The following is a 115,343-nucleotide window of genomic DNA, read 5'->3' as shown; positions in this document are numbered from 1 at the left end:
GTAAGTGCGTGAGTTTATTATACAACCTTTAACAGGCAGTAATCGCCTCGGTTTTTGAATTCTAAAAGAGTCATCCCCGTATTTTTTTTAAAAGTTCGCGCCAAATGACTCGCATCTGAAAACCCGAGCTCATCTGCAATTTCATTCATTGTTAATTGAGAATTTAACAAGCGAATCTCAACGAGTTTAAGTCGTGATTTGGTTACGTGCTCTTTGAGGCTGCATCCCACCGCTTTTTTAAAATATTCGCTTACGTAATTGGGGGATAAGTGGAAGTGATTTGCAATGACTTCCGTTTTTAAGGCCGTCGGTCGAGCAATATGCTCTTGAATATAGTGTAAGATATCTTGAATTTTGGTGTCGTTAAAACTAATTTCTTTGTTGATTAAGGGCAGATTTCTCATTACGATATGCAAAATGCTTACCATATATGAACGAATTAAGTTCAGTTGCTGTTCTGCGTGGTGTTGCTGCTCGTTGGAAATTAAGGAAATGAGCTGAAGAATAGCATTTTTGTCGCGTGGCTCAGCAATTATATCTCCCGGTTTTTGTCGGTAGTTGAGTAGTATATAGGAAAGCTCTTTGTACCATGCTTCAAAGTTTCCGGATTGTGAGTTTTGCGGTAGAAAAAACGCCTGCGGATATTTTAAGAACACAAAACTCGTTTTTCGAGCTAGTTTAAAGGTATGACACTTCAATGGGGGCAATAAAAATAAATTGCCTTTTTCAAATTCAAAATTGTTGTAGTTAATGCATTGCTTGCCGGCACCGTCTACGACGTAGACCAGCTCGAAATAGTTTGAATTGGGCCTTTGAGTCCATTCGTCAAGGGTCAACTGTTCAAAAAAAATGTTTTTTAGACTGTTCATGGGGAGGGATAAATTAATGGTAAAAGGTAAATAAAAAGCCTTGCATAGCTCGGCATTGACGCTAAAATACTACAATTAAATACAGTGTCATTCCAAAACCTCGTTTTGTACAAGAAGTTCAAAGAATTGTTCAAGTCACCACTGCAAGGCTACGGTATTTTTGCAGTAAAATTTCTTTTTATGAAAATAGTAGAGTACTGTGAGGAGTATTTTGAAGCGTTTAAAAAAATATCTTATGAATGGCTGTTAGCAAACAATCTTTTGGAGAAAGAAGATGAAGTATTGTTACAAAATCCCAGTTCTTTTATTAAGAGAGGAGGCCGTATTTACATGTTGTGTTTCCAGGAATCTTGCGTCGGAACTGTGAGCGTTGAACAAGTAGAACCCGGTTGTTTCGAAATATTGAAATTGGGAGTTTTAGAAAAATATCGCGGAAGAGGATTTGGGAAACTACTCATCGCCCATGCGCTGGCTAGTGCAAAATCGCAAGGAGCCAAATGTGTAATACTGCACAGCAATTCAAAATTACAAACGGCGATTGAACTCTACGAAAGTTTGGGTTTCCAGAAAATTTCTTTTACACAAGGAAGGTACCTAACGTCAGATGTGAAGATGGAATTAAAATTTATATAGTCATTTCCCCTTGTTTATGTTACGATGAAATACCGTTTTCATCTGTGGTAAGAGCTCCGATTTATCGGAGCTTTTTTTATGATAATAACAGGCTGCTTTTTCTCCCCAATTTGTTCAATGATATCCCTTTTTTATTCAGTAGAAGTCACAGATGTGGCCTATAATTTTGCAGCTATAAATATCTTATTATGAAAATTAAACATAAATTTTTTTACGCTCTCGTGTTTGTTGTGCTAAGCGCACAGGCACAGGTTACAAAGCAAGTAGAGGTCGTTGCAGAACTGGCAATCCGGCCGGGAAATGTTGCTGTAAGTAAATCGAATCGCATTTTTATGACCGTTCATCCTCTAGGAGGAGAAAAGGTGCAACTCGTTGAGATACTCGGAAAAAATCGTTATCGTCCCTTTCCAACAGCAGCCATGCAAAATAAGCAGGAAAAAGCGATGCCTGAGTCTTTTGATACCCCTTTAGGACTTCGCGTTGATAAGAATGGGGTTTTATGGGTAATTGATATGGGGCTGCACCTAGGAAAAACGAGATTATGGGCCATCGATATTGCCACAGAAAAAGTGGTTTTTAAGTTTGATTTCCCGAAAGAATTAGCGCCTAAAGGAAGTTTTATTCAGGACTTAGCGGTGGATGCTTCAGGAGGTTGGGTATATCTTGCTGATATCGCCAATCCGGGGATTCTGGTATTAAATACCAAGACCAAAGAATTGAAAAGATTGCAACACCCACTGTTTAACGCAGAGGATGTAGATTTAATCATTGACGGTAAGCAAATTCAATTTGGAGGGAAGCCAGCAAGAGTGGCCATCAATCCTATTACGTTGAGTGACGATAAGAAAACTTTGTTTTTTGGAGCCATGAACGGAACTAAACTCTACAGTGTCGCAACCAAACATTTGCAAGCTAAGCAACAGTTGAAATCAGCCTATTTTCATGTGGTAGGAAAAAAGCCTCTGTCAGACGGTATAGCCACCGATGCTCAAGGAAACCATTATATAACAAATCTCGAAGCTGGGGGAATTGATGTTTTACAACAGAATGGAAGGCTTAAACCTCTGGTAAGAGACAAGCGTTTCGATTGGCCAGACAATGTTGCTATTGGTCCTGACGGATCACTGTTTGTAGCAGTGAATCAGTTAATTAAGTGTTAAAGTTATGATTGTGAGTGATTTGTGGGTGTTTTGTTTATTTATAGTGAAATAAAAGTACTATTCCTGAGTATATATATGTATATTTAACACGTTTTATTTCACTTATATTTCACTCAAATCAGATATCATTATGGGGTCGGTAAAATTAAAACTTAAAACTTCCCAAACGCTAAAGGATGGGACCCATCCAATCATCATTCAAGTATTGAAAGATACGAAAAAGGCAATTACAACCCTTGGAATGAGTTGTAGTTTGGAAGAATGGAATGCCAAAACCAATTTGCCAAAAAATAGAAGAGCTTCAATAATTTGTCAAAAGAAACTTTTGGAAATGGAAGGGTTGTTATTTGATGGTATCGATAATGGTTGGACTGCAAAAAAAATTGTAAGTGTATTCTCAGGAAAAGATTCTGCTGTATTGATGTTTTTTGAGTTTCTTGACGAATTTCTCCGTGATATGACTGTGGGACCTTCAACGATGAGGGGACATGAGGCTAAAAAAAATAAGTTTTATGTGTTTTTAGGAAATAAGGATATTAGGTTTAAGGATATCGATTACGACTTGCTTAAGAGGTATAAAAGATACTTAGATGATGAAGGTGTAAAATCCGCTAATCGTTATTTGAAATTTATTAAAAGAGTATACGATGTTGCTGTTGAGAGTGATAAATTTATGCCTAAATCGAACCCTTTTAAATCTTTTCTATTTGATAAGTCAATAAAAGGGGATACATTGAATAGGAATCTATCTAATGAACAGGTAGCTAAACTACTAAGGATGGATTCAAGTAATGTGAACGGAAGAAGCTTAAAGAACACTACTATAGATTTCTGGAAGTTTTGTTTTTATATGAGAGGTATCAATCTTATTGATATTGCAGTCCTGTCTCCGAAAGATGTTAAAGGAGATTATTTAGTTTTTACTAGGGAAAAGTTGAAAACGAAAACAAAAAGGAGGCAAAAGGTTAGAATATTTCCAGAGGCTAGAGCGATCATAGATAAATATTTGAACCCTAAAAATGATTTTGTATTCCCAATTCTGAAAAATGGTTCAGACAAAGATTTGAACAAAAAAGATCATATATTGTACCTGTCAAAATTAAGTACTGTGAATCGCAATTTAAAATTGGTTGGAGAGGAGATGGAATTAGATTTTGTTATGACCACTATGTCGGCTCGTTATTCCTTTATTAACGTGGCTAAACAGCTAGAAATTCCATTTTTATATTTGCAAGAATTTGTGGGGCACTCAACACGCTCAACAACGGATATTTATATGGACGTATTCCCGCAGGAAAAAATAGATGAATACCATAGAATGGTTATTGATAGTGTGTTGCTTTTAGAAGAGAGGGAAGAGTGTAAAAATGAGGCTTAAAAAAGCTTAATTTTCATTGAGTTCAGTTTTATTGATATAGAAATACTTCATCATATCTCTATATGTTATTTTTACTGTCCTAAGATTAGGGCGACTCACACTTACCAATTATAAGTACCCTTTAAAGGTGAGGAACTTAATCTTTATTGTATTCAACTTAGAACTGATTTAAAATTGCTTTTTTTTCAAGGGGATTTATGAATTTATTTTATGACAATATTGGATGCTTCTTTAAAAATAACTCCCATTAAATTTTTACTTTCTTTATAAAAAGTATCTTTTACATAAAGATGATTTAAAGAGTTGGGGATTATATCATTTTTAGTTGATACAACTCTTTTGGTCATTTTTATTTTTATATTTTCATCATCAAAAGATTTATGGTAATGAAGATTAAACTCTTCATAACTATTGAAATCACCAATACTCCGCTTTATTTCTTTCCTTTTTTTGTAGTAGGTGTATTCTGATTCATTGAATAGGGTAATGTCAATTATTCTGTCTTTTGTATGGAATAAAAAATAATCAGTATTAATTTCTAGGTTTTCTGAATTTATTATATCAATTGGGTACAAATTATAGGGAGGTAGAACATAGCTTAGAAGAATGTTCTTTAATTTCTTACTTATAATTATTCCTTTATAAGGTGAATATGTATCTAGAACTAAGTCATCTGTCCAGTATAGGATGTCAGATTGAAATGGGGCTTCTTTTCTTTTTTTTATGTCTTTTTGAATATTTACAAGAAGCATCTGTATTTTTGTATCGTTATTAAATAATATTTCTTCGTCGTTTTCAATACTTTCAATCACCTTAAAAAGGTGGTCTGTTTTTTTACTCAGTACAACTTTCCATTCCCAATGTATATTGCTGTCAATAGTTAGTTCAAAAATTTTCATAGGTACATATAGGGCTTTAAGATTATCATTTCCCAAAAGATTAGGACAGCTAAATTACGAAGTAGAGTTTATAAATTGAATCATCACGCAGTTCTATTTGATTATTTTCTGAAAATATATCTGTTCGAGGTAACTTTGCATGGATTCTGTTTATAACTTGATGCTAGAAACGGTATTTTTAGCTTAAATAATTTGTGCGTAAGTTATTGATATTTTTCGCTAAATCATTAGATTCTCGTTTGGAAATTAAATAGATGAAAATGTATTCCTTAAACCTGAAAAAGAGTAGAGAAGCACACAAATTGTATGCTTCTCATAAGAATATATTCAAGTTTACTGATATTTAAGAGGTTGTTAATACCATTTACTATCTATTTAAGATAGAAGGCAATTCCCTCGTATACATAACCATGAGCCCCATTTTTTAGTTCATTAAAGTTATTGGTATATAAGTGGTCGTTCAATGCTTTGTTGTAATAAACATGAATAGCAATACCACTAGGAAACGTAGACCCAAGAATAGCTTCGTACCTCCATTGGCCATCACTCCTAGGATTGTTGATACTGGAATTGTCAGGAATTTTGGAAACCGTAATACCATTAACTACGCCTGTTATAAAATATTCCAATTTTCCTTGTCGATCATAATATCTATCGTAGGTGTTTCTTAAAATTTCAACATGGTTAAAAAGTGATACGGCACCTAAAGGTAATACTCTATCAAAATTCCTATAATTATACCATCTTAGTAACATATAAGGACTTCCGTCGTGCCAATAATTATCTAAAAAACCAAGAATTCCTTCGTAACTATAACCAGCATTTATGCCTTCCGTATAGGTAGTGGTATAAAAATGATCTGAATTTTTATAAAATCTAAATAGAGGAATTCTCGTTGTAGGGACGGGGGGGGTAGAATTTCCATTACCTTCAGAAGGATCCATTTTGTTCGTATTAAAGTATTTTAGAGAAAGATGTTTGTTTAATTTTTCATCGAATTTACTTCCCTTTTTTAGTTGTTTATTTTTTAGGGAAAAATTCTTTACTTCAATATCTAAATTTTTTAATCTACTTATAGATTTTTCTTTGACGGAAATATTTCCTTCTATTTTTAAATCTTTGTCATTAGAACAGGATAGTAATAAAATCCCGAAAATTGGAAGTAAAATAATTTCTTTTAAGTTTTTCATAATTTTTGCTTTTAAATTTAAGTAAAAATATAAATACAATTTGATTGACCTAGTTAACGTGTTGATTTTATGGTTTATTTAACTTGTTTTTTATAGCCAACTCACATAGAATTAAGATGGTTTCGAGGTGGGGGATTCCATAATTTGCTAGGAGCGAAGAGTATCAAATTTATAATAGTTTTAATAAAAAAGCGCGAACATAAGTTTTGTGCTTTTCTGTTTATGTAACCTTGATCGTTAAGCTCAAAAATGGAGTGGTAATTCTGGAGTGGATTCAATTTTAACAGATGATCAAGGTTTTGGGTTGCATCAAAGGTGAAATTGTAAAATAAATTAGGCATGAAGGAAATTTGAGTATTGTTTTGTGTTAGGGGTTAATTACGTATCTTAAAGGAGGTCGTTTATGGTTCTATTTAGCATAAAATTTGTTATTAAACATTTTCTAATTCTAATATGTTCGGTCTAGTGGTAGGAGGTTAAAGTCAAGAATAGATGAAATTTTTATTAACCTGTGAATTTATTATGAAAATTTTCGAAACTATTTTTGATTTCCCGTAAAGGGAGACGTTTTTGTAATTAGTATAAAGTAAGTCAGTGGCTTACTTGTAAAAAAAAATTATTACTGAACCCAACACATTGAGTAAAATATTTGCCTCTCATCACAAGTTAGAGTCTTTAATTAGTAAGACGGGAGGTAAAAAGGAAGCTATATTAGAAACATTAAAAAAAGTAAATGAGCTAGGTCTAGTGGGAGCTCTACAAGTTGGTAGGGGGAAAACTTTTACTGTAATTGTAAAAGGTGAAACATTAAGGGTTAATATGTATAAGCATATTAATGGAATTGTGCAAATATCGGATATGTGGAAACCATAATTAAAAATTAAGATGAATTATCTAAATACAAAAGAATCTATAAAAAAAATAATAAAAGAAAGAATAGTTACGAACCTTACTATTCAAGGTGAATCAATGGTTTTTCCGGATAAAACTCAAAAATCCATATTCAAAAAGTCAAAAATATCCAAAGATGTATTGCTTGAAAGTATTGATTTTGATTGTGAGGTAATTGCAGGAACTATTAATTTTGATTATAATATTACTTTTAAAAATTGTACGTTTAATAATCCAGTGATATTTCATGGAACAAACTTTGAGAAAAGAGTCTCTTTTGAGTATTGTAACTTTAAAGATATTGTAGACTTTTCTTCTACATATTTTTTAGATGAAGTGAACTTTAGGTGTTGTACATTTATTGATACTCTATCATTCGAGTCAGCTCAGTTTAATTCTATATTTAATTTTGAACAAAACTTACTGAAGAAAGGGACTAATTTACTTGCTAATAGGGACCAGCCTAATCGAGCTCTATTTAATAAACCCTATAATATTTTGGATAATAAGGGTTTATTAGATTTAAACTGTCATATTTAGATTCAAGGAATTTAGGTTTTTTGTTGTTAGCAAGAATTAAATGATCGAATACTATTACCATATTATTCATAAAAGAGCACGAACATAAGTTTGTGCTTTTTTGCTTATGTAACTTTGATCGTTAAGCTCAAAAATGGAGTGGTAATTCTGGAATGGATTAAATTTTAACATTTGACTCGGGGTTTTGGCTACATCAAAGTTAAAATGTTAAAATATCTTCGCGACATGAAGGAAATTAAAGTGGTGATTGCAGAGGATCATGATTTATTATCAGAGTCATATAGAATGTTTCTTGAAGGCGATGGTCTGCGTGTTGTTGGTGTCGTAAAAAACGGTATTGAGTTGCTTAAATGGTTACCTAAAAGCGATGTTGATGTAATTGTATTGGATATTAAAATGCCAATAATGTCGGCTCGTTCTTCCTTTATTAACGTGGCGAAACAGCTAGAGATTCCATTTTTATGTTTGCAAGAATTTGAAGGCACTCAACACGCTCAACAACGGATATTTATATGGACGTATTCCCGCAGGAAAAAATAGATGAATACCATAGAAAGGTTGTTGATAGTGTGTTTCTTTTAGAAGAGAGGGAAGAGTGTAAAAATGAGGCTTAAAAAAGTTTAATTTTCATTGAGTTCAATTTTATTGATATAGAAAGACTTCATCGTATTTCTATATGTGATTTTTACTGTCCTAAGATTAGGGGAATGATCAATTCGAATTGGTTATTAAGTAGCACCTTAATTTTTAAGATATTATTAGGGAAAAAATAGTTTTTATTTAAGATTAGTGTTGGTGATAGCTGAATAATTTTGCTCTCGAATAAATTTACACATTATGCAAAATACAATTACTTTAATTTTTATTCTTTTATTAAAGATCGGGTATTCTCAAAATTCAATTATCAATGGGGTCCTTTTAGATAAAAATACAAATGAATCCCTTTCTTATGTAAATATTGGGGTTTTAAAAAAAGGAATCGGAACTGTATCTAAATCTAATGGGAGTTTTTCACTAAATATAAAGCATATTCAGGAAACTGATACAGTGAAATTTAGTGCTTTGGGTTATAAGCCTTTGATTTTTAGTGTTAAAAATTTGGTAGAAAAACTCAATAATAATCCAAATTTGAAAATGGAGGAGAATATTGAAGTTTTAGATGAAGTAATCATTGTTTCTAAAAAGGAGTGGAAAGAAAAAACATTAGGAAGTGAGACCAAATCAACTTCGATGACAATGGGGTTTTCTTCCAATCTTGGAAGCGAACTAGGAAGAAGAATAAATATCTCTAGGAAGCACACACATATTTTGAAATTTAAGGCGAATGTTGCATTGAATACATATAAATCTATTAAGTTAAGACTTAATTTTTATACAATTAAAAACGGTCTTCCAAATGAGAAAATAAATAGAGAAAATATTTATGTTAATTTTTTTGATAAAAGTGGTTCTCTTACAGTGGATTTGGAAAAATATAAACTTGTTGTAAGTGATGATATTATTGTTACGCTTGAATGGGTTGATAATTATGGAGATGGGCAGTTTAGGATTTCTAGTCGATTAGGTACATCAGGTATAAAGCAAAAAGATGCAAGTTTAGATAGTTGGAGAACACTTCCTTTTACTTTGGGGTATAATATTTTGGTGAGATACTAAGTAAAATAACATATTATAATAACGTTTAAAATTAGTTTTGGTTCGAAGCCTACTTAAGTACATTATAGTGGGTTTTCTATTCGGTTCGAATTCGTTAGTTTAGATGTTCGTATGACGTTATGAAATCAAATACAAGAAATAATTTCACTGTATAAGTTCTTCAATAGTGTCTAGGAAGTTTATGGAAGCCCTAATTAGACGCGAGAGAAGTGTATCAAATTTATAATAGTTTTAATAAAAAAGCGCAAACTTATGTTCGCGCTTTTCTGTTTATTTAACTTTGATTGTTCTCCAAAATAAGGATGGTAATTCTGGAATGGATTAAACTTTAACATATGACTCAGGGTTTTGGCTACATCAAAGTATCCGTACAGGTAAGTACATCTTGTAAGATTTGATGAATTTTAAAAGAATGTGCCACAACGACCTGCTAAACGCAGTTACGTTCTGGGTTTAAAATTGTTATGTAACCAAGTTACGATATAAAATTTTAAAGACAAATAGAACGTGACCAAATTGCCTGTTTAGTACATGTTGGATGGAGTTTTGCTCGATGCCAGTCTTTGGCTGTGTCATTGGTTAATAGCCCTTGTGCAATTTGGTTTAGCAGGTCGTTGGATTGGATTTCCAAAGGGACGAGAGTGCGAAGCACGTAGTAACTTTGGTCAGCCAAAGGCTGAATTCAATCCAACGTTTAGTATATGGCAAGTAGGGTAGTAGAAGTGATAAGCTTTCAAGTTTGCACACCGCCAAAACGTTGTATCTTGTTTTTAACTTATTCATTCTTAAAAGCCAAATCAACGATTTGGCGGTGTTTGTTAATAACACCGAACTTTCGTAAACCACTGAACACCCTATTTGCTATATACCGTGTTACCCAACGTTCCAATATAAAACCGAGATTCGCTGAATACTGAATGGTTAATTATTATATGTTATATTCATTAATATCTGGAGAGCCATAAAATTGACCTCCACCGGTTCCTTGCATGCTTATGTTTCCAATAAACGAAGTGTTTTGATTACGAGTCCCAATCAAGCAAAAACTAAAATCTCTAAATCCCCTCACGTTATTGTTTGTGACTAATAACATGTTTGAATCAGCAGTTATAATTCCATTACCTTTAGAGTTTGTATCATTATTAATAATTGAGTTCCCTATTATAGTTGAATCTGTACATGCGGTTAGTGTAATTCCGTTGCCAGGTATAGAGGGTGTGACCCAAGCGCTTTTTAATAGAGTACAGTTGTTCACTTTTAATGCACTAACCTCTTTAGCGTTAATCCCGAATTCAGCAAAATCGATATGTCCATTTGTAACTTCAACAACAAAATTACTGGTTGCATTAATTCCTACCCAAACACCAACAAATTCAAAATTTGAAATATAGTGACCTTCGCTACTTTCACAAGATATTCCTTGACCTGTAAAGTTTATATAAGTATTGGAGACAAAGGTTCTTGTTAATCCACCGTGTGCTGTTCCTTCAAAAAGAATGCCCTTGTATTGTTTTGTCTCAGCGCTGTGAGTTTTCAAACGACCTTCAGAACCAAAAATTTCAACATTATTAATGTTTGCCCCCCATCCATTGATTGAATGTATTCCTGTTTTCCACATTGAATAATTATCTGTTCTCAAGTAAGTGGAATTTCCCGCGATTTGTACATTTTGAATATTATAACGTTGATATGCAATCAATAAAGGGTTAAATTTAAGTGTAATTGCAGTATGGGTTTGTTGTGGCGTTGGAGCTTGAGTTGTTATAAGGGAAATATGCTCCATTGAAAAAGTATTTAATTCATAATCAATTTTAGAAACTGTTTCTTCAAAAAAGATGCCTCCATCAAGTTTAATCCATTTTAAAAAGGTCATTGATTTACCATCTCCTGTGATACGAATAGATACATTTTGAATTTTTAGCTGTTTTGACAAGATGTATGTACCTTTAGGAAAATATAACAAGCCTCCCTTGTTTTCTTCAAGTTTTTCAATAGCATTTTGAACACTTGTTGTGTCATCAGTTGTTCCATTGCCTTGGGCTCCGAAGTCTTTTACGTTAATCATAATTCTTAGATGTCTTTATTTCTTTTGATTTCTAATTCATGTTGGGTAACGGTCTCGTATAGCCGGCAGTTACGGGTTTATATGCGTTAATTTTCGGTTTAGTACAGGCTTTAGCAATTCCAAGTTGATTCGGACGTAGTCGAATCCGCCGTAATTTCGTTTATACATTGTTGTGTGTAGTTTTTATATTTCATACCATTTCGAATAATGACTTTTTCCGTGCGTATCTCTTACAACTGCCTTAATCTTTGAAATTCCTTTTTCCTTTAAGTCCTCAATAACATCATTTGTAACTTCATATTCGAATTTTTCTCCAGAGTCCAAAGCTATTGGGTATTTTACCACATTGGCAAAACTTAAAAAGTTAAAATATTTTTGATCACCAACTTTTTTATTGCTCATAAATATTGGCTGTTCTATCATTCGTTTTGGCTTACCAATGTTAATGATTGTAGTTGTTAAATATATTTGAGATTCTCCAAATTTTAAATTATTAGAAACAGATATTTTTGTGTTTTGTCTAATTTTTATATTCAATTTACTTTTTCGGTCAGAGTAAAATTCATACAAACGCCAAACGAATACTACTGTTGAAATAACAGCAGCATAAATTGAAACAATCAGTTTGTAATCCATTATTGTGTATAATTATTATGCCATTCAGTAAATGCAGCGATGTCATCAGTATTTATTGGGTTACCAGGTTTGTTTACGGGAAAAGCTACTGTTATAACTCCACCATTTAAATTCACAAGATAGCTTCGGTTTTCAAAATCATCGTGCCTAAAATCTGTAGAGCCGTCGTGCATAACTATATTTTCAGGTTTTTTGGAATAACCTAATCGATATAAATCCTTGGTAGTTATCATAGTTTTATAAATTTTAATTCTATTTTTTAGAAATGTTATTTGGTTTTTCAGTTGTAATTACACACAACGGACTTGTGTATGAAACGTAGCGTTTAAAAAGACGCTAACTTTTCGGGTTAACACAGAGCCGAATTTTTATATTTTGTTTTTAATTTCTCTCTTTTTAAAAGCCAAATTAAAAATTTGGCGGACATTCTAATGTACATAAACCTTTCGGTTAAGCACTTATTAGCTATGTTTTATACACCTTGTTGTGCATAGTAATTTTTTACTTACTATACTTAAACATCAAACCTAATGGTGATTTTTTAAGTTGTTCTTTTTCTCGTTCTGTTTGCTTTATATTTTCAACTGTTTTTGGTAAATCTTTAAGCTTTGGTGCATCTAATACTTGGCTAAGTACAGCAGATGGTAAACCAAAAATCATATTTCCTGTACAAGCAGAAGCAATCTCAACAGAACCCATAACTAACCAAGAACCAAAATCTTTTCCCGCTATTTTCCACTTCTTATTTGTTAGTTTTTTTATGTTTTCCTGATGTTGATTAAAAGCAAAATTCAAGTTGTTAAACACTTTATGAGATGTACTTGTAAAATCAAATTGATTGGCGTTTACTAATTCATCAATTCCTTTTAGTAATATTTCTCTAATTTCATTAATTGCACCATTTTTTCGTAATTCTATTAGACCTTTGGGTGGTATTTTTCCAATCCATTGTAGTTTAGAATTATCAAGACCATTTAAGCCTTTTACGATATGAAGTTTAGTGTAATCTTTTTCAGGATAGGTTCTTTCAGAATCATATTCTAATTTCCATTTAAAATATTCCCACGAGGTTGGTGCATCAATGAGAGGTATTCCGCCAACTTTTGAGGATTTCATTAAGAGTTCATTGCATACACTCATTCTTCCAAATCCCATCATTGAAACTATAATTCCAGGATTATTAGTTCTAAGGGCTTTGGATGAATCACTTTCGGTTTGATGTTTTATTTGTAGTTCTAAAGAATCTTTAAATTCTGTGTCAAATAATACACGTTTTGGGTCTTTTATTTCCTTAGTGACTTTTTCAATGGTGTCTAAACTTTTTCCGAATTCGATAAGTTCTTCCATACTTTTGAATTCTCTACCGAAAACTTTTTGAGCATGATAAAGTGCGTCTTTCTTGCCAAGTTTTGAGATGTTTTCATAGGCGAATTCATCCATCATTTCCTTATCTGGAAGTATTGCAACTATTGGTTTATCAAGTTCATTTAATGCAAGTTCTTTATATTGTAAAATATTTAAAGCGTGTTTTATAAGATAATAAACTCTTTGTTGTTTATCCCAAACTTCAAACATATGCCTTGACCTTATAAATGGGCAAGGAAGAATTATTGTATCTGTATAAATTCCACATTTTGAGGCTATGTTTTCATCATTAGATGGAAATAAATCTCCTCCAAATACAGCTTTAATTGAATTATAATCGTCTTCGAGATGCAAATAACCTGACTCTGCAACTAACTCCCAAAACTTTTCAAGGTCTTCTAATATTGGTTTTATAACTTCATCTAAATGGTCTATTGATTGTTTCCCATATGCTATCACATTTGCGACTTGATGTGGTGAAACATTTTTTTCAATCATAATTTTATAAAAATGATTGAAATTACCTTCCATTCTATTAAAGTAACCTTCTTGAATTTGTTGAAGAGAAATTGCACTTTTCATTTTTTGCCTATGGTCCATATATTCAGCCATAAGAGCCATTGACCTAATTCTGCCGTCGACAGTATCTAAGTCAGGTTCACCGTTTTTATCTAAACGAACCTTTAGTAAGCTTTTTTCGAAATCATCGGCGAGATGCTCCGAAATATGAATGTTCCCATTTTCAAGCTGTTCTTTTAAAATCAGAACTCTTCGCTTAACTCTTTCTTCGTACTCTTTTTCTTCTATAGATTTCATTCATTAATTACATTGGTTTCGGTTGAGTGGTATTATTATGCACAACTTATTTATATACGCATAAAATACGTCGTTATACAGCTTGTTTAGTTTGTAATCGATGTATTTGTATATCGTTATATTTAATTAGTTCGTAAATATAAAGATGAAAGAGTTATGAGAATTACGGAAAACCGTAATCAAAAAAGGGAAAAACTATAGTTTTTACTTGATACAATCTAATTTATCAATAAAGAAAGTATCCCAGGTAACCATCTTTACATCATGATAGTATTTTGTACCACTAAACCTAATGCTTTTGATCGGAGATTTTTTTAATTTAGATATATCAGAGTTTGTGAGTTTTGCTACAATTGAGAAATCTCCGCAGTCTGTATCTCCAAAGTGATAGAATGACACTATTTGGTTGTTCTTTAATTTAACTTTTACAAAAGATCTTCTATTCCTATATGATACAGCACATCCTAAATCTTGGTTTAAGTGAAACCAAATGAACTTAGAGTTATCAATTTTTCTCAATTCGATTCTAACCTCACCATAAGCAGAAGTACTGAAATCGTCGAGGTTATAAGTGTCAGTATATTTATTATAAACCCCTGTGAATTCATCTCTTTCATTCTTATAATAATGACACTCATTAATTATAGATTTTTTTCTTAAAGCTTCAGCTTCCATTTTTTCAATTCTACTAATACTATCCAGTCTGGACTTTTCTTTTTTAGTGTATTCTTGAATCAAGTTCGCATCTTTTATATACTCCATTGTTATCCTTGAAAGTAAATTGAAGTAATATAACGAATCATTGATGAAAGTTTTGTGGTAATCATATACGATCAATCCATTACCATATTTATCAAATCTATGCATTCCATAAAACTTTATAGTGTCATTTTTTTTAATAAACTTAACTGCTTTTTCAGACCTTAAGTCTGTGAATAATTTTATTTTACCGTCGTAAGGAGGTGTGTAAACAGTTTGAATGTAGTAAGATTTTTTTAGTGTATCGTACTTTTTATCTTGAGATAAAGAAACAATTGAGGTAAGTGTTAAACAAAATAGAAGTAAGGTCTTTTTCATGATGAAAAGGTGAGTTTTTAGTTAACCTACTAATTTATTTTGAAAATTTTGGAGCTATTTATGGTTTCCCGTAAAGTTGGTGAATATTTTTTTTTGGTCTCAAAACCGTTCAATTTTTTTGTGAAAATGTTGTGATTTTTTTGGGGTGAGTAGTTAGTTTTGTGGTGGTGTTTGTTTCTGGTTTATGTGTTGTTTTTGTGTGTTTTATGTGTTGATTTTTCTGGTTTATTATAGGCCGTTTGTATCAAATAAATTAAACTTTAATATTTGACTCAGGGTTTTGGCTACATTAAAGTTAAAATATCTTCGCACCATGGAGGAAATTAAAGTGGTGGTTGCATATGCCTTTCAAGATTAATTACAAAGTGAGTTTTTCGTGTTTTAGTATATTTTTAGTGTGTAATATGATTATTACCGTTTCATTGCAATGTGCTAGCTGAATTTTGGGTTGTAGTATTTTTGTTTATCCTACTTTGGTGAGTTTTTCTCTAATTGGAATTTGAATATTCAATACAGTACCTTTATTTAATTCTGAACTTATTTTGAAATTACCATTTAACCTTTTTACTCTTGATTGAATATTCTTAAGACCAATTCCTTTTTTACTCTTAGAGGTGTCAAAACCGTAACCATCATCTTCGATTTTAATAAGAACACCTTTATTCTCTCTATTAAGGAAAAGATTGACATTTTTGGCTCTAGCATGTTTAATAGTGTTTTGTAAAGACTCTTGTATTATGCGATATAGATTTACTTTGTCGATTTCATTAACAATATTCCAGTCGATACTTTTATCCGAATGAATGGAGTAACTAAAACCATGCAATTTACTTCGATCAATAAATAATTGCTTTACAATCTGTAGAAAACCAATATCTAACCCATTCAGATTAGTATTTAATTTGTGTGATACCTCCCTGATCTCTTTTTCAATTTCTTGTAGTTCATCTAAAAAGCTTTGATACTTTTCTTTACTTTCACTTTTAGATAAATCTAAAAACCCAAGCCCCATACGTGTTCCGAATAACTTGCCTAAAACCCCATCGTGCAATTCTTCTGAAATTCTTTGTCTTTCCTCAGCTCTTTGTTCTTCTTGTTTGATTAATACTTCTTTTTCTAGTAATTCAATAGTGTTTTGAGCTTCTTTGTTGTTTACTTCTAGTTTTTGAATGGTTGTCTTTTTATACTTTGTAATAAAGTATACTCCTAATGAGACCAAAATTGCTGAAAACAAGGTCATGAAAACATAAGTAGTTTTACTTAAGTCTTGAAAACTCTGGAAAATCCAATAAAAATAATTAAAGCAAACTGAAATAATAAATGTATGGATAATTTTTACTCCTGCATTCGTTGGTTCTTTTAGAAATGACGTAACAAGATTATATAAAGCGTATATAAAAATGCATAACATTAATCCAAACCTTTCCACAAAGTATCTTGCGGACTTAAAACCAAATAATTTTTCTTCTTTTTTAATATTTAAGTAATTGTCCCAAAGAGAATTAGTGATTTTGTTTTGTAGTTGAAATTCATTGTACAATGCAGTGTCTTTTGACTTATCTATAATTTTCAAGATAATTCTAGATCTTTCTTTTTTAGCTTTTTTATGATCATTTTTGGCTACAGTGAATCGCTCACTCGATTCTGGAAAGAACTGGTGTGTATAAAATGAAGTCGCGCATAAAACAACAATTACATATATAATATATTTTTTACATATCATTACTATATTCATCTTTGACCCCTTCTTTGAGATAGGGGGTTCCTCATTTATAGATTGATTGTCTTTAATATTATTGAATATTTGCATCTGCGTTAAGGATAAATTATAATCTTACAAAAATATATCATTAAAAAAAAAACAAATTGTCCTATTCACACACATAGCCCCCAAATAGAGCTACAACTGTATTACTCGATATAATCAATTTCTTTTGTATTTATTATGCGATAGAATTATGAGGTTAATACTTTGTTTTATATGGTTTTGGTGTTTGTTAATGTCGATTTATCAGTAAGATGTTATTTTGTTGTTCTTATTGATCTTTAAGAAAAATGGTCCCTATACCTAATTGGTTTACAAGAAGAAGTTTTTTAAGTAATAGTTTTGTGGCATGAGTAAATTGAAAGTGGTAATAGCAGAGGATCACGATGTCGTTGTTAAAGGTTATATGGCCCTTATAAACTTAATGGATGATGTAACCATATCCAAGGTATTTACTACCGGAGTTGATTTGGTTAAGTATTGTAAGGATCATTCGTTTGATATTTTGATTTTGGATTTAGAAATGCCTCGTTTTGATGGGATTCAAGTCCTGGAGTATTTGAAAAAAAATAAAATTGAAATTAAAGTATTGGTTTCTTCTGCACATTATAGTAATGAGTTCATTGAAGAAATGAAGTCTAGGTATAATGTGAAAGGTTTTTTAACCAAGGCAGGGTGTCATGATGACTTGGGAAAAGCAATTATAAATATATCTCAAGGAGGTAATTATTTTCCTTCTATTTCTTCAATTACAGAAGAAAGTAAATATTTGAAGGATAAGATGTTGGCTCAACAGTTATCAGATAGAGAGCTAGAGCTTTTGCCTATGATCGAATTTTATAGTTATAAAGAGATAGCTTATGAAAAAGGAATTAGTTTAAGTTCAGTAAAGACTTATTTCAGGAGAGTTCGGGAGAAGTTAGGATTAAACGACAATTTAGAGCTAATCAAATTATTAACAGGAGGCAAGAAGTAGCTAATTACAGCTGTGAACTAGTATGCTTTCGTATCTTTATAGGTTGAATTTATACCTTATAATGATGAAAAAGTTAGTATTACTATTGTTTGCTGTTAGTTTAGTTTTTATTTCTTGTACAGATAATACAGCAGAGCATGAAGCGTTATTGGAAGCAAAACAAGCAATCGACAAAGGAGGAGACATTAACCCAGGAGGAGGAGGGACGCCCCAGACATCGGATTCAGACGACGATTAGGAAAGTGTTGACTTACATAGTGTTAATTTTTTGTGCAACCTCATTTTACTTACACAAGTTTATAGAACCTTACGGGGAAGATATATTACTCGCAGAAAAGAAGTATGAAGAGGCCAAGAGAAGGAATACTATTGCCTTAAATAAGGTTAAAAAATTAGCTTTAGGAACTCAGGAATATGAAAATTATAAGATAGCCAATTCTGATAAGAAGGAGGCTCATAGTTTGTTTGTAAAAAAGATTGAAAATAATAAGTTCCTTGTTTTTAGTTCTTTTCAGCATTTTTTAGAACGGTTTGGATTGATTTCTTGTGTATTCTTTTATGCTATATATAACCTCATTAAATCGTTTATGAGGGAGCGATTTAATGTTGGAGCTAAGCTTGTGCATACTTTTATGTTATCTGTTTGTTTCAACTATTTTTTTTGGATTTTCCAAAGTTTTCAAGACTTAACCAAAGCTAGTTATGTGTTTGTAACGATATTATCTGCAACATTGATGTTTCTAGCAATTCATTTTATAACTAAGTATAAGCAGGATAGAATTTACAAGCTTCGTATGCAAATGTATGATATAGCCAAGGTTGCTCTCAGAAATTCTAGACCTGAGAAGCTTGACGAAACCTTCAAAATCTTGAAGGAAATAGCAAACGATAAGTAGATTTAAATGAAAAAACTGGCTCGATAAGTTGTAGAGAACAAAAAATCCTATAAATTTGTAGAGTGTCTTATTAAAAAAATTGCTGTTCAACGCCCCTGTTGAGCAGAGTATCGAATTGTTAAATAATAATTAATAACTAAAAGTAAACCTAATTACTAAAGCTACATTAATGCCGTAACTTTACCTTTTTAAATTTAAAATAAGGTAGATTATGAAAAAATTGTTAGTGGTGTTAGCCGTGGTTAGTATTGGTTCATTTTGTAGTTGTACAGACAACTCATTAGAAGAAATTGAAAGAAATGGACAGGCACAGAATCGCACAGAATTTAAGATCGATCCTGAGAAGGATTGCCCAGAAAATGACAGGAATTGTAACGGGGTTCCTGACGACCAAGAATAGTATTTATTTAACGACATTGTCTGTTGTGGGCTTAACAGCTCCATTTTGGCATATTGTCTATGGTATTAGAGATACGGAAGGCATATTCGGGTATCGATTTATGTCTTCTTTTCTAAACTCACTAGGGACAAGGCTCTGTTTCCTCTGTTTAGGACTACTTTTACTGTTTTTCTCAAATCAAATAAATAATGAATTTAAAAAGATTGGTAAAGGCATTGCTTACGGAGCTATTTACGTTGGATGTTATTTTCTCATTTTAATCTTTTTGCCAAAGAAATTACTTCTTACTTCATTTGGAATAAAAGATTTTCACCCCTTGTTTTATTATTTAAGCATGCTAGGTTTATGCGTGCTTTCAGGCAGATTGTTTGCCTTGATTCAGAATGCAATACTTTTCTCCGAAGAAAAATTAAAGTCGCTAATAAGGGACTTGTTTGACTTTATTCTTTTGGATGTTCAAGAAAATGACATGATCAAAGAAGAAAAGAAACTTCTTTATAAAGATAAATCAATTGAACTACTTAAAAATGCGTTAGATAATGAGTGAGAAGATGTCGTATAGAGAGAAGATAAAACGATCTGGGTATTTATCGGATGAAGTAAAGAATAAGGAAGAAATAGCAAAAGATTTAGAAGAACGAACGAATGAAGAAGTAAAGAGACAAAATGAGCTCATTGATACTAATAAATGTGAAATATCATCAATGGGAAGAGTAGAGGTAATGAGTGTGGATTTTGAATTGGTCCAAAGCTTTTGTTAACTCATAAAAGATAGTGCCTGTAATAGGGCGCTTTTTTATTTATTACCAATTTTCTATTCGTTTAAAATTATAGTTTTTCCCTACTTTTGTTACGGTTTTCCGTAATTGTAATAACTCTTACATTTTTATATTTACGAACTAATTAAATATAACGATATACAAATACATCGATTACAAACTAAACAAGCTGTATAACGACATATTTTATGCGTATATAAACAAGTTTTGTGTAATTATCCGAAACGAATAGAAAATAATGAAAATAGGAGATTTATATAACTTCACAGACCATCGAATTCGAGTTATGATGTTTGACGAAAAAGAAGTTTTTTATCAAACTATTAATCAAGATGACAGTTTCGTTTATGCAAAAAACAGAACTCTAAGCTATTATCGAACAACAAAGGAATACTTTGAAAACAATTCAACATTTATAAAACATTTGGAATTAACAGAAAAGGAAAGTAAAATTCACAGACCTGACTTACCCCTGCGACTAAATTGTTTTTCTGGATTATTTTGGAGTAATAAGAACTTTGAGAATGTATCAGACCTAAATGAATTCTTGAAAAAATCTGATATAAATATTGAAAAATTAGACGGATTGAATAGCCCTGAAGTTGTTATATTTCCTACAAGTCAACAGCAATCTCAAAAGAAGTCAACTTTACTAAAAAATATTGAAGGAAGTTTTTTAGGAAAGGAATTAATGTTCCAATGTTTTGATATTCAACGTGAATATGTGAAGCCTGAAAAACTATATTTTTCGCGATTTAGATTAATCCCAAATGGACGGGAGGAAAAAAGGCTCTCTGGAATTGGAATGTATAGATTAGGAATTAAGGGTAATATCCCTTCCTATTATTTAGGGGGAGAAATGAGTATGATGGAATTAGAATCTGAAAATAGTTTAATTGTAGAAAAATAACTACACACAACACTGTATATAGCAAATAGGGCGTTCAGTGGTTTACGAAAGTTCTGTGCCATTTACAAACACCGCCAAATCGTTGATTTGGCTTTAAAATGAAAAGATAAAACAAAATGTAAAAATTTGAATTAGTGATAAAACCGAAACATAATGTATTTTATGGCTATGTTTCGTACACAAAACACCTTAATCAAGGTGTTTTTTTGTGTTGATAATAGTGCGGTTGCTAAGTATTGGAAATCGTTGTCCTTGATATTGTAGTACATTAGTTTTCGTTGTATATACTTTGGTAGTACCGAGTAAGTTTTATAACTAGAAATAGCCCTGCACCTGATATTAGTGCATTAATAAGACTTTCTTTAAAGTTGAGGCCAAGTATAATGATACTACTAATAAAATTTATAATACACGATATTAGTACGATTACGTATGTCTTATTCATAAAGCAAAAGGGTTTTATTTTTTCAAAAAAACAGCAATTTCTGGAGGTTTGTTTATAACGGTTAGCAAACTCAATTTAACTTCTTCCTACAAGTTTGGAAACGTCAATAGTTCCATCTCCTTTTTGAGCTTCTTTAATTAATTTGATCGCTTCGATTACGGTTTTCCGTAACTCTCGTAACTCTTACGTCTTTATATTTACGAACTTATAAAATATAACGATATACAGATACATCGATTACAAGTTAAATAAGCTGTATAACGACGTATTTTATGCGTATATAAACAAGTTAGCTACAATTACAAAAATGGGATTAGGAAGACCGATAAGGACAATATTCATAACAGAGGATTTTCACTACTCTGAAATTGATTTTGAATTGGATTCATTTATTGAGTTTTTAGATTTGACAAATCAGCAAATAAATGAAAAAGTGAAAAAATACTTAAAAGAGTATAACGACACACCTGATTTGGCTAAAGACTTGAATTATGACCCAATTGAAATTTATATAAAACAAAAGAATTTACAGCTTTATTACAGCTCAATCATAGTATCTATTTATTCATTTTTAGAACAATCCTTATTACGCTTATGTGAAGTTGCAGAAAAAAACAAACGAATTAAAATTGACGATATATCTGGTAAAGGAATTTTTAAGTTCAAAAGATACCTCGAAAAAGTTATCGAAATTGACTTTGAAGAGATTAATAGTGAGTGGAATGAAATAACTAAACTTAATCACTTGAGAAATGTGTTTGTACACTCATCAAATTATAGACTGAACAAGTCGGAAACTAAGACAAGAATAAACTCTATAAAAGAGATAAAACAATTGAATGTTATTGAGCAAGGAGAATATTATAGAATTGAATTTACAGATGATGAATCAATAAGGTTTTTTGTAAAAACTATTCGGACTTTTTTAAACAAAATATATACAAGCAAACAGTAGCTAACACGGTGTATAAAACATAGCTAGTAAGTGCTAAACCAAAAGGATTGTGTCCATTTACAAAGACCGCCAAATTTTTAATTTGGCTTTTAGAATAAAAAAATTAAAAACAAAATATAAAAATTCGGCTCTGTGTTAATTCGAAAAGTTAGTGTCTTTTTACACGCTACGTTTCATACACAAGTCCGTTGGCAGCAAGTGAAAAGAACGTTCTACAAATTTGAAACATTATATATATGAAACTGAACAATACTCAATTAATAAATTTTAAGGAACGAATAAAGTTTTCTAATGAGGATAAAAAAAAGTATCAGTCTCAAATAGATAACTTAATAAGTTCAATTCAGTCAAAGATAAATGAACTTACAGATACTAATGTCTTAAAAGTTCTTCAGGCTGGTTCATGGCGCAAAGGAACTATTATCAAGAAAATGGATGATAATCCAGTTGACATTGATTTGGTTTTTTTCTTGAACGTTGATATTTCAAATTATGGAACATTTCAAGAAATAAATCAGTTAATGATTCCCATCTTAAAATTGATATACCCGAATAAAAATGACGAAGACTTTTGGGATAATCCTAAAACTGCAGGCCTTGAATTCATTGCTTCTGGACTAAATGTAGATATTGTTCCTGTTAGAGAGACTGATGTAGAGGATTATGTGCAACAGCCAGATATAAATAATAATAGATTTTTTACGTCACCTAAAAATCAATTGAAATTCATTTCCGAAAGAAAAGAGACAAATAGCAATTTCTCAACAATCGTTAGAATATTAAAAAAGTGGAAAAACTTTCAAGAAATTAAACTTTCTTCTTTTGCTATTGAGTTGATTGTAGCTCATTTGGATTTAACAGAAGATGTAGAAACCACAATTGAAGAATCATTGCTTAGATTTTATAAATTCATTGGGCAAAAAACATTTCCAATAATCACGTTTAATGCTCCTTATGGAAATTATAAAGCGGATAATAGTTGTATTTATATTGCCGACCCAACATTTAATGAAAACAATGTGACTAAATATGTCAGTAATAATGATTGGGAAGATATAAGAGAAAAAGCAAACATTGCTTTTGATACAATTTTGCTAGCTGATGAGGAAGAATATATAACACCGACAATTGATTTATGGAAAGAAATATTTGGAAGTGAATTTAATATTAATGAATAGAAGTTATGACAGAAACTGATGTAAAAAAACTATATAAATCAATAGCAACAGATTTTAAAATTATTACTCGTAAGACAGAATTGTGGACATTGGAGTATTGTGAAGAAATTCTACACGATATTAGAGTGATGTTATCAAATGGTTTTCTCGATGAAATCTCTTTAATACTGGATAAACCCAAGTACACCTCATACAAAGTAAAACAGTTTAAAATTGGTGTAACAGAAAGAGAAATTAATGATAGACCAGGAGGTAACGATTGGGAAAAAGGAGATGGAGAAAGGTTACATGTCCTGCTAAGTTATACTTCGTTATGGAACTCAAAAACAAATGAGGAGAAAGCATCTTTTCAACAACAAAATTTGAAAATTGGTTGGGTGTCAAGTTCAATAAATCCAAATTTTCCTGAGCTGCAAAAAAATGTAACTAAAAGATATAGTACAGGTAGTCATGGAATTGATAGGTTAGATTACAATTAAATAATGGATAAGAAAGAAAGTATCAAAAAAGAAATTTGGAATCTGCATCGTAAAGCAGACCAGAATCGGTCAATGCATGGGCATATTAAAGATTGCTATTCAGTTTTATCAAGAATTATTCTTGGTTACGTTTCAATAGGTTCAGCTATTGTTGCAATGTTAATATTTGCCAAAATAAGTGATGAAACTCAATTTTGGATTGGGATTGCATCTGCAAGCATTTTTATTATTGGATTAATTCCATCAACTTTTTCGTTTCAAAATAAAATACTTGAAAGAGGGATTGCAGTTAAGCAATGGGGAACTTGGATTCGGACAGCAAGTAATTTTTGTAACACTGAAATAGACTCATTAGATATTAATATTGCTCTAGAGCGGTCAAATGAGGTAATTGAAGATTATAAAGCTATCATGAATGATACACCTACAATCAGTGACAGTCAATTCAATAAATTAAAACAGAAACATCTTCAAAAGATTGAAATATCGAAAGCGCTTGACAAGAAGCCTTTTACTAAAATAAGGACTATCAAAAAAAACTTAAAGGCCAAAAGCGATAAAATATCATTAGAATAGAAACACCAGCTGCCAACAATGTATATAGTGCATAGCGGTTTAATCGTTAAAACGAAAGTAATTAAATATAAAAAAGGTCTGTGTTTAATCGAAAAGTTAGTGCATTTTAATCCGCTACTATTCTTATACTAGACCGTTAGCAAACATTCTAAAAATACATGAAGGAATTTATTCAAGCATTTGAACAGCTAAATAATACATCTGTGAAAAATCGAAGAATTATTCTTTATGACTTGAATTCTTTACTTGCAGATTGTACTCAAGATTTGTATGACACTAACACAAAATTCCCAGACGCTGGACTTTTTGAGAAACTTATAATTCAAATAATAAATCATAATTTGAGTATTTATAATCTTTCAAAAGGTGCTAACATTAGCATAAAAAAGACTAATATATTATATAACGACATAACTGCTGTGTATTCAATTGCTAGATTACAAATTGAAACATATGTGAATTTGAGCTATCTCTTCTTTATAGATATTGGAATTTCTCAAGAATTAAGAATCTGCATTTATAAAATACAAGGATTAAATCAACAAATTCTTTTAACAAGACATCATCCCAAAACTCATCCTCAAATATCAAAAATGAGAAATGAGTTGGCAAAGGAATTAAGAAAACTGCGCAGTCTTGAGGAATTTAAATTAGCTTCACGAGGACAAAAAAATAAATATATTAAACCTAAATATGCCAGATTAATTAAACCAGTCGAAGTATATCATTTAATGAAAATAGGTGATTTATCAAAAACTCATTCTCTCTATTCAAATCATATTCATTCAGAATATATAAGTATTAGACAATTAAACTCAGCTTTTAAAAACCAAAACGAAAGTCTTGAAGGATTTTCTACTGTGTTAATGATATGCTCTAGAATCACATCTTCGATAATTAAAAATTTGGTTACTAAATACAAACTTGAAAATGAGTCTTTTGCTAAAAAAGACAAAGTAATCAGAGAAATGATTAAGTTATTAACCTAAAACACCTTAACAAAGGTATTTTTTTATGTTCAAAATTTAAGTAAGCAAGTATTAAAATCATTGTACGATAACGAAGGTCTTATTCCATACGGTAAAAGAGTTTTGCTTTTTCAAAAAATAGCAATTTCTGGAGGCGTGTTTATAAAGGTCAGCCAAACTCAATTTACCTTCTTCCTACAAGTTTGGAAACGTCGATAGTTCCATCTCCTTTTTGAGCTTCTTTAATTAATTTGATCGCTTCGATTACGGTTTTCCGTAATTGTAATAACTCTTACATCTTTATATTTACGAACTTATAAAGTATAATGATATGTAAATACGTTGATTACAAGCTGAATAAGTTGTATAACGACGTATTTTATGCGTGTATAAACAAGTTCGCTACAGGCTGTGAAAAAAGAAAATCCAAATACGTAAATAGATTGCGTACATGGGAATTAATTTTGTGCCTCGACAGTTACATAAATTAATTAAAAAAGGAATCAATGAATATATTAGAATTCGGCCATGAAAAAGCAAGGAAATTTTTCCTTAAAGAAGAGAGTTATTTTAACTTCGACTTGCCAAGCTATTTCACTTTTCAAAACTTATTGAAATCAATTTCGACTGAAATTGAAGGTAGAAAGATTGAAGATTTTTACAAAAATGTTAGTCCTGCTAATGGCAGACCGAAAAGACCTTATCCAAGTGAACTCGAAGGAGTAAACCATTTACTTTTAAATAATAAAGACGGCAAATATGCATGGAGACCATTTCAACTAATTCATCCTGCATTGTATGTAGCTATCGTGCATGAAATAACAAAAGAAGATAATTGGAATTTAATAGTTAAAAGATTTAAGGAGTTCCAAGAGAATAAAAAAATTAGATGTCAAAGTATACCATTAGAATCACAAGAAGAGTATTTGTCTGATAATGCGGCAGCAATTACAAACTGGTGGCAAAAAATCGAGCAAGAATCACTCGAACTTGCTCTTCAATATGATTATGTTCTTCATACAGATATTAGTAATTGCTATGGTTCAATTTATACGCATTCTATTCCTTGGGCTCTTCACACGAAACCGATTGCAAAACAGAACCGTAGTGAAGATTATGTTGGAAATACTATAGATAAATATATTAGAGATATGTCTTATGGACAGACAAATGGAATTCCTCAAGGGAGTATTTTAATGGACTTTATAGCAGAAATGATACTTGGCTATGCTGATTTAGAATTGACTGAGAAGATTGATAAGGCTGGAATTAGTGATTACGTGATTTTAAGATATAGAGATGATTACAGGGTTTTCACAAATAATCCACAAGACGCAGACAAAATAGCTAAGTTTTTAACTGAAATATTAATTGGTTTAGGAATGAGTTTGAGTGGGAATAAAACTTTTCCTTCAAACGACCTCATAACTGATTCAATAAAGCCAGATAAACTATATTGGATTTCAGAGAAAAACGGTGCTAAAGGATTACAAGGACATTTACTTTTAATTCATCGACTTGCGGAGAAATTCCCTAATTCTGGAAGTTTAAGAAAGTCATTAGACAAGTTCTTCAATAGAATTAAAGAATTAGATGAAATCAAGGAAAATGTGAAAGTTATTATCAGCATATTGATTGATATTGCATATAGAAACCCAAGGACTTATCCGATTGCTTGTGGTATTTTGAGTAAATTGTTATCTCTGATTGAAGATGATAATGAACGGGATGAAATTTTACATAAAATTCGAGTCAAGTTTTCAAAAATTCCAAATACTGGTCATATCAAAATTTGGTTACAAAGAGTTACAATTAAAATAGATAGACGTGAAGAATATGAAGAGACGCTTTGTAAAAAAGTAAATGATAGGTCAGTAAAAATATGGAATTCAGATTGGCTAAATCAAGATATTAATGACTTGATTGATAGTGCTGAAATAATTGATGAAGACAAAATTAACGAAATAGATGAAATAATTAAATCAAATGAAATTCAACTTTTCAATTATTAGAAAGAAGGCAGTAGCTAATATTGTGTAAAACGGCAATATGATCTATGCGCCCATACTACGTTTACACGAGACCGTTAAATAATAATTTCTACAACCACTTCTCTTGAAGTGGTTTTTTATGTCAAAAATTTAAAAGTAAATATTAAAATCATTGAACGATTACGAAGGTCTTATTCTATATCGTAAAAGAGTTTTGTCTTTTCAAAAAACAGCAATTTCTGGAGGCGTGTTTATAAAGGTTAGCAAACTCAATTTAACTTCTTCCTACAAGTTTTGAAACGTCGATAGTTCCATCTCCTTTTTGAGCTTCTTTAATTAATTTGATCGCTTCGATTACGAAAGTGTTGTAGAATACAGGCTTTTCCTTTAATAAATCCATGTTTTGAGCTGCTGCCAAAGCAAACTCATCGACGTTTACTTCAATGTTTCCTACTTTGATTGTGTTGGTGCTATTTCCTTGCTCAAATAACGTTTGACCTTCATTTTCTTCAAGTAAAGGAGATCCTTCACCTGTTTCCAACCAATCTATGTTGGCATTAGGTATAATTTTAGTTATACTATATTTAAATTTATCTGATATTTCCCCTTTTCTTATAAGGATACTTATATAGTTAGGTGCAACTTCCGCCAATTCAGCGAATTTCTTATTTGTGTAACCACTTGATTTTATAAGGGTTTTTAACCTTTGACCAACTTCAGACATAAAAAATATAAAAAAAGTATAATAAAATATTGTTTACATATAACAAAAGTTATATATTTGTATCATCAACAACAACAAAGATATAAAAAATTATGAAGGCAATTGCAATTATTTCAAAACTAGAGGAGCTCAAAAGGTTAAACATGAGAGTTGCAAGTCAAGGTTTAAAAATTACGATTGCCGGAGAAACTTCGTTTGTACAGTCTTTAGATGATTTAATCGAGGCCGTAAAGAATGTTGACACTACAAATCTTTACCGCTTCAATTTCAAATCTTCTGATTTCATGTTTTTATCGGTTGCTGTTGATGTAGAGTATTTAACTGAGAGAGAAGCTAAGTATCCATTAAAGTTGGTTAGGATAGCAAGGAATTTGAAGGCGTTGAGGCTCAGTGATTATGAAAGATCAGATGTTAGCAAGACTTATCAATTTTATTCAGAATTGAAACTGAAACTTGATAAGAGACTTGAAGTGTTGAGGAATGATGAAATGGAGATAGTCAACTTGCTAGCATCTTAATCTAAGGAACTGAAACTAACTTAAAACATTATACAAATGAAACTTAAAGCCAACAACTTCACAGGGATTTTACCAAACGGAAATAGGTATCGAATTACTTCTCAATTATCTACCCATTCTTTTACGGGAGAAAAGAAGTTGAAATTACTATTGCAGGAATTCATTTTAGACGGATGGTTTTCACAGAGTGATTACACAGTGGTTGAGTACTACTACGAAGATAAGACTGATTACAAGACAGCTTTAAGAAGCGCTTTAATCGAAATGGAGGAGAAACTAGGTGTTCAATTATTAAAGGCTGATTTGGCCAAAGTAGCTTAATGGAGAAAATAGAAAACATAAAACGATTGTGGTTAGAGATCGAAAACAAAAAGGATTTCATGTTGAAAGCATCAAAATTTTTCAATCGCAAACCAAATACACTAAGAACTCATTGGTTTTGTGGAGCGGGATTCTGGTCAGTGCCAGAGGATAAGGAAGACAAGGTAATAGAGTTCATGCAAAAGTATATCAAGATTCAAAACGGAATATTAGCAGAATAGAACTTCAAAAAGTAGTGATTTTTTTAAAAGACACGCAAAAAAGATAAGGGAGGTTTACTACTTCCTCCATTAAAGAAAAAATTAAAGAGAAACGGATTTGTTGTTGAGCTCTTACTGAGTTTAGGGGACCATTCAAGGTAAGAGTAGTTTGTTGTTTGTAATTCGTGTTTTTCTCATGTTCTGGGAGGCGTTCCCAATGATCGCCTCCCATTTTAAAAAGAAAATTAACTATGACGACACCGATAGATTGGGCAACTGCCAAAAAGATAGCTGAGGATACTGGAACATCGAGAAGTTTCATAATTAAACTTTTGGAGACTGGAGATATCAAGTTTTCTAAAAGAGGTAATCGAAAAAACTCTAGTGTAATGATTTCGATTTCATCCTTCAATAAATTTTGGGAGAAGAACGGAGTAGTTAAGTAGTCTAAAAGCAAATTAATAACCTAAAAAACAAAATGAACACAAAAGCAAATTACTTCACGGAAAAGGGAGTAGAAGTTTCCAAAAGGATTAAGAATAAGGTAACTGAACTAGTGTTAGGAACTGACGTTCACACTGAGTTAGAGGCTTATGAAATAGCTAAAAAGAGGTGCACTTATCATTATTCAATCTTTTCGGATTGTTTAAAAACAAACAGGAGGGTTCATGTAGGTTTCGGGATTCCGAAATAAAAAAAATCCCCGTTCGCCAAAACGGGGGTTTGAACTCCAAATCATTAGAAATTAAATTGAAGTCAAACTAACTTAAAAAACAAAATTATGGAAAAAAAACCGAACGGTCTTGTAGCATTTAATCGCTATTTGACAAACGACAAAACAAGCGACTATTTATCGCAGGTTTTAGGAAGCAGAAAGGAAACCTTTGTAACTAACTGTGTTTCTCTAGTGAGTAATAACGCTTCTCTTCAAGATTGCGCTCCCAACACGGTAATGTATTCCGCTATTAAGGCAACTTCACTTGGTTTGCCTTTGGATAACAATCTTGGATTCGCATATGTATTGCCTTATCGAAATAACAAAACCAAGACTCAAGAAGCGCAATTCCAACTGGGTTATAAAGGGTTTATTCAATTGGCAATGAGAAGTGGTCAATTTAAAACGATAAATGCAACCGACGTTAGAGAAGGAGAGATTCAAAATATTGATAGACTGACCGGCGAAATAGAATTCAATTGGATTCAGGATTCGGAAAGAGAAAAGTCGAATGTTGTCGGTTATGTAGCTTACATGAAGTTAAATAACGGATTTGAGAAATCATTATACATGAGTGTTGATGATTTGAAGAAACACGGTCAGAAGTACTCTAAATCCTACAATAAGAGCTTTTCTAATTGGAAGCAAATGTTCGAGGCTATGGCTATAAAAACAGTTATCAAGCTATTATTATCAAAATACGCTCCTTTGAGTATCCAGATGCAGGAGGCTGTTAAATATGACCAAGCTATTATCAAAGGAGAAGGTAAAATCGAATACACAGATAACCCAGAGACTATTGACATTGAAGCGGAAAGTGTTGAGGAGGAAAATAGCAGGATAGAAGGATTTATCCAGCGAGCCAATTCAATGGAGAAGCTTGAAGAAGTTAAAAACTCACTTGACAAAGAGCAATTAGGGTTATTTGATGCCCAGATCACCGAGGCAGAAAACAGAATTCTTTTTAACCAAGAAACACAGCAGTAATTATGTTCGAAAATTATAAATTCCGTCCACACTCAATAGTTAATATCATGGGAGGTGTTCCAAAACCTTTGACTCCTAGACAGCAGGCAACCCATGACTCTTTACTTGAAAGATATAATAATCCAGAAGCGAAACCTTTGACGGTTACTCAGCTTGGAACCTTAGGTTCTCTCATCGAGAAAAAGAACGCAAAATGTACTTTAACCGATGGAGCAAAAAAATATCTTGAGCAACTAGTGTATGAGCATTTAACAAAGAGAAGCTCAAAGATTAAAGCAAAGTATCTGGATAAGGGGATTCAAAAGGAAGACAAGTCATTTACTACTTATTCAAATGTAATTGACAAGCTCTTAATCAAAAACAAGGTTCGTAAACAAAACGATTTTTTCAATGGGGAGTGTGATAATGCCCAGTCTAAAATTCGCGATATGAAGACTTCTTGGTCTTACGAGAGTTTTCCTTTGACAGATACAGCAATTAAGAATAAGGCCTATGAATGGCAATTGGATTGTTACATGGATTTATGGGAATTAAAGGAAGCTGAGTTGGTTTACGTTTTGGTCGACACCCCTACAAGATTGTTAAACGATGAATTAAAGCGCCTTGATTGGAAGCACAACGTGTATGACCAAGAAGGAAATATCAAGGACGATATTGGAAGAGATTTAGTCGTTGAAACAGTATGTAACCACATCTTCACAGAGAAGGGCCTAGAAGCCTTTTGTCAAGAGTCTTCATTACAAGTGCAATTGGATTGGTTTAAAGGTGTATTCGTTGAGATACCCGAAGAAATGAGAGTAAAAGTATTTCATCATGCTTATTGCTCTGTAAGAAATAGCCAATTAAAGGAAATGGTAAAGTTAGCCAGAGAGTACATGGATACTGTTTTAATGAGTATTCCTGAGAATCAAAAGAAGTTAGTTGAATTAAAATCTATTCAAAAAGTAGCATAATATGATTAGCACAAAGCCTAAAGCATGTAAAGGGATCAACAACGCCAAAGATTTTGAAGGGTGTGGTGAAGTTGTAATGTATCGAAGATACGGGCTTTGTGCTTCATGTATTGTCAAATGGAATTTATCTACTGAAGAAGGTAAGAAGGATTTACAGAAAAGGAAAGTAGCGAATAAGACTCGCGAGATCAAAGAGAATAAAGTAAAGACAAAGTCTGCATTTGAAAAAGAGCTCCAGATATTGGTTAACGGTATCGCTCGATTATTAGATGAAAAGCATGGTTGTATAAGTTGTGGGCATGGTAATACGGGGAAGTTCACAAGAGAGGCCCATGGAGGGCATAAAAAGAGCGTTGGGAGTAATTCAACATTGAGATTCCATCTTGACAACATTCATAAGCAATGCAAAGAGTGCAATGTTGATTTGGGAGGAAATCCAGAAGGGTATTACAACGGTTTAATTACTCGATACGGTCAAAATTATGCTGATTACGTTGAAACTTTATCAAGCAGATATAAGATCATCAAATTGTCAAAAGAAGAGCTTAAAGAGGCTATTTCGAAGGCAAGGAGAATAATAAGAGGTATTCAAAACGGAGAGGAGTTTACGAGAGAAGGAATTAATGAGGTTTTGGGTATTTACAAGGATAGTGGCGGAATTGGTAGACGCTCCACTCTAGTCAGTGGAATTGGTTCCAATCGTGACGGACATTCATAATTGGTCTATGACAAATGCAGGTTCGAGTCCTGCCTATCCACAAATTTTAAGTTTTGTTTTTAGTTAGTTGTTTCTCGCCCGCCCTGAGCGATATCAGGGCATTTTTTAAAAAGAGTAAATGGAAGTAGTAGGAATTGTAAGTGAGGTGATAGATAAGAGCAAAGCTCCTTTTAAAAAAGCTCTAGTAGTATTGGACGTAACCTTGATCAATGGGACGATAAATGAATCAGAGAACAAGAAGTTCGTACTAGAATTTAGAAAACACATGGCTGATGTGGCAAAGGCATTGCGTTTCGGTGACGAGATTAAAGCAAATTGCTACTCAGATTTTAAGCAAGACAAACATTCTAACTGTTACAACAATATTGTAGCTCAGAAGGCTGAAAGGGTATGACATTATCAACAACTATAGAAGAAATGACGATGCTCCAGGAGTATCAAAAAAACTTAGAATTATTCATTTCTCAGGTAGTTGATAGTGGAAGTATTGAAGAAGTCAAAATTCCCTTACTAAAAAGGGAGTTAGAGCGGTTAGAGCTAGAAATAAGTAACAACTTAAACGGCGACAGCACATCGTACGCAACTGTCAAGTTTAATTCAAAGATGAATAATGAAATCAAATACAAAAGAAGCGTATTATTTCAGTCATGATAGCAATGCTCGAAACGATGAGAAGATTCTTGCCATTCGAATGAGGCATAAGACTGAAGGGTATGGAGTGTATTTTATGATTTTGGAACGATTAAGAGAATGCAAAGAAAATATGAGCATCAAAGATTATAATGTTTTAGCCTTTGATTTTCGTGTGAGTGCAGACTTAGTTAAATCTGTTGTTGAAGATTTTGGGCTATTTGTTTTTACCGAAGACGGTAAGCACTTCTATTCCGAGAGAATGCAACGCAATATGAAGATTGTTCAAAGTAAATCAGAGAAAGCACGACAGGCAGTAAAAAAGCGATGGGAAAAACAAAAAAAAGATACTGATGAAAAACCTATTAAACACGATGGTAATACGGATTTAATACTAACGTATAACGATAGTAATACAATAAAACAAAAGGAAATAAAAAGAAATAAAACTAAAGAAGATGAAGAAGAAGTCAAAGATTCGTCGTCGACATCGACTTCGATTTCAGATTCTCTTTTTCCAATTGAAACCTTAAAAACCGAATATCTCCAGAACGAGAGGCTTTGCAATGCGGTAATTTCCAACAAGCAAAACAAAATTCGGGATTTAAGCGAATTGAAAACCAAATTAACGGAATTCGTTTCGGAGCTTGAACAACGCGGGCATTTTTCAAAGAAAAAGGAGGATTTTCAAACCCATTTTAGAAGCTGGGCGCGTAAGCGTTTTGAGCATCAATCAGAAGCAAAAGTCATGAATATTAACCAAAGAATTCCCTTAGCACGATGAGTCAGGAACAACCAGAAACAGTGATTTTATTGCCACAGGCATTAGAGCTTGAGGAGGCGGTATTAGGAGCAATGCTAGTAGATAGATCGGCAATTGAGGAGACAATTGAGGTTTTGACAACCAAGGTTTTTTACAAGCGGGAACACCAGTTGATTTTCAATGCTATTCGTGAGGTTTATATCGATTCAGAGAGAGTTGATATGCTTACAATAAGCCAATATTTGAAGGCTAAAGGAGATCATGAAAAGGCGGGAGGTGATTTGAAAATTATCGAATTAACTCAAAAAGTAGCCACGGGAGCCCATGTCGATTTTCATTCAAAAATTCTTTTGCAGAAGTTCATTCAAAGGGAAATTATAGCAGTTTCGAATGATTTAAACAGAAAGGCTTACGAAGAAGGAGTTGATGCGTTAGAGCTCATTGATAAGGCTTACAACAAGCTGAATACCCTAAGTGACTCAACCATTAAACCGAGAGAGGTGAGTTTTGGAAGTGTATTGGAAGAAGTTAGAGATAAGGCTAAGAAAATATACCGCAACGAGATAACTCCAGGTCTTCCAACTCCAATTGCGTTATTGACTTCGGTATCGGGAGGATGGAGAAATGGAGAACTCATCATTTTGGCGGCTCGTCCCGGGATGGGAAAAACGGCTTTCGCTTTAAAATCCGCGCTTCAAACTGCCAAGAATAATATTCCAACCGCTTTTTTTTGCTTGGAAATGAGTAAGGAAACCTTGGTTTCAAGAATGGTTTCGATGGAAACAAGAATTCCAATAAAGAAATTCAATAAAGAAGGTCTTTCGCCTGAGGGTGACGCTATTTTCGTCCAGCATCAAAGAGTTCTTGAAAGTTTGCCTATTGAAGTCGATGACACGGCCGACCTGTCAATTGAGCAATTTCAAATCAAAGCAAAAAGGCTAAAAAACAAAAAGGGAGTTAAGATAATTTTTGTCGATTATCTGCAGTTGATGTCTTCAAAGGGAAGCGGAAACCGTGAACAAGAGATTTCTAAAATTTCCAGAGGCTTGAAGAAAGTAGCCAAGGAACTGGAACTTCCCGTAATAGCACTTTCTCAGTTATCTCGATTAGTTGAAACTCGTGGCGGAAGTAAGCGCCCTTTACTCTCAGATTTACGTGAATCTGGAGCTATCGAACAGGATGCTGATGTAGTAAGCTTTCTTTACCGCCCAGAGTATTACGGATTGACAGAATGGGACGACGACGATGATTACACACCATGCGCGGGACAAGCTGAATGTATTATAGCGAAAAACCGTAACGGAAGTTTAAGCAGAGTCCGAATGAAATTCGAAGGAGAGTACACTTTGTTTTCTGATCTCCATTCAGATGTTCAAAGGGAACAGGATCGGGAAACTGTCCGAGAAATTCCACCAGAAGAAAGTCCTCAGTTCATCCAAGGTATTGACCCCAAAGACGCCTTTTGATTATGAAGCTATTTGAAAATATATCGGAAGCGATGAGTTTATGTTTGAAAAATGGTGTGAAAATCTTTCCCGTTGTAAGCGGAAATGGAATGCAAATCCAAGTCAACAATAACGGTTCCAAGTACACTTATTCAACCATGTATTTCAACTCCAAAGGAATTAATGAGGATATCAGAGAAAAGTACCTGTATTACGCTAAAAGAATCAAATCAGACCTAAAGAAGTTCAAGAAGAAAAACAAAGAAAAATGAAAATCACAAATTCAAATCAAAGATTAACCCTAGAGGATAAAATGACCAGTTTAAGAACTGTTTCGGTATCCGTGTTGGCTTACATTTTCGGCTATGCTGTAAAATTAGGGTTCTTGTTTTCGGATATTCTTCAAAGCGTAATAGCACATGAATATTTAAGATTTCCGACATCATTCATCATCGGTTCAGCATTAAGTACAGGTTTACTTATCGTTTCAGTCAACGAAATAAACAAATGGGTTCCTTACGTAATAGCGACCATGGATGCCGTAGTTCTTCTCTTAGTATTTGGTGTATTTGAAAAGGAAAGCCCGAGTGAAATCTTTGTGATAGTTTTTCTAAGTTGCTTCATGGCCTATGTAGGTTTCAACCTCATTAGCGTATTTGTAACCAGATACAGCAAAGAGAAAGCTTCCCATGAGCGAACCATTACCGAACTGGAGCGAGTCATTAGCGAAAAAGAGCGAATGCGAAGCGAAATAGAGCGGGAGATCACCGAAAAGGAGCAAGAGATTAGCGAACTCATGAGCTTGCAATGTCCCAAATGCGAACGTCAATTCAAGACCAAAAATGCTCTAAACGCACACGTCGGAAAGTGCGATAAATAAAACAAAATTCACAAAACAATTACAAATTACATTTAACCGCGTAAGGGGTTTTATGACACCCTCCTTACGCCTAATTCAAGCAAATTATGAAAACAAAAATGACTTACTCAGATTTAATTGAAAAGCTCGGTAAGATTGTAGATGAAGGAGAAATGCTTCTTCGTATTGAAGGAGATATCATTTACATCGATAAAGATGAATTTTATTTAAAACAGATCAATAAAATTCAAAGGGTATTACAATTGTATGGAGAATGCGAATGGTGGATTAAGCCTTCTACTGCTCTAAAGGATGGGGTAATGTTCAAAGTTCACATTCTAACTCATTTATAGTAAAACGAAAATTAACAACCTGAACAAATAAAAAATGGATTTATCAAATGTTATTTACCCGGATGTTACAGGTGTGGATATGGCTTTTCCCACCTTTGATACTATACCCGAACTAGTTGAAGAGGCCAACAAAAGAACATTAACGAAAGGAAGAGCGAAATTTAATGAGCTGTTTTTTGAAGGAGGTCAATTTGAACTGCAGGATGATGTAAAAGGAACTTGGAAAGAAAAAGCATTCATTTATGCTAGAGCTTTAATGGGGAGTTTTAAGCCAAGTCAAGAGGATAAGGAGGCCGTTTGCGCTTTAATATTTGAAGAAACCTTAAAACTGTAGTATGAGATATTCAAAAAATTGGTGGAGGCTATTCTGGTGGATAAACGACAATTGCCCGAATTATGTGTCGAATAGTCCAGAGGAACATTCAGAGTTAATAGAACGAATGTATTTGTTAGAACAAAAATTAAAATTAGTGTAATAAAAGAGATATGATAAACGCACCACGCGCAATAGAGTTTGCAGATTGGATAAACAATAATTGGTTTATTCCAACCGGAACAGATTTAAACTGGGAGTTGAACAAAGAGCATCCAGAGTTCGAGTTAACAATTGAAGAAAACGAAGTTAACTTATATACAACAGAAGAATTGTATGTAATGTTTGAGAATTTACAAGGAGTATTTTAAAACAGTAGGAATAATGAATGATAATAATAAATGGATTAGCACAAAGGACAAGCTTCCTGAACCAAACACAAAAGTTTTAATAGTTAGAGATTACAGGAAATGGAGAAAAGGTGAAAAACCTTACGTTGATATAGCGACTGTTGGTTTTTTAGAACAAGAAACACAGGTAGGTGGTCCTAAGTCTTTATCAGGCTACCATAATTTGAAAGGTGTCTATTTTGCTGTTCCAGCAATTTTACATCCCGATTCTGTTACATTTTGGAGAGAGATTCCTGAATTACCAACAACTAAAAATCTGTTGCATTTCAGCTACGCAAAAAATAAAATTATGACAGTAAAAAAACTAATTGAAGAACTAAGCAAGTATGACGAAAACAGGTCTGTTTTTGTAAACCTTCCAGATGAGATTTTTAATTCTCCTGTGTTAAGCTTAAAAGAAACTACAGTAGAATGGAGAGAAGAAGAAGGAGGAGAAGTTTTAGATTCAGAAGAAGCAATAATAATCTCATACGAGGAATATTAAACTGTAGAAATTATGAAAACATACGTGCTAATTATATCAGAGAATTTTCCTAAAAAGCATAAAAAATCTGGAGAGCCAACAAATTTTATTCAGTCTATAAAAGATAAAACTAAAAAGCACACTTTAAGGCAGAATTACAGTTTATGGGAGAAACGTTTTGATGAGATTAACAAAGGTAACGCTTGTCTTTCAATTAGGGTTTGGACTGGTAAACCATATAGATCATCACAAAAAGAAGTATTCAATTTTGTTAATACTGATGGAATAGGATTAGAAAAGTATCGAAGAGATTTAAGCTCAGTTGTCAGTAAAAGTGGTCATAGAATTACAACTTTTTCACAAGCCGTATTAGCACAAAATGACGGATTAGAGTATTCAGACTTTAAAGATTGGTTTAAGGGAGCAAATATTTTACAACCTCTAGCTTTAATTCATTTTTCAGGCTATAGGTACCAAGAGGAAATAATTTAAAAACAGTAGGTTAATCGATCAGCCTAATTTAAGTGGTCGTATAAAAAAGTAAAATATTATGAGTGGTATTATAGAAAAAACAAGAAACCAAGAAGTAAAAGAGAAATTAGAAAAGTTTATAGAAGAAAATGATTTTCATGGATTAATTCCCATAATAAATTGTTTGGAAGCTGAGTACGGTAAAGTTGTTATAGATACTGACGAATGGGATAATATAACAAACGAACTTGAACAACTTAGAGATAATTAAAACTGTAGGTTTTGACCTATTCCAGAAAACGCAAATATTAACGCAAAATTAGAAATACCATGAAAAAAGTAAATTATTTATTAATCGCATTAATGTCAATTACATTAACCTCATGCTGGCAATTTAATAGGGACCAGGCTGAAAAAGATGCTGAAAGTAAAGGTCGTCAAATTTTACTCGAAGCTGAATCCAGTAAAAAAGCGATGATTGAAGAAGCCAAAGCAGAAAATGAAGCTGCAAGTTTAAAAGCTGAAGCGCAAGTAAAAATCGCAAAAGCACAAGCTCAGGTCGAAATTGAACGTGCAAAAGGAGTTGCTGAAGCAAATAGGATTATAGGGCAATCTTTAAAAGGAAATGATGAGTATTTGAAATATTTAATGATTCAAGGGCTTAATGAAGGTAAGGGAGAGCGAATATATATACCAACTGAGGCTGGACTTCCAATTTTAGAAGCTAATAAGTAATGAAATATACAGTCTTATTATTAGTAGGAGTACCGTTATTAATCGCCCTATACTTTTTTGTTGGGGCGGTTATTAAGGACTATTTGAAATCAAAATAATTGTAGATAAATGAAACCAAGTAAAAAGCAAAAGATAGCTATAGTTAGTGCGATTCTAGTATTAATAGTTTTCGTTTCATGTAGTGATAAAAGTATTATACCTGAGCCAGAAAAATTAGTTTCAGAAATGACAAAATCAGAATTGTTATTTGGTGTGTTTATCATTACAATGATAACTGGACTAATAACAAATTAAACAGTAGAAATTATGAATAATGAATTAATTGAACAAGTAAAAGAAAAATTAGCCGAGGAGCACGGTTACGATTTTGAGTCAGAGTTTTGGACAGACGAAAATATTGCAATGCTACAAGAGGTTGTAGAAGCCACGGAAGAAGCGATCAAAGACGATAATTTCGGAATTCACAAAATTTAAATTTATGGGTGAAATAAATTTAGATCAAGTTGTTGGAGTAATAGCATTTTTATCAGAGGGAATACTTGCTGTACTCTTTGCTTACTCATTACATAGAGAAAACTTAAAGTAATAGCATTCCCTCCGCGTAAACAAAGTATAAATGATTACACAACAAATAAAATTCATCGCTCAACCTTTTAGATCATCTCAATGCGGTCAGACTTGTTTGGCGATGATATTAGGCAAAACAGTTGAGGAGGTCTGTAAGTCTTTGGGAAAGATTTACTACACAAATCTAAATCCAGATTTGAAGAGATATTTAGAGGGGAACGGGTATAGTACTCTCATGGCCACAGGACCTTTCGAAATTTCTGAAGTTCCAAGCAATAGTATAATGCGCATGGAGAAGCCCGATACCTCGGGGCACTTCGTAATCAAGATCGATGAAAAAAAGGTTTTTGATCCGGCAGTAGGGATTGTAAGTGAATATTTGAATCACTACAAAATTAGCCACTATCTAAAATTCAGAAAACAATAACCATCCGTTACTCGGATATCATAAAGAATAACAAGCCAATTGGTTTCTTTTCAGGAACCGGTTAATATTAAATAAACATCAAATAAAATGATTAAAAGAACACGAGCAGAAATCTCAAAATGTATTATTCACAAGGTGGGTAATAAGTACAACAGTGGTCAAAATGCCTTTTCGGAGGAAGTAGTGAGGTTCGATGAGGAAAGCTATGAGCTCTTAATTCCTTTTTTACTCAAGCCGTTCGGGAGCGTAACTCAGAGTTATCGTTTTAACCACAATTCGGATATTCGTCTGAATGAATTAAACAAATATACTGATGGTGTTTTTGAAGACGAGGAATCTTTTATTGAAGGATCAAAGAAAATTGTAAACCACCTCTACGAACAGTCTAACTCGGCCAATATCAAAACGGGAGATGTCATTGTAGTCTACCTTGAAGGAATTGAATATAAAGACGTACTTACCGAGGCTATTGGGATTTTCAAAATAGAAAGCAAAGTTAGTTTTCTACAAACTTTTTTAGACAATGATAATTTTGATATGGTTGTCCAGAAGGGGATATCAACCTCAAAGTTAGACAAGGGATGTCTTATTCTTAATACCACGGATGCCGAGGGAAGGGTTGTTCTTTCAATAGATAATAACAATTACGATGCTCAGTATTGGATCAAGAACTTTTTAGGTGTTAATTACGCCAACGATAGAAATCTTCACACTAAGAACTATCTGGAGCTTTGTAAAGAATTTTCTGAAGAGGTTATCAAACCTGAATTTGGAAAGCAAGAACAAAGTACTTTTTTAGCCAATACCGTTGACTATTTTAAGGAACACGAGAGTGTAGACTACCACGATTTTAAAGACGGTGTTTTTGAAGAAGACAAACACAAAAGTCTATTTGAAGACTACAAAAAGCACTTTGAAAAACTCAACGATGTCTTAATTAGGAATAATTTCGAAGTATCGGATGCAGTATTAAAAAAGGAGAAAAGTAAACTAAAAACTGACATCAAGCTCGATACTAATATCCAGATAAAAATTGATGTCGATGCACCGGACGCTCCATCGGAATACCTAGAACAGGGATATGATGAGGAGAAAAAGATGAAATACTACAAAGTGTTTTACAACGCAGAGAAGTAGTTTCGCTTATCTAACAAGCTTCTGAATTATGTAGGTTACCCCTGAGCGAGTGGTGAATATAAATTTGAATTCATCTTCACCTTTCATTTTTCTTGTTAATGAAGAGAAGCTTAATGCCTCTGGATCATATTCTTTCAATTTTACGCAAAGAGGTCTTAAGGTGGTATCCCAAAGAATCACGCCTTTGTTTGGTTTTGAAACAGTGAAAAATCTATTTGCTTTTAATGCCATAACACAAAAGTAACACATAAATACAAATATAGGTTGCTTTTATTTGCAATTCATCTTGTTTTGCAAATAAAAGTAACTTATTTTTGTAAAAAATAAATCAGAGCATTCTTACAAGATCATAGTTGCTTTGAAAAAAAATTAAAGAAAAATCTAAACTAACCAGTCCTATAAGGACACAAAAACCAAAAGAAAAAATGATTTTACAAAACGCACTTGATCAATTAACGAAACTAATTGGTGATTATGAATTAGTATCCATCAATGTAGTAGATAAATACACTACCCAAGTTGTTTTCTGGGAGGATGGAGAACAAAAAGTGGAGATTTTTGAGAATTCCGAAACTTTGTTGGAATGGCTTGAAACAAATAGAAAGAGAAGGAAGTAATATTTTTTTTAATCAGTGTAATTCTTTTTTTACAATTGGTCTACAGGGGGGGCTTTTTATTATAAAATATTGAAATCTGTAATTATTGTTAATATAACCAAAAAAATAAGAACAAAAATATATGTAATAGTTGTTTACGATTCTGGAGTAATCATAAATAAAGGTTTATTGATAAAAATAATTTTGAATGGTAACTGGGTGTAGGAACAGTTTTAATAGTATAAAAAAGAAAGAAACTTATTGTAGACCGAATTGTGATTTTAATAAAATTGTAACAATAAGTTTCTTTCAAAAAACCGTGTACTCAAAATTACTAATAATTTGGAGGCTGAAATAGATTTATCGTTAAATAGCTTAATCTTTTAGTTGACAAGTATATAAGTGTCGATGATTAAAGATGATATTGTATTAAGTAGTTGTTAAAAAGCGGGGTGGGTTTGGTGGTTTGATAGCAATGGAAACTAGTAATTTTAAGAATAATGAAATATTAAACTATGAAAAGGTTGTTAAATGAAAATTATGTTAATAATTATGCTTTGTATTTCATGATTTAAATCAGTGAGTAGATTTTTTCTGTTTATCTGATATGATAGATTATTTTCTTTAAGATACTTATTAAAAAGGATGATTATTAATTGATCAAGATTTGAAGCTGAATTATATTGCTTTAATAATTCTCCTATGACTAAATGACGGGAATTATGTAGTTTCGAATGATTGATTTTGTTGTATAGAACTACTTGAAAATACTCTAAAAAGTCTCTTTTTATTTGATTAATTTTATTCATGATCTAGTTCAAAAATATATTCATCATTCAAAATTATAAATGAATAATTTTCAATTGAATGTATTTTAGTCTAATGGTAAAGAAGTAATGGTAAATGGTTAATTTTTGTAGGTAAAGTTAATTTGATAGTTAGCCTTGCCATATGTCTAACAAATAGAAGGAAAGAAACTCAAATTTACTATTATGATAAAAAAGGTTGTAGGTATGTAAAATGAGTTCCTTTTCTTAAACCTTCCTAAACAAAAGTAATTGAAATGTTCAATCGAGTATTGTAGTTTCGATGAAAGAAGTAGTTTTCAGGGTAAATGTAAGGCTGAGTTTAGGCCACAAGTACTGAGGAATCTTTTGTGAAGTTTAATTGATGATTCAGGTAAATACGTTTTGTGGTAGCGATAGCAATGAGTGGCTCCGAATGTTTTGTTTTTCTGAGTTAAGAAACTAAAAAGAGCCAAAATAATTTGGCTCATATATAAAAACAAGGGAATAAACAGGGATCGGGGGAGTTTTCTTTTTTAAAGAAAGAAATCTATTCGTTCATATTGTTACGAGTCTTTTGAAAAATAGATTTCTTTCATAATTCCAACCATCATGAATTTAATGATTACACTCTGAAAAATTACTTTTTTTCGATGACGCCAAGTGAGTATGTCGTTAGAAGGTTGTTAACTATAGTTAAAAAGTATATTTCTTTGAAATTTATAAGTTATACAATCCTTAATAAGGTTTTATCTAAAGAATTATGTAATTGAACGATATAATTCGTTGTTTAGTCTATTATTCGATTTAAACTATATTCGAAAAAAGTATTTTTGATTAAATTATTCTGAGATGTGAATATAGTTATTGAATGTTATTGATTAGATTTATTAAAAGTGTTTTTCAGTAATTTTTTCATCAGATAATTGATATAATTCCCCTTGAAAATTTTCCCCTAATAAAAGGGCCTCGATTCCGAGGCCTTTTTTGATTGATTGTTAGAGTCAATTGAATTTTAAACAGAAATTGATCATATATGATGACACCTAATATATGAAAAAAAGTTAAATTCTGATCTGCTCGCAATATTAGATGGTATAAATTAATTTGGGATATATTATTGATTCTAGAAGGAATTTATGAAAGAAAATAAATATGACCTTGTTATTTTTTGAAATGTATATAAAAAGAGTCAAAGTTAATTGACTCTTTACGATTATTGTTGAATTATTTAATCCGGGGAAAGTCGGGGGGACTTATTTTTTGAAGAAAGAAACTTATCTCAAAACTGAAAAAAAATAAAAGATTTTGTGCGATAAGTTTCTTTCATTTACTTAACCATGCTTATTCAAAACTAATGAATATTTTGTGATAGAATTTGTTTAATCGTTAAGTGGCTTAATTATTTAGATTATAGGTGGTTTTTGGTAGATGAGCAGTTGCCTAATCAAAAGACATGCTTAACTAATTGCATAAGATTATTATCTCAATTTGCTATAGATATATTGAAGTTTTAAATAAGGAAGCAATTATAATTGTTACCACGAAAAAAAATATATTTTTGAAGTTTTAAAATTAAATACCGTATGAAAAAAATTATTTTATTATTTATATGTATACAATTATTAGGTTGTTCTTCAGGTGATGAAAGTGTTTCAAACCACTATATAAATTTAAAGATTGATGATGTAAATAATGTCATCAACGGTAGTATAAATGTAAGTGATTTAAAAGTTGTGATTTACCTCAGTGAAGATGATTATTTAAATGATAGGGCACCATTTTTCTCAGGAAATTTTGATAATGGAGGTAGGTTTTCTCTATCAAATAATGTTAATTTTCAAGACTATTTTATTGATATTTACACAGAGGATGGTAGTGTAAGTAATTTCGGGAAAAATTATAAGTTTAAGTCAAATTCAGATTCTGATTATTTTCAAATAGTACAACCGATAAAAGGAAGTAGAATTTTTATTGGAGAATGGAATTTTAATTCATATGATCATAATCATCCTGGCCACTCAATTCATGATCGAACAATTAGAAACAAACTTAAAATTAGTAAGGATTATTCTGTAACTTCTTTAGAACAGTACAATAATATTCAGTTTACGGTTAAGTACAAGATTTCTGTTTTTCAAGATAATCAAATTATATTAAAATATATTTCAACATCTCCGTCGGATATGTCTCTGTACCCATATCATAAGATTTCTTCTACTTCTATTTCATTAAATACAAGCAGTATAGTAATAAACTTTGATGAGAGCTCGAAAATGATAAGTTTTCATGATTATGCTGATGAGTATATCTTTTATAAAAAGTAATTATGTATTTCTTTTTCCAGTTGTAAAAAGAAGTTTCTGAAATGTCCGTCTTTCGACAAATATCTGATATGCGTGTTCCTGTTTCTGACTGTTTTATGGCGAAAACAATCTGTGATTCACAAAATTTTGATTGTTTCATAAGTAATATATTTAGTTAAATTTAAATATTTTTTTACTTTAAACTCTCTAATCCTATACTGTCCGATTTAATGAGAGGAGATCAAATAGCGCTGATTTTCTAATTTCTACCAGTACTTAAATTGGGGAGGAGATCAATTTTTTTTAATCACAATTATTGATAATTGAATCTTAATATCATTGGTTTAGAAAGATGTAGGAAAGCAATTTTGTATTTATTGTTCTTAGAATAATTAACTACTTTTTTATCTGAAAGATTATTTTGTTCTAGGAGATGTTTTAAAAAGTCAAAAAAATCATCCTCCTCAAAAGGTACTATTGTTGTATAGTATATAATTCCATTAAATTCTAGGTTGAATGGAATCGTTTTTTTGGTTTTCAGGGCTTCCTTATATTTCATGGATGTCAACTGTTTTAAGTGAATAAAATAAGAGTTTAGGTATTTGAGACGAATTTAGATATGCTTGTGGGATTAACATTAGTTTTTTAGTTGAAAATAATATTCGAATAGATAGAATTTCGATATCTGTCGTTTAGTTGTTTAAACTAAAATGTATTGAACTTTGGCTTGATAAAATAGATTGGATTTGTCTTAGAGTGTTTAAATTTGATTTATCAGCATCAAAACGTCGTTGAACGTTATATTCTGTCGATCTAACGAAATGTTACTATTTACTCAAAAATATCCATGAAATTTGGAGTATCAAACTTGAAAATGAGGAAAAGGGAAGGAGAAGAAGAAAAGAGAAAGAGAGTTTAGTAATTTTTATTAAATTGTTTTTTCCAAACTCTCTTTCTTTAGACTTTGATTAGTGATAAAATTCGTTTCAGAGTTGTTTTCGCGATAAAAGATATCAATGGTGTTAAATATAGAAAAACAAATAAATTACGTTTGATTTGGATACATAAAATGATAGACTATTAAAATTAGATTCAATGTAAGGGCCTTCTTTTGAGGCTCTTTTTTTGTTGCAGTACAGGGTAAGTTTTTATCAAGATTGTATAATGGATTTACTTGTCTATCATTTTGTGTAATATATTATTAGTAAATTATATTTTAAATTACCGAATATTTAGTTGTCTTTTTCAAGTGTAGAATTTTGATATTTATGGATTAATAATTTGAAAAAATAGAGACTGTCGAAAAAAACAGTCTTTAATCCCATAAATTTCTTTGAACTAAGTTGAATTTGTAACAAAGTTTTTATGCAGCAGTTAATTAAGTTAATCCTTACAGGTTTTTGAAATATGTTTAATTAGGAAAAAAACTGTTTTTTAAAAAAAATTAGTCAGAGATATTGGAGAAGTTAATGGGAGTTCAATTTATGTTATTGTATATTAACTATACAAAAAAGTTAATGGTCGAAAATAAATGGAATTAGTACCGTTTTTATTACTTATTATTAATAATCAGGTTAGTTTTTAGTGAAAGTTAAGACGTTTATTTGATGAAATTGTCTCGTCTCATTTTTGAAATAAATTATTAATGCATAAATATAGTTTTTGTATATGAAAACAGTTTAAAACTAACTATATCATTTTTAAGTTACATAGTAAAAAGTGAGTATTAATTTGATATAGTTAGTTAGAATCCATTTTCCTTAGAAAGTTAATGATTTTTAATTTATGGGGATATAGGAAAAACACGCAAGTTTTTACACAGGTGAAATATATTGAAGGTTCTGAAGATGATTTCATAGGAAATTTATATTTTTGCGAATCAAATTAAAAACTAAAATCCCCTTAGTTCCACTACTCTTGTAAGTAGTAATATCTAAAATGAGTTAAGTATTTTTTATGTCTTAACTCATTTTTTATTTACGTAGTTAGTTAATTTTTTAAATTATAGAAGTGAGAAATATTGTTTTAAAAAAAGAATAAAAAAAAGAGACCGTAAACGATCCCTTTTCCTTTGTTTTTATGTCAATTTTTACCAAGCATAACCGATAGAAAGACCTAAACGCGGTAAAAATCCTTGGATGTTTACAGAAGTACTTTCCGTAGCAGAAACGGACATGTACTGTGCTCCGAAATTTAAATCTAAAGCAAATCCTGAATCTCCTCCACCAAATACCCATTGGTATCCAGCTAAAGCACCTCCTGAGAAAGTTGAGAACCCGATATCGGTACCAGCGGAATTACTTGCAGAAGAAACAGCATAACTTACGAAAGGTGCAGCATACCATCCTCTTGGAGCGTCTTTTTCAGAAGAAAAATAAAATTTATACTTTCCTTCTCCTCCAATTGCACTTGAGCTTACTACCTCATTTCCTGAAGTAACCTTTGCAGAAGCAAATGATAAACCGATTTCGAAAGATTGGCTATCAGATACAACTCTTTCATAAGAGAAATCACCTACACCGAAAGCTAATCCTAATGGGTTTGCTTTAATTACATTTTTTTGAGCGTTTGCCGTAAATCCTATTGCTAACATAGCAATAACCACTAATACTTTTTTCATGACTTAATTTGTTAAATTTTGTTAATAAAAAAGCAAATGTATTATTATTTTGATAATAACAAAAATTTAACAATATGAAAGTAATATTATACAAATCTAAGTATTCAGTTCTTAGAATTTTTTAGTTCAATTCTGACAATGGAGTTAGTTCAGAAAAAGGTTAGCTATGTTGTGGTGTATATGTTTTGAAGTATGTGATTTTTTGTTTTTCAACATAGCTAACCACTACTTTGAAAATGAAAAAAAAAATTGAACTGTGAATTAATTCACAGGACTACTTACTACTACAGAGACTAAATTAAGAAATTTAATTTTATTTTGAAATAGGTAAAAACCCTAAATATGATATGAGGGATAACCATAAAAGTTAGAGGGCTGGATGAAATCACTGAATACAAATAAAATTTCAAAAATGTCTATTAAAATTGGGATTAAGTTACAAATGGTACAAGGTTATTCACGTATTACTATCAAAAACTTTTAAATCATTGATAGAAATTAGATGACAGAATCTGAAATCACCAAAAAGTCACCCTTCTGATTAAGGAAGGTAATCTGTTCAGACATAGACACACTTTGAAACCTTCTTTATTAACTATTTGTGCAAAAGTTTTTTACTTACATTATTAATGTTTAGTTTTGCAGTATCTATGATAAAAAAACTTAAAGACAAAAAAAATAAACGGATTTTTAGCTTTAATTTCCTTGTTTTCCGAAATCAGTCTGACAAATTCATCCCACCTACACTTTCTTAATAAAGTTTCGATAGTTGATTTATTACTTTCCATAAAGTAACAAATTTTTCTATTAATTCAACTCATCAGACGTTAATGATACGCTGTTTTTTGTTTCGAACAAAATGGTTAATATGTTAACGGTTAGATGGTCATAAGCGTTTGTTTTTAATTAAAGAATGCATTTACCTATTTATAGGTCAATGCTATTTTCTGTTACTTATCATAGTTGGTTGTTACTTCTGTAAGTAGGTTAATTGTAAATGCTTTTTCATAATAAACATAATTATATAAATGATGGAATATAAAATTTACGATACGGTTAATAGAATAACCACAGAAGAAGCTGAAAGAGTAGCTGACTTTCTATTTATCCATTTAGAGAAGTATGGTGATCCCAAACAGGCGATTCAGAAAGCAATTGAGTATTCAGCTCAAGAGAATTCTGGACAAGGTGGTTATATTTTTACTCTAGAGGAAGGGAAAAAGTTGATAGGAGCTGTGGTTATTAATAAAACAGGAATGGGTGAGTATATACCAGAAAATATTCTTGTATACATAGCTACTCATAAAAGCTGTCGAGGAAAAGGTATAGGAAAAAAGTTAATGCAGTATGCTATAGAAAATTGTAAAGGAGATATTGCTTTACATGTTGAAAAGGATAATCCGGCAAAATTTTTATACGAAAAATTGGGTTTTACAAATCCATACTTGGAGATGCGTTTAAAACGATGATCGTATTATGGAGAAAATGAGGAAGATAAAACAGTAAAAGGCATGGAGAAATAAATTCATAGTATAAAATTTCACAAAATTTAATTATTGTGATTTAAATTAATTGATATTTAAACTTTTAGTTTGAAAATCTAGATCAGTATGGCTAAGAGATGAAATACTCTAAAGCTTTAATTGTATCGATTAAAAAATTTCAAGATATAGAAAGAATGTCAATAAAATATTGGGATTAGATGATTATACGGAGATTCTGGACAATAATTTATGAATAAATAGATGTGTAGTTGTATAACCCCATTTGTAAACGAAAATAATATGGCAGAATTAGTAATTCATACAGATAGAATTAGGGAGAATATAAATTATCTAAATAGCTATTTTAAAAGCAATAATATTGAATGGAGTTTAGTTACCAAAGTCTTTTCTGGAGATAAGGTGTTTTTGAAAAAAATATTGACAAAAAAATTGATTAGTAAAATTCATTCAGTAGGAGATTCAAGGTTAACTAGTTTGAGAAACTTGAGAGAAGTAAATCCAAATATTAAAACAATATATATAAAACCACCTGCTGTAATTTATTCAGATGAAATAGTTAAGTATGCAGACATCTCTTTAAATAGTTCATTGTCTACAATTGAGGCTTTAAATTGTTCTGCAAAGCGCCTAGGAATCATACATAAGATTATTATTATGATTGAACTAGGCGAGTTAAGAGAGGGTGTGAATAGAGAAGATATTTTAGAATTCTATAGAAAAGTTTTTAACCTTTCAAATATTGAGGTAATAGGAATTGGTTCTAACCTAGGTTGTATGTATGGGGTAGAGCCTTCCTATGATAAGCTGTTGCAATTATCTCTTTATAAAGAGCTTATTTCAGCAAAATTCCAAAAGAACTTGAAATATATTTCTGGAGGAACATCGATTACTCTTCCTTTAGTAGAAAATAGAGTCATACCAAAGGATATTAATCATTTTAGAATCGGAGAGGCTATTTTTTTCGGAATTAGTCCATTGAGTGGAGAGAAATTCAAAGATTTAAATACAGATACTTTTGAGTTTTATGCAAATATCATTGAATTGAAAGAAAAACATCTTGTACCAGATGGCATTATTAGTGATGCTAATATAGGGCATACTGTAGAGTTTGATGAAAACAATGTACAGGAAACTTCATATAAGGCCATACTAGATTTTGGATTATTAGATGTGGATAAAAAAGATATTGAAGTCGAGGATAAGGATTTGTCTTTTGTTGGTATTACCTCAGATATGTTAGTTATTGATGTTGGAACAAATAGAAAGGCTTCAGGTCAGGTGAAATATAAGGTTGGTGATAAAATTAGATTTAAACCTAATTATATGGCAGTAGCAAGATTGTTAAATTCAAAATTCATTGATAAAATTTATGATTAAATCAGGGGCAGATAAATCAAAGTATTATGTTATAATCTATATAACTGTGTGATTCTTTTAAAGATATTTTTCATCTAATCTAATAAAATTAAATTTGGTTCTTCACAAGAACAAAGTTCCTTTAACCACGAAGTTTAAAATTATCCTATTCACTGAATAAATTTGAAATAAATGGATTTTAACTAAAAAAATAAGACTGTCAAATTTGACAGTCTTTTATCCCCTTAAACTTCTTTGCACTAAACTGATATTGTAGCAAAGTTGTTCTTTTAGTCTTCGATTAATTTAATCCTTACAAATTTTTGAGGAAATTTATAATTTAGGAAGAATTCTGTTTTTTCTAAATAGTAGTTAAAATGGTTGTATGAGTCTATTACAGATGAACTTAGGATATTGTCATTTTAACTTTACAATTGAGTTAATAGTCGAAAAAAAGGGAGAAATAGTGTTATTTTTACTATTTTTAGTTAAATTCAGGTTAGTTTTTAGTGATATGCGAGACGTTTTTTTTTGATAAAATTGTCTCGTATTTTTTTTGAGATAAATAAATGGATTAGAATGATAATACTTTCTGGGAATTAAATATTTTATATTATTCAAGAATAGCTTAAAAACCAACTATATCATTTTTGAGTTACATATGAATAGTTGAGCTTTGATATAGTTGGTTCTGTAACACTATTTATAAAATTAGGTTTTTCAGAAGTTTTAAGAAAAGGAAAAACACCTTTATTGCATTTTTCTAGATATTTTCGTTTGTGATTTTTTTCGATAAAATTGATGTTTTTATAATGAGGGTTTTCATGGTTTTTGGGATGTTTTTTTTCAATTCTCCTTTGTTTTTCGTATATTTGTACATAGCGATTTAAGACCTAACCTCTTTAGGCACATAGATTTTTAGCTCGTTCTAGAGCACCGATTTTTTATTTACAGATTTTTATTCATTAACAAATTCAAGTATTGATGTACTATGGACAATATACTTATCCAAGAATGTAAAGTGTTTGTCAATATCGAGGGAGAGATGAAGGAGACAACTGATTACAGTTTAATTGGTGCGGCCGTTCTTCAGGCATCCGAAGACAAGCAATTGAAAGTATCGATGTAGAACTATTTAAAAGGGGAAAGAAGGAAGATGGCGAAAGGAGAGAAGAATGGAAATATTCACCCTACACGGATATTTAAAAGACCAGAGGATCTGTACAGAGCTTTTGAGCAATACAAAGACGATTTAAGGAGACAATCCAAGGAATGGATAAAAGTTTACTTTGCAGGAAAGGAAGGGGCAAGAAGAGATGTAGAGTTGAAGGTACCAAAGACAATGGAAGGCTTCAAAACTTTTTGTTATGAGCCATACGGGTGTATTGTTCAATATTTCAAAAATCAAGATGGATTATACAAGGACTTCATTCCAGTCTGTTTGCGTATAAAAAATGAAATACGCGAGGACCAGGTTGTTGGAGGGTTGCTCAATGTCTATAACCCAAGTATTACTCAAAGGCTGAACGGAATGACAGATAAGAAAGAGGTAAAGGCAGATGTTACCACTTTTTACGTAGGAGGAGAAGAAGAGGAGTAGGAAGAAGAAGTATAGAGGAGAGATAGGAGATGCCGAGAGTAAAGTTGAAGTTCAATTGGAAGTTATTTAATCCAAACTTCCATCATCTGGAGAAAGAGTTGAGAAACATAAATCGAAGATTTATTTGGTGTTATGGAGGCTCTAGTTCTGCAAAGTCATATTCAGTAGCTCAGGCCATTATAATAATTGCGTCCTTAATTGAGGGGTCAGATACTTTAGTCTTTCGGAAGGTGTCCGCGACAATAGACGAAACTATTTACAAGGATTTCAAGAACATCATATATTCTTTGAACCTTGAGCATTTCTTTATAATTCAAGCGAAGAAGATAAAGTGTATCAATGGTGCACAAATAGTATTTAAAGGTCTGGATGATCCCGAAAAGATAAAAGGAATCTCATCTTTTAAGAGAGTTGTATTGGAAGAAGTCTCAGAATTCGATTTTGCTGATTTCAAGCAGATAAGGAAGCGATTAAGAGGAATGGCAGGACAGCAGATTATCTGCATGTTTAATCCAATTGACAAGGAGCATTGGATAAAGAAGAAAGTATTCGACAACGAAGAGAGAAATGAGCTTTCTAATTCTCTGGTGGACCACAATGGAATTTTACGACTCAATATTGATGAGAAGTACACTCATGTAACTGAGAAGTGGGAAGGAGGGGAAGTAAAGGTAAAAGGAAAGGTTTATCCTCCAAACTTCGTTGTAATTAAATCCACATATTTAAATAACTTTTGGGTTGTTGGTTCACCATGTGGAAAGTTTGGTTTTGAGGATATTCAAACAATAGCCGATTTTGAACTAGACAAGAAGACTGATTACAATTTCTTTTCAATTTACGCTTTAGGTAATTGGGGTAAGCTTAATCGCGGTGGAGAATTCTATAAATCTTTCAAAGCGGAGAATAATGTTCAGGATAATGAATATAGTTTAGAATTACCATTACATATTTCCTTTGATGAAAACACGAATCCTTATGTTTCGCTGTCAGTATATCAAGGCGAAGGTCTGGCCACATGGAAAATAGATGAAATCTGCCTTGAGCATCCAAGAAACACTTTAAGACACGCCCTTAAGGCTTTTGTAAAGAAATACAGAGATCATAACAAGAAGATATTTATCTACGGAGACAGGACTTCATTAAAGGCTGACGCCAAGTTAGAGAAAGGTCAGAATTTCTTCACTATTGTTGAGGACTATTTGGAGGACCATGATTACTCGTACACTAGGAGATTGCCTACCAAAAACCCAAATCCACATGATCGCGGGGAATTTATCAATGACATTTTCGCGTTCAATATACCAGGAGTATCGTATTACGTCTCGTCTAAATGCCCAAAGACTATAGATGATTACGAGAGCGTTAAGGAAGCCTCTGACGGGACAAAGCATAAGGAAAAAACGAAACACCCAGTTACAAAAATAACTTACGAGAAATACGGGCACTTAACCGATACAGATGACTATTTCTTATGTGAATACTACAAAGAACAATACAACAAATACACCGGAAGAAAGAAGAAGAAGTCCAGAAGAACAAAAGCTAGAAGTTTAGGCGAGTTAGGAATTAATATTTAATGATGATGAAGGAACTATTAGACAAATTTAAATCAGGAGGCTTAACTGATGATTTATTGAAGAAGATTTCAAGTGCGAAAAAGGATAAAGAGCTTTTAGAAAACTTTCATAAAGAATACTTCAAAAAAGACAGAACTATTCGAGATACGCAAATTGGTTTTACACAAAAAGACAAGACTGTTAAAGATGAGAAAGGGAGGGATAGAACAGTTAAAGCAATTCGAATACCAATCTCATTCAATAAAAAAATTGTTCGAACGAGTGTTGCTTTTGAATTTGGGAATCCAGTTGTTTTAAAGCCTTCAGAAGTTAATGAATTGACGGAAGCCGTAGAAGATGTTTGGAAAGAATGCCGTCTGGATTCTAAATTACAGAAAATAAAAGAGTATCAAAGGAGCGAGACACAATCCGCATTGGTGTTTCAAGTGAAGAAAATTGCAGGTACTGAGAATAAAATCAAATGTAAGGTGCTTAACTACAAGTCAGGTTCTTTTTGGCCTGTGTTCGATGAGTTTGGAGATATGGTATTGTTTGTTTGGTCCTTTAAAACCAAGATAAACGGTAAAGATGTCGAAAACTTGTGGGCTTTTGATGAAACTATAGTTTACAAGTACAAAAAGACCAACTCATGGGTTTTGGAGTCAAGAGACTCTCATAGTTTTTCTAAAATTCCTGTAATCTATTTTAGTCAAAGTCAACCTGAATACGATGATGTGAAGGAGTTAATTGATAGATACGAAACTTCTGTTTCAAAATTAGGAGCTTCAAATAACTATTCTGGTTCTCCATTGTTGTTTACCAAAGGAGAGGTTCAAGGAATGCCGGATAGAGATTCAGACGGTAAAATGCTTAATGCTCCATTAGGGTACGATGAAGATGACAAACCAATGTATGGAGATGCAAAGTTCTTGCCCCATGACAATGCGCCCAAATCGGTTGAGCTCGAGCAAAAAACTTTAGAAAACCTTATTTACTCGCTTTCAGATACTCCTAATCTAAGTTTCAACAACCTTAAAGGTATTGGTAATGTGTCGGGAGTCGCATTAGAATTAATGTTCTTAGGATCTATTCTTAAGGCTAAAATGAATGAAGGCGACAATAGAACAGATATTCAAAGAATTATCAATGTTATTATTTCTGGAATTACCACTAAGGTAAATATGAGCTTAAAAAAAGCTTCTGAGGGGCTCCACTACGATGTTCAGTTTTCAAGCATACTTCCAAGTGATTTAGCAGGATTGGTTACTACACTTACAACTGCAGTAACAGGGAATATTATGTCCAGAGAAACGGCAATTGATCTCCTAGGGAAAGCTAATACCGATGAGGAAATGAAAAAGATTGAAGCTGAAAAGAAACCAGATGAAGGGGAATAAAGATTATTTCGTTAGGGCTATATCAGCCAAAAAAGAATTTAAGACGCAGGGTATGAAGAGAGATGTTAAGTTGTTAGGGGCTAGAATTGAGTATATCAGGTACTTTCTAGAAGTATGGTTGCCAGAGAATGATCCAGAGATAAAAATTTCACAAGCAGTCAAGGAATTATCAAATTACCATCTGTTTATTAGCGAAAAACGCATCTACGAACTATTAAAGCAGAATTTTACTAACCCTATCGGAATAGGTATGCAAAAAGCTTCTCCGTTAGGTAAAGCAGGAGTAATTTAGTACTAAATAATTATTATCTAAATATTTAACATTATCATGAATGAAGAATTAAGAAAGAAACTTGAGCTAGCACTTTCAGCGAAAGGTCTAACCAAGGAGCTAGTAAATTTCATTTCGATTGAGAAGGAAAGTGATATTGAAGGTGTTGTAGCCGAGCTAGAAAAACTTCACAAAACCGATAAGCCTAAGACATTAGATGATTTTCTAAAGGACAATCCCGAAGCCAAAAGTGATTTTGACCGCAGAATGACAAAGGGCATTGAAACTTACAAGAAAAACACTAAAAAGGAGCAAAAGCCGGATGAAGAGGATGACGACGTTGTTCCTGAGTGGGCTAAAACGATCATTGCCAAAGTTGAGGCTGTAGAGTCCAAAACATTGGTTGATGCAAAGTTATCTGAAGCAAAAAAGCTTTGGAAAGATTCTGAAATTCCGACTGAATTTAAAGACGAAAAGTGGTTTAATCGAATGATTGATATCAATTCAGAGACCTCTATTGATGAGCAAATTAAATCTGCTCTAGAAGAGACCACAAAATTTCGTCAAGATATTGTGAGTAAGGAGATCGGAGATAAAGGTCTTCCCAACCCAATTGGAGATGAGGAGGTATCGGATGATGATATTTTGGATATTATAAATTAAAATTAGAATGGAGTTAGATCTAAGCACAAAGAAAGAAATGTTCCGTGGAGGTAATGATAGTATTGCTATCAAAAAGTATATCCATGGTAAGGAAGGAGGAACTGTATTAGATACGACAGGTTTTCCAGATAATTATATCTATGCAGGCCATGGAGTAATAAAAGAAAGAGGAGTGTTTAAGCCTCAACCAGTAGATGGATCATTACATGAAAAACTAGTGGGAGTTGTAGTTTCAACTACAAGTAAAGCCAAACCATCAGTTGGTGTAATGACTCTAGGAATTATTAATAACAATACCTTGAAATATAAGTTCAATGCAGAGTCATTGGCGGTTCTTCAAAAATTAGGTATCCAAAATCAGATTGACTAATGACAAGTGTATCACATTTTAAAGATATTATTAAGAAGTACTTTAAAAAAGTATCAAAAGCATATTATGAAAAGGTAAATGGGTCAAAAGAGGAACCAAAATATCTTCATGAGCAAATGCTCACAGAGGATTATTCTGTTGATATGACCTATGATTCAATCTCGGGTAATTATAGTCGCGTGACGGCTGACGTAGTTTCGTTTGATTCTCCATTACCATTGAAATCAAGAGGAGCGATTCAAAACGCCACTGGGGATATTCCTAAAATAGGTTTGAAATTTGTTTTGAATGAAAAGCAGATGAATAATCTCAGGATATTAAAGAGTATGCCCGGGATGATAAAACAGTTAGCAACAAAACTATTTGCTGATGTTGAGTCCTGTATTTTTGGTATTAAAGAAACTATTGAAGAGGCGTTTTTATTAGGTTTATCTTCAGGTTATACCTTGATCAAGGATGAAACCAATGTGGGACATGGTATTAGAATTGATTATAATATTCCCCGATCAAATCAATTTGGATCTTCTATTAAATGGAGTTCTGAAGACGCAAGGCCAATTGATGATTTACGAAGAGTATTGAAGGGAGCCAAAGCAAAAGGAGAAATACCTACTCATATTTGGATGAATTCAGATACCGTTGAATTAATGTGTCAAAACAAGCAGATTAGAGAGCAACATGCTTTTAATATGAATTTTGTAGGCAATAGTATTCCGGTTTTGGATGAAGAGCATTTAGCTGTGGTAATAAAGAAAAAATTGAAATTAGAATTGAGAGTTGTGGATCGTACATTTGTTCATCAAAAGGATGGTAAAAACACAACTACGCAGGGGTGGACTCCAAACATGATAGTTATGACCAAAGGAATTAAAGTAGGTTCTTTGGTTTATAGTACATTGGCGGAGGAAGCTTTTCCTCAACAAGGAGTATCCTATGCTAAGCCTAACAAATATATTTTAATTAGTAAATCAGGAACTACTGATCCAGTCAGCGAGAAGACTGCAGGTCAAGCATTGGTAATTCCTGTTCTTCAGAATGTTGATTCATTCTTTTATATAAATACAGAAGAGGCTCAAGAGGTTACTTCCGGAGAGGTGGAAGGTGACACAAAGATTACCATTTGGGACAAAGAATTAGTGAAAACCTCAGTTGTCAACGCTGTTAAGGAACTTGGCGTAACTGTAAAGTCTAACATCAAAGATGAGACGCTAATCAAGAAGATAAACGAATTATCTGATGAACAGGAAGCAGAGTTGCGTAAAAAACTAGGAGCATAAGAGTTTTTATGTACACAAGTGATTCCATAAACCTTTTAGTTCGAAGAATAAAGTGGCGCGCTCCTTTCGGGGAGCTTGCTACCATTCTTGAGTCAGATTTACAAGCCAAAGAGAACGAAAAAGCTTATCAGGACGGGCATGAATTGGTTACTCTTGAAGATATTTTTTACAGTCAGCCAATTCCAGAAATTACCAAAGTAGAATTTAACCTGTATTTGAGAAGAATGGTGTTGAAGGCCGTTAATCGAGTATTAGAGGATGTCTTTGATAGTAACTTGAAGGCTGATTACAGCAAAAAATATGATGATATGATTACTAAGTATCAGTCAGGTTTTGACAAATCATTAATGCTGGCAATGGCGGTCCAGGTACTTCAGTTGTCAGTTACCACCCAACGAGTAAATATCAATGCAAGGCAAAAGGAGAAATCCTACCAGAAGCTTAAAATTGAGCTAGAAGGCACTAAGAATGACAATGGAAAGGTTACATCTGTTGGGTTAAAGTATCAGTATTTACAGTCTGTAAAAGCGCTTAAAGCTATTCTTTTTCCAAAGGTGTTGCTTAAACCTAAAATAAATGGAGTAGACAGATGGTAGTTGATCAGAACTTGCATGAATTGGATAACCCGGTCGGTATAGACTTAAGAATCCAAGAAATTCAGAATTACCTGTATTCTGGTATTAAAGAATGGAACTTAGAGGCATTTGGAAGAGCGGAATTAATAGGTAATAGATTAACTCTCTTTTCCAAAGAAAGGGAATATATCGATGCACTAGTGATTAATGAATCAAAATCAAATGGAAGATTCTTTTTCATAGATTCCGAAAAAACGATTGAAAGATTTAGTCAATTAGAAACTGAGGTCACCGTCGTCTTTTTATTGAATTTAGAAAAGGTTTACAAGGAAAGAAAACATCGTTTGGACGAAGAGGCTAGAATTAAAGTTTTGGAACTCTTAAAATGTAAAGGATTAGAAGATTTGAGAGTTGTAAAGGGACAAAGTGTGTTAAAAGGGTACGAAACATCCTTGATAGACATGCAACCTTATCATTTTATGAGCTTCACCTTTGATTTGAATTACTCAATTCACAATAATCATTATTTCAAAAATTAAAATTATGGGTACATATATCAATTTGTACGAAAAAGATAAAAAAAAGTACAAGAATACGGGTTTTAAGAGACAAGCCCTTGAAAGTAAGTTAAGAATTCCTGTGTTGTCAAATGGATTTGCTTTTGCATCAGTGGCAGACTTTGAGAATAGAGATAAATTTCGAGAAGCAATTGGAGCTAAAAGCTTAGTGCCGTTATTTGAAGTGCACGAGTTGGCCGATGCAAGTACTGAAGACAAGAAATTTGAAAGCGGTTCATTTTCGAAAGTAATTGAAAATGGAGTCGAAAAAATCACTTTCGAATGTTACATTTCAATTCCAGCATTCAATGCGTTGCAATCCTATGAGGAGAGTGAGTATAACGAGTTGTTTGAATATAACCAGGATGGCGATTATTCAGGTGTCTACGATACAGATGGAGTAAAGGTACGAGGAAGAAAAATTACTTCAATCAATGTGACTCGTTTACGTGCTACCAAAGAGAAAGTTCCATACGTAAAAGGGGAAATTGTTTTTGATTCAAAAACGGATGTAGAGAGAGCGGTTGTAACTAAAAGCAATCTAACCAAAGAAGATTTAGAAGGAATCTTCGATGTTGAATTAAAGCAAATTCATGCTAGTGCAACTTCCATCGTTTTTAAAGCCTACTCGGAAGGAGCTTTGGTTAAAGATTTAGACACAAAGAAAATATTCCTTAACAATACTTCTGGAAAGAATCTTCGTCCAAATGGGATAACCTTTGAGCCTTCAAACGGAACATACGAAATCAAAGGAACAGGTTTCGCTAGTGGTTTTACTGTGGGAATGTTAGGTGTGGATATAAAGCCAAATATTATGTTTGAAGTAGTAGACCTGTTGAAAATTGAGGTTGCCACTAACTAATTAAGATTGCGTCTGCAATGGCAAATATATTTGAGTTTCAACAAAGAGCAAAGAAGCTCACTCGGAAGAAAATTAGAAATGATCTATACAAATTCATTAGGTCTTTAGAGGAGGAATTGGCGGCTTACAACAGAGCTACTCTACATGATGAAAGTGAAGATGTTTTTGGAAACCCAATTGGTTTTTACTCACCCATGACCGAAATATTGACAGATGGTAGAAAGAAGAGGGGAGAACCTTTCGACTTATTGGATTCCGGGGATTTTTTAGACGGATTATTTGCCAAGGTAGAAAAAGATAGTGTGTTTTTCGACACCAAAGATTCAAAAAGAAAGGAGGTTCTTCAAAATTTGATGTCGGAAAACATTTTTGGTCTTCAAGAAAAAGACATACAAAAGGTCTTAGAAACTAGACTACTGCCTTTTTTTACAAGGTATTTTAGAGAGAAATTGATAGGGTGATATATACAGCAGATACAATACCGATTAAGCTTTATTTTCAGATTTCTGAATCTGGGAAGTATGAACTCATTACTGATGAAAATGATTTAGATTCAGAAACTTTACAGAAAAGGTTTGAGGATATTGAGCATGAGTTTGAAGAATTAACTCAAAATAACCAGAAGAAGAGGGTTTTCGAATTGATACGTAAGATTGAATCTACCATCCGAAAAAAGGAAGCAATTGACCTAGTGCTCGATACTCTTTTTATGGACCTTTCAAGAAAAGATAGTGAACTTATTGAAGCGTTAGAGGCGGAAGGTTATTGTTTTTCTGCAGGAGATTATAATATCGATTTACAAAGAATATTATCGAACAACGGGTCTGAGTTAGTTAGGCTGAAAAAGTACCAGAACGAATTAGAGTTATTGGTTTCTCAGGAGGAACCGGAAGGATTAGAAAAAGGTAATATAGATGAAGTTATACTGAGTTATGGAATAATTACCGGTGCAGGATTTATAGATACGAATACTATTACCATGACGCAGTATTGTGCGTTGTTGAAGTTGGGTAATCAGAAGATGAAGATGTTGGAGAATGGCAAAGGGGAAGATAGAATTTAAAGAAACAATTGATGAGCGTATTTTCACAATTGGAGAAAGAATAGCCGAAAGTTTAAAGCCGGGTATCGAGGAGATTGAGAGAACTAAAAAGGTTTTTGAAGCAATGAAGGAATCGGCTTTAGCTCAGTTGGAGGTGGCTAAGAAATTGAAAAATGCACCAAACCGAAAAGATTTACTCAATACTTTGAAAAAAGAAGAGGAGTTATCCAAGAAGGTAACTCTAGCCAAAACAGCTCTGCATAAACTAGAGCAATCAAAAATAGACACGGAAAAGAAGCAAATTGATCTATCTAAAAAGAAGCAACAGGTCCAAAGATCAGGAATTAGGCTTACAGAAAAGGAGCGATACGAACAAAGATTATTAAATAGGGGTAAGCGGGAATCAGCTGTTTTGTCTTCAAAGTTGTCTTCTGAATATGATAAGTTATCTGTCCGATTAACAAAACTAAGAAGAAGATACAAGGATGTTGCTTTAGTTGAAGGAGAGACGTCTAAAAATGCCAAAAGGCTACGTGATCAAATAGTCAAATTAGATTCAGCATTGAAGCGAGTTGACGCCAATGTCGGACAATTTCAAAGGAATGTAGGTAACTACGGAAAGGCCATGCAATCGGCAAGTGCTGCAGCAAAAAATATGGCTTCTGCTTTAGGTCTGGTTGGAGGTGCTTTTCTCTATGTTCAAGTGATGAAAGATGCCCTTAGGATAGTCAAAGATTTTGAAAAGGCAAATGCAACCTTGGCTTCTGTTCTGCAGGTCGAACGTAAAGAAATAAAGGCGTTGACAGACGATGCTGTAAGATTAGGGAGCGAGACCGTCAAAACAGCAAATGAAGTTACTCAATTACAGATAGCTTATGCTCGATTAGGTTTTAAGCAAAAGGAAATTATAGCTTTAACAGAACCATCTATAGAGGGCTCGATAGCGATGAATGCCAAGTTAGATGAAACCGCAGAGTTAACAGGTGCAGTTATAAAGACATTTGATGAATTAAGCACTACAGATGCGCCGAAGGTTTTAGATATCATGTCTTTGGCAACGGCTAAAAGTGCATTGAATTTCGAAAAGCTTAAAACAGGGATTCCAATTGTTGCAGGAGCGGCTAATGAAGCAGGAATTCGATTCACAAGACTAGTCGCTTTGATGGGAAAATTATCTGATGCAGGTATTGATGTATCTTCCTCTTCAACTTCACTTAGAAATATTTTTATAGATAGTGCTGGAAAAGGTTTAAAATATTCTGAAATCATTGAAGAAATTAAGAAGAGTCAAGACCGATTAACAGAAGCCAATGATCAATTTGGAAAAAAAGCTGCTGTTTCCGCCTCAGTATTGGCGAAAAATATAGAAAAGGCTAAAGAATTAGATGTTGAATTACAAAATGCTGGTGGTACTGCTAAAACCATGGCTGAAAAGGAATTGAATACTCTTGATGGGTCACTACAGTTGTTGAAATCAGCATGGGAGGGATATATTCTTCAGTTGAACGAATCATCGAATTATTCTGGAAAACTGTCTAATGCAATAAAGTACCTTTCAAGTAACCTTTCTCAAATTCTAAACTCTTTAAAGGTTGTTACCTCTGCATATATAGTATACAGATTAATGGTTTATTTATCTCGGGTCCAAACGAGTTTAATGAATCATCAATTCATATTGTCAAGGACTGCGTCTTTGGCTTCTGCAAAAGGGGTTAGTAAAACTGCATTAGCCTTTGGAAAGCTAAATAAAGTTTTAAGAGCGAATGCCTTGGGAATTGCTTTGTTTGCCATCACAGGGTTAGTTGCGTTGTTCGATAAGTTAAGTAGAAGTTCAGCACAGGTTGCACAAGAATTAAATAAGGGGAATGATGAGTTTTTAGAACAAGCAGAGAAAACCAGTAAGGCAAACAATGAGTTGGAAGAAATGATAGACCGCTATGATGTGCTAAAATCAAAAACGAATCTAAATGTCCAGGAGCAAAAAGAATTCAATAAAATAGTAAACAAGCTTGCAACAGATATCCCTGGCGTGGTTTCTGGAATCAATGATTTAGGGGATTCCGTAGAGATTAACGGTAAAAAGGTTAGAGAGTTCATTAAGCTTCAAAACTCAAATACTACTCTGAAGGCAAAAATACAGAATGATGAATTGCAAAACTCGTTGAAGAATCTAAAAAAAGAACTATCGGCCTTTAATGAGCTGTCTAAGGAAAATGGGAATGTGGTTAGTGTCAAGAGTTTAAGTAGTGCTTATAAAAAGGTAAACGGTGAGTTGTATAAAGTGACTACTACGATGAGTAAAATGAACAAAATCAGGATAGTAGAAACTAAATTAACTGAGAGGCAAAAGTTGGCCTTTGGTGAAAAAAAAGCAAGTATAAAGAAAGAAATTGCTGAAACAACTATAAGTATTGAGAAAAATGAAGATTTAATAGCGTCGATAACAGGTGTTAAAAACGCAAGGCAAAAGCAAAAAACAGCTAGTATTAAAGAGGCGAAAAGTAAAGCTGATGAAGTTCTTATTGTTCGAAAATTAACAGCTCAAATAAAAGAGCAGGAAGCGAGATTAAAAAGTCTAACAAAAAATGGATATGAAAATCTAACTAAAAAGAAAGCTGATGAAATCAAGGAGACCCGTAAAAAAATAGCTGCTTATAAAAGAGAATTAAAGCAAATTACAGGTGTAACCAAAGGCATTAAGAAGACCGATGATTTGGAAAGGAAGTTGGAATCTGAGAGGGTGAAACGATTGAATGGGACTTTCAACTTGAAGAAGTTTTTAATAGCTCAGGATATTTCCTTTCAAAAGGAAATTATCGAAAACACCAAGAAGTCGGAAAAGGAGCGACTTTTAGCGTTGAAGAAGTCAAGTAAGTTAGAAGAAGAACTCGCATTTGAGACGGCTGTTAATAAGCTTGCCATTAGAAAGGGATTTACTAGAGAAGAGGTCGTTCAGTATTTAAAAGATGGCGAAGAGAAAAAGGCGTTCCTTGACAAATTAGGAAATGAAGAGTTGCTTATAATTAAACAGTACGAAGCTAAGAAGAAGGCTATTACTAAGAATAAGGAGGATAAGGAGGACGAAATTGAGTTCAAAAGAATTGTTGATCTAGCAGAAAAGAAAAAGTTCGAGAAAGAAAAGGAACTCCAGAATGAGCTTGAAAACGAAAATAAAGCTTTTGAGAAGAAGGAAGGGGTTTATGCCAATCACGAAAATGCTGTTGAGGAGCGTGAACGAAGGATAGCGGGAATAAAGAAAAAGTACGCACTAGATGCCTTAAATACGCAAGAAGGAGCTATTAAAAAGCTTTTAACTTCTGATAAGCTTAGTGCTGTTGAAAGAGCCAAAAATGAGGCAAAGCTTGCGGAAATAAAGAGGCAGATTTCAGATTTATCTCTAACAGATTTCTTGGAAAAGAATAAAACTGAGATACAAAAGACCAAGGAGAAGGTTAATAAAATAGCTCAGATTTCCTCACAACTAAATTCAGTACTAAGTGACCTTTCCGGGGCTTTATTTGATTCAAATATTCAGAAAATTGATGATGAGATTTCCGCTCATGACACCAAGTACAATAAGATTCTGGAAAATGAATATGTCACAGGCCAAAAGCGTGAAAATATTGAAAAGAAAAGGGATTTAGAGAGGGATAAGTTAGAGAAAAAGAAAAGGTCTGAGCAAAGAAAGAAAGCAATTTTCAATAAAGCAAGTGCATTTGCTCAAGCTAGTATAAATACAGCTCAAGCCATTACTAAAACAATAGGGGAAGCGGGTTTCTTTGGTATCCCTTTGGCTTGGATTGTTGGGGCTATGGGGGCGGCACAAATGGCGACAATTCTAGCTCAACCAATACCAAAGTACAAAACAGGTCGTGGCAAGGGTAAAAATGAAATTGCCGAGGTAGGAGATGGTTTTGTCCATGAAGTAATTGAAAAGAAAGATGGAAGGGCATATTTAACTCCCAACATTCCAACTTTGACATATTTGGAAGCCGATGATATCGTTCATAAGGATGTAGATACGTACTATTCAAAAGGAAGTAAGGTTGCTTATTATCAGAATATTTTTGACAAATTGACAATTTCTGGCTTAAATAATCAGGCAAGAAAAGCAAGGAATTACCAAGAGAAGGTTACAGTTCACAAAATGGATGAAACTGTTATAGCTAAGGCTATTGAAAACAATAATCATAATTTCAAAAGAGATATAGTTGGAGCTATCAATTCAAGTCTGCTCGGCGCCAAAACTGTTAACAATATTAACGTCGAAATACCACAAGAATACACAAAGTTTTAGTTATGAGCTTGATAACATTAAATAGAGATATAGAGCAACATTATTTGCAGTATGAAGGGGATTCGAAACCGAAATTAATTGAAGAGCCTAAAGGTTGGAAAAGTGCTGACAAGCAAATTACCAGGAGTAAAGATGACAACGAATTTATATCTAAGAATGCCAAAGATGTAAGGTTTTTTGGGTTAGGACGGGAGTATATTCTTCAGACGATTAAATTATACGGAGAAAAAGCTAAAATACGTTACACAATAGTTAAGGAAAATCCTACAAATTCCTTTGACTTTTACCAAGATGTCTACTTTTTAGACTTGATTAAATTTAAGGATAAGAAGGGGGTTTTATCAGTAAAAATTGAAGAGGGGGGAATTGCAAAAGTGGTAAAGTCAAAAGGAGGGCAGAATTTAGAATACAACAGAGTAATTGACTTGTACGGAAATAATATTAATCCTGTTTTGAAGCAAACTATCGCTTTAGAGGGAAGGAAAATATTTTTGAAGAGTACAATTAAAGCTGGAAGTTCAGTAACAAAAACTCGTATCAAGACTCGAGGAAATACAAGAATGGCAATAGCTCATTTTCCGTTTAAAATAGAGAGTAATTCAGATAAAGAGCATATTGTTACCCCTAGCATAAGTGAGTTTGATAAATCAACTAATAAACCAGATTCAACTCAAGTTTTCTATCTAAATAGTGATAGGAGAAAGAAATTGAAAGTAATCATAGATATGTCCTGCTGGATTAACCCTGTATTAATTGATGATCCTAAAGGCGCAGAGTATTTGAAGATCACATTTAGAATCTATAAAGGAGGTTTAGAGTTTAACACTAAAAGGGATATCGAGTTATATGTTGACCCCGCTCCATTAAATCATAATAAGAGGAAGGTAGCATTCTCGCTTAACGAGAGTCTTTTGTTAGAAAAAGGCGATAGTATGGCATTAATTTGTGTAACAGGAGGAGTCTTCGGAGGAGGCGGACTTTTCGGTGACGATCCCGGGTTCTTCCAACATGACTTTTATAATGCTGATGGTTCAGTTGTTATTTCTGAGGATTCCGAAGTAGAGACGACTAAAGCTCCGTGTATCTACATACATGATATTCTTGAAAAACAAATTGAAATCATCACTGGTAAACCTAAAATATTTTATTCTGAATTGTTTGGTAGAAAAGAGTATGGTTATAAAAAGGACGGCATATTTGGAGGGATGGCGGTAACGAATGGACTTGCAATTCGAGGGTTTAATTCGGCAAAAGACGATAAGCGAGCGTCGTTATCTTTTAAAGATTTGAAAACAAGTTTGAACGCTACGTGTGGTATTGGGACTATGATAGAAAAGATAGGTTTCAAAGAGCGAGTTCGTATTGAGGGGCTAGATTTTTTTTACATGCCTAGTGTTACTGTTGAATTACCGAACATTGTTGAAGATTTGGAAATTTCTCCAGCCATTGATTTTGTGTACTCAGGCTACACATTTGGATACGAAAAGGGAGGGGATGGTTATGAAGAAGCTACGGGAATCGGTGAGTACAACGGAAAAGTTTCGTATACAAATGAGCTCGATAATATCGAAAAGGATTACACATTGTTGTCTAAAGTTCGTGCTGATTCTTCAGCTGTTGAGTTTGCCAGAAGAAAACATAAGAAAACTCATCCACAGGCAGATACTCAGTATGATCTAGATTCATTTTTCTTAGACACAAAAAAAGGTTCAGATTATATTCTTTTGGAAAGAAAATGGCAGGATGACTTTGAGTTAGAGCCAGAGGGGATTTATGACCCGAATACAGCCACGAATTTGAGGTTTACACCCGGGCGAATGAGAGATAGAAGAAGTCTTTTCTTAGCGAGTAGTTTATTCAGCTATCCAGAGAGCTATATTCGCTATACTAGTGCGAATTGCAACGTTAATTTGAAATCCCAAGAGAAAGGTAGCTCTTTATTACATGAGGGAGGAGCTAAGCAAGTAAAGAGTTATGGACGTGCTAAATTTCAACCCTATTGGGCTAAGTTCACTCACAAGGTAGATTTCTCATTGAGTAAAAAACTTCGAAGTAAAGTAGTGATAGATGGAGAGGAGAGATATGTGTTTTATGGAATAGTAAAATTTAAAGTTTCTGAAGACATCTACCGCTATGGGTATATGTTCGAGGTCAAGGAATCAGGTAAAGGCACTTGGAAGGTGTTGTTAGCAAATAAATAAATGTAGGAGAATGGCAAGAAGTATATTGGAGGTAACATTACCCAAAATGAACCTAAATGATAGAATTGAGTTTCAAACTGAATTAGATGGTAAAATAAAGGACTTTTCAGTAACATGGATAGATCCGCATCATAACCAGTTAGGTACACCGAACGATGTTATTCATGAAAGTTTTCAGCCGTTTAAGCGCCCAAATTATGACGCATTGAATTATGCTCAGGGGATTAAGGGGCTTGATGTTTTGGAGGTTCTTACTGAATCTGTGGAGCCCGGAAAGGTTATAATTCAATCTAATGTTGATAATCTGATATTCAAGAATGAAAGTAGCATGAATTCAGGAGTCGTTTTTAAGAAGACTAATCAGAATAGTAATATTCCTACTCTAGTTCTCAATAGTGCCACTATTTCTCGTGGTAGTAATGTGTGCACAGAAGTGAACGTAACTATTTCAACGAGTCATCTGGTAGATAAAATAACATCCCCATTTGTAAAGGACAATTCAGTTACCCCTGTCGTTTTTAGTTTTTTACGAGGAGAAACATTCACTTTTACAGCGAGGAGTACTGTACTAAACCAAATTGTTAGCACAGTTATTAAAACACCACCTAGATTGCTTGAAATGAACTTAGGTGTTTCAGTTTTAGGTAAATCTGTAACAGTAAATTATAGTTCTTTAAACGGAACTACAGGCCTAGTTCTAGAGTATTCAATTAACGGTGTCGATTTCTATTCCAATAACGTTTTTGACAATGTTGCCGATGGCAAATATTGGGGGTATGTAAGAGATCAGTTCGGATGCCAAGTTACCAAACAGTTTGAAGTAAAGGAGTTAGTGAGTAAATCACCGTACTATCATATTCCTAAAGCGAATTCTATACGATACGCGCAAAGAGAGGTTTGGGACGGAATTAAGGTCTTCAAGACCGATGAAAATACGCTATCTAACGAAAGTAATGATGCAATATCACATTATGAAATTCAGCGATTTCAAACCAATGACGTTCTAACGACACAGCTTAGGACCAATTATGATACTGTTAAGGCTTTTGTGTTGAGTTCTGCAGGTGAACAGCCCTTGTCAGTTACCAAGCCAAGAGAGTATTTAGGTCTAAAGGATTATAGAGATTGTGTTGTGTACCAGAGGCCAAATGGGAAGGCCGGTATCTATTTTACTTCGGGAAGTAAATACGGATATGATAGTGGCACTGTAATAGGGAGTTACGAGCTTAATGGTTCTCGTCCATCTTGGTATCGAGTTGGAAGCGTTATTCAGTTGGATAAGGTTGGAGCATTGGAAATAAAGAGTGTTCTTTTTGATGAAATTAAAAGGGCAGAAGTGGTTGAAGTAGACTACAGTTACAAAGGTTCTCCCATAGTAACAAAGGTGAAAAGTATTTACGATTTAAGGCCATTTAATCTCTATGAGTTTAAGTTAGATTGTTCTGATTATGAAAACAAAAACTTGAGAGTAAAGGTTGTTCTTGAGGACCCAAAATTGCCAAAGAAGGAATGGGTATCTGAGTTATTAGAGATTAAGAAAGTACATGCTGAATGTGTTGAAATACGATATTTTAATGATAAAAATGATGATGTATTCTATGAGACTGGGATAAACCATGTGTTGAGAATTCCCATCGCCAACATCATTGATACTTCAATTTCCGATTCTGAAATCCACAAAGGAGATAGTCAAGTGAGTTTAATTAGTGCTGAGTATTATGAGGGAGATACTTTTGAGTTTTTGCCTTTAACAAAAGAATTGAAAAAGAAAGTGGAATTAGCTACATACCATAGTAATTTAATTATTAACGGTGTTAGTTATAAGGTTGCCGAAAAACCAGAATCGGAAAGGCAAGGAGTCAGTAATCTATACACATTGAAAGCCAAATTGATAAAGGCTGGCAGTGGCTATAATGTGAATTCTTTTGTGAAACCGGACAGTAGTTATGCTATTGATATTCCAAGTTTGATACTTGGCGAGTCAGATGGGTTTATTTCTTATTAGTGAATTCCTGTAATTGATTCTCAGTAATATGAAGATGTTGTTCGGTAGGGTAGTTATTTATTGTGATGTTGGATTCACTTTCTCTATATGAATCAACAGGGAAATTGTTGACGAAAGCTTTAGAAATAAACATTCCGCCACGGATAAATAAGTACGCTAAGACCAACCAAAATAACATACTATAAAGTTAAGAAAATGTTGAATGATAATAAATTAAATCACTTATTTAGATTGGTTTTAAATAATTGATTATATTTGTGTAATGCAGTGAGTTATGTCGAAAGGAGTTGAAGAAAAGATAAAAGAAATACATGACTATTTACAAAATCAAAGTAAAAAGTCAAAGCCTATTAATTTGTTAGAAGACAATGATGGGTATGAGAACGGAATGTTAATTCCAGTATACTCTCCAAAGAAGAAAAAAGCAGTTAAATTTCCGTTGCAAAGTCCAGATTTAAGCAAGTTTCAATTACGTTCAGAACGGAATATCGCTAATGGATATTTAGGGCTAGGTGCCAATAAAAAAATTAATGAAGTTTTTATTCCTGAGTTGCCAATAAGTAAGATCACAAATTTACAGTCTTCGCTAAACGGGTTACAATTAAAATCCGAGAAAAATGTTGCGAATGGCTATTTAGGACTTGATTCAAACGTGAAGATTGGTCTAGGTTTTATTCCGGAATTGCCTATTAGTAAAATCACGAACCTTCAGAGCTTTCTCAATAGAGATATTTTATCTATTTCGATTACAGGAGATAGGAATAAGATACTAACCTTAACCAAGATTGACGGAACAACTTTGACTGCGCCTTTTACTGATTTAGGCAATAGCGCTGACGTATTTCTCAATGGATTGAATTTTAATGCCGCAAATGGTACTTTTACGGCCGTTTTGAACGATTCGAAAACGAGCTCAGTAAACATTGATGGGAGGTATTCATTATTGAACCATCATCATGATGATAGGTATTTGAAATTCCAAGCGGGTTCCGTTTCCGAGGAAGTTAAGTTTGAGGCACCAGTATTCTTTGAAGATACCATTCAGGCAAGGAATCCAATCTTGATTCTGGAATCAATGGCACAAATGGACAGTGGTCCAGGAAATAAAGTGGTAAGGAAAGATTGGATACTCTCTAAAATTCCAACAAAAACAAGCCAACTCAACAATGATAGTGGTTTTGCTTACGTTGGAAACATCCCAAATATTCATGTTGTTACGTTAGGCGGTGCTTTAAATAGCGCTGCGTTAAACGTACATTATCCTTCTTCAAAAAATCCTATTAAGACAATTTTAGTCAATAAAAATCCGGGTTCTGAAGCAATGTACATAAGGATATCTTCAAGTGAATGGCTAAAAATAAACGCAACGAAAATTTAATAATCAAGATAAATGAAGATGGAAGTTAATAAAAAAACGAATGTAGTAGAGTTAAACAAGGATCAACAGGAATCTTTAAGAATTTTGTTTAGTGTAGCGGAAAAAGCACAGAGAGCTGGTGTATTTAGCTTAGACGAGGCCGTTTATGTTAAGCAATCGATGATTCATTTAGAGCCATTAACTGTCAGTGAAAAGAAATCTTAACCTATAAACCCCGAAAAATCATGACATCGATATTAACGATAGTTACCGACAAAGCCATAATAGTTTTGAATTGGGTCTTTGGCTATTCCTTCGGGTTGAGCTCCCTTGTATTGCTTGAGGGGAGTTTTACAAGTGAAGATTTCTTTCATTCCTTGCTTAGTAAACCTCCAAGTAAAGTTACGGTTGTCATTGGCTCTATTTATGGAGTGGTGAGAGTTCTAGGAGCTGTAAGCAAGGAGTGGAAACAGCATAGGCTTAATATTCAAGCCGTTCAAAAAGGGCAAGAGCAAGTCGAGCAGGAGGAGCTCAAAACCGAGAAACAAAGAAAAGAATTGAATGATGATGATAGCGACACTGAGTAGATTAAAAGAAGAAGAGAGGCAAACCTTAGGAGAGGTTGTGTTTATTAATGATGGGGAGGTAGTTTTGTCTTTGAAAACACTAGAACTTCCAGATAGGGGGAATGCCCGTTCTATCAGTAGGATTAATGCTGGAAAATACCTGTGTAAACGAAGAACTTCTAAGAAGTATGGTGAGCATTATATTTTATTAGGAGTTGAGGGAAGAGATTACATTTTGATACATTTTGGTAATTTTTATCGAGATACTCGAGGATGTATATTGCTCGGAACGGGATTCAAGGATATTGATAAAGATGGTTATCGTGATGTTATTAACAGTAAGAATGCCATGAAGCAGTTATTAGAGGTTGCACCGGTTGAATTTGAGTTAATGATAATTGATCAGTAATGAATAAGGATTTAGTTTATGTCGGGGTAATAGTTTTTCTCCTCCTTCTGATTTTTTTCGGAGGAGGGGGAAACTCTTTTTCTGACAAGTCTGCAAAAGTTAGAGTCGACAGCATTATTGTCTATAAAGAATTACCAGGGGCTCAGAATAGTTTTACTGTTCATGAACCTAGAGAAAAAGTAATAACTCAATACAAGGTTATCTCAAATGATGAGAAGTACAAAGAGATTATTAAAGAACTTGAAAAAAAGTATGGTGAGAAAGCCGATAGTGTTACAATATTACGAGAGTTACTATTCGCTTCTAAAATTCGTAAGTATGAAGAGGTTTTTAAAGATTCCGTTCTTACGGCGACTGTAAAAGCAGAAACAAAAGGTTCTCTTGAGAAAATTAAATTCAACTATGTTCTGGCACCCAGAAAGGTCTCGTTTTATAAGAAGACAGTTACAAAAACGGTAACTCCAAAGTTTGGTGTATTTTTAGGGGGTAAAGTCACCACGTCAACACAATTTGATAAGGCCTCGTTTGAAGTAAACGTAGGAGTTCAAAACAAACAAGGCGATATTATAGAACTTGGTTTCGATACTCAAAAAAGAGCATCGATTGGGTTCAAGAAGCGATTGTTCTGACTTTCTACTCAGACTATACATACTTAAGGTTAATTGTATTCAAAAAAAAGAGGGATATACCCCTCTTTTTACATATAAATAAGTTCTTTTTATGATTAATCACAACTTTGTGAGCATACGGTTGCACTAAACATTCCTCTCGAGACCTCGACTCTTTGACAATCTCCAGACCCTTTGACTTTTAACAATACCGCTGCAACTTTCTGTTTTACACAACTCGCACTACTACAGTTCCCTTCATGAGTCCATCCATCAGGACAAGAACCGATCAAATCTTCAATCGGATCACCACGTTTCACTTTTGTAAAGTCATGTGTCGTAACATCTGAAATTGTGACTTTTTTGGTAGTGTTATCCAAAGTAAGATTGAAAACAACAACCTTTTTTGGGCTGTTATCGATCAGTTGGTCAGCTTCATCGATTAGTTGATTACTTAGCTTTGCAATTGCATCGCTATCGTTTACATTTAAATCCACTACGATGTCTTTGTCGAATCCAAAGTTGACCTCGGATAAATCTAAATTACTCAAGTCTAAATTGTCTTTAACTTGATCATTATCCGAACAACTAGCGAAAAATACAATTGCGAGACATAAAAATAATTTTTTCATAATATTTTGTTTTGGTTAATTTTTACAATGATAGGAACAACTTTTTATAGATTATTACGTGATTACGTAATCTTACAAATAAAATATCTTGACTCAAATCACTGATATTCAAATTTAAGAATACATTTCGGATTTGAATATACCTACTTTTACCATAAAAAAACTCAGGGTTATCCCTGAGTCTTAACAATCTTTAAACAGTGTTTAAATGTCATTATAAACATGTGATTACGCCAATTAGAAAAACTATACAACAACTATTTTTTTTCAAAAAAATGTACTTTTTGAATTAAAAACGAGTACTTTTCTATTTTCGGATTATAATACTATCAAGAAACTTTTCCAGCTATTTAAAGGAGTCGCTTTATGCTATCAATAGCACTTTCTTTAAAATACCTTTTGGTCAATTCATTATTGTTATGAAATTTTTATCTAGAAAGCTCGATCATCTCACGTATTAACTCTTCCGGAGGAAGTTTCTTCGTTAGTCTATCTAATTTGGACTGTTCTTTCATGACCTCTTTGAATAGGGAGTGTTTCACCCCCATATCATTTATTCTTTGAATATGATACTCTACAGCGCCGATATTTTGGAGTCTTCGCCATTGGTCACCATCTAAATGTGGTACACCCTGAGTTTTTATGAGTAAGGAAAAATATTTTGCGTACATGATGCAAAATTATGCGAGATTTGGATTGAACCTTGCTAGAGTTTTTAGTAATTTCGTGAAGGAATTACACTTTATTTTTAGGGCATAAATAGGGTTGTAATAATTAGAAGAATTTCACTTATATTTCACTTTTGTTTTTTTATATGTCGTAAGCTTCTTGTTTTTAGGTATTTGTGTTTTGTTAATTGATTTTAGCAGTGAATCAGTTGTACAAAACACCAGCTTTTACTGGGAGTAAGGATCTGGGAAAACCTCCGTATTTTTTGTTGAAGATTCCGGCAAATCACATTCATAAATAGCGTATGAGACGTATGAGAAATTGGTGTGTACTGGTCTGCTATTGCCTTATTACCACTGCTAGTTTTGCCCAGAGAAATCTCAAATTTTTAACAAGTGATCCGCTACATCCTAAAGGGTTGGCGTATTGTGACAAGGAGGCCGCTTTTTTAGTAAGCTCACTAACCAGAGGTGAAATTGGCTTGGTGGATTGGAAAGGAACCTATCGTACTTTTTTAAAGCATCCCTCATTTTATGCGATAACAGCTCTTAAGGTACAAAACGGAAAACTCTATGTTACTGTAGGAGATTTGGAACCGGTTGCAAAGACCCCAAAAAAGGGCGTCCAGCGCTTAGCCAGATTGATGGTTTTTAATATCGCGACGAAAGAATTACTGCGTCACTACGATTTGGAAAGTTATTACCACGGCCCACATCGCTTGCATGACATGGCTATTGACTCCAGCGGTAATATCTATGTGACCGATGCTAAGTCTCCAGTCATTTATAAAATTCCTGTAGGGGGGAGTCCCTTTGTATTCGTACGTCTTCCGAAGCGCTTAAGTTTTGGGAAGGGCTTGAAAGGCATTGTATTCCATCCGAATGGATACTTGTTAGCCGCTAACAGTACTGCAGGGACATTGATTAAAATATCCCTTGTATCCAGAAAAATTAAGGAAGTAAAACTGTCGTCAACACTCCTAGGTGCTGATGGACTTCTTTTGAGTGCGTCCGGTAGGCTTTACCTAGGCCAAAACACCAGTGGTAGGGGGGTACATGAGTTGATAAGTACGGACGATTTTGCATCGGCTTATATAAAAGCTTCTGAACAGCAGGGAATAAATTTTGTTACCGCTGTCACGGAAGTTGCTGGAACGATCTATTTTTTAAACGTTCCCACTCGCGAATTAGAAGGAGATAACCCTAAGGACCATAAATATGAAATCAAAGCTTTTAAGGCAGTGTATCCCGACCAAAATTTGATTCAAAAATATGCGTGGAGTGCCTTAAAAACCGAAGTGTTTGGCGAGAAAATATCGCGTAAGGTAGTGCCTTCGAATGCCGGAACATTGGCAATATATCATTTGAAAAAAGGGGCGCATATCCCGAAGCATAGCCATCCACAAGAGCAAATAACCTATATCCGTAAAGGTTTGGTAAAGATAGTGGTAGGAGGTAAAGAGAAACTCCTCAGTTCAGGAGAGTTTTTGGTCATCCCGCCCAATGTACATCACGAATTCTTTGTGTTGGAAGACACCGAAGATATCGATGTTTTTGCTCCGTGCAGAGAAAAAGAATGGATACTCGGCACAGTAAAATTTTTAAATAATCAAAACAAATAAAATGAAAAGTATAAAATTAGCGGCAATGGCTGCATTTGCCTTAGTGTGTTTCGCTTGCACAAGTGAAGAAATGGAAACTCCAGTTACACCACAACAGCTGACATTCAAATCAGATTTGCAAATTAAAGACGCCAGTTATTTTCCTGAGGGACTTGACTACGATCATCAAAACAATGTATTTCTGATCAGCTCTTTTTACAAGGGACAAATAGGAAAGTTGAACCCGGTTACTGGTGAATTTTCTGTATTTATTGATAGCTTTGAGTTAGTTGCGGCTACTGGGGTGTATACAGACGAAGCTAGAAATAGACTTATTGTTGGAGTTGCCGATGCAGGTGTTTCAAAAAAATCATTTCCAGATACGGCTGGTAAACTGGCGAGTATTGCCATATATAACTTGACAACCGGTAAGAAAGAACGCGTAATATCACTCAGTAAAATTGTTCCGAATGCAGGGAGTTTTGCCAATGATATAGCAGTGGATGCTCAAGGAAATATTTATGTTACGAGCTCATTAGGTCCTGCCAATGTCTATAAAGTTGCCCCTGATTATTCCGCGAGTTTACTTGTTTCGATACCAAAAGCAACTACGCCACCAAATACCTTCGGATTGAACGGAATTGTATACTACGAACAGACCGACGAGCTGATTGTAAGCCATACGAATTCTGATTATTTGTACGTCATTCCCACAAAAAATAATGGAACCCAATACAAGAGCATTATAGCACCGGGTTCGTTTATAGACGGTTTGGAATTGACTGATACCGGATTGCTTGCAGCTGTGAGTAATAGCAATGCAGAAGTATTTGTATCAACGCTTTCTGTTTTGAATGGAACCGTGCAAAATGTAAAGGTAGTACAGGAGTACAGCACCGCTACCGGAAGCTTTCCAACTACTGTAACCTCGGTAGAAAATCAAGGGCTTTTTGTTATTGAATCACATTTAAATGAGTTGTTAAGTGGGAATTTAAACGTGGATACCTTTGCATTAGTACCACTAAAATAGCTATTGAGTACCCCTTATAACTTTGCGTAAAAAAATCGTATCAATTGTTTTTATACCTGCAGTTGATAGGTTGTTTGTTTCACTTTTCTAAATGTCAATTGCTTCGGTAATTGACATTTTTTGTATATTAGTCGTTGGTTGATTTATAGGGTAATTCCAAGTTTTTAGGGATATTCTTTGATTATTACTGAGGATTCACCTACCTTTGGCCGGAATCGAGAACGGAATTTCAGCAAGTCATTGCTAGATTGATACCGATTTTCGTTAATTTTTATGTATACAGATTTTCCGACTATTACTTTTTCGATAGCAAGTTCGTAAACGCATATAAGCAAAAATGCGTTGCCTGTAGTAACTTTCCTACGTCAATTTCTATATTCAATTTGTGTATTTAAGAGTACTCGTAACTCGTAGAGGAAGAGCGTATGTTCGGCCTTTGAGAAGAGGTATTAGGAATTAAAATAAACCGAGGTCTGCGGATTTCACCAAAAATAATAAGTATGTTGATAATTAAGATTAAAGAAGGGGAGAACATTGATAGAGCGATAAAAAGATATCGTAAAAAACACAGAGACACCAAATTGATTCGTGAAATCAGAGGGCGTCAAGAGTTTAAAAAAGCCTCAGTGATTAAACGTGAAACAATGATGAAGGCACAATATCGTGAGCGTTTAATGTCACAAGATCTATAAAAGTATTAAGAGAAGTATTTGTTTAAAATACTTCTCTTTTTTTATGAAAAAATGCTACTACTACCTGGGTTAAATACCTAGTTTTACGAGTAAGAATTATTCTTTGATAAAAAAAGATATGAAAATTTTAAACCCAAAAATTGCAAAGCGAATTCCTATTCGCGATACGGAAATATATTATGAAATTTACGGAGAAGGTCCTCCTTTAATAATGCTCCATGGATATACGCAATCATCAATAGCATGGCAAGAGTTTGTGCGTGAGTACGCATCTCAGTTTAGCGTAATTTTGATCGATCTTCACGGTCATGGTAGATCAGCGAGTTTTACAAAGCCACTGAACGTACGAGAAGTTGCTGAGGAGGTCGGACTGTTACTCGATGAACTCGATTTACAGCGTGTGGCTGGAATAGGATTGAGTTTTGGTGGTGATGTTTTACTAAGTTTGGGAAGTACCCGACCTGATTTGCTGAAATCTATGGTAGTAATTGGAGCGAATGCCAATTGGAGAGCAAAAGACTATCCAGAGGTATTGGCAACGTTTCAATATAAAAATATTGCCTCTTTCGAATGGATAAGGACGTTTCATGCGGGAGGAGAGGAGCAAGTTAAAGCAGTTATTGAAAATCTAGCCAACTATGAAATCTGTTTGACGACTAAAGAGGTTAATGCAATTACCGCGAGCGTTTTGCTCGTTTTGGGTGATAGAGCAGAACAAATTCCTATTTCCTCAGTAGTTGAATTGCATAAAAATTTGCCCGATAGCCAGTTGTGGATTGTTCCTGGAGCAGGGCATTATGCGCACGATGGAGCCTATAAAGAACATTTTGTAAAACTGAGCTTAGCATTTTTGAACAGCGCAGGTGACTAAACTTTATTTTTTTAAATTTAATCAACTGTTAATGAGTTGTTTGGTCAGTTTTTTATATTTTTAAGTGAAAACTTAAAATTAAAAATTGAAGCCATGAAAACTAAAAGTGTATTCCTTGTTAGCATTGTTTGTCTAGTTCTTTTTAGCAGTTGTGCTGACCCATTTTATGCAGTGAACCCGCTTTCTGAAACAGCTCCTACACCTCCAGATGACGAGGTGAATGATGATGATTTTGGACCAGAACCCTATTTGGGAGATCATCATTTGGTAGGGGGGACTTGTGTCACGCAAATGAAAGATATACCGCCTACTAAAATGTACCCGATTCAAAATTTACCGGATAGCTTACCGCCATTGGTTGATTTATCTTCGGACATGCCGCCAGTAAGAAGTCAAGGACCTCAGGGGAGTTGTGTTGCCTGGTCGTCGGTATACTATTTGAAAAGTTACCAAGAAAAAATCCAACACAAGTACGAGTATTCATCTTTTTCGCACGTGATGAGTCCCTCTTATATATACAATCAAACGAAGGTCAGAGGCTCATGTAAAGAACCTTCATCTTTTGAAGCCTGCTTGGAATTAATGAAAACCCAAGGAGTACTCACTTGGAAAGATTTTCCGTATGTTTTTGTTGACTGTGAGCGAAAGCCTACCATGGACGAAGTGCGCAAAGCAGCGAAAATTAAAATAAAAGACTATTACTACTTAGAAATTCCAGATACGTTGACTGATTCTAAGTATACCATGATTAAGCTCATGAAGTCCTTACTGCATAAAAAAACTCCGGTCATGATCTCGATTGATTGGTTTAATGTGAAATTTGGGAACATACTACAAACAAATGACGTTTTTATTTACGACTATGAAAAGGTCGATCCAGCCGCTTGTGGCCATGCCGTATTGGTCGTTGGGTATGATGATGAGAAAAAAGCGTTTAAGTTTGTGAATTCATGGGGTAACAATTGGGGGAATAAAGGATACGCCTATATGTTGTACGACTTCTTTAGAGCAGAAGATGACCCTGAGTATAAGAAGGGATTATGGCAGCGTCTTATAGCCTTCGATACAGATGACTAATGGCTGAGAAAGCTATGATTTCCTTTTGTGTGTCACTCAGGTAGATCGCTTTGGGAGTTTTTTGAAGCTCGGCCCAAGTTCAAGTCCGATTTTAAAGATCGAAGGCAGCTATTAATCGTTAAAAATAAAGTGCTGTTCGGTGTATCGAACAGCAACTTTTATTATCCCCTTAAAAATCAACTATAGCTATAATTGATATGGCAAAAAAACACTTAATTACCGTCATATAAAACGCTTTGATATAGTTTTTTCTTATGGTGGAATAGGTGAAAAGTACTCACTGAAAAAATAGCGATTCTTACAGAATAGTTTGCGGGTTTACTAAGAGAGATTATTCTGTGAATAAGTTTTAGTCTCAGTCGATTAACGCATTATTGTTAAGGTAGTATTTCTGGGTGTTATACCTCGATTGTAATAACTGTTAAAGGGTATTTTTTTGTTGATTATTTTGGTTAGGACTACTAACTTTGTAGTGGTTTTATAATTAATAGAAAGTTATGAAGAACACACAAGAAATAGCGCTGCGTTTAACGGAAGTAAGAAGTCGCATAGCACGAGCCTGTGCTCGAGCGAATAGAAATCCTTCAGAAGTTCGATTACTATTAGCCACCAAAACAGTGGATATACCCCGTATAAAAGCGGTTTTGGAGTTGGGAGAGACCCTGATAGGTGAAAATAAGGTTCAAGAACTCAAGGAAAAGGGACCAAGTTTGGTAAATACAGTAAAAGAAGCTCATTTTATAGGGCATTTGCAGTCTAATAAAATTAAAGATGTACTCAAATGGGTTTCCTGCATCCAATCTATAGATCGATTGTCGTTGGCACAAAAATTACAACGACGATTAGAATATGAAAATCGTAGTATAGAGGTACTCATTCAGGTAAATACATCTTATGAAACAAGCAAATTTGGTGTGGCTCCGGAAAAGGCCATTGAGTTAATAAAGGAGGTAGCAGTGTTAAAGAATATAAAAATCAAAGGACTGATGACCATAGGACTCTTTAGTGCCGACGAGCAGAAGGTAAGAAAATGCTTTAAAGTACTTAAAAACGTGCAACAGGAAGTTCGGCATCTGCAAATTCCGAATGTGACTATGGACGAATTATCGATGGGCATGAGTGGTGATTTAGAAATAGCTATAGAAGAAGGAGCAACGATAGTCCGTGTGGGAACGTCGATTTTTGGAGAACGTGCTTATCCGGATAGTTATTATTGGAATGAGGAAAAAGAAATCCGTAGTTAGTTCCGGATAATAGAACGCCTTTACAGGTGTAAGATTAGAGTACCTATTGAAAAGAGTTCAGAAATACTAAAAAGTGAAATTTACTGTGCTGTAAGTTAGTTGTTTAGTTTTATGGAGTGGGGTGTCACTAACTGCCGTACAGAAGTGCCTGCTCCTACTCATTGACCAGAATGAAGTAAACAGACAGTATGAAGGATGGTGAAGGTTGAAGGCTTGGTAAGATCTATAAAAAAACCTCTGGCAAGCCAGAGGTTATTATCAAACAATTACGCATTTATATTTTTAGAACCCCTTCATTTATTCTAATCATATATTTGCGCGACAAATGTACGGTACTTTGGTGTAAATAGTATTAAAGAAAACTTAAAAAAAACCAAAAAAAGAAGAATAAAGTGTTAATGAGTCTAGACTTTACAAGGGCTCAAGCAGATTTGGTATTGATGAGAAATGTTAAAATACTATCAGAACTCTCGGTGGTAATTGTGCTAAAAAAGTAGGGGGGCTTCGTAAGTGTCTAAGCCTTAATGACTCACTTTGGTTGTGACAAAAATTAGGGCTTTTTGTTCGGGTAATTTCGTATTGAACTACGCGTTTTAAATAGGTCTTTTAAAGTCGGGGGACTTATATTTTTGACACTACAATCTTCGAATCCATTTTGGATTCGTAAAATCAACATAAATTAAAAAAGCAACGATAAGTCCAAGTATTCCCAAAATCATAATCAGCAAATTTAGTTTTTAATAAAACAATTCAAATTGTAATAACCCTAATTAAAAAATTAGTGCTTTGGGAAAAAATAACGATGTGGAGGATTAGTTGATTTTTAAATAGTGAAATTAAAATTCCTATCCTTAGGATCAAAAGAATAGGAATTTTATCCCCTTATTTAAACAAAAGCTATGTGCTTTCAGGAACAATGTACAAAAAATAAATGGTTGTGTAACAGAAATTTAATTAAAATGTTAAAGAAAATGATAAAATAACATTTCATCTATAGTTTTTGTCATTTCACCGTTATTCATCTTTTCAAAAAATCATCATGAGCTTTTAGCCTTCTACGAGAAATAAAAAATCCAGTAAAGTAAGCTTTACTGGAAGTGTTTTTTGCTTTTAAAGCATGTGTGGAATAGGACAGTCCCAACAGTGAGGATTGTTAGCTGACCAAGCTCCCCCGTGTTGAGAATAGCATAAGGTTTGGCATCTACCGCCTCCGTTAATTGATTGTTGTTCTTTTTTGTCTAGGACACTTCCTAAGTTTGATAGATTCTTTAACATGATTAAATTTTTATAGTTGATTAAAAATAGAGGTTATGTTTGATTAAAGTGAAGAATAAGTGATAAAAAAAGTAGGGTTAACTGATATATTTTCAATTTATTGCGGTTTTTTTGTGGGTGGTTTTATGCCATGGGCATCATGAAGTTAATAAGGTGCTATAACTCCTATTGGTGAAATTCAAAAAAATAAGAAGTAGCTCTGTAGAGCTACTTCTGACTTAAGGAAAAACAAACAAACTACTTATGAAATTATATTTTTTATGTTGTATATCGTGTGTATAGGGTTAAAGGTAGCACGGATTTGTTCGCTGTAGTCTTTGAATACGATTACTGGCGTTTTGCTGTAGTTGAGTTGTTTTTTTATGGAGTTCAAAAGGTTTTTGTTTCATGTGTGAAGTGGGGTGTCACAATAGCCATTAGTGGAAGTCTTTAGAAAAATTAGAGACATGAAAATAGTGAGCCTTATCATCTTTTTTATTAGCATTAGCTGTATTTATACTGTTTATGGTAACAATCAATCAATAGATGAGAGTCGTTTTGTTCGCATAGCTGGAAAAGACCATTGGATAAGTATTCGTGGTGAAAATAGGGCTAATCCCGTTATTCTGGTGCTTCATGGAGGCCCCGGTTCGGTGTTAAGTCCGTATTCCGATAGTTTGTTTAAGAAATGGTATCAGGATTTTGTGATAGTGAATTGGGATCAAAGAGGAGCTGGTAAAACCTTCGGAAAGAACGCTCCTGACACTCTAGCAGAAGATTATTTTTTGAAAGAGCCATTGGTTTTTAAACAAATGCTGAAAGATGGACTTGAACTGACAAAATATATAACGCGTTACTTAGATAAAAAACAGCTAATTGTTCTCGGAGGCTCATGGGGCTCCTTATTAGGTTTGAGGATGGTTCAGGAGTCCCCCAGCTTATTTAGTGCTTATGTCGCTTGTGCACAAGTGGTATCTTTTCCTAAGAATTACGATTATGCATACAGGTACTTATTGAAAGAAACGGAACAAACCCAAGCTAAGGAGGTAGCAGAAAAATTGAAAGAGTTAGGTCCACCACCGTATAGCAGCCCTAAGCAATTAGGACAGTTTTTACGTTTGCTAAGGCATTGGGAGCGTCGAAGTGTTCAACCTGTAACAGCACATTTTTGGAGTATGAATCCCGATTATGATACTCCCAAGGATCAAAAACACCGATTTATGGGAGATGATTATTCTTTTTTATATTTTTCTGGACATGAGAAACTAGGAATACGGCCTTTGGCCATGCATATCGACTTTTCAAAAATGAATCCCTCTTTTAAGGTCCCTTTGTATTTTGTGTCAGGCGAGTTTGATATTTTAACATCAATTGACGTACTAAAACCTTGGTTTGAAAGGATAGAAGCTCCGGATAAGGAGTTGTATATAGTGAAAGGGGCTGGGCATGATTGGAGTCCGTCAATTCTACAAAAGCAGTTAAGCATCGTGAAAAAATTGAGACAATAAAAAAGCATCCCCCCGTGGATGCTTTTCAACTAATTAACCAATCATTAAACCAATCTATCTATATATTTTTTTTGTTGTATCGAATTGATACTTCAAAGATAGGGGAGACTCTCAGTGTTGATGGGTAGGAATCGTCAGTTCGCCAGTAACTATCGTTGATTGGTGTCGTAGTACAGTTGTGGGGCAAAAGGAAGAGATTGTTTAAGGTTTTGGAAGTCAGAAACCTACTGAGGAAATCAAAAAATGTTGAGGATTGCTAGTGTAAAAAGTACAGCGGAAAATTGAGGTAACAAAAAAGCATCCCCCCGCGGATGCTTTTAAATTAACTAACCAATCATTAAACCAATCTATCTATATATTTTTTTTGTTGTATCGAATTGATACTTCAAAGATAGGGGAGACTCCTAGAGTTGATGGTTAGTAATCGTCAGTTCGCCAATAACTATCGTTGATTGGTGTCGTAGTACAGTTGTGGGGCAAAAGGAGGGGATTGTTTAAGGTTTTGGAAGTCAGAAACCTGCTGAGGAAATCAAAAAATGTTGAGGATTGCTAGTGTAAAAAGTACAGCGGAAAATTGAGGTAACAAAAAAGCATCCCCCCGCGGATGCTTTTCAACTAATTAACCAATCATTAAACCAATCTATCTATATATTTTTTTGTTGTATCGAATTGATACTTCAAAGATAGAGGATACTCTCAGTGTTGATGGGTAGGAATCGTCAAGTCGCTAATAACTATCGTTGATTGGTGTCGTAGTTCAGTTGTGGGGCAAAAGGAGGGGATTGTTTAAGGTTTTGGAAGTCAGAAGCCTGCTGAGGAGGTCAAAAAATGTTGAGGATTGCTAGTGTAAAAAGTACAGCGGAAAATTGAGGTAACAAAAAAGCATCCCCCCGCGGATGCTTTTCAACTAACTAACCAATCATTAAACCAATCTATCTATATATTTTTTTTGATGTATCGAATTGATACTTCAAAGATAGAGGAGACTCCTAGAGTTGATGGTTAGTAATCGTCAGTTCGCCAATAACTATCGTTGATTGGTGTCGTAGTTCAGTTGTGGAGCAAAAGGAGGGGATTGTTTAAGGTTTTGGAAGTCAGAAGTCTGCAGAGGAAGTCAAACAAGATCGAGGATTGCTAGTGTAAAAAATACAGCGGAAAATTGAGGTAATAAAAAAGCATCCCCCCGCGGATGCTTTTCAACTAACTAACCAATCAGTAAACCAATCTATCTATATATTTTTTTTGTTGTATCGAATTGATACTTCAAAGATAGGAGAGACTCTTGGTGTTGCTATGTAGGAATCGTCAGTGCGCACGTATCTATTGTTGAAAGGTAGAAGGATAAGGTTGAGGTGTATAGTAGGTTTCTAATAGGCGTTGTCAGCGAAATTAAATGCTATCTTTACGCAAAAAGCCGCTAAAACTTTAGAAATATGAAAAAGAAACTATTTAAGTTGCTATTGTTGTGTTTTGTATGCCATGCTTGTTCAGAAAAACAACCTAATTTTGATGACTATGCAAGTTAAGACGTTTCCACTAAATTGATAGCGGCGAAACTTTCTAATGGAAAATTTTCCATGGGTATTCCAATAGGATGGAATCAACGTATTGAAGATAATTTAAGACAGGAGACGTTGGCCAACTATTATATAACGTCCCCTGTGAATGCGCAAGGAGTTTTTGATGTTTTGTATATACAAGTGTTACGATACCCAGAAACTTATAAAACATTTAAAGGAGTTATAGAAAATCAACTGGCAGAATTTGAAAAGACTTCTAAATACTTAAAGCTTGTAGGGCAGGGAAAAACAACATTATTTTCGAAACCGGCTTATTATCTTCACTTAAAATCGGATACTGGGGTATATGGTGAAGTCGAGCAAATTTATATACTAATAGATGGGGGTGAAGGTGATACCTATTATAGGTGTACCCTTAGTGCTTCACAAATGAAGATATTAAAAAACAAATGGGATTGATGCTATCCATGGTAAAGTCTTTCCGTCCTTTAAGAGCCATTCAAAAGGAGCAGTAGTATGGGATTTAAGTCCAACAGTAAAATAGCATCAATAAAAAAAGTATCTCAAAGAGATACTTTTTTGTTTTAGGGAAAAATAAACAAACTGCTAACGAACTATATATTTTAATGTGTTGAAAATCATAAGTACACTTCAAAAGTACGAGAGAAAACGGTGTTCGAGGAGTGAGTTTCGATAAGTGGCATAAAGTTGACGTTTATCGGTAGTACTAGTGCGTTCAGTATCCTGAGCGGCTGTTACTTAAGAAAGTATGGAATGGTGTTTAAAGAGAAAAGAGAATAAAGAAAAAGCGAACCGAAGTTCGCTTTAACATACTATGATTTACCAACAAGAATGTGGAATAACTAACATGTGTTCGAATGGAATACAAATACCATTAGCATCATAGCAACCTTTACAACCTTTGTCGCCTCCTTGAATACGTTGTTGTTCTGACTTGTTCAAGGGCGAACCCAATGTGGAAATGTTCTTTAACATAATATATAATTTTTAATTTTCAACAAGGTACCATTAAGGATATAAACAAAACAGTAATTATCGATACTTAAAGTAAGGAGTTTCCATACTTGTGAAATCGACTTTTTTCGTTAGTATTTATTTTAGTTGACACTGTATCAGCTAGTGTTTTCGTCGATGTAAGATTCTTTTTAAAGTTTCTTCGTTTCATAATCAGAATAAATGTAAACAAGTATATGCAACGACACTTGTGGCAGCAAGAATTTAACCGAATCATTAAAGAGTGCGATATACAAGGGCGCAAACCATCGTTTTGAGATATTCGGTGTTTTAAAAAGGGAAATGTGACGGTATCACTAATAAATTTTGAGGAGAGACCTTGATTAAATCAGTTTAGAAAATAGTTGATAGAAATAAAAAAGTACCTTTTGGAAGGTACTTTTTTGGGTCTTGGGAAAAACAAACTAAACTGCTAACGAATTATATATTTTTTATTTTTTGTTCTTGTTTACACTTCAAAAGTACAACTGCTTTGAACTATTTCAGTCAATGTTTCGTTAACTAGAAGATAAGCTTCGACTACCTGTATGGGACGCTCGATTATTTGTAAAGTGTTGGTAATAAAAAAATAAACCCCTCTGAAAACAGAGAGGTTTATACAAACAAATTAAGTACTCTTTTGTAATTCTTTTTTTATAAGATGTATTACGTGTATAAAACAGCTTTTAGGGTATTTACCCTACTAGCCGCCGAATTCTTCTCCGCCACCATCGTAACTTCCTCCGGGACGTTGACGCTTTTTCTTTTGATTAAAGCGATAGGTGAAACTCAGTGATATTTGACGTTCACGCCATTGAAAGGCTCCGTCTACAATAGCCGTAGGGTTGCTTCGGTCGCCGTTATAGGTAACAGTTTCTCTTCTTCGAGAATTGAATAAATCGCGAACGTTCAATACCAGTGAAGCTTTGTCATTAAACAAATCTTTACTCAGTGAAATATTAGCTGCAAACATTGATTTTCTGTCGGTTTGTGCACTTTCTTGTGGACCGCGGTACATCAAACGAGTTTGCCATTGAATTTTTGCCGGAAGCGTAATTCGTGCGTTAAAACGCGTAAACCAACTGCTGTTGTTAACTTCGGGTAAAGGAGTAACCACCTGACTTCCATTAGCAGCTGTATAGGTGTAGTTAAAAGCGTCGGTTTTAAATTTAAAATAGTTAAAGGTTGCCGATAAACGTGCCCATTTTGCCGGTGAATAATTGGTGGTAAGCTCAAAACCATAGCGATTTTCATCACTTAAATTTACAGGTTGACTTATAAATACATTGGTTCCATTTCTGTCTTCAATGACCGATACTCGTTGCATGATATCGGTTGAGTATTGATAGTACAAAGAGGTGTTAAGCGTTAATTTACTAATCTTAGTAGTGTATCCGAAGTCAAACGAACTGGTAAACATCGGGTTAATATCAGGGTTTCCTCTAAACACATTAGTACTGGAACTACGCGATTCAAAAGGATTCAGGAACCAATAGCGAGGTCTTCGTAGTCTTCTACTATAGCCTAAGGTAAGGTTGTCTGTATCATTAAGTTCATATCCTAAGTTGATGGTTGGAAACCACTCAGTGTAGTTTTTGTCAGACTTCTGGTTGGTAGTCAGTACCGTTAGGTCGATATCTGTAATTTCAGTTCTCAATCCAAGGAGGTATGAAAACTTGTCAACTTTACTACCGTATTGAGCGTAGAAAGCATAAATATTTTGTTTAAAATCGATGGCATTGGAAGGATCATAGGTAAATGGATTACCACTGGCATCGCGAACCTGAAAGTCAGAATACAAATCTTGCAAAGTAGCCTTGTGTCCGAGTTCTAGTTGACTGTCCTCGCCTATAGGAAGTACGTAGTCTATTTGTAACAAACGATCTTTAGAATTCGTTACCTGTGAATTTTGCTCGCTTAAATTCCCATTGACGCGGATGGGTGCCAATTCTACTTCTTCGCTGTCGCCGTATTGAAGATCGACAACTAATTTTTCACCGTTGCCATCAAAATTATTTGTATAGTTTAATGAAAACTGCTTGTTGACATTGTCTTGGTCTTCTGTTTCTATTCGATTTTCAGTAGATTGCGTAATACGATTGGCATCAAAAACGGTAGTTAGGTTGGTAGCAATATCGTTACCTTTTGATTTTCTATAGAAAAAACTTCCTGTAATAGAACTGTTTTTATCAATAAAGTACTCGAGCCCGAGTGATCCATTAAAATTGTTGTTCTTTCTATCGAATTTTCTGTTTTCATCGCGATAGCCTGTAATGACTCCATCTTTATAATTCGTAAAGAAACTTTGGGAGTTCCCCGGACCTTTACGGTACGAGTATCCTAAGTTAGAAAAGAGGTTAAATTTCTTAGTCCTGTAGTTGAGGTTGGGAGCAATACTTAATAAATCGGGAGTCCCTGCAGTGAGATTCAGGGATCCGTTGAAACCTGTAATTTTTCCTTTTCTCAAGATAATGTTTAGTATTCCTGCGGTTCCTTCTGCATCGTAACGCGCCGATGGCGAGGTAATCACCTCTACTTTTTCGATGGCGTCTGCAGGAAGGTTTCGAAGCGCATCGGCACCGCTTAGACCTACCAAGGCAGAAGGTTTTCCGTCGATAAGGATACGTACATTTTCGTTTCCGCGAAGGCTTACAGCACCGTCAGCTTCAACATTTACCGAAGGAACATTATCGAGCACATCACTGGCATTTCCTCCTTTGATGGTCATGTCCTTACCTACATTGTAGATTTTTTTATCCAAACGTATTTCTACGGTTGACTTTTCAGCAATAATCTCTACTTCTTCGAGGGTTTCTGCATCTTCACTGAGTAAAAGCGTACCGAGATTAGCATTTTTTGTTAGATTTTGATTGGGGAGTGCCTTGGTTTTAAATCCGATAAATTCGATTTTCACTGCATAGGACCCCTTGGGTACGCGTATGTTGAAGTTCCCTTTTATATCGGTAACTCCTCCAGTTACTTTTTTATTTTTTAAATGCGTTAAAACAACCGTTGCATATTCCAAGGGTTGTTTTGAGTTTTGCTCCAGTATGGTTCCTGATAGGCTGACCATTGGAGGTTTTCCATATCCTGAGGGTTTTTGAGCTATGGCCGTAGTACTTATAAAGAGTAGTAGTACGAATTTTAGGAGTGTAGTATTATTCATGAACTTGTATTATAGATTGCTTGGACGTAACAAAGTTTAAAAGGTTTAATGCTGTTTCGTTAAAGCTTTGTTAAAGTAACTCGTTCAGTGTTTTTATACGAATGTTTGGAGTTGTGTTTTCTGAACATTTGAATTGAATTATTTTGGATACCCCAGGGGTAAGGTCGAAGAAGTTATCACTGAAATGACCTTCAGTGTTTGTGTATAAGTAGACCGCTTTAGCAAGGCTAGAACTCTTGAGTTCAACTTGCCATCCCGTAGCTGTTTTCGATAGTTGCTTTTCGATTTTTACTTTTGACAATTGAAGGTTTTTGGGCGTATTCAGATAGTGATTGCGTCGGAGTGTTCTGAACGAACTCTTAATAAATTGTCGACGGTGATCAAATGAATCGAGCGCTACTGTAAAACAATGCGTACTCGAATTTGGAGGAATGCGAACACGTTGTTGATAGCTCGCTTTTTGATGTCCATCAAAATCTAAAATTTCTATTGTTAGCTCGTCTTCCAGTTGTTCAGCACTGTCATTTACTATGTAAATGCGGTAGGTGTTTTTCACGTGTTGACCGGAGATTAGAATATTTGCAAAAGAGCGTTTAGCTTGATAATGTAAGGCCTTCCAATGACCAAAATAATCAATACTCGACCAAGAGATGGCAGGCCAGCAATCATTGAGCTGCCAGTAAAGACTTCCCATATTGTAGGGCTTTGCTCTCCGGTGTGCTTCGATTCCGATAGCAATTCCACGTGCTTGTACCAACTGACTTAAATAGAGCGTGTCGATAGCCGATTTGGGATAGGGAAAATCTCGTTGACGGTATTCCGATAGTAATTGAAAACCGCGTTGGTGTTTTTGATGGCTCCGAATGGCTGGACCCTTTAGGCGGAGTATCGTATCTTGATTGATGTAGTTTATAACGGCAGGACTGGGGTAGGATTGAAATCCAAATTCGCTCATAAACCTGGGTATGCGTTTTTCAAAATGCTCAAAGGGGGCGGCATCATGCCATACCCACCAGTCATGAGCATCACCTTCGAATTCGTATTTAGGATTTCCACGTCCGTATTTTGGAGAACTCTCCCAATAAGAAGTTCCCGGGTGCAAACGAGCGACAGTTTTAGGTAGGAGACTGTCAAATACCTGTTGGTAGGAAGTCCAAATAGCTTTTTTTTCATCGGCACTTCGTCCATCTTGCCAACCCCAACGATGCCACCCTTCTGAGTTTTCGTTATTACCACACCACAGTGCTATAGAAGCGTAGTTTCGCAAACGTTTCACTTGCTGTTCTGCCTCTCGCTGTACATTTTTTAAGAAAGCCTTATCTCCTGGATACATGGCACAAGCAAACATAAAGTCTTGCCAAACCAAGATGCCTTTTTCATCACACAAATCGTAAAAAGCATCCTCTTCATAAATACCACCTCCCCAAACCCGTAGCATGTTCATATTGGCATCAACGGCAGCTTGGAGCAATTTTTCATAGTGTTTTGGGCTTACGTTGTTTTGAAAGCTGTGCTGAGGTATGTAGTTGGCGCCTTTTGCGTATATGGGTTTACCGTTGACCGAAAAGTAAAATTGTTCGCCGAGGCTGTCTTTTGGCGTGTGTAATTGAAGCGTTCTCAATCCTATTTTTTTTTCGAATGATTGTGTTAGGACCTGCTCGTCAAAGATATCAAAATGAATGCGGTATCGATGGGGAGTTCCCATGGTATGGGGATACCACAGCACAGGGTTTTTGATTGTTAGTGGTAAAGTATAAGTATGGGTGCCAGGTATTATTTCGAGGGTGTGTTCTTCTTGTACTCCTGCGATGGAGGTTTTTATCACTAGGGTTTTGGCGCTATCAGAAGTGAATTCCAGATGTGCTTTGAGTTGTGCAAGGTTTTTTTGTAGTGCCTCTTGTTGGAGGTAGCAATCGCGGAGAAGTACATCATTCCATGATTGTAAAGATACAGGCTTCCATATACCGACAGCTTGAAGTTTAGGCCCCCAATCCCAACCGTATTGAAACTGCGCTTTTCTGGTGAAAACTCTGGGGCTTTCCGGTAGTTGGTATGATAAGAGCGCTTTTGCTTTTGTTTCTTGAAGTTGAATTGGATGGACTACAATACGCAGCGTATTGCTTGCTTTTAATAGGCTGTCTACCTCGTAAATATAGGAGGTGAAGGCGTTGTTGGTAGTACCGATGTATTGTTCGTTTAGGTAAATATCAGCATAGGTATCGATACCTTCAAAATTGAGCAGGTGATGTTTTCTAGAGCGTATAGCTTTTGTTAGTTCGAAAGTTGTACGATAGGTCCAAGTTTGCTCGGCCACCCACTGTACTTTAGCCTCATTTGTTAAAACAAAGGGGTCTGGTATTAGGGCTGCTGTGAGCAAATCGGTATATACCGTTCCGGGAACCGTGGCACGCAGCGTTTTGATGCTATCTGAAGAGATCTCCCAGTTTTGAGAAAGTTGTGTATGTACCGGGGTATCTACTCGGTGTTGGCAACTGGCAAGGATGCCCATACTCAAGAGCAGGCTAATTAGTAGTTTCATTGTAGCGTTTTTTTTAGTGCTTTGATGGTTTGAATATCAGAACGAGTTTGCAGAGGACCAAAGTCAAATTTTAAAGGTTGATTAGAAATCAGGGCCGAAGCGGAACTGTGAATTTCACGAAAGCCAGCGGTTTTAAATTTTCCGGCGTTATGAGGATTAATACCTCCTCCCGGCATGATGATGAGGTTTGTGATGGCTCGTTCTTGTAGTCTTCGCAGTACCTCCATGCCTTCTTCTGCAGTAGCGGCACTCCCGGAGCTCAGAATTCTATGTACCCCCAAGCCTATAAGTTGTTCTAGGGCTGTCATCGGATTGGGCACGCAATCAAAGGCACGGTGGAAGGTGAATGGAAGTGGGGCACTGAGGCTAATTAGCTCTTGAGTTCTGGCCACATCAATGCGATGATTTTCTTGCAGGACACCACTGACGATACCACTACAGCCGGCTCCTTTAAACAAGTCGATATCGCGTTTCATGATTTCAAACTCTTCTGGTGAATAACAAAAATCACCACTTCGAGGTCGTACCAACACAAAAACCGGAATGGCTACAGACCTAATTACATTTTCAACAAGGCCGAGACTTGGAGTAATGCCGCCCACAGACAATTCACTGCAGAGTTCTATTCTATCGGCACCGGCTGCATCTGCATTGAGAGCCGATTGTATGGAATTAGCACATATTTCTAAAAGCATCGTTATTCGAGTATGAGTTCGTTAATAAATAACCAAGCGTTATGACCTGCACCAGGCCTACCATCAGGGATTTTTCCGTAATTGTAGATGGTCAAATACAATTCGTCTGCGACCAATCCGTTCAATTCAATAGCAGTTTCAACAAATGGACGTTTGCTTTCTGGAATATTTTGAACGCGTTGGAATCCTGTCTTCGACTGTATTCGAATGTCTTTAGGAGCGTAGATCCAACTAGTTTTTCCATTGTGGAACCGAACCCTGAGTGTATTCATTTTTTGCGAATGGTTTAATTTTAGTGTAAGTCGTACGGAATCACTGTTAAATCCGAGCCATTCCGGGTCGTTAAATCGTTTGTGATGTCCTACAATACCGTTGATAAGAGCTCGGGAGCCTCCGGAATCAAAATTGGGGTGGGGGGCAGGACTAATTTGTAGTTGTTGTTCAACAGCCAGGTGTTTTTTAAAGTGAGTTGTATACAGCTCACCAAGCATACGATCCTCCTCAAATACCGCTGCTTTGATGGTACAGCTTTTGGTTAGGTAAAAAGGTGCCAGGTAGCTCGCTGAATTTTTCGTTGGTGTGCTGCCGTCAACAGTGTATCGAATGCGGCTGTTGGGAAGCGTAGTTTTTAGTTCGAAGTACACGGAGTCGTTCTGATAAAAACTACGTCCCTTAATCTCGTATAAATGATTGGCATAGCGAATGCCCTTTTTATCCAGCCTCGGTAAGAAGTTTTGCAATCGATGAATAAAATTGGTGTAATCCTTTATTTTTTTATCACTCCAGAGTACTTCACTTAAAGCAAGTGCACGCGGAAATACCATGTAGTTTACTTGGTCCGTAGTTTTCATGTATTCGGTCCATACATTGCCTTGTGCTCCGAGTACATAGGACGCTTCTTTAGCGGTCATTGCTTCCGGAATGGGCTCAAAGTCATACACTTTTTTTAAGGGTAAATACCCGCCAATGGCTAAAGGTTCTGTTTCGTTTTGCGATTGGTAGTAATCAAAATAGCAATGAGAGGTAGGCGTCAAAATCACATGATGTCCTTCTTTGGCGGCAGTCACAGCCCCCGCGGTTCCACGCCACGACATAACAGTGGCATTAGGAGCGAGTCCACCTTCTAAAATTTCATCCCATCCAATAATCTTTTTTCCTTTGCTATTGATGTAACGTTCCATTCTTTGAATAAAGTAGCTCTGTAAACCCTGTTCGTCTTTTAACTGTTCTCTTTGGATAAGCTCTTGGCAATGTGCGCAGTTTTTCCAGCGTGTTTTTGGCGCTTCATCACCTCCAATGTGAATATAGGGACCGGGAAAAAGCGTGATGACCTCGTCAATTACAGCTTCTAAAAACTCAAATGTTTGTTCTTTAGGACAATAAATGTCATCAAAAACTCCCCAGGTGGTAGCTACGGAAACAGGATTTCCTGTACATCCTAATTCTGGATAGGCAGCGATTGCTGCTTGTGAGTGTCCTGGCATTTCAATTTCAGGGATGATGGTTACTTGGCGTTCTTGAGCATAGGCAACAACTTCTTTGATTTCCTCTTGAGTATAGTAACCTCCGTAAGGTGTATGGTCGTATTGTGGCGGTTGATCGGTGTAATGTCCGATGAGGGTTTCTTTTCGCTGTGAAGCAATGCTTTGAAGTTTGGGGTATTTTTTTATTTCGATTCTCCAGCCCTGATCTTCGGTAAGATGCCAGTGAAAAGTATTCATTTTTAACTGCGCTAACATGTCAATGTATTGTTTGATAAATGATACAGGAAAAAAATGACGTCCCACATCCAGATGCATGCCTCGATAGGAAAAGCGCGGATAATCATCGATGGTCATGCAGGGAATATGTATGGGATCTTTTGGAATGTCAGTAGGTAAAAGTTGTACTAAGCTTTGCAATCCGTAAAAAGCTCCCTTGGCATCTTTTGCACTAATATGAATGCTGTTTTGGGAAACTTGTAACCGATAGCCTTCCTCGTTTACGAGGGTAGTATCGTGTACAAAAATCACAGCTGGTGCCGTTGATTTGGAGCTGATGCTGATCCCTGTAGTAGCAAGTGATTTTTTTGCAAATTCAGCAACCTCTTGCAGTGGTTCGGAACTGTCAATTCGGAGTGTTTTATGTAAGGTGAACACTCCCGTACTTCGCTGAATTGATTGGGGTTGGGGAATAATGGCTATGGGTAGTGGTTTCGGAACTCCCCGAAAACATGATGTTAATAGGGTAATGAATGTCGTTAGTAGTAAAAATGATGTTGTTAGTCGAAAATGCTTCATTTTTTAATTGTTGATTAACAGGTATCTTGCTAATTTAGACAAATTTCTATAGCGTATATTACTATGATTAAATATTTGAAAATTATACCGATAGTCCTATTGGTTTCACTGTATTCGTGTAATTCAAAATCCCTTGACCCAGTCACTACATCCAGCCCGTTAATTGAATATGTAAATCCATTTATTGGTACCGGAGGGCATGGGCATACCTATCCAGGGGCAGTAGCACCTTTTGGAATGATGCAATTGTCACCAGATACGCGACTTGATGGTTGGGACGGCTGTTCTGGCTATCATTATTCAGATCGCGAGATCTTTGGGTTTAGCCATACCCATCTCAGCGGAACAGGTGTTTCTGATTATGGAGATCTGTTGTTGATGCCCACAAATGCTGTGCTGTTTAACAATGGAGCTGACGGGAAACCAGGGTATAAGTCAGCCTTTAGTCACGACGATGAGATTGCGACACCAGGATATTATGAAGTACATTTAAAAGATACGGATATACGAGCAGCACTAACGGTAAAAGAACGCTCGGGAATACATCGTTATGATTTTCCTAAGGGGAGCAAGCAAATAATAATTGTAGATCTAGAGCATCGTGATGAGGTACTAAGTGCAGCCATAGAAACGCTTTCTAAAACGCAAATTCAAGGACATAGACATTCCAAAGCATGGGCTGAGCAGCAGCAGTTATTTTTTGCTGTTGAGTTTTCCAGACCGTACAAAAAGGTGACATACTACAAAAGTAAAACCTCAGGAAAGGAGGTAAAGGCGGCTTTTGAGTTCGAGGCTGATGAAGGGACGAGCATGGAAGTTCGCGTAGGAATATCTGCAGTAAACGAAGCAGGAGCGGCCTTAAACTTAAAGACGGAACTCGCCAACAAATCATTCCAAACTGTCAAGGAAGAAACTCAGGAAGCATGGGAACGACAATTGAAGAAAATCGTTATCAACCATCCGGATGCTACTGTGCTTACCAATTTTTACACGGCGATGTATCACAGTATGCTGGCGCCAAATCTATACCAAGATGTCGATGGGAACTACCGAGGGATGGATTTAAAGATTCATAAAACCACGAGTTTTGACTATTATACGGTATTTTCATTGTGGGATACCTACAGAGCAACGCATCCGCTGTACACACTTATTGAACAGGAGCGCACCAACGATTTTATCAATACCTTTTTGGCAAAGTATGACGAAGGGGGAATTATGCCGATTTGGGACTTGTCGGGGAATTACACCGGTTGTATGATTGGCTATCACGCCGTTCCTGTGATTGCCGATGCTTATCTTAAGGGAATTCAAAACTACGATACGGAAAAGGCATTTAGAGCAATGTTACATTCGGCAACACGCGATAAACTGGGCTTGGCATCCTATAAGAAATTTGGGTATATACCCGTTGAAGAAGAGTCTGAATCGGTTTCCAAAACGTTGGAATACGCTTATGACGACTGGACCATAGCCCAAATGGCAAAAGCTATGGGTGAGGATCGTGAATACCAAACCTACCTACAACGCGCTCAGTATTACAAAAATGTATACGATCCGAAATCGCAATTTATGCGAGGACGATTTAGGAATACCTGGTTCGCTCCTTTTGATCCTTATGAAGTAAACTTTAATTATACCGAAGCCAATGCTTGGCAATACAGTTTTTACGTGCCTCAAGATGTGAGTGGGATGATGCAGCTGATGGGAGGGAAGCGTCAGTTAGAAGCTAATTTAGATAAGTTGTTTAGCGCAGAAGACCAGACTTCTGGACGTCATCAGGTTGATATTACCGGTCTTATCGGACAATACGCCCACGGAAATGAGCCTAGCCATCACATGGCTTACCTGTACAATTTTGTCAACAAACCTCACAAAACGCAGGCGCGTGTGCGACAAATACTTCAAGAGCAATATACCAATACGCCAGATGGGATTTCAGGTAATGAAGATTGTGGACAGATGAGTGCTTGGTATGTATTTAGTAGCCTAGGGTTTTATCCGGTGACTCCCGGAGCTAATCAATATATTATCGGGGCACCTTTGGTAGAAAAAGCAACAATTTATCTAGAAAGTGGTAAGAAGTTTAGCATTGTGGCAGCCCCGTATTCCGAAGCTGCGAAATACATCCAACAGGTGTTTCTCAATGGAAAGGCACTACAACGCTCCTATCTCACACATCAAGAAATTATTCAAGGAGGAGAACTTCGATTTGTTATGGGGACTACCCCTTCTGAATGGGGAACAGCGGAAGGCACAGAACCCGTTACAGCCATTAAAGAACATTTGATAGTTCCTGCCCCCTTTATTGAAGATGGGGATGTAGCTTTTAAAGGAAGTACTAAAATTACTTTGAATTGTGCAGATACTACAGCAATAGTGCGCTACCGATTAGGAAAAGGGGAGTTTACGGTATATGAAAAACCTTTTGAGGTTTCAGAGAATACCATACTCACTGTGGTGGCAGAAAAAGATGGGTGGCGAAGTGCAGCCATTAAAACTGCGTTGTATAAGATTGATCCGAACCGCAGTATTAGCCTTAAAAATGCCTATGCTAATCAATACAATGCAGGTGGTGAAAATGCCTTGATAGATGGAGTTTTGGGAGCTAAGGATTTTAGAACAGGAACCTGGCAAGGGTACTTTGATACGGATATGGAAGCTATTGTCGATTTAGGAAGCACTAAAAATATACAGCAGGTGGCAATTAATTTTTTAGAAGATCAGCGAAGTTGGATTTTCTTACCAACAGAAGTCACGTGTTTAGGATCGAAAGATGGGGTGACATTTACACCTTTGGATACTGCCATAACCTTAAATTCAGCAGAACCGCATGAAGCAGTATCCATTAAAAATGTGTACTTTACTCCTTCGAATGCAGCGGTGAGGTATGTGAAGGTGATCGCAAAAAAATTAGGAACACTTTCCCAGTGGCATTTGGGGTATAAACACCAAGGAAAGTCTTGGTTGTTCATCGATGAAATTCAAATAAGAGAATAATCCCTTAAGAAAAACATATGAAACGACGAAAATTTCTACAAAAGGCATCTATTTCAACACTAGGGCTGGTAACCACAGGTAATTTGGTAGCTTGTGTAAATCCTACTTCACAAAAAGAAGAGGTATTGACAACCGATACTGAAGCTTCCGTAAAACCTCTGGTAATTGCCACTTGGAATACGCCTTTGGCAGTGTCAACTGCTGCCGAAGTATTAGAAGCGGGAGGAAGCGCTTTGGATGCTGTTGAAGCTGGGTGTAAAATTGAAGAAGCTAATGAAAAAGGACAATCAGTAGGAATAGGAGGCCTGCCAGATCGAGATGGCAATGTAACCCTTGATGCTTGTATTATGAATTCGGAAGGAGATTATGGAGCGGTACTCTGTGTAAAAAATATCAAGCACGTCATTTCTGTGGCCCGAAAAGTTATGGAAAATACACCTCATGTCATGTTGGTTGGAGAAGGTGCCGAACAATTTGCTTTGAGTCAGGGGTTTCAAAAGGAAAACTTGCTTACTGAAGCCTCAAAAAAAGCCTGGGAAAAATGGAGACAAACAGCGAAATACAAACCCATTATCAATATAGAAAATCACGATACCATCGGAATGTTGGCGATCGATAAAAAGGGAAATATTTCCGGTGCTTGTACCACCAGTGGCTTAGCTTATAAAATGGCGGGAAGAGTTGGAGATTCACCAATTATTGGAGGAGGTCTATTTGTAGATAATGAAGTTGGAGGTGCTGCTGCGACAGGATTGGGAGAAGAAGTATTAAAAACAGTGGGTAGTTTCTTAATAGTCGAATTGATGCGACAGGGAAAATCGCCACAGGAAGCCTGTGAAGAAGCAATTGCCCGTATCGTTAACAAGCCAAATTCGGATTTTAAGAACTTTCAAGTTGGCTATATAGCGGTGAATAAAAAAGGTGAAACTGGAGCCTATGCGATTCACGAATGGTTCAGTTATAATCGCTATAAAAACAACGAAAATAAAAATATAAAATCAGACTTTATCCTCAATAGAAAAGCATAATTATGAGCGCACACCCAACTAACCCTACGAACACTTCATACAAAACGGCCTTTTATTTTTTAACTTCCTTATTTTTTTTATGGGGATTTATTACGGTATTGGTCGATTCATTGATTCCAAGGCTGCGAGAGCTTTTTACCCTGAGTTATTTTCAGGCAGGAATGGTTCAATTTGCCTTTTTTATGGCGTATTTTTTACTCTCCATTCCTGCGGGGCTCATCCTTTCAAAAATAGGATATAAAAAAGGAATAGTCATGGGGCTGGCCATTATGGGTATTGGGTGTTTGCTGTTTTATCCGGCTGCTGAATACCGCGAGTTTGTGATTTTCTTTATCGCGTATTTTGTGCTTGCTGCTGGGATGACGGTTTTACAAGTCGCAGCAAATCCGTATGTTGCTGTTTTAGGATCAGAGGAAGGAGCGAGCAGTCGCCTAAACCTCTCTCAGGCTTTCAATTCGCTTGGAACAGCCATTGCACCGGCAGTAGGCGCAGCATTAATTTTGAGTGATAGCGTAAAATCGACTGCTGAGATAGAAGCTTTGGACAGTGTTGCTAAAGAAGCGTACTTGGAGGCAGAGGCCAGTGCTGTGCAAAGTCCTTTTGTAGCCATTGCCGCTTTTATAGCCTTATTGGCATTGGTCTTTGTATTTGTGAAATTACCCAAACTACTTGAAAAAGTTCCTTCGGGAAACTACGGACAGCTGTTTCAAAATAAAAACTTGGTATTGGGGGCCTTCGGAATTTTTGTCTATGTAGGCGCTGAGGTTGCGATAGGGAGCTATTTAACCAATTACTTTATCGATATGAAATTGTATACTCAGATACGCGAAACGGGTTGGCTGCGAAGTATATCAGAGAGCTTTCTACAAACAAAACTCGAATTGGTTGATGTAAAGGCCATTGTAGGTACTTTTGTGACTTTTTACTGGTCGGGGGCTATGCTTGGGCGCTTTGTAGGGGCATATTTGACCAAGGTCTTTAAACCTGCAAAGGTATTAATGACCTTTGCATTAGTAGCTGTGGTGATGATTTTGTTGAGTATTTCCAATACAGGAGTTTTTGCTATGTGGACCATTTTGGCGGTAGGATTATTTAATTCTATTATGTTTCCTACTATTTTTACCTTGTCAATTCGTGGGCTTGACGACCTAAAGCCTGCGGCTTCGGGCTTGTTGTGTACTATGATTGTGGGGGGAGCTATCATTCCACCGCTATTCGGACTCGGTACGGATTATTTTGGATTTCAAACAGCTTTTATTCTCGTATTGGTGTGCTATGGTTATATAGCTTGGTACGCTAAAAGACAAGCAGTGTAAAATAGGTGGAAATCGTTCTTGGGAGCGTAATAAAGTGTTGCGATAGATAGACTTGTTGGTTGTAAAATGCAGGTGATGTGCCGGCTTTTTCCGTTCAATTTCGCTATTTTTTTTCAGAAGCTGTTTTTTTGAATTGAACAGCTGTATTTTTGAACTCAATAAAATCAATGCATCCGGTAAAATGGATAGATTTGTACTTGATTTGAAAAAGAAGAAGGAGTAACATCCTAAATTGAGAACTATACTATGAAAAATGTAACACTACCATTAGCGGCACTTGCCGTGGTGATTTCTATGGTCACCTTATTCTATTCCCAATCATCATCCGAGCTCGTTTATGTGGATGTCAATAAATTAATTGACGGCTACAAACGCACAAAAGTGGTTCGCGCAGAGTTTGAGAAAAAAGCGAAGATTTTGAAGTCTAATGTCGACAGTTTGGTAACGGATTGGCAGAAGGAATTAAAATTGTATGAAAAAGAGCGCGCTAATTTTACCAAAAAGGAGTTAGAACTCAAACAGCAGTTGTTAGCAAATAAGCAACAACAAATAAACAACTACCAGCAATCTATTCAGCGTAAAATTCAAGAAAGCGACAAGAAAGCTACTCAAACAGTTGTTAATGATATCAATGACTACATCAAAGAGTTTGGTGCCGAAAAGGGGTATCAAATTATTTTTGGAGCTAGTGGAGGAGGAAACATTATGTATGCCTCTAAAGGAGCAGATCTTACCGAAGAAGTCTTGAAAGGATTAAACGCGGAATTTTCAGGGAAGTAATTTACGAACTACATATAAAATTGCATTGCTATGAAGCAACTAGGAGCATTTTTGATGCTTTTAGTAGTGTTGGTTGGTTGTACATCAAAATCATTTGACACGAAAGAAGCTATGCTGGAGTATCTCAGAGATCCTGAGAATCACTATCTCCAGCAAAAAAAAGTGAATGGTTATGAGTTTTCATTGCTCTATAAGCCTACTGATTTATTGGTGAATCAGGAATTGAGTGCCTCTGCCACAGAAGATGAAATTCGTCAGCTGCGAAGTAAGTACGGAGCATTTTTGTATTTCGCTTTGTCTATTAGTAAAAACGATCAAGAACTGTTAAGTACGACCCCGAAAAACAGGCAGGAGTTTGGTGCTATGGTCAATCGTTTAGCTTTCGGAATGGGGAGTAAAGTACACTTACTAACTTCTAAAAAGGACACGATTCCTCTTTTGGATTACGTATATCCCAGAATGTATGGGATGAGCAGAAGTACGTCCATGCTTTTTGTGTACCCTAGAGACAAAAAGATAAAGGATTCAGAGTCGCTTACGATTACTATTGGTGATTTAGGGACCTATACGGGGGAAGTGAAATTTAAGATTGCTACAAAAACTATTAAAAACGAACCTACAATAACTTTTCAATAACAAACAGCCCAGTTTTGCTGGGGGTTGAATTTGTACGATTATGATTAAGAACAAACAAGCTAGAAAAACAATTGCTGTTTTTCTATTACTGAACTTTTTAAGTTCTATGTTTCCGTACTCGGTTTTGTACGCGAACAACAACGGGCCCAATGCGCCGGAGGCATCTGGTTTTGAGCCTGTAAATGCAACAGATATGGTGAATTTGTCATCAGGAGATATGGCATATGTATTACCGTTATTAGAGGTTGATGGATTTCCCGTCAGTTTATCGTATCACGCTGGAGTTCCCATGGAAATGGATGCCTCATGGGTAGGGTTAGGATGGAATATCAATACGGGTGCGATATCCCGAGGAGTAGTATCAACACCAGATGATTGGAAGATGGGTAGAAGTATGAAATTTACCTATTATTACTATGAAGCTGAAACCTACACTATTAATGTGGGAGTGGGATTTGGAAAGGCAGCAGGAGTTGGTGTGGGATTGTCTTGGGGATCCAACAAGTCCCTGTCAGGATCGGTATCAGCCTCAATAGGTCCTATTTCTGCGTCTATAGATACCGATGGAAATTACAGTGTAGGATTGAACTCTAATGTTATCGGAGAAAGTCTTGGGTTTAAGGATGTTTTTGGAAAGCCTGAGTCAGGCGGGAAAGGTACATCTTTTGGAGGAAGTTTATCGGTAAGCGGAAATACCAGTGGCGGAGGATTAACGGCAGGAGCTTCTGCAGGGATTACTTCGAATGGATTAACCGCAGGTATGGGAGTTTCCATTTCGAATAGTGGTGTTGGCGTTGGCTATTCTATCGGAAAAGGCAATTCTAATACAGGTACTAGTAAGAGGAGTTCTGGTATGGGAGGAAGTATTGGAAGTTTTAGTGCAGGAGATTTAAGCATCGCTTCAAGTGGATTTTATTTGCCAATTACTATCGGTATTTTCAGCTTTGGTTTTGGCTATCAAAAACAGAAAATATCGTATAAGAAAGGTTTAAATAGATACGGTTTTGGTAGTTTGTATCAGAGTAAGGATGCTCAGTTTGATGTGTTTGAAACCAATTTAGGAGAGTCAAGAGATAATAACAATTACTACGGTCAATTATTGGATCATCAAAGAAGGAATTTTTATGGAGATATTTATGATCAAGAGTTACCCAGATCAGAATTAGAGTTTATTAAAGACTACCGTACAGCAGTAGAAAAAGTAAACTTTACGTTTGCAGGCTACGATAACTATGGAGTGAATGCTAGTGGAATTACGGGAAGTTTGGCCCCTGTAGTAGCTGAAAACAATGTGTTAATTGGTGAAGGGTTTGAAGGAGCCAATTCAGAAAGAGATACTCATAGAACCAAAATGAAGGTTTTTTATCACAATGCAGTGGTTGGAGGAAATTCCACCTTAGCAGCTTCAAAGGCCATTGATAAAGGAAATTTAAATTTTGCATTTAAAGGACATATCTCCAATATTGTGAATACTTCGGGTTACCTAAATAATCCTTCAAAGACACATGGATTAACATTAGCAGATTTTGCAGCAAAAGGAAGTACCTTAAATGAAAAACTTAAAACGGGAAGTTTTGTTGAGGTTTTTACAAACAAACAGTTAGATCAAAGTTCAAATGGACTATTATTAACTACAAAATTGTACAATAAGGGACAAGCGGTTTTAAAAAGAACTGCGGATTTAGGGTATGAGCCCAATGGTATTGGCGGATATAAGATTACAGCTCCGGATGGTAAGACATATCACTTTGCCCAACCAGTATATCAATATGAAAAAATAGAACACAGTTATATTAATGTTGGTGAAGACGCAATTAATCCAAGTAGTTTAAACTCTACAGCAAAAAGAAGTGCAACGCCTTATGCAACGCATTGGTTATTAACAGCGATTACCGGACCTGATTTTATAGATAATGGGAACAATTTTCCTGATAGAGGTGACTTAGGGTATTGGGTGCGACTAGATCATGGTCAATGGTCAAATGCCTATGCTTGGAGAACGCCATATGCTGGTACGGGATTACCAGATTTGACTAACCAAGTAAATAGTATTACGGTTCCGAGAAAGTACCGTTCATATGCTACCCACAAGGAAGAGAATATTGATAAGGCGGACGCAGGTCATTTTATGCAAGGAAGAAAAGATTTGTATTATTTGGATAAAATTGTGACGAGAAATCAAATCGCTTATTTTGTTAAAGACCTCAGAAAAGATGGATTAGGGACAGATTTAGATTACGTATTTACAGATGCCGAAAACGATAAAGTCCGTCAAGAGATATTACCCATGCTGAATACTGGGATTTTAGGATTTTTTATGAAGCAAGGAGATTTAGATAAAATTAAGATTGATCACAATGTAAAAGGAACATTTGCGAATGAAACGGTCTATGGACAGGAAAGAGCCAAGTATGAAAAGGAATACTTACTAAAATTAAATCAGATAATCATTGCTAAAAATACAGGAGACAATGGTATTAAAGAAGATACGGGGACTAGCTTAGCTGGTATTTCACCTCGATCTTTATCAGGAGATAGGTACCGTCATTTGGGGTATTTTAATAGGTTTTTGCCTGTGGCAAGTCAAACTCATAGTTTACATCAGGTAAAAAATGTATTAGATGTTAATGATGTGAAAAATTACGATTACAGCAAGGCACTGAAAGTAATAAAATTTGAGCATGATTATTCCTTAGCAAAGAACAGTCCTAATTCATCAGCCACCACAAAAGGAAGGTTGACCCTAAACAAATTGAAATTTTACGGACGAGGCACTGTCGCTGGGGCCAAGGAGAATCAACTTTTTGATTATATGCCTCCTTATGAATTTTCGTATAAAGTAAAAAATGACAGTAAAAATAAGGAAGTTGTATTTTCTAGGAATGACATTCCTAGCAGTACAAATGAAGAGCTTAAAAGAAATAAGATTGATAGTTGGGGATTCATTGAAGGGACTGATATCGATGGTAATACTTTGGCCGACACTTGGAGTTTAAATAAGATCAAAACCCCTGAAGGGAGTGAAATAGCTATTGATTACGAGGAAGATGATTTCTATGTTGAAGCTTTCTCGAGAAGGTATTGGGATAACAATCTGAAGTTTCTAGTGAAAAAACAAGCTGGCAGTGACGACTTGATTTTAGAGGTCTATAATGACAATAATAAAGAACAAATCGATTTCACCCACTATTTCAGAAAGAATGAAATGGCCTTTCTCGATTTCTGGATGTCCTTGGGAGACCGTCCGTGGCTCCTGAGTTGTTATTGCTCTCATTCTACTGTGGTTAACTTGGATATTAAAGCTAATGAATTTGAGGTAGTGGATGTATTACCTAACAAGGTGTCTTTAAAAATAGACAAAAGTAAATACAGGTACTGGCATTGGAATCCGGGAGCAACATCGTTTCGAAAAATTGTAAATGTACCAAGTTTTATTTCCAAAGCTCACGAACTATCTGGTTTTTCTCAATACAAACATCAAAAAGTTGATTTACCAAGAGGAACCCAAGTTGCATTGGGCGCTAAAGATGAAGCTAAATTTAGTTTATTGTTTAAGCTTCTTGCCAACAGAGCACCTCAAGGTAAAAGTGGTGGAGGACTAAAAGTAACAAAGATTACAGTGAAAGATGATGCAGGAGCCAAATTTGAGACGACTTATGATTATAGAAAACCAGATAAGAAAAATGGTGGATTCTTAAATCAATCCTCTGGAATTACTTCGTTCTTTCCGGTTTATGGAACCACTTTTGTACCGTATCAAAACGAGTTGCCAGGTCCTGGTGTTATGTATGAATGGGTAACGATGAAAGCTAGAGGGTATGATGCTTCAGGGAAGGAATTACCTGCGGAAAGCACTCGTTACCATTACTATACTTTGCAACCGAATTTTGCCATTTTTGATCCGAATTTCACAATGACTGACAATGATGGAGAAGTGCTGTTTAAAGCTACTGTAAAAAATGCAGCCATTGACAAGGCGGGCGTAAAAGCTAAAGATATTCACTTAGAAAAAAATCTCGGTAAAATTGGTCAGTTAATTTCTATCGAAAAGTTTAACTCGAAAGGACATTTAATGAATAAAACAACCAATAGCTACATCCAAAAACAAGGTCAACTCAAAGAAGTGTTTACCTCAATGAAGTCAATATACAAGTATCATTACAATAAGGATAACGAGTTTGTTGATATACAGTTAAAGGGAAGAGCTTTATCTAAGTCTTCGAAGACAGAAAAAGAGCAAGTGTTGAACAAAATTACAACAATTACTCCGTATGGATCATCTAGTATTTCCTATTCGAACCCAGATCCTTATCTAGGAAGTTTTAGAACTACTGTGAAAAAAATGGCTGATGGAACGGAGGTTAAAGAAACAAAAGTGCCTGCCTATAGTGTTTATCATCAAATGGGGTCTAAATCTGTAAATCTCGCAAACAAAAATATGCTCACTCAGGAGGCCATGCATACAACGGCAGTCAAAGTAAAGGAAGGAGAATCGTCGACGTGGAGAACAACCCAAGCTAAGGTAACTACTTGGAATAAGGATTGGACGTACAGAGATGAAAATGGAGTAGAATCTCGTCCGAGTTCTTCGAGTGCTCAAATTTGGAGAAAGCATAAAAACTACATCTGGAAAGGTAGCTTAGATGCTCTTGGAACCTACGGAAGAGAACTGAGCAGTGTCGATTTTAGCTGGGGATTAGGTCAGCCTCAATCGAATAAGGAATGGCAAAGTGTTTCTGAAATAACGAGGTATACCCCTTATTCCTTACCTGTTGAAACAAAGGATATCAACGGTAATTACGCTTCGACCAAAATGGCTGCTAATTTTAGCGATGTTATAGCTACTGGGAATGCAAAGCAAACGGAATTGTATTATTCTGGGTTGGAGTATACTTCGGGGAATGCTATACTGAAATCAGAGGATGAGTTTACTTTTGAAAATACATCTGTTACAACAACGAGTCATACCGGAAAGAAGGCTGCTGTTGTGACTGCCAACTCGAAGGCGTTTAAGCTTCAATTTGATACACGTGACAATTCAGTTTTGACCGGTAAAAAGATGCGTCCTGGTACTTATAAAGTGTCTCATTGGTTGTTCACACCGAGTACTTCTGGAAGTGGAGCAACGGCCAATAAAACAACAGTGCGTTTAAAATTTGGAACTCAATTTATTTTACCTACTACTACCGTAAAGGCAGGAGACTGGACATTAATGAATTACGCAGTTAACGTGCCTGATAATTCAACATTAACCATGTATTTGACCAATGAAGGATTGAGTACCTCTGGAATAGTCGATGATTTTAGAGTGCATCCTATTGCATCTACGATGAACGCTTATGTCTATGACAAGGTAACGAATGAATTGCGTTATATTTTAAATGAAAACAATCTGGCTTCGGAGTTTCGTTATGATGGGGCAGGAAGGTTGTGTAAAGCCTATACAGAAGTTGTTGATCAAGGATCTAATAAAGGTGGATTTAAATTGGTTAGCACATATAGGTATAATTATAAAAATCAAACAAATAACGCTGCTAATTGCGGGTGTTGTAATGATTAAAAGCATATGAAAAAGCAACTAATACATCAAATCTTTGTATTCCTATTAATTTTAGTAGGAATACAAGGTTACGGGCAAACCGTAACAAAATCACGTACGCTCAATAAACCAATCACTGTGAGTACAACAGTTGAAGCAACAGAAGAAATATCGATGTTGCCAGGCTTTTATGTGAATGGTTCAAGAACGCCTTTTATGGCGAGAATTGTTAAGAGTTCTGAAGGAAGCATTGTAAAAGGGAGCCCCTATAACGGTAATGAGTATCTGAATTGGGTGGCGAGTACATCATATGATTTTTCTGGAAACATGACCTCGTCTGGTGTTTCTTATTTTAATAGTTTAGGGAAGAGTACACAAAGTCATGCCTTAGATATAAAAACAGGACAAATTTGGGTCAATGAGACTCGATATGACGCTTTTGATAGGCCTGTGTTTTCGACCTTGTCAGCCCCTGTAGGAACAGCGTATGGCTACAAGGGAAATTTTGTACAAACGAACTCAGGGAGTGTTGTGTCCAAAGCTGATATTGAAAATATAAAAGACAATGCGGCTGTTTCAATTATAGGAAAACAGGAAAATACTTTAGGTTGGTATTACAGTGATAGAAACACAAGGGAGCCTTATCAAGATATTACTGATTATCCATTTTCAAAAGCTATTTATAGTTCCTTGACCCCAGGTTCGGTATTAAAAGTTTTGGGAGGAAATAAGGTGAAGAAAACAGCATCGGCTTCTCCTGAATGGATTCAGTCGTACAGTTTTAGAATGCCAATGACTCAAGAGGTATTTTATGAATTTGGAAAAGAGTATTTTCCAGAACGTCCTGTAGCTGCAAACCCGCTTCCTACAGGAAAACCTTATCGTGACCCAACTAATAGTAATACGAGTTATAGATATACCTTACAAAAGGCTTGTTCGGAACGAGAAGCGGAATATTTCGGTATTGATCGTGGTATAGTATTGGAGGTAGGTAAGGTGTATTATATGTCCGTTCCTAAAAGGGTATCTTCTACATTTCCCTATTATAAGGCTGAAAAAGGGTATTTCCGAGTATTGAGTCAGGAAGGCGAGGATACTAGTGAAGTAGAAAGTGGTGGAGGTACGTCAGGAAACCTCGATTTTACTAAAATTAAACCTAAGGCAACAGTATTGGATTATGACTATGCCTATGAATGTCCTTTAGGTAGGCCTTTCTATATTAAAGGAGAAAAAACAGTGGTAAGAGATGTGCACGGTGTTGAATCAGTGGTGTTCAAAGACGGGAACGGTAATGTAATTGCGGCCGCTCGCAGTGGTAATGAAGACGATCCTAATCGAGCAAAAAGACCAGTAATTTCAGCTGTTGGAAAACAAGGTTTTGTAGACTTTCACATTCCGGTAGGTTGTGGAGGTAAAGTATCGATTATCGGACTGACAGGAAAGAGTGTCAGTTATAAAATTTATGATCTTATTACAGAAGCGGTGGTTGTTGCAGGTACTAGTAGAAGTATTAATTTAGCATCCGGAATGTACCGATTGTCCTTAGAGGGGCAGGTTAGTTACAATCCGTTATTCCCCTATGCGACATTTACTGGGGCAAACAAAGAAAACTTGGCACTGTTAGACCCTAAAAATACACTGGCAATAGCGTACCATGTAAACTATTATGATTATTCGTTAAATTATTACGACAAGGCAAATAGGTTGATTAAATCAACCCAACCCTTGAGTAAAAATCTTGCAACTACTTTCAACTACAATAGTTTAGGGCAGTTGTTAAGTACTTCAAGTCCTGATGAGGGGGAATCGCAGTTTAAATATCGCAAAGATGGGCAAATCCGTTTTTCTCAAAATTCAAAACAAAAAGCGAATAACGAATTTTCTTATACAAATTACGACGTTTTGGGACGTCCTGTTGAAAGTGGGGTAGCCTCCGGTGATTTCAATAGTTTAAATCCGGATGTGTTATCTTTTGCAGGGAGCCGAAAAGAACAAAATTTTACAGTTTATGATAAGGCAGATCCTGAATTGAAAACTATTTTAAGTTCGGCTGAGTACGGATTGAATGCAGAAAAGTATAAACAAACATTCGTAGCTGGAAGTGTCTCGAAAACTTATACGCAAAACCCGAACACTTCGACAACCTGGTACGGGTATGATATTTACGGTAGAGTAAAATGGATGATTCAGAAAATAGCAGGGCTTCCGAGGGTGAAAAGTATTGATTATGAGTATGATTTTGCCAAGGGACAGGTAACAAAGGTTACCTATCAAAAATACCACAAACCACAACGTGATGTAATTTCAGAATATTTTGAACATCAATATACCTATGATGTCACGGGGCAATTAGTCAAAGTAGCTACTTCAACTGATGGAATAAAATACACGGAGCAAGCGAAGTACCACTATTATGAAACAGGAGCTTTAAAGCGCGTTGAAGTAGCTGAAAATGTTCAGGGAATTGATTATATTTACAACATGAATGGTCAGCTAAAAGCAATCAACCACCCATCGCGTGACAGTAATTTAGATCCAGGGAAAGATGGATTGAATGGGATGCCTAAGGATTTGTTTGGTTTTGCAATAGATTACTATAACGGTGATTATTTGCGAGGGAATACCCCAACGCCGGTTACCAGTACTAGCGATTTTTATGGAAAGAATCAATTTAACGGAAACATCAAGGCTACGCGTTGGTCATCGCAGTTGATAGCAAACGGAAGTCAGGCAGCTCAGGTATTTTCGTACAATAAGAATAATTGGCTTCTAGAAGCGAATTTTGGTTCGGCTAGTAATTCAGGTGCAATTACGGCGAACATAAATCAAGAATACAGAGTCTATGGTTTGAGTTATGACGCTAATGGAAATCTAAAAACCTTGAATAGAAATATGCAAGGAGCAAAGAATTCCAATGCTATGGATCGCTTGAGTTATAAGTATTATAACGGGGTTTCCAATAGGTTGGAATATGTAGACGACGTGAAGTACGCGGGTGTAGGAGATATAAAAGATCAGAATTCAGGGAATTACGTTTATAATAGTATTGGTCAACTGATAGAAAATAAGGCTGATGGTGTAAAGTACGAATACACAGCCTCTGGTTTAGTCAGTAAGGTATTTGCCCAGAACAAGTTAAAAGTTGTTTTTTTCTATAATGACCGCGGCCATCGTGTAAAGAAGATCAGCTACAATACGAATACTGGAGCTATTGAAAAGCAAACAGTATATGTAATGGATGCCAGTGGTTCGAGTATGGCAATAATTACTCCAGCAATTGGAATAGTAACAAAAGAACGCGTAGAGCAGCCGATATACGGGGCTTCTCGATTAGGCGTGTATTTTCCACAAAACGGCAGTTCAGTATACCAGTTGTCGGATCACTTAGGCAATGTGAGGGCAACGGTACTAAAAGCGAAAGATGGCTCAGTACTCACTGCAGAATCCAGTGCAACAGATTACTACCCCTTTGGTATGCCAATGCCTAACCGCCAGATTATAAACGGAGAACCATATCGTTATTCTTATCAAGGACAAGAAAAAGACCCTGAAACTGGTAAAGAAGCATTTCAACTTCGATTATGGGATGGAAGAATTGGAAGGTGGTTGAGTCCTGACCCAATGGGTATACATCATACACCTTATCAGGGGATGGCAAATAACCCAATAATATTTGTAGACCCAGACGGAGGCTATCCAACCCCTTATGAAGCAGCTGTTTTAGCGGCTCATGTATATGGAGGCACTAATATAAGTTTAGTTGGGGGGTGGAAGTTGTCTAAAAAAATAGATTTTAATAGAAATAGTAAATCTGGATTAAAAGGTAATTTATATGAGAGAAAATTAAAAAATGGGAGAACAGAATATGCTTATGTGTTTGCTGGAACAGAAGACGGTGATGATTGGGATGATAATATTAAGCAAGCATTAGGAAACTCAGAGCAATATTCGCAAGCTATGGAAGTATCAAATGCTTTATCTGTTTTTTATAAACAGAAAGAGTTAACTTTTGTAGGACACTCATTGGGAGGTGGTTTAGCAAATTATTCTTCATTAGCTACAAATAGATCCTCTATAACTTTTAATCCAGCATGGGTGTCTAAAGCTTCTGTAAAAAAAATAAATAAAGCCGGAAATCGTGCAGGGATTCAAAGAAATAACTACATTCATGAAAGTGATCCTCTTCATATTTTCCAAAATGCTTCTCCTGCAGTAGATTTATTGTTCAAAAAAATAGGAAATGATCATTTTGTAAATGGAGGCTGGTTTTCTAATATCATAACAGGTCATTTTATAGGCACTATGATAAATAGGCTAGAGAAAAATGGGAATAACTATACGAAAATTCCTTATAAAGAGGTTATGGGGCGTCGTCCAAGTCATTATTAAACATTCTAAATTATGATATTAAGAGTTATTTCTTGTTTAGTGATTATTACTTTATATTCTTGTAAATATGAAAAACCAGCATTTCGGTACTCTAATTACAACAATACTCCAGTAGAAAATATTGTAAAGGCAATAAAAAAAGAAGAAATATCAACTATAAGGAGAGAAGTAAAAAAAGGAGTCAATATAAATTTTAAAGATAAGAAGTATGACTTACCTCTTTTATCATTGGCCATTATTAAAGATAAAAAGAAATCTTTTTTAGAACTTTTAAAGTTAAAAGCTAACCCTAATGTTCAAGATAAAGATTGTGAACCACCTTTGATATTAGCCATAAGATATAATCAAGATTGCAATTTATTTTACATTAAAAATCTCCTAAAGTATGGGGCAAACGTTACTCCTGAACTTTTCAAAAGATGTAATTATTTTACTCATGACCCAATTATAGAAACAATTCTTCATTACAATGATGAGAATAGAATAAAGTGTGGTATAAGTATTTTGAATTTACTTATAGAAAAAACAAATAGTGCGAGGGTGTTGTTAAGTTACAATAATTCAAGTGATTATAGGGCTGGTGTGGTCTTTAACTGTCTTTCAACAAATAATCTTTATGCTTTAAAATATTTGATAGTTGATTTAGGTTATAGTTTTCCTGATAAAATATTTATTGATGGTACAGTACTATTAAATCATCATGGTTTTTATACTTTAGAATATATTTTGAATAATAAACAATTTGTATTCGAGAACTCTAAGAAAAAAGAGCAAACAAAAAATGAAATATTAAATTTTCTAAAAAAAAATAAGGCAGTGTAGTAAATCGTATTTGGCACTCTCTATTTAAAACCACGACAAAAGGGGACTAACATTGAAATATTTAGTCACAACAAGGGGTTGGTCAAGTGTTGATTTCTCAGTATTATAAAATACTATAGGGGTATTCATTTTTTGAATATCCCTATTTTTCTTAAGAAGCAATAAGATCTGTAAGGTTATCTTTTTCTTAGCCATAGTCATGTCAATAAGTTTTATTTCGTTATTATTTTCATCCTTACTCGTTTGTAACGAGTACTGTTAACGATATGAATAAAAATATGCTGAGAAGTACAGTTTGTTATGTTTAATGTGTCAGTAAGTCAACAGCTCGTGCACTAATAACTAATAAGAAATAGCAACCTCCACACCAATGTTTTCGTCCCTGGTATGAGTACTTCCTTCAAACAGCAAAAAATATAAAAACTACTTTACATTAAATTGTGAGGTAGTTTTTTTATGTAGTTTGCAGGCAAAAACAAGCTGAAAATCCGTATTTTTGAGTTGCTATGAAACTTGATATGCCCGCACACCATTCTAGAAAATTTGAAAGATGTTTTTGTTCTTATCAAAGGCCCAATAGGTTGTTTTTTACTAAGAAAATACATAAATGCACTTACCAAGAATGTGAAAAAGTTAAAGAAACTGGAAAGGAAGCGTTTCAATTACGTTTATGGGATGCTCGAATTGGGAGGTGGTTAAGCCCTGATCCAGCTGGTAAAGGAGACTCTCCTTACACAGGTATGTATAATAATCCTCTGAAATATATAGATCCAGATGGAGCAGATACATTGAATGTATATAGGTCTAAATTATTAAGCTTAAGAGGTGTTAAAGATAGTTATGGTACTACAACTACATACGGTGCCTATAGATTAAATTTTACGATAATTAAAAATGGTAAAAGATTTAAGCAAAAATTAGTTTTGTATATGTATACTAATCACGACTACGAAAATTTAGGATTGAACGGGTTAAATCATAAGAAAGTTTTTAAAGCTCGTTTTAAACAAATGGGTGATCATGAAAACGAAAAAGGATGGGAGAAGACAATTAATATTATGAACTTGATCAATAACCCTGAAAACTCTTTTATTTACTTACACCCTGGAGACCCTCTCTGGAATTCGGGATGTAAAGCAGTATGCCGAGAAGATAATGTGCCTTTTGGACCAGGTAAATATGATGAAACGTTTAAAGCTACTCAAGAAGGTTTGCAAGATATTAGAAACTTATATAACACTACAGATAGACAGGGGTTCTTTTTTAATTCTGGATTTAATATGCCCGTAAGTCCAATTCCGAAACCATCTTCTCAAGCTATTAGAAAGGGATGGGTTAGTTTTGAGGCGACTCCTACATTATCATTTCCAAAAGATTAGTAATATGAAGAAAAAATTGGTTTTAATTTTTTGTTTTTCATTCGGTAATTTGTTAGGTCAGAATAAAATTGATTTTGATAAGCATATTGAATCCATAGAAAAAGAAGTTTTTATTTCAGAAATTTTGAAAGGTGAGAAAAATGTGAATAAAAGAAGTGTTGACTATGCTTTGCAATACCTTAGAAAAAATGGAATAAAAAAAAAATATATAACGGATAGAAGACTTTTAAGAAAAATAGATTTAATTGAATGTAAAGATTCGTCACATATTTATTTTTCTGAGAAATTAGATGTTAATTTAAATATAGATGTAAAAATCTATTTTAAAAAGCTCGATTCAGAAGAGCAGAGCTCAATAGGTGATAAGCAGGATACCTTATACTATGGACTTCCGGTGTTAGCAATAGATTGTATAAAAATTGAATTTAATGGAAAAAGTATTAAAATTCCAAAAATAGTATATAAGAAATTTTTTGAAGTTTCGCAATGTAAGAGTGTTTTGTTTTATCAACCTATTGAAGTTTATAGTTCTAATGATGGAGAATATATATTTATTTATATACGAGGAGGAAGTGCAGCGGGTTCTTATTTCGCTAAACTTATTTTCAATCAAAAAAGTTATATTACGGAAATAGTGGCGTCTTATAGAAATCTTCGCGAATGGGGGGCATTCAGAAATAGAAACTTTTTAGGTTTTTAATATTACCTCCGATATCGTAAGAATGAGCGAAAAAGAGTAGTGCTACCGCACGAATCCTTTCGTGTGGCGAGTAGGAGTATGCAAAACAATAATAAATATCAAAGCTACCTTACATTCATTTGTGAGGTAGTTTTTTTATGCAGTTTACAGGCAAAAACAAGCTAAAAATCCCTGAAAATTCGTATTTTTAAGCTGCTATGAAAATTGCTATGCCCGCACAAAATTTTAGAAAATTTGGAAGATGTTTCTATTCTTATCAAAAACCAAATAGGTTCTTTTTTACTAAGAAAATAGATAAATGCACTTACCAAGTACGTGAAAAAGACCCTGAAACAGGGAAGGAAGCTTTTCAGTTACGATTATGGGATGCTAGGATTGGTAGGTGCTTGACTACTGACCCGTATGGGCAATTTTCTTCACCTTATTTAGGAATGGGGAATAATCCAATGAATGGTGTTGACCCTGATGGAGGACTATTTTTAGTTGATGATTGGTTGATAGGTGGTTTTAAAGGATTGTTTAATGGAGAAGGGTTTTTGAAAAGTGCAAACAGACATTTCAATAATTCTGCAAAAATATGGGGTGGGTTATTTACTTCGGATAAAAACAAAAGTACCATTGGACAAATAGGAAAGGTGGTTTCTAGAAATACATATCAACTACCTCAAACTGTTGTAGGTTTTTTATCATCACATTTAACTAATATGTTTGATAGGGTTGACAATGTTGGTTATGCTGCTGGTGCAACTGTCCTTAGTGTAGGTAAATCAAGTGATACACCATATGGGTATTGGGGAGTTACATTAGGAACTTACATTTTAGGTAGTACTGGAGATATTGCTGCCGATAGAAATAATAGTTTGTTTAGACACGAATATGGTCATTATATTCAAAGTCAGAAGTTAGGATGGGCGTATTTTCCAGTCATAGGAATACCTAGTGCTTTAAATGAAATGGGGGTGTTTGGGGGTGAGGAAATTGACGGGTTCTATATTGAAACATGGGCAGATAAACTTTCAGATGAATATTTTGGTAATTCTAATAGTACTTCGTCTATTGAGTTTCAATTAATAGAGAATAGTAAAATGTTTAAAATGAATATTCCAACTATTCGTCCATTATCATCTGAAATTAGAAAATCAAGAGCTAAAAAAAATATGCACCTAAAGATGCATACGAATTTTAAATATTAATATATGACTTTGCTGGATTCAAGGAGTTTTTTTTACGGAGGATTTATCTTATTGTTTTTTTTTATTTCATGCAGCAGGGGTACTTCTGTCATTATAAGAAATTATAATAATTATGCCATAACAATAAATATTTCATTAAACTTTAAGAATGAAAAAATCACAAAAAAGTTAGTTTCATTAATAACAGATAGAATTATAGAAAATGAAGATTTTGATGTTGAAAAATTATTTTTTTTACAAGAGTATAGCCATAAAAATAAAAATATCAGTATTAAAATACCTCCTAAATCAACTATCTTTTTGAACAGTAAAAGAATCTTAACTTCAATAAAATTTAGATATGATGATAAAGTTTTTGAAGAAATTGTTAAAGGGAGTTTTTGTATGGAAGGATCTAAAACTTATTATTATAATTTGATGCCCTCCGTCCCAGATGCCGCGAGAATGAGCGATAAAGAGTGAGGCTACCCCTGATGCCGCAAGAATGAGCGATAAAGACTAGTGCTACCACATGAATCTTTTCGTGTGGCGAGTACGAGTAAGAAAACAATAAATATAAAGCTACTTTACATTAATTTGTGAGGTAGTTTTTTTACGCAGTTCGTAGAAAAAAACAGGTCAAGTTTCTTTAAAAATCCGTATTTTTGAGTTGCTATGAAACTTGCTATGCCCGCACACCATTTTAAAAAATTTGAAAGATGTTTCTATTCTTATCAAAGGCCCAATAGGTTGTTTTTTACTAAGAAAATAGATAAATGCACTTACCAAGAACGTGAAAAAGACCCTGA

111 protein-coding genes, 1 tRNA gene and 2 pseudogenes (1 of these 114 only partly in view) are annotated in these 115,343 nt (G+C 34.6%); 93 read left to right on the top strand and 21 right to left on the bottom strand.

Features of this window, described 5'->3' with window-relative positions:
* Window positions 1–4, top strand: the final stretch of a protein-coding gene (locus ACKTS5_RS12800) for an SRPBCC family protein (RefSeq protein WP_408044271.1). It extends 482 nt beyond the left edge of the window; only the last 4 of its 486 coding nucleotides appear in the window; the start codon falls outside the window, past its left edge; its stop codon occupies window positions 2–4.
* A 13-nt stretch (window positions 5–17) separates the two neighbouring features.
* Here ACKTS5_RS12800 and ACKTS5_RS12795 read toward each other — a convergent pair whose 3' ends face one another.
* The gene (locus ACKTS5_RS12795) at window positions 18–869 is read right to left on the bottom strand and encodes an AraC family transcriptional regulator (RefSeq protein ID WP_408044270.1); all 852 of its coding nucleotides are present in this window, start codon (window positions 867–869) and stop codon (window positions 18–20) included.
* Window positions 870–1,049: 180 nt separating this feature from the next.
* Between ACKTS5_RS12795 and ACKTS5_RS12790 the strand changes: the two genes are divergently transcribed.
* The 3 genes from ACKTS5_RS12790 to ACKTS5_RS12780 all read left to right on the top strand — a co-directional run bounded on the left by ACKTS5_RS12790 (window position 1,050) and on the right by ACKTS5_RS12780 (window position 4,040).
* Window positions 1,050–1,502, top strand: a complete 453-nt coding sequence (locus tag ACKTS5_RS12790; protein WP_408044269.1) for a GNAT family N-acetyltransferase — start codon at window positions 1,050–1,052, stop codon at window positions 1,500–1,502.
* Between the two features lie 188 nt (window positions 1,503–1,690).
* Window positions 1,691–2,662 (top strand): L-dopachrome tautomerase-related protein, encoded by a 972-nt coding sequence (locus ACKTS5_RS12785; RefSeq protein ID WP_408044268.1) that lies wholly within the window; start codon window positions 1,691–1,693, stop codon window positions 2,660–2,662.
* Window positions 2,663–2,792: 130 nt separating this feature from the next.
* Window positions 2,793–4,040 (top strand): phage integrase SAM-like domain-containing protein, encoded by a 1,248-nt coding sequence (locus ACKTS5_RS12780; protein WP_408044267.1) that lies wholly within the window; start codon window positions 2,793–2,795, stop codon window positions 4,038–4,040.
* Between the two features lie 203 nt (window positions 4,041–4,243).
* On the opposite strand, the gene ACKTS5_RS12775 is transcribed toward ACKTS5_RS12780, so the two are convergent.
* Together ACKTS5_RS12775 and ACKTS5_RS12770 are read right to left on the bottom strand one after the other, a co-directional pair.
* On the bottom strand, window positions 4,244–4,939 hold the full coding sequence (locus ACKTS5_RS12775) for a hypothetical protein (protein WP_408044266.1): 696 nt from the start codon (window positions 4,937–4,939) through the stop codon (window positions 4,244–4,246).
* Between the two features lie 371 nt (window positions 4,940–5,310).
* Window positions 5,311–6,129, bottom strand: coding sequence for a hypothetical protein (locus tag ACKTS5_RS12770; protein WP_408044265.1), 819 nt, complete (start codon window positions 6,127–6,129; stop codon window positions 5,311–5,313).
* Between the two features lie 636 nt (window positions 6,130–6,765).
* On the opposite strand from ACKTS5_RS12770, the gene ACKTS5_RS12765 reads away from it, so the two are divergent.
* From ACKTS5_RS12765 to ACKTS5_RS12745, 5 genes are all read left to right on the top strand, one after another.
* Window positions 6,766–7,002 carry a hypothetical protein gene (locus tag ACKTS5_RS12765; protein ID WP_408044264.1) on the top strand — a complete coding sequence of 79 codons (237 nt, stop codon included), beginning with the start codon at window positions 6,766–6,768 and terminating at the stop codon, window positions 7,000–7,002.
* Window positions 7,003–7,014: 12 nt separating this feature from the next.
* The gene (locus ACKTS5_RS12760; protein ID WP_408044263.1) at window positions 7,015–7,560 is read left to right on the top strand and encodes a pentapeptide repeat-containing protein; all 546 of its coding nucleotides are present in this window, start codon (window positions 7,015–7,017) and stop codon (window positions 7,558–7,560) included.
* A gap of 225 nt (window positions 7,561–7,785) precedes the next feature.
* Window positions 7,786–8,100 carry a response regulator transcription factor gene (locus ACKTS5_RS12755; protein ID WP_408044262.1) on the top strand — a complete coding sequence of 105 codons (315 nt, stop codon included), beginning with the start codon at window positions 7,786–7,788 and terminating at the stop codon, window positions 8,098–8,100.
* 297 nt (window positions 8,101–8,397) lie between these two features.
* Window positions 8,398–9,216 (top strand): carboxypeptidase-like regulatory domain-containing protein, encoded by an 819-nt coding sequence (locus ACKTS5_RS12750; protein WP_408044261.1) that lies wholly within the window; start codon window positions 8,398–8,400, stop codon window positions 9,214–9,216.
* 531 nt (window positions 9,217–9,747) lie between these two features.
* The gene (locus ACKTS5_RS12745; RefSeq protein ID WP_408044260.1) at window positions 9,748–9,933 is read left to right on the top strand and encodes a hypothetical protein; all 186 of its coding nucleotides are present in this window, start codon (window positions 9,748–9,750) and stop codon (window positions 9,931–9,933) included.
* Window positions 9,934–10,144: 211 nt separating this feature from the next.
* On the opposite strand, the gene ACKTS5_RS12740 is transcribed toward ACKTS5_RS12745, so the two are convergent.
* The 6 genes from ACKTS5_RS12740 to ACKTS5_RS12715 form a co-directional block, all read right to left on the bottom strand.
* The gene (locus tag ACKTS5_RS12740; RefSeq protein ID WP_408044259.1) at window positions 10,145–11,281 is read right to left on the bottom strand and encodes a right-handed parallel beta-helix repeat-containing protein; all 1,137 of its coding nucleotides are present in this window, start codon (window positions 11,279–11,281) and stop codon (window positions 10,145–10,147) included.
* Window positions 11,282–11,464: 183 nt separating this feature from the next.
* Window positions 11,465–11,917: a hypothetical protein gene (locus ACKTS5_RS12735; protein WP_408044258.1), complete on the bottom strand. Its 453-nt coding sequence runs from the start codon at window positions 11,915–11,917 to the stop codon at window positions 11,465–11,467.
* A complete protein-coding gene (locus tag ACKTS5_RS12730; RefSeq protein WP_408044257.1) occupies window positions 11,917–12,150 on the bottom strand; it encodes a hypothetical protein in 234 nt (77 codons plus the stop codon). Before ACKTS5_RS12730 ends, ACKTS5_RS12735 begins: the two co-directional genes overlap by 1 nt.
* Window positions 12,151–12,418: 268 nt before the next feature.
* Window positions 12,419–14,098 (bottom strand): hypothetical protein, encoded by a 1,680-nt coding sequence (locus ACKTS5_RS12725; RefSeq protein ID WP_408044256.1) that lies wholly within the window; start codon window positions 14,096–14,098, stop codon window positions 12,419–12,421.
* A 204-nt stretch (window positions 14,099–14,302) separates the two neighbouring features.
* Window positions 14,303–15,175, bottom strand: coding sequence for a hypothetical protein (locus tag ACKTS5_RS12720; RefSeq protein ID WP_408044255.1), 873 nt, complete (start codon window positions 15,173–15,175; stop codon window positions 14,303–14,305).
* Window positions 15,176–15,638: 463 nt separating this feature from the next.
* On the bottom strand, window positions 15,639–16,910 hold the full coding sequence (locus ACKTS5_RS12715; protein ID WP_408044254.1) for a sensor histidine kinase: 1,272 nt from the start codon (window positions 16,908–16,910) through the stop codon (window positions 15,639–15,641).
* 379 nt (window positions 16,911–17,289) lie between these two features.
* On the opposite strand from ACKTS5_RS12715, the gene ACKTS5_RS12710 reads away from it, so the two are divergent.
* The 13 genes from ACKTS5_RS12710 to ACKTS5_RS12650 all read left to right on the top strand — a co-directional run bounded on the left by ACKTS5_RS12710 (window position 17,290) and on the right by ACKTS5_RS12650 (window position 27,514).
* Window positions 17,290–17,916, top strand: coding sequence for a response regulator transcription factor (locus tag ACKTS5_RS12710; protein WP_408044253.1), 627 nt, complete (start codon window positions 17,290–17,292; stop codon window positions 17,914–17,916).
* Between the two features lie 61 nt (window positions 17,917–17,977).
* The gene (locus ACKTS5_RS12705; protein WP_408044252.1) at window positions 17,978–18,154 is read left to right on the top strand and encodes a hypothetical protein; all 177 of its coding nucleotides are present in this window, start codon (window positions 17,978–17,980) and stop codon (window positions 18,152–18,154) included.
* Window positions 18,155–18,161: 7 nt separating this feature from the next.
* Window positions 18,162–18,812, top strand: a complete 651-nt coding sequence (locus ACKTS5_RS12700; RefSeq protein WP_408044251.1) for a hypothetical protein — start codon at window positions 18,162–18,164, stop codon at window positions 18,810–18,812.
* A gap of 211 nt (window positions 18,813–19,023) precedes the next feature.
* Complete coding sequence (locus ACKTS5_RS12695) at window positions 19,024–19,212, top strand: hypothetical protein (RefSeq protein ID WP_408044250.1); 189 nt, start codon at window positions 19,024–19,026, stop codon at window positions 19,210–19,212.
* Window positions 19,172–19,759 carry a hypothetical protein gene (locus tag ACKTS5_RS12690; protein ID WP_408044249.1) on the top strand — a complete coding sequence of 196 codons (588 nt, stop codon included), beginning with the start codon at window positions 19,172–19,174 and terminating at the stop codon, window positions 19,757–19,759. The genes ACKTS5_RS12695 and ACKTS5_RS12690 overlap by 41 nt, the downstream gene beginning before the upstream one ends.
* The gene (locus ACKTS5_RS12685; protein ID WP_408044248.1) at window positions 19,752–19,973 is read left to right on the top strand and encodes a hypothetical protein; all 222 of its coding nucleotides are present in this window, start codon (window positions 19,752–19,754) and stop codon (window positions 19,971–19,973) included. Before ACKTS5_RS12690 ends, ACKTS5_RS12685 begins: the two co-directional genes overlap by 8 nt.
* Before the next feature lie 256 nt (window positions 19,974–20,229).
* Entirely contained in the window at window positions 20,230–20,901 is a 672-nt protein-coding gene (locus ACKTS5_RS12680; protein WP_408044247.1) for a hypothetical protein, read from the top strand.
* Between the two features lie 752 nt (window positions 20,902–21,653).
* Window positions 21,654–22,301: a hypothetical protein gene (locus tag ACKTS5_RS12675; RefSeq protein ID WP_408044246.1), complete on the top strand. Its 648-nt coding sequence runs from the start codon at window positions 21,654–21,656 to the stop codon at window positions 22,299–22,301.
* 236 nt (window positions 22,302–22,537) lie between these two features.
* On the top strand, window positions 22,538–23,479 hold the full coding sequence (locus ACKTS5_RS12670; protein WP_408044245.1) for a CBASS oligonucleotide cyclase: 942 nt from the start codon (window positions 22,538–22,540) through the stop codon (window positions 23,477–23,479).
* A 5-nt stretch (window positions 23,480–23,484) separates the two neighbouring features.
* A complete protein-coding gene (locus ACKTS5_RS12665; RefSeq protein WP_408044244.1) occupies window positions 23,485–23,958 on the top strand; it encodes an HORMA-1 domain-containing protein in 474 nt (157 codons plus the stop codon).
* Window positions 23,959–23,961: 3 nt separating this feature from the next.
* Window positions 23,962–24,534 carry a hypothetical protein gene (locus tag ACKTS5_RS12660; protein WP_408044243.1) on the top strand — a complete coding sequence of 191 codons (573 nt, stop codon included), beginning with the start codon at window positions 23,962–23,964 and terminating at the stop codon, window positions 24,532–24,534.
* Between the two features lie 158 nt (window positions 24,535–24,692).
* Window positions 24,693–25,523 (top strand): hypothetical protein, encoded by an 831-nt coding sequence (locus ACKTS5_RS12655; RefSeq protein ID WP_408044242.1) that lies wholly within the window; start codon window positions 24,693–24,695, stop codon window positions 25,521–25,523.
* A gap of 485 nt (window positions 25,524–26,008) precedes the next feature.
* Window positions 26,009–27,514: an RNA-directed DNA polymerase gene (locus ACKTS5_RS12650; protein ID WP_408044241.1), complete on the top strand. Its 1,506-nt coding sequence runs from the start codon at window positions 26,009–26,011 to the stop codon at window positions 27,512–27,514.
* A gap of 253 nt (window positions 27,515–27,767) precedes the next feature.
* Here the strand turns inward: ACKTS5_RS12650 and ACKTS5_RS12645 are convergent, their stop codons facing one another.
* Window positions 27,768–28,217, bottom strand: a complete 450-nt coding sequence (locus ACKTS5_RS12645; RefSeq protein ID WP_408044240.1) for a hypothetical protein — start codon at window positions 28,215–28,217, stop codon at window positions 27,768–27,770.
* Window positions 28,218–28,309: 92 nt separating this feature from the next.
* Between ACKTS5_RS12645 and ACKTS5_RS12640 the strand changes: the two genes are divergently transcribed.
* From ACKTS5_RS12640 to ACKTS5_RS12630, 3 genes are read left to right on the top strand one after another with little or no spacing between them, the layout of a single operon-like run.
* The gene (locus tag ACKTS5_RS12640; RefSeq protein ID WP_408044239.1) at window positions 28,310–28,735 is read left to right on the top strand and encodes a hypothetical protein; all 426 of its coding nucleotides are present in this window, start codon (window positions 28,310–28,312) and stop codon (window positions 28,733–28,735) included.
* A gap of 36 nt (window positions 28,736–28,771) precedes the next feature.
* Window positions 28,772–29,056 (top strand): hypothetical protein, encoded by a 285-nt coding sequence (locus tag ACKTS5_RS12635; RefSeq protein WP_408044238.1) that lies wholly within the window; start codon window positions 28,772–28,774, stop codon window positions 29,054–29,056.
* A gap of 59 nt (window positions 29,057–29,115) precedes the next feature.
* Window positions 29,116–29,277 carry a hypothetical protein gene (locus ACKTS5_RS12630; protein ID WP_408044237.1) on the top strand — a complete coding sequence of 54 codons (162 nt, stop codon included), beginning with the start codon at window positions 29,116–29,118 and terminating at the stop codon, window positions 29,275–29,277.
* A gap of 4 nt (window positions 29,278–29,281) precedes the next feature.
* On the opposite strand, the gene ACKTS5_RS12625 is transcribed toward ACKTS5_RS12630, so the two are convergent.
* Entirely contained in the window at window positions 29,282–29,668 is a 387-nt protein-coding gene (locus tag ACKTS5_RS12625; RefSeq protein WP_408044236.1) for a hypothetical protein, read from the bottom strand.
* 66 nt (window positions 29,669–29,734) lie between these two features.
* On the opposite strand from ACKTS5_RS12625, the gene ACKTS5_RS12620 reads away from it, so the two are divergent.
* The 23 genes and pseudogenes from ACKTS5_RS12620 to ACKTS5_RS12510 all read left to right on the top strand — a co-directional run bounded on the left by ACKTS5_RS12620 (window position 29,735) and on the right by ACKTS5_RS12510 (window position 41,202).
* Entirely contained in the window at window positions 29,735–29,950 is a 216-nt protein-coding gene (locus ACKTS5_RS12620; RefSeq protein ID WP_408044235.1) for a hypothetical protein, read from the top strand.
* A gap of 87 nt (window positions 29,951–30,037) precedes the next feature.
* On the top strand, window positions 30,038–30,958 hold the full coding sequence (locus ACKTS5_RS12615) for a recombinase RecT (RefSeq protein WP_408044234.1): 921 nt from the start codon (window positions 30,038–30,040) through the stop codon (window positions 30,956–30,958).
* Between the two features lie 2 nt (window positions 30,959–30,960).
* Window positions 30,961–31,911 (top strand): hypothetical protein, encoded by a 951-nt coding sequence (locus tag ACKTS5_RS12610; protein WP_408044233.1) that lies wholly within the window; start codon window positions 30,961–30,963, stop codon window positions 31,909–31,911.
* Between the two features lies 1 nt (window position 31,912).
* Window positions 31,913–32,491, top strand: a pseudogene (locus ACKTS5_RS12605) (recombination protein NinG); the annotation flags it as partial.
* Window positions 32,492–32,556: 65 nt separating this feature from the next.
* Window positions 32,557–32,669, top strand: a tRNA-OTHER gene (locus ACKTS5_RS12600).
* Between the two features lie 78 nt (window positions 32,670–32,747).
* Complete coding sequence (locus ACKTS5_RS12595) at window positions 32,748–33,023, top strand: hypothetical protein (RefSeq protein ID WP_408044232.1); 276 nt, start codon at window positions 32,748–32,750, stop codon at window positions 33,021–33,023.
* Complete coding sequence (locus ACKTS5_RS12590; protein WP_408044231.1) at window positions 33,020–33,280, top strand: hypothetical protein; 261 nt, start codon at window positions 33,020–33,022, stop codon at window positions 33,278–33,280. The genes ACKTS5_RS12595 and ACKTS5_RS12590 overlap by 4 nt, the downstream gene beginning before the upstream one ends.
* Window positions 33,240–34,043 (top strand): Lin1244/Lin1753 domain-containing protein, encoded by an 804-nt coding sequence (locus ACKTS5_RS12585; protein ID WP_408044230.1) that lies wholly within the window; start codon window positions 33,240–33,242, stop codon window positions 34,041–34,043. The genes ACKTS5_RS12590 and ACKTS5_RS12585 overlap by 41 nt, the downstream gene beginning before the upstream one ends.
* Window positions 34,040–35,488 carry a replicative DNA helicase gene (gene dnaB, locus ACKTS5_RS12580; RefSeq protein WP_408044229.1) on the top strand — a complete coding sequence of 483 codons (1,449 nt, stop codon included), beginning with the start codon at window positions 34,040–34,042 and terminating at the stop codon, window positions 35,486–35,488. The genes ACKTS5_RS12585 and dnaB overlap by 4 nt, the downstream gene beginning before the upstream one ends.
* A gap of 2 nt (window positions 35,489–35,490) precedes the next feature.
* The gene (locus tag ACKTS5_RS12575; protein ID WP_408044228.1) at window positions 35,491–35,739 is read left to right on the top strand and encodes a hypothetical protein; all 249 of its coding nucleotides are present in this window, start codon (window positions 35,491–35,493) and stop codon (window positions 35,737–35,739) included.
* Window positions 35,740–35,780: 41 nt separating this feature from the next.
* Window positions 35,781–36,347, top strand: a complete 567-nt coding sequence (locus tag ACKTS5_RS12570; protein ID WP_408044227.1) for a hypothetical protein — start codon at window positions 35,781–35,783, stop codon at window positions 36,345–36,347.
* Window positions 36,348–36,433: 86 nt separating this feature from the next.
* Complete coding sequence (locus ACKTS5_RS12565) at window positions 36,434–36,679, top strand: hypothetical protein (protein ID WP_408044226.1); 246 nt, start codon at window positions 36,434–36,436, stop codon at window positions 36,677–36,679.
* Between the two features lie 34 nt (window positions 36,680–36,713).
* A complete protein-coding gene (locus ACKTS5_RS12560) occupies window positions 36,714–37,013 on the top strand; it encodes a hypothetical protein (RefSeq protein WP_408044225.1) in 300 nt (99 codons plus the stop codon).
* 1 nt (window position 37,014) lies between these two features.
* On the top strand, window positions 37,015–37,155 hold the full coding sequence (locus ACKTS5_RS12555) for a hypothetical protein (RefSeq protein WP_408044224.1): 141 nt from the start codon (window positions 37,015–37,017) through the stop codon (window positions 37,153–37,155).
* Window positions 37,156–37,165: 10 nt separating this feature from the next.
* Window positions 37,166–37,363 carry a hypothetical protein gene (locus tag ACKTS5_RS12550; RefSeq protein WP_408044223.1) on the top strand — a complete coding sequence of 66 codons (198 nt, stop codon included), beginning with the start codon at window positions 37,166–37,168 and terminating at the stop codon, window positions 37,361–37,363.
* A 13-nt stretch (window positions 37,364–37,376) separates the two neighbouring features.
* Window positions 37,377–37,886 (top strand): DUF551 domain-containing protein, encoded by a 510-nt coding sequence (locus ACKTS5_RS12545; protein ID WP_408044222.1) that lies wholly within the window; start codon window positions 37,377–37,379, stop codon window positions 37,884–37,886.
* A 12-nt stretch (window positions 37,887–37,898) separates the two neighbouring features.
* Window positions 37,899–38,357 carry a hypothetical protein gene (locus ACKTS5_RS12540; protein WP_408044221.1) on the top strand — a complete coding sequence of 153 codons (459 nt, stop codon included), beginning with the start codon at window positions 37,899–37,901 and terminating at the stop codon, window positions 38,355–38,357.
* A 58-nt stretch (window positions 38,358–38,415) separates the two neighbouring features.
* Window positions 38,416–38,607: a hypothetical protein gene (locus tag ACKTS5_RS12535; protein ID WP_408044220.1), complete on the top strand. Its 192-nt coding sequence runs from the start codon at window positions 38,416–38,418 to the stop codon at window positions 38,605–38,607.
* A gap of 59 nt (window positions 38,608–38,666) precedes the next feature.
* Window positions 38,667–39,071: a hypothetical protein gene (locus ACKTS5_RS12530; protein WP_408044219.1), complete on the top strand. Its 405-nt coding sequence runs from the start codon at window positions 38,667–38,669 to the stop codon at window positions 39,069–39,071.
* A gap of 108 nt (window positions 39,072–39,179) precedes the next feature.
* Window positions 39,180–39,365 (top strand): hypothetical protein, encoded by a 186-nt coding sequence (locus tag ACKTS5_RS12525; RefSeq protein ID WP_408044218.1) that lies wholly within the window; start codon window positions 39,180–39,182, stop codon window positions 39,363–39,365.
* A 12-nt stretch (window positions 39,366–39,377) separates the two neighbouring features.
* Entirely contained in the window at window positions 39,378–39,545 is a 168-nt protein-coding gene (locus ACKTS5_RS12520; protein WP_408044217.1) for a hypothetical protein, read from the top strand.
* A 289-nt stretch (window positions 39,546–39,834) separates the two neighbouring features.
* On the top strand, window positions 39,835–40,065 hold the full coding sequence (locus ACKTS5_RS12515) for a cysteine peptidase family C39 domain-containing protein (RefSeq protein ID WP_408044216.1): 231 nt from the start codon (window positions 39,835–39,837) through the stop codon (window positions 40,063–40,065).
* 87 nt (window positions 40,066–40,152) lie between these two features.
* Window positions 40,153–41,202, top strand: a complete 1,050-nt coding sequence (locus ACKTS5_RS12510; RefSeq protein ID WP_408044215.1) for a nucleoid-associated protein — start codon at window positions 40,153–40,155, stop codon at window positions 41,200–41,202.
* Window positions 41,203–41,208: 6 nt separating this feature from the next.
* Here the strand turns inward: ACKTS5_RS12510 and ACKTS5_RS12505 are convergent, their stop codons facing one another.
* Window positions 41,209–41,433: a hypothetical protein gene (locus ACKTS5_RS12505; RefSeq protein ID WP_408044214.1), complete on the bottom strand. Its 225-nt coding sequence runs from the start codon at window positions 41,431–41,433 to the stop codon at window positions 41,209–41,211.
* Between the two features lie 194 nt (window positions 41,434–41,627).
* Between ACKTS5_RS12505 and ACKTS5_RS12500 the strand changes: the two genes are divergently transcribed.
* Together ACKTS5_RS12500 and ACKTS5_RS12495 are read left to right on the top strand one after the other, a co-directional pair.
* Window positions 41,628–41,819: a hypothetical protein gene (locus ACKTS5_RS12500; protein ID WP_408044213.1), complete on the top strand. Its 192-nt coding sequence runs from the start codon at window positions 41,628–41,630 to the stop codon at window positions 41,817–41,819.
* A gap of 2,350 nt (window positions 41,820–44,169) precedes the next feature.
* A complete protein-coding gene (locus ACKTS5_RS12495; RefSeq protein ID WP_408044646.1) occupies window positions 44,170–44,910 on the top strand; it encodes a hypothetical protein in 741 nt (246 codons plus the stop codon).
* A 4-nt stretch (window positions 44,911–44,914) separates the two neighbouring features.
* On the opposite strand, the pseudogene ACKTS5_RS12490 reads toward ACKTS5_RS12495, so the two are convergent.
* The 3 genes and pseudogenes from ACKTS5_RS12490 to ACKTS5_RS12480 all read right to left on the bottom strand — a co-directional run.
* Window positions 44,915–45,049 (bottom strand): annotated as a pseudogene (locus ACKTS5_RS12490) (transposase); the annotation flags it as partial.
* Between the two features lie 153 nt (window positions 45,050–45,202).
* Window positions 45,203–45,448, bottom strand: a complete 246-nt coding sequence (locus ACKTS5_RS12485) for a hypothetical protein (RefSeq protein ID WP_408044212.1) — start codon at window positions 45,446–45,448, stop codon at window positions 45,203–45,205.
* Between the two features lie 1,530 nt (window positions 45,449–46,978).
* Complete coding sequence (locus tag ACKTS5_RS12480) at window positions 46,979–47,509, bottom strand: DUF3575 domain-containing protein (RefSeq protein WP_408044211.1); 531 nt, start codon at window positions 47,507–47,509, stop codon at window positions 46,979–46,981.
* 1,028 nt (window positions 47,510–48,537) lie between these two features.
* On the opposite strand from ACKTS5_RS12480, the gene ACKTS5_RS12475 reads away from it, so the two are divergent.
* The 23 genes from ACKTS5_RS12475 to ACKTS5_RS12365 all read left to right on the top strand — a co-directional run bounded on the left by ACKTS5_RS12475 (window position 48,538) and on the right by ACKTS5_RS12365 (window position 72,004).
* Window positions 48,538–48,978 carry a GNAT family N-acetyltransferase gene (locus tag ACKTS5_RS12475; RefSeq protein WP_408044210.1) on the top strand — a complete coding sequence of 147 codons (441 nt, stop codon included), beginning with the start codon at window positions 48,538–48,540 and terminating at the stop codon, window positions 48,976–48,978.
* 315 nt (window positions 48,979–49,293) lie between these two features.
* On the top strand, window positions 49,294–50,391 hold the full coding sequence (locus tag ACKTS5_RS12470; RefSeq protein WP_408044209.1) for an alanine racemase: 1,098 nt from the start codon (window positions 49,294–49,296) through the stop codon (window positions 50,389–50,391).
* Between the two features lie 970 nt (window positions 50,392–51,361).
* Window positions 51,362–51,499 carry a hypothetical protein gene (locus ACKTS5_RS12465; protein WP_408044208.1) on the top strand — a complete coding sequence of 46 codons (138 nt, stop codon included), beginning with the start codon at window positions 51,362–51,364 and terminating at the stop codon, window positions 51,497–51,499.
* A gap of 27 nt (window positions 51,500–51,526) precedes the next feature.
* Window positions 51,527–51,970, top strand: a complete 444-nt coding sequence (locus ACKTS5_RS12460; protein ID WP_408044207.1) for a hypothetical protein — start codon at window positions 51,527–51,529, stop codon at window positions 51,968–51,970.
* 29 nt (window positions 51,971–51,999) lie between these two features.
* Window positions 52,000–53,547 carry a PBSX family phage terminase large subunit gene (locus ACKTS5_RS12455; protein ID WP_408044206.1) on the top strand — a complete coding sequence of 516 codons (1,548 nt, stop codon included), beginning with the start codon at window positions 52,000–52,002 and terminating at the stop codon, window positions 53,545–53,547.
* A 5-nt stretch (window positions 53,548–53,552) separates the two neighbouring features.
* On the top strand, window positions 53,553–54,923 hold the full coding sequence (locus ACKTS5_RS12450; protein ID WP_408044205.1) for a phage portal protein: 1,371 nt from the start codon (window positions 53,553–53,555) through the stop codon (window positions 54,921–54,923).
* A 52-nt stretch (window positions 54,924–54,975) separates the two neighbouring features.
* A complete protein-coding gene (locus ACKTS5_RS12445; RefSeq protein WP_408044204.1) occupies window positions 54,976–55,215 on the top strand; it encodes a hypothetical protein in 240 nt (79 codons plus the stop codon).
* A 36-nt stretch (window positions 55,216–55,251) separates the two neighbouring features.
* Complete coding sequence (locus tag ACKTS5_RS12440) at window positions 55,252–55,857, top strand: hypothetical protein (protein WP_408044203.1); 606 nt, start codon at window positions 55,252–55,254, stop codon at window positions 55,855–55,857.
* 7 nt (window positions 55,858–55,864) lie between these two features.
* Window positions 55,865–56,227: a hypothetical protein gene (locus ACKTS5_RS12435; protein ID WP_408044202.1), complete on the top strand. Its 363-nt coding sequence runs from the start codon at window positions 55,865–55,867 to the stop codon at window positions 56,225–56,227.
* Window positions 56,227–57,504: a major capsid protein gene (locus ACKTS5_RS12430; protein WP_408044201.1), complete on the top strand. Its 1,278-nt coding sequence runs from the start codon at window positions 56,227–56,229 to the stop codon at window positions 57,502–57,504. Before ACKTS5_RS12435 ends, ACKTS5_RS12430 begins: the two co-directional genes overlap by 1 nt.
* An 8-nt stretch (window positions 57,505–57,512) precedes the next feature.
* On the top strand, window positions 57,513–58,100 hold the full coding sequence (locus tag ACKTS5_RS12425; RefSeq protein WP_408044200.1) for a hypothetical protein: 588 nt from the start codon (window positions 57,513–57,515) through the stop codon (window positions 58,098–58,100).
* Window positions 58,094–58,618, top strand: coding sequence for a hypothetical protein (locus ACKTS5_RS12420; RefSeq protein ID WP_408044199.1), 525 nt, complete (start codon window positions 58,094–58,096; stop codon window positions 58,616–58,618). Before ACKTS5_RS12425 ends, ACKTS5_RS12420 begins: the two co-directional genes overlap by 7 nt.
* 4 nt (window positions 58,619–58,622) lie before the next feature.
* Complete coding sequence (locus ACKTS5_RS12415) at window positions 58,623–59,498, top strand: hypothetical protein (protein ID WP_408044198.1); 876 nt, start codon at window positions 58,623–58,625, stop codon at window positions 59,496–59,498.
* 17 nt (window positions 59,499–59,515) lie between these two features.
* A complete protein-coding gene (locus ACKTS5_RS12410; protein ID WP_408044197.1) occupies window positions 59,516–59,959 on the top strand; it encodes a hypothetical protein in 444 nt (147 codons plus the stop codon).
* A complete protein-coding gene (locus tag ACKTS5_RS12405; protein ID WP_408044196.1) occupies window positions 59,956–60,561 on the top strand; it encodes a hypothetical protein in 606 nt (201 codons plus the stop codon). The genes ACKTS5_RS12410 and ACKTS5_RS12405 overlap by 4 nt, the downstream gene beginning before the upstream one ends.
* Window positions 60,536–64,837, top strand: a complete 4,302-nt coding sequence (locus ACKTS5_RS12400; protein WP_408044195.1) for a phage tail tape measure protein — start codon at window positions 60,536–60,538, stop codon at window positions 64,835–64,837. Before ACKTS5_RS12405 ends, ACKTS5_RS12400 begins: the two co-directional genes overlap by 26 nt.
* A gap of 2 nt (window positions 64,838–64,839) precedes the next feature.
* On the top strand, window positions 64,840–67,038 hold the full coding sequence (locus tag ACKTS5_RS12395; protein WP_408044194.1) for a hypothetical protein: 2,199 nt from the start codon (window positions 64,840–64,842) through the stop codon (window positions 67,036–67,038).
* A 10-nt stretch (window positions 67,039–67,048) separates the two neighbouring features.
* Window positions 67,049–69,043: a hypothetical protein gene (locus ACKTS5_RS12390; RefSeq protein ID WP_408044193.1), complete on the top strand. Its 1,995-nt coding sequence runs from the start codon at window positions 67,049–67,051 to the stop codon at window positions 69,041–69,043.
* 274 nt (window positions 69,044–69,317) lie between these two features.
* Entirely contained in the window at window positions 69,318–70,421 is a 1,104-nt protein-coding gene (locus ACKTS5_RS12385) for a hypothetical protein (RefSeq protein ID WP_408044192.1), read from the top strand.
* A gap of 18 nt (window positions 70,422–70,439) precedes the next feature.
* Complete coding sequence (locus tag ACKTS5_RS12380) at window positions 70,440–70,625, top strand: hypothetical protein (RefSeq protein WP_408044191.1); 186 nt, start codon at window positions 70,440–70,442, stop codon at window positions 70,623–70,625.
* 20 nt (window positions 70,626–70,645) lie between these two features.
* On the top strand, window positions 70,646–70,987 hold the full coding sequence (locus tag ACKTS5_RS12375) for a hypothetical protein (protein WP_408044190.1): 342 nt from the start codon (window positions 70,646–70,648) through the stop codon (window positions 70,985–70,987).
* Window positions 70,962–71,375: a DUF5675 family protein gene (locus ACKTS5_RS12370; RefSeq protein ID WP_408044189.1), complete on the top strand. Its 414-nt coding sequence runs from the start codon at window positions 70,962–70,964 to the stop codon at window positions 71,373–71,375. Before ACKTS5_RS12375 ends, ACKTS5_RS12370 begins: the two co-directional genes overlap by 26 nt.
* Complete coding sequence (locus tag ACKTS5_RS12365; RefSeq protein WP_408044188.1) at window positions 71,375–72,004, top strand: hypothetical protein; 630 nt, start codon at window positions 71,375–71,377, stop codon at window positions 72,002–72,004. Before ACKTS5_RS12370 ends, ACKTS5_RS12365 begins: the two co-directional genes overlap by 1 nt.
* Before the next feature lie 95 nt (window positions 72,005–72,099).
* On the opposite strand, the gene ACKTS5_RS12360 is transcribed toward ACKTS5_RS12365, so the two are convergent.
* On the bottom strand, window positions 72,100–72,615 hold the full coding sequence (locus ACKTS5_RS12360; RefSeq protein WP_408044187.1) for a hypothetical protein: 516 nt from the start codon (window positions 72,613–72,615) through the stop codon (window positions 72,100–72,102).
* A gap of 982 nt (window positions 72,616–73,597) precedes the next feature.
* On the opposite strand from ACKTS5_RS12360, the gene ACKTS5_RS12355 reads away from it, so the two are divergent.
* The 6 genes from ACKTS5_RS12355 (at window position 73,598) to ACKTS5_RS12330 (ending at window position 79,798) form a co-directional block, all read left to right on the top strand.
* Window positions 73,598–74,905 carry a cupin domain-containing protein gene (locus ACKTS5_RS12355; protein WP_408044186.1) on the top strand — a complete coding sequence of 436 codons (1,308 nt, stop codon included), beginning with the start codon at window positions 73,598–73,600 and terminating at the stop codon, window positions 74,903–74,905.
* Between the two features lies 1 nt (window position 74,906).
* The gene (locus tag ACKTS5_RS12350) at window positions 74,907–75,914 is read left to right on the top strand and encodes a hypothetical protein (RefSeq protein ID WP_408044185.1); all 1,008 of its coding nucleotides are present in this window, start codon (window positions 74,907–74,909) and stop codon (window positions 75,912–75,914) included.
* Window positions 75,915–76,414: 500 nt separating this feature from the next.
* The gene (gene rpsU, locus ACKTS5_RS12345) at window positions 76,415–76,606 is read left to right on the top strand and encodes a 30S ribosomal protein S21 (RefSeq protein ID WP_408044184.1); all 192 of its coding nucleotides are present in this window, start codon (window positions 76,415–76,417) and stop codon (window positions 76,604–76,606) included.
* A 118-nt stretch (window positions 76,607–76,724) separates the two neighbouring features.
* Window positions 76,725–77,477: an alpha/beta fold hydrolase gene (locus ACKTS5_RS12340; RefSeq protein ID WP_408044183.1), complete on the top strand. Its 753-nt coding sequence runs from the start codon at window positions 76,725–76,727 to the stop codon at window positions 77,475–77,477.
* A 93-nt stretch (window positions 77,478–77,570) separates the two neighbouring features.
* Window positions 77,571–78,554, top strand: a complete 984-nt coding sequence (locus tag ACKTS5_RS12335) for a C1 family peptidase (protein WP_408044182.1) — start codon at window positions 77,571–77,573, stop codon at window positions 78,552–78,554.
* Between the two features lie 497 nt (window positions 78,555–79,051).
* Window positions 79,052–79,798, top strand: a complete 747-nt coding sequence (locus tag ACKTS5_RS12330) for a YggS family pyridoxal phosphate-dependent enzyme (protein WP_408044181.1) — start codon at window positions 79,052–79,054, stop codon at window positions 79,796–79,798.
* A gap of 1,110 nt (window positions 79,799–80,908) precedes the next feature.
* On the opposite strand, the gene ACKTS5_RS12325 is transcribed toward ACKTS5_RS12330, so the two are convergent.
* Window positions 80,909–81,073, bottom strand: coding sequence for a hypothetical protein (locus tag ACKTS5_RS12325; RefSeq protein ID WP_408044180.1), 165 nt, complete (start codon window positions 81,071–81,073; stop codon window positions 80,909–80,911).
* Window positions 81,074–81,519: 446 nt separating this feature from the next.
* Here ACKTS5_RS12325 and ACKTS5_RS12320 point away from each other — a divergent pair, with 446 nt between their 5' ends.
* Together ACKTS5_RS12320 and ACKTS5_RS12315 are read left to right on the top strand one after the other, a co-directional pair.
* Entirely contained in the window at window positions 81,520–82,560 is a 1,041-nt protein-coding gene (locus tag ACKTS5_RS12320) for an alpha/beta fold hydrolase (protein WP_408044179.1), read from the top strand.
* A gap of 1,577 nt (window positions 82,561–84,137) precedes the next feature.
* Entirely contained in the window at window positions 84,138–84,539 is a 402-nt protein-coding gene (locus tag ACKTS5_RS12315) for a hypothetical protein (protein WP_408044178.1), read from the top strand.
* A gap of 1,258 nt (window positions 84,540–85,797) precedes the next feature.
* On the opposite strand, the gene ACKTS5_RS12310 is transcribed toward ACKTS5_RS12315, so the two are convergent.
* From ACKTS5_RS12310 to ACKTS5_RS12295, 4 genes are all read right to left on the bottom strand, one after another.
* Window positions 85,798–88,260, bottom strand: coding sequence for a TonB-dependent receptor domain-containing protein (locus ACKTS5_RS12310; protein WP_408044177.1), 2,463 nt, complete (start codon window positions 88,258–88,260; stop codon window positions 85,798–85,800).
* Window positions 88,261–88,330: 70 nt separating this feature from the next.
* Window positions 88,331–90,799 carry a beta-mannosidase gene (locus tag ACKTS5_RS12305; protein WP_408044176.1) on the bottom strand — a complete coding sequence of 823 codons (2,469 nt, stop codon included), beginning with the start codon at window positions 90,797–90,799 and terminating at the stop codon, window positions 88,331–88,333.
* Entirely contained in the window at window positions 90,796–91,494 is a 699-nt protein-coding gene (locus ACKTS5_RS12300; RefSeq protein WP_408044175.1) for a copper homeostasis protein CutC, read from the bottom strand. Before ACKTS5_RS12300 ends, ACKTS5_RS12305 begins: the two co-directional genes overlap by 4 nt.
* Window positions 91,495–91,496: 2 nt before the next feature.
* Window positions 91,497–93,773, bottom strand: coding sequence for a beta-N-acetylhexosaminidase (locus ACKTS5_RS12295; protein WP_408044174.1), 2,277 nt, complete (start codon window positions 93,771–93,773; stop codon window positions 91,497–91,499).
* A gap of 63 nt (window positions 93,774–93,836) precedes the next feature.
* Here ACKTS5_RS12295 and ACKTS5_RS12290 point away from each other — a divergent pair, with 63 nt between their 5' ends.
* The 12 genes from ACKTS5_RS12290 to ACKTS5_RS12235 all read left to right on the top strand — a co-directional run bounded on the left by ACKTS5_RS12290 (window position 93,837) and on the right by ACKTS5_RS12235 (window position 115,017).
* Window positions 93,837–96,773 carry a GH92 family glycosyl hydrolase gene (locus ACKTS5_RS12290; protein ID WP_408044173.1) on the top strand — a complete coding sequence of 979 codons (2,937 nt, stop codon included), beginning with the start codon at window positions 93,837–93,839 and terminating at the stop codon, window positions 96,771–96,773.
* A gap of 17 nt (window positions 96,774–96,790) precedes the next feature.
* Window positions 96,791–97,801, top strand: coding sequence for a N(4)-(beta-N-acetylglucosaminyl)-L-asparaginase (locus tag ACKTS5_RS12285; RefSeq protein ID WP_408044172.1), 1,011 nt, complete (start codon window positions 96,791–96,793; stop codon window positions 97,799–97,801).
* A 2-nt stretch (window positions 97,802–97,803) separates the two neighbouring features.
* Window positions 97,804–99,117 carry a sugar MFS transporter gene (locus ACKTS5_RS12280; protein ID WP_408044171.1) on the top strand — a complete coding sequence of 438 codons (1,314 nt, stop codon included), beginning with the start codon at window positions 97,804–97,806 and terminating at the stop codon, window positions 99,115–99,117.
* Window positions 99,118–99,363: 246 nt separating this feature from the next.
* Entirely contained in the window at window positions 99,364–99,897 is a 534-nt protein-coding gene (locus ACKTS5_RS12275) for an OmpH family outer membrane protein (RefSeq protein ID WP_159628342.1), read from the top strand.
* A 30-nt stretch (window positions 99,898–99,927) separates the two neighbouring features.
* Window positions 99,928–100,533 (top strand): hypothetical protein, encoded by a 606-nt coding sequence (locus tag ACKTS5_RS12270; protein ID WP_408044170.1) that lies wholly within the window; start codon window positions 99,928–99,930, stop codon window positions 100,531–100,533.
* Between the two features lie 40 nt (window positions 100,534–100,573).
* Complete coding sequence (locus tag ACKTS5_RS12265; RefSeq protein WP_408044169.1) at window positions 100,574–106,093, top strand: hypothetical protein; 5,520 nt, start codon at window positions 100,574–100,576, stop codon at window positions 106,091–106,093.
* A gap of 6 nt (window positions 106,094–106,099) precedes the next feature.
* A complete protein-coding gene (locus ACKTS5_RS12260; protein ID WP_408044168.1) occupies window positions 106,100–110,461 on the top strand; it encodes an RHS repeat domain-containing protein in 4,362 nt (1,453 codons plus the stop codon).
* A 12-nt stretch (window positions 110,462–110,473) separates the two neighbouring features.
* On the top strand, window positions 110,474–111,283 hold the full coding sequence (locus ACKTS5_RS12255) for a hypothetical protein (protein ID WP_408044167.1): 810 nt from the start codon (window positions 110,474–110,476) through the stop codon (window positions 111,281–111,283).
* Window positions 111,284–111,789: 506 nt separating this feature from the next.
* Window positions 111,790–112,662 carry an RHS repeat domain-containing protein gene (locus ACKTS5_RS12250; RefSeq protein WP_408044166.1) on the top strand — a complete coding sequence of 291 codons (873 nt, stop codon included), beginning with the start codon at window positions 111,790–111,792 and terminating at the stop codon, window positions 112,660–112,662.
* Window positions 112,663–112,666: 4 nt separating this feature from the next.
* A complete protein-coding gene (locus ACKTS5_RS12245) occupies window positions 112,667–113,362 on the top strand; it encodes a hypothetical protein (RefSeq protein WP_408044165.1) in 696 nt (231 codons plus the stop codon).
* A gap of 197 nt (window positions 113,363–113,559) precedes the next feature.
* Window positions 113,560–114,555 carry a hypothetical protein gene (locus ACKTS5_RS12240; protein ID WP_408044164.1) on the top strand — a complete coding sequence of 332 codons (996 nt, stop codon included), beginning with the start codon at window positions 113,560–113,562 and terminating at the stop codon, window positions 114,553–114,555.
* Between the two features lie 3 nt (window positions 114,556–114,558).
* Window positions 114,559–115,017: a hypothetical protein gene (locus tag ACKTS5_RS12235; protein WP_408044163.1), complete on the top strand. Its 459-nt coding sequence runs from the start codon at window positions 114,559–114,561 to the stop codon at window positions 115,015–115,017.
* Window positions 115,018–115,343 lie beyond the last annotated feature (326 nt).

The organism is Tenacibaculum litopenaei, from assembly GCF_964514025.1.
Classification (GTDB): domain Bacteria; phylum Bacteroidota; class Bacteroidia; order Flavobacteriales; family Flavobacteriaceae; genus Polaribacter; species Polaribacter litopenaei.
Note: the sequence above shows the minus strand (reverse complement) of the source record. Positions and strands in the feature narration are given on the sequence as shown.

Excerpts from the sequence above, each read along its gene's own strand:
- ACKTS5_RS12795 (WP_408044270.1), bottom strand. The coding sequence starts at position 869 with ATGAACAGTCTAAAAAACATTTTTTTTGAACAGTTGACCCTTGACGAA.
- ACKTS5_RS12790 (WP_408044269.1), top strand. The coding sequence starts at position 1,050 with ATGAAAATAGTAGAGTACTGTGAGGAGTATTTTGAAGCGTTTAAAAAA.
- ACKTS5_RS12785 (WP_408044268.1), top strand. The coding sequence starts at position 1,691 with ATGAAAATTAAACATAAATTTTTTTACGCTCTCGTGTTTGTTGTGCTA.
- ACKTS5_RS12780 (WP_408044267.1), top strand. The coding sequence starts at position 2,793 with ATGGGGTCGGTAAAATTAAAACTTAAAACTTCCCAAACGCTAAAGGAT.
- ACKTS5_RS12775 (WP_408044266.1), bottom strand. The coding sequence starts at position 4,939 with ATGAAAATTTTTGAACTAACTATTGACAGCAATATACATTGGGAATGG.
- ACKTS5_RS12770 (WP_408044265.1), bottom strand. The coding sequence starts at position 6,129 with ATGAAAAACTTAAAAGAAATTATTTTACTTCCAATTTTCGGGATTTTA.
- ACKTS5_RS12760 (WP_408044263.1), top strand. The coding sequence starts at position 7,015 with ATGAATTATCTAAATACAAAAGAATCTATAAAAAAAATAATAAAAGAA.
- ACKTS5_RS12755 (WP_408044262.1), top strand. The coding sequence starts at position 7,786 with ATGAAGGAAATTAAAGTGGTGATTGCAGAGGATCATGATTTATTATCA.
- ACKTS5_RS12750 (WP_408044261.1), top strand. The coding sequence starts at position 8,398 with ATGCAAAATACAATTACTTTAATTTTTATTCTTTTATTAAAGATCGGG.
- ACKTS5_RS12745 (WP_408044260.1), top strand. The coding sequence starts at position 9,748 with ATGTTGGATGGAGTTTTGCTCGATGCCAGTCTTTGGCTGTGTCATTGG.
- ACKTS5_RS12740 (WP_408044259.1), bottom strand. The coding sequence starts at position 11,281 with ATGATTAACGTAAAAGACTTCGGAGCCCAAGGCAATGGAACAACTGAT.
- ACKTS5_RS12735 (WP_408044258.1), bottom strand. The coding sequence starts at position 11,917 with ATGGATTACAAACTGATTGTTTCAATTTATGCTGCTGTTATTTCAACA.
- ACKTS5_RS12730 (WP_408044257.1), bottom strand. The coding sequence starts at position 12,150 with ATGATAACTACCAAGGATTTATATCGATTAGGTTATTCCAAAAAACCT.
- ACKTS5_RS12725 (WP_408044256.1), bottom strand. The coding sequence starts at position 14,098 with ATGAAATCTATAGAAGAAAAAGAGTACGAAGAAAGAGTTAAGCGAAGA.
- ACKTS5_RS12720 (WP_408044255.1), bottom strand. The coding sequence starts at position 15,175 with ATGAAAAAGACCTTACTTCTATTTTGTTTAACACTTACCTCAATTGTT.
- ACKTS5_RS12715 (WP_408044254.1), bottom strand. The coding sequence starts at position 16,910 with ATGAATATAGTAATGATATGTAAAAAATATATTATATATGTAATTGTT.
- ACKTS5_RS12710 (WP_408044253.1), top strand. The coding sequence starts at position 17,290 with ATGAGTAAATTGAAAGTGGTAATAGCAGAGGATCACGATGTCGTTGTT.
- ACKTS5_RS12705 (WP_408044252.1), top strand. The coding sequence starts at position 17,978 with ATGATGAAAAAGTTAGTATTACTATTGTTTGCTGTTAGTTTAGTTTTT.
- ACKTS5_RS12695 (WP_408044250.1), top strand. The coding sequence starts at position 19,024 with ATGAAAAAATTGTTAGTGGTGTTAGCCGTGGTTAGTATTGGTTCATTT.
- ACKTS5_RS12690 (WP_408044249.1), top strand. The coding sequence starts at position 19,172 with ATGACAGGAATTGTAACGGGGTTCCTGACGACCAAGAATAGTATTTAT.
- ACKTS5_RS12685 (WP_408044248.1), top strand. The coding sequence starts at position 19,752 with ATGAGTGAGAAGATGTCGTATAGAGAGAAGATAAAACGATCTGGGTAT.
- ACKTS5_RS12680 (WP_408044247.1), top strand. The coding sequence starts at position 20,230 with ATGAAAATAGGAGATTTATATAACTTCACAGACCATCGAATTCGAGTT.
- ACKTS5_RS12675 (WP_408044246.1), top strand. The coding sequence starts at position 21,654 with ATGGGATTAGGAAGACCGATAAGGACAATATTCATAACAGAGGATTTT.
- ACKTS5_RS12670 (WP_408044245.1), top strand. The coding sequence starts at position 22,538 with ATGAAACTGAACAATACTCAATTAATAAATTTTAAGGAACGAATAAAG.
- ACKTS5_RS12665 (WP_408044244.1), top strand. The coding sequence starts at position 23,485 with ATGACAGAAACTGATGTAAAAAAACTATATAAATCAATAGCAACAGAT.
- ACKTS5_RS12660 (WP_408044243.1), top strand. The coding sequence starts at position 23,962 with ATGGATAAGAAAGAAAGTATCAAAAAAGAAATTTGGAATCTGCATCGT.
- ACKTS5_RS12655 (WP_408044242.1), top strand. The coding sequence starts at position 24,693 with ATGAAGGAATTTATTCAAGCATTTGAACAGCTAAATAATACATCTGTG.
- ACKTS5_RS12650 (WP_408044241.1), top strand. The coding sequence starts at position 26,009 with ATGAATATATTAGAATTCGGCCATGAAAAAGCAAGGAAATTTTTCCTT.
- ACKTS5_RS12645 (WP_408044240.1), bottom strand. The coding sequence starts at position 28,217 with ATGTCTGAAGTTGGTCAAAGGTTAAAAACCCTTATAAAATCAAGTGGT.
- ACKTS5_RS12640 (WP_408044239.1), top strand. The coding sequence starts at position 28,310 with ATGAAGGCAATTGCAATTATTTCAAAACTAGAGGAGCTCAAAAGGTTA.
- ACKTS5_RS12635 (WP_408044238.1), top strand. The coding sequence starts at position 28,772 with ATGAAACTTAAAGCCAACAACTTCACAGGGATTTTACCAAACGGAAAT.
- ACKTS5_RS12630 (WP_408044237.1), top strand. The coding sequence starts at position 29,116 with ATGTTGAAAGCATCAAAATTTTTCAATCGCAAACCAAATACACTAAGA.
- ACKTS5_RS12620 (WP_408044235.1), top strand. The coding sequence starts at position 29,735 with ATGAACACAAAAGCAAATTACTTCACGGAAAAGGGAGTAGAAGTTTCC.
- ACKTS5_RS12615 (WP_408044234.1), top strand. The coding sequence starts at position 30,038 with ATGGAAAAAAAACCGAACGGTCTTGTAGCATTTAATCGCTATTTGACA.
- ACKTS5_RS12610 (WP_408044233.1), top strand. The coding sequence starts at position 30,961 with ATGTTCGAAAATTATAAATTCCGTCCACACTCAATAGTTAATATCATG.
- ACKTS5_RS12595 (WP_408044232.1), top strand. The coding sequence starts at position 32,748 with ATGGAAGTAGTAGGAATTGTAAGTGAGGTGATAGATAAGAGCAAAGCT.
- ACKTS5_RS12590 (WP_408044231.1), top strand. The coding sequence starts at position 33,020 with ATGACATTATCAACAACTATAGAAGAAATGACGATGCTCCAGGAGTAT.
- ACKTS5_RS12585 (WP_408044230.1), top strand. The coding sequence starts at position 33,240 with ATGAAATCAAATACAAAAGAAGCGTATTATTTCAGTCATGATAGCAAT.
- dnaB (WP_408044229.1), top strand. The coding sequence starts at position 34,040 with ATGAGTCAGGAACAACCAGAAACAGTGATTTTATTGCCACAGGCATTA.
- ACKTS5_RS12575 (WP_408044228.1), top strand. The coding sequence starts at position 35,491 with ATGAAGCTATTTGAAAATATATCGGAAGCGATGAGTTTATGTTTGAAA.
- ACKTS5_RS12570 (WP_408044227.1), top strand. The coding sequence starts at position 35,781 with ATGACCAGTTTAAGAACTGTTTCGGTATCCGTGTTGGCTTACATTTTC.
- ACKTS5_RS12565 (WP_408044226.1), top strand. The coding sequence starts at position 36,434 with ATGAAAACAAAAATGACTTACTCAGATTTAATTGAAAAGCTCGGTAAG.
- ACKTS5_RS12560 (WP_408044225.1), top strand. The coding sequence starts at position 36,714 with ATGGATTTATCAAATGTTATTTACCCGGATGTTACAGGTGTGGATATG.
- ACKTS5_RS12555 (WP_408044224.1), top strand. The coding sequence starts at position 37,015 with ATGAGATATTCAAAAAATTGGTGGAGGCTATTCTGGTGGATAAACGAC.
- ACKTS5_RS12550 (WP_408044223.1), top strand. The coding sequence starts at position 37,166 with ATGATAAACGCACCACGCGCAATAGAGTTTGCAGATTGGATAAACAAT.
- ACKTS5_RS12545 (WP_408044222.1), top strand. The coding sequence starts at position 37,377 with ATGAATGATAATAATAAATGGATTAGCACAAAGGACAAGCTTCCTGAA.
- ACKTS5_RS12540 (WP_408044221.1), top strand. The coding sequence starts at position 37,899 with ATGAAAACATACGTGCTAATTATATCAGAGAATTTTCCTAAAAAGCAT.
- ACKTS5_RS12535 (WP_408044220.1), top strand. The coding sequence starts at position 38,416 with ATGAGTGGTATTATAGAAAAAACAAGAAACCAAGAAGTAAAAGAGAAA.
- ACKTS5_RS12530 (WP_408044219.1), top strand. The coding sequence starts at position 38,667 with ATGAAAAAAGTAAATTATTTATTAATCGCATTAATGTCAATTACATTA.
- ACKTS5_RS12525 (WP_408044218.1), top strand. The coding sequence starts at position 39,180 with ATGAAACCAAGTAAAAAGCAAAAGATAGCTATAGTTAGTGCGATTCTA.
- ACKTS5_RS12520 (WP_408044217.1), top strand. The coding sequence starts at position 39,378 with ATGAATAATGAATTAATTGAACAAGTAAAAGAAAAATTAGCCGAGGAG.
- ACKTS5_RS12510 (WP_408044215.1), top strand. The coding sequence starts at position 40,153 with ATGATTAAAAGAACACGAGCAGAAATCTCAAAATGTATTATTCACAAG.
- ACKTS5_RS12505 (WP_408044214.1), bottom strand. The coding sequence starts at position 41,433 with ATGGCATTAAAAGCAAATAGATTTTTCACTGTTTCAAAACCAAACAAA.
- ACKTS5_RS12500 (WP_408044213.1), top strand. The coding sequence starts at position 41,628 with ATGATTTTACAAAACGCACTTGATCAATTAACGAAACTAATTGGTGAT.
- ACKTS5_RS12495 (WP_408044646.1), top strand. The coding sequence starts at position 44,170 with ATGAAAAAAATTATTTTATTATTTATATGTATACAATTATTAGGTTGT.
- ACKTS5_RS12485 (WP_408044212.1), bottom strand. The coding sequence starts at position 45,448 with ATGAAATATAAGGAAGCCCTGAAAACCAAAAAAACGATTCCATTCAAC.
- ACKTS5_RS12480 (WP_408044211.1), bottom strand. The coding sequence starts at position 47,509 with ATGAAAAAAGTATTAGTGGTTATTGCTATGTTAGCAATAGGATTTACG.
- ACKTS5_RS12475 (WP_408044210.1), top strand. The coding sequence starts at position 48,538 with ATGATGGAATATAAAATTTACGATACGGTTAATAGAATAACCACAGAA.
- ACKTS5_RS12470 (WP_408044209.1), top strand. The coding sequence starts at position 49,294 with ATGGCAGAATTAGTAATTCATACAGATAGAATTAGGGAGAATATAAAT.
- ACKTS5_RS12465 (WP_408044208.1), top strand. The coding sequence starts at position 51,362 with ATGGACAATATACTTATCCAAGAATGTAAAGTGTTTGTCAATATCGAG.
- ACKTS5_RS12460 (WP_408044207.1), top strand. The coding sequence starts at position 51,527 with ATGGCGAAAGGAGAGAAGAATGGAAATATTCACCCTACACGGATATTT.
- ACKTS5_RS12455 (WP_408044206.1), top strand. The coding sequence starts at position 52,000 with ATGCCGAGAGTAAAGTTGAAGTTCAATTGGAAGTTATTTAATCCAAAC.
- ACKTS5_RS12450 (WP_408044205.1), top strand. The coding sequence starts at position 53,553 with ATGAAGGAACTATTAGACAAATTTAAATCAGGAGGCTTAACTGATGAT.
- ACKTS5_RS12445 (WP_408044204.1), top strand. The coding sequence starts at position 54,976 with ATGAAGAGAGATGTTAAGTTGTTAGGGGCTAGAATTGAGTATATCAGG.
- ACKTS5_RS12440 (WP_408044203.1), top strand. The coding sequence starts at position 55,252 with ATGAATGAAGAATTAAGAAAGAAACTTGAGCTAGCACTTTCAGCGAAA.
- ACKTS5_RS12435 (WP_408044202.1), top strand. The coding sequence starts at position 55,865 with ATGGAGTTAGATCTAAGCACAAAGAAAGAAATGTTCCGTGGAGGTAAT.
- ACKTS5_RS12430 (WP_408044201.1), top strand. The coding sequence starts at position 56,227 with ATGACAAGTGTATCACATTTTAAAGATATTATTAAGAAGTACTTTAAA.
- ACKTS5_RS12425 (WP_408044200.1), top strand. The coding sequence starts at position 57,513 with ATGTACACAAGTGATTCCATAAACCTTTTAGTTCGAAGAATAAAGTGG.
- ACKTS5_RS12420 (WP_408044199.1), top strand. The coding sequence starts at position 58,094 with ATGGTAGTTGATCAGAACTTGCATGAATTGGATAACCCGGTCGGTATA.
- ACKTS5_RS12415 (WP_408044198.1), top strand. The coding sequence starts at position 58,623 with ATGGGTACATATATCAATTTGTACGAAAAAGATAAAAAAAAGTACAAG.
- ACKTS5_RS12410 (WP_408044197.1), top strand. The coding sequence starts at position 59,516 with ATGGCAAATATATTTGAGTTTCAACAAAGAGCAAAGAAGCTCACTCGG.
- ACKTS5_RS12400 (WP_408044195.1), top strand. The coding sequence starts at position 60,536 with ATGGCAAAGGGGAAGATAGAATTTAAAGAAACAATTGATGAGCGTATT.
- ACKTS5_RS12395 (WP_408044194.1), top strand. The coding sequence starts at position 64,840 with ATGAGCTTGATAACATTAAATAGAGATATAGAGCAACATTATTTGCAG.
- ACKTS5_RS12390 (WP_408044193.1), top strand. The coding sequence starts at position 67,049 with ATGGCAAGAAGTATATTGGAGGTAACATTACCCAAAATGAACCTAAAT.
- ACKTS5_RS12385 (WP_408044192.1), top strand. The coding sequence starts at position 69,318 with ATGTCGAAAGGAGTTGAAGAAAAGATAAAAGAAATACATGACTATTTA.
- ACKTS5_RS12380 (WP_408044191.1), top strand. The coding sequence starts at position 70,440 with ATGGAAGTTAATAAAAAAACGAATGTAGTAGAGTTAAACAAGGATCAA.
- ACKTS5_RS12375 (WP_408044190.1), top strand. The coding sequence starts at position 70,646 with ATGACATCGATATTAACGATAGTTACCGACAAAGCCATAATAGTTTTG.
- ACKTS5_RS12370 (WP_408044189.1), top strand. The coding sequence starts at position 70,962 with ATGATGATGATAGCGACACTGAGTAGATTAAAAGAAGAAGAGAGGCAA.
- ACKTS5_RS12365 (WP_408044188.1), top strand. The coding sequence starts at position 71,375 with ATGAATAAGGATTTAGTTTATGTCGGGGTAATAGTTTTTCTCCTCCTT.
- ACKTS5_RS12360 (WP_408044187.1), bottom strand. The coding sequence starts at position 72,615 with ATGAAAAAATTATTTTTATGTCTCGCAATTGTATTTTTCGCTAGTTGT.
- ACKTS5_RS12355 (WP_408044186.1), top strand. The coding sequence starts at position 73,598 with ATGAGAAATTGGTGTGTACTGGTCTGCTATTGCCTTATTACCACTGCT.
- ACKTS5_RS12350 (WP_408044185.1), top strand. The coding sequence starts at position 74,907 with ATGAAAAGTATAAAATTAGCGGCAATGGCTGCATTTGCCTTAGTGTGT.
- rpsU (WP_408044184.1), top strand. The coding sequence starts at position 76,415 with ATGTTGATAATTAAGATTAAAGAAGGGGAGAACATTGATAGAGCGATA.
- ACKTS5_RS12340 (WP_408044183.1), top strand. The coding sequence starts at position 76,725 with ATGAAAATTTTAAACCCAAAAATTGCAAAGCGAATTCCTATTCGCGAT.
- ACKTS5_RS12335 (WP_408044182.1), top strand. The coding sequence starts at position 77,571 with ATGAAAACTAAAAGTGTATTCCTTGTTAGCATTGTTTGTCTAGTTCTT.
- ACKTS5_RS12330 (WP_408044181.1), top strand. The coding sequence starts at position 79,052 with ATGAAGAACACACAAGAAATAGCGCTGCGTTTAACGGAAGTAAGAAGT.
- ACKTS5_RS12325 (WP_408044180.1), bottom strand. The coding sequence starts at position 81,073 with ATGTTAAAGAATCTATCAAACTTAGGAAGTGTCCTAGACAAAAAAGAA.
- ACKTS5_RS12320 (WP_408044179.1), top strand. The coding sequence starts at position 81,520 with ATGAAAATAGTGAGCCTTATCATCTTTTTTATTAGCATTAGCTGTATT.
- ACKTS5_RS12315 (WP_408044178.1), top strand. The coding sequence starts at position 84,138 with ATGGGTATTCCAATAGGATGGAATCAACGTATTGAAGATAATTTAAGA.
- ACKTS5_RS12310 (WP_408044177.1), bottom strand. The coding sequence starts at position 88,260 with ATGAATAATACTACACTCCTAAAATTCGTACTACTACTCTTTATAAGT.
- ACKTS5_RS12305 (WP_408044176.1), bottom strand. The coding sequence starts at position 90,799 with ATGAAACTACTAATTAGCCTGCTCTTGAGTATGGGCATCCTTGCCAGT.
- ACKTS5_RS12300 (WP_408044175.1), bottom strand. The coding sequence starts at position 91,494 with ATGCTTTTAGAAATATGTGCTAATTCCATACAATCGGCTCTCAATGCA.
- ACKTS5_RS12295 (WP_408044174.1), bottom strand. The coding sequence starts at position 93,773 with ATGAAGCATTTTCGACTAACAACATCATTTTTACTACTAACGACATTC.
- ACKTS5_RS12290 (WP_408044173.1), top strand. The coding sequence starts at position 93,837 with ATGATTAAATATTTGAAAATTATACCGATAGTCCTATTGGTTTCACTG.
- ACKTS5_RS12285 (WP_408044172.1), top strand. The coding sequence starts at position 96,791 with ATGAAACGACGAAAATTTCTACAAAAGGCATCTATTTCAACACTAGGG.
- ACKTS5_RS12280 (WP_408044171.1), top strand. The coding sequence starts at position 97,804 with ATGAGCGCACACCCAACTAACCCTACGAACACTTCATACAAAACGGCC.
- ACKTS5_RS12275 (WP_159628342.1), top strand. The coding sequence starts at position 99,364 with ATGAAAAATGTAACACTACCATTAGCGGCACTTGCCGTGGTGATTTCT.
- ACKTS5_RS12270 (WP_408044170.1), top strand. The coding sequence starts at position 99,928 with ATGAAGCAACTAGGAGCATTTTTGATGCTTTTAGTAGTGTTGGTTGGT.
- ACKTS5_RS12265 (WP_408044169.1), top strand. The coding sequence starts at position 100,574 with ATGATTAAGAACAAACAAGCTAGAAAAACAATTGCTGTTTTTCTATTA.
- ACKTS5_RS12260 (WP_408044168.1), top strand. The coding sequence starts at position 106,100 with ATGAAAAAGCAACTAATACATCAAATCTTTGTATTCCTATTAATTTTA.
- ACKTS5_RS12255 (WP_408044167.1), top strand. The coding sequence starts at position 110,474 with ATGATATTAAGAGTTATTTCTTGTTTAGTGATTATTACTTTATATTCT.
- ACKTS5_RS12250 (WP_408044166.1), top strand. The coding sequence starts at position 111,790 with ATGAAACTTGATATGCCCGCACACCATTCTAGAAAATTTGAAAGATGT.
- ACKTS5_RS12245 (WP_408044165.1), top strand. The coding sequence starts at position 112,667 with ATGAAGAAAAAATTGGTTTTAATTTTTTGTTTTTCATTCGGTAATTTG.
- ACKTS5_RS12240 (WP_408044164.1), top strand. The coding sequence starts at position 113,560 with ATGAAAATTGCTATGCCCGCACAAAATTTTAGAAAATTTGGAAGATGT.
- ACKTS5_RS12235 (WP_408044163.1), top strand. The coding sequence starts at position 114,559 with ATGACTTTGCTGGATTCAAGGAGTTTTTTTTACGGAGGATTTATCTTA.